Genomic DNA, 112,147 nt, shown 5'->3' on the forward strand with positions numbered 1-112,147 from the left:
TTTTGGCAAAATAATATCACAATACTCTACTTTTATCACCATCCATAAACCAAGATTATTTTATTATGAATTGAACAAAAAAAATCACCTTAGAATGGTTACATTGCTAAGGTGATTTTATATTCCAATGCCTTAAACTATACAATTCAAAAAAATCGAAAATTAGTACGTTTAATAAAATGAATACCAGTATTATTTTAAATTTTTTATTTTTATATTTTTGAAAAACACTTCATTCCCATGGTCTTGCAATAAAATATTCCCTTCGACTGCATTTCCAAAATTGGACCAAATCCCATATTTACTATAATTTACCAAAGCAGTCCACATTTGGGTTCCTCTTTCGTATTCCACAGTTTTTTTGTCATTCAAATAATGGGTTACTTTATTACCGTTTACTACAATTCTGGCCGTATTAAAATCCGATTTACGAAAAAATTTATCCGTCGGAGCAGAAATTAAGTCATAAAGAGAACCCAAAGTACGGTTTCCTTTAACTCCTAGTTTAGCATCTGGATGTAGTTTATCGTCCAAAATTTGAAATTCACAACCAATAGAAGAACCTTCTCCTTTATTTAATTCAGTATCTACAAAATACTTAATTCCACTATTGGCACCATCGGTAATTTTAAAATCAACGGTTAGTTCGAAGTTTTTATATTTATTGATGGTCACAATGTCTCCTCCGTTTGCGGATTCAGCACCATTAGCATTCAATACTTTCAATACTCCATTATCAATTGCCCATCCACCTGTGGGAAATGTTGTCGCTTTAGCCGCTCGCCAACCGTTAGTAGTTTTTCCGTCCCACAATAATTCCCAGCCTTCTTTTTGTTCAGCTTTCGAAATCGTATTGTCATTGCAATTAACCTGATAAACTGATTCATTATCCGGAGTACGAACAGCATCGAGCTCTGTGGTGCATATCTTTATGTTTCTCCACTGAACCGTTTTTCCATCTTCTTCCGGTTTGTATATTTCGTGCACTTGCAAAGCAATAAAACCTGTGGAAGCTTCTGGTAGATCATCTACTATACTGGCGCAAGGAATCCCGTTCAACCATGTTCTTACGATTGACCCAATCGCTTCAATACGAATGTGATTCCAAGCTGATGCTTTATAAGCCGACTTGGCAGCAGGATTTTTTTCCATTGTGTAAATCCATCCACGACGTGCTTCATCATAAATACCTCCGCTCCAAGCTCTGGAAGAGGGATCAATCTCAAATTGATACCCATGCACTCTTCCGTTTTTATATTCCTTTTTGGACTGACTGCGAAACTGAATTCCAGAATTTAATCCATCCTCTACTTTATATTCCAATTCCAAAATAAAATTGGCATACTTTTTATCAGTTACCAAAAAAGTATTTGGAGTTCCAGATTTAGATGTACCAATAATTACACCTTCTTTTACTAAATAGTCTGCCTTACCGGCAATCTTTGTCCAACCTTTTAAATCTTTTCCGTTGAAAATCATTTCCCATTTCTCTTGTGAATAAGCGGGAGACGCAATAAAAGATAACAACAACAGAACAATAATGATTCTTTTATAAATATTCATTTTCACATTTATTTTAAATTAATTTATTCTTTATAATTATCGAATTGTAAAAGAGACATTAATTGATTAATTCAAACTTGACACGTTGATGGTTAATTGTCAAATAAAAATCCCCATTTTCAAGACGTTTCATACCATTTGAGTCTGGAAAACTTAAATCACGCTCAGGATCAATTTCAAATTTAAACACTTTTTTCTCACCTGCTTTCAATTCTGATTTTTCAAAATATTTCAATTCTTTCATCGGTCTTGAAATAGAGGCCACAGGATCCGAAACATACCAAAATACGGTTTCCTTTCCTGTTCGATTTCCCGTATTGGTTACTTCAACCTGGGCTATCAATTTTGATTTTTTGCTTAATTTATCCGAAGATAATTTTACGTTTCCATAAGAAAAAGAAGTATAACTCAACCCATGGCCGAACCAATATTTTGGCTCATTTGAAATATCTTGGTACCCACCAATTTTTGGTCTCGCCGATTGACGCATATTGTAATAAATGGGTATTTGTCCTGTTACTAACGGAAAAGTAATTGCTAATTTCCCTGAAGGGTTCAAACGTCCTGATATTATCCCCGCCAATGGTGTTCCCCCTGCAATTCCAGGCTGCCAGATTTCGACAATCGCATCTGATAGCGATTCCATATCTCCAAGTTCAATTGGTCTTCCATTAGACAAAACAAGAATTATTTTTTTACCTGTTTTTTTCAGTTCAGCCAACAATCGGTGTTGAATGGCGGGCAACCCAATAGTGGATCGCGAGGCATTCTCACCGCTCCATTTTTTCATTTCTCCCAAACACACAATAACCACATCAGATTTTTGTGCCGTTTGTACTGCTTCTCCAAAACCGCTTTCATCAGTGCCTTCAAATCCACAACCTTTAGCATAATTCAAAGTTGTTTTACCCGAAAATTCTTTTTCAAAACCTTCCATTATAGTCTCAACAACACTTGCAATTCCTTGTCCTTCCCAAGACCCCATCATGTTAACACTATCTTTTACCATTGGCCCAATAAGGGCTATTTGCCTAATATCGTTGGACAAAGGCAATACTTGATTGTTGTTTTTAAGCAATACCATCGATTCTTCTGCCAACTGCTGTGCAACGGCCATACTCTCCGGTTGATAATAGCGTTCCTTTTCCGGTAACTCCTGAACATATGGATTATCAAACAAACCCAATTTAAATTTCAATCGCAATATCCTTCTAACTGCATCGTCAATTTTCTCAACTGGAATTTTTTTCTCCTTAACCAATTGTGGCAAAAAATCCACATAAACATTGTCCACCATATCCATTTCGACCCCCGCCAAAAATGATTTTAGTCCTGCTTCTTTTCTGTCTTTTGCTAAACCTTGGGCAATCAAATTTTCAACAGAACCCCAATCAGAAACTACGAAACCATCGTGTTTCCATCGTTCCTTTAAAACTTCGGTAAGTGTGTAATGATTTGCAGATGCCGGAACTCCGCTCATATCATTAAAACCGCTCATTAATGTTGCCGCTCCTGCTTTGACCCCTGCCTGAAAAGGAGGCATAAAAGTTTCCCAAAGTGTTTGTGGTGACACATCGCTGGAATGATAATCACGTCCTCCTTCGGACAAACTATATCCTACGTAATGTTTTAAACAAGCAGCAATCGAAAATGGATCCGATAATTTCTTCCCTTGATATCCCTTTACCGAAGCAACACAAAAAACAGCATTAGCATAGCTGTCTTCTCCATACCCCTCGGCAACTCTACCCCAACGCGGGTCACGCGCTACGTCTACCATAGGTGAGAAAGTCCAATCTACACCTGACAATCTGGACTCCTTTGCGGCAACGGCACAGGCTTTGGTAACCAAATCCGTGTTCCAGGAGCAGGCTTGTGCCAATGGAATTGGGTAAACGGTTCGATACCCATGAATTACGTCAAAACCCATCAAAATTGGAATTCCCAAACGAGATTCTTCCATTGCTTTTCGCATAATTTGGTTGCGATACACTGGATTAATACTGCGATAAATCAGTGAACCTATTTCAGCACGAACCCCTTTTTGAATAGACTCTATATTGTTTTCATTAGCATTCTTTCCATAAGTCCATTGATTGGTCTGAAGCATTTTTTCCTCCAATGTCATTCTTTTAAGCAAATCATCAATTCGCTTCTCAATGGGAACATTTTTATCCTTGTAAATTGGTATTGTTTTTTGTGCAAAAAGAATCATTGGTCCAAAAAAAACGAACAATCCTGTTATTAACTTATTCATATTTTAAAATTTATTTAGCCACAATATCATTAGGTTAAATACCCTGGTAACATCATCATTTTTTATTCTATTAATTTAAAATCCAAGTAATCATAATTCATATTTCCATTGAAAACGGTCTTTAGGGTCAGAATGTGTTTTCCTTTTTTTAATGTAAAAACTGCCAGTGAATCTAGACGGTTCCAATGATGCCATTGTCTCCATGCTATAGTTTCTTTCTCATTTCTGGTAGAGGGTATAACTAATTCGGTTACCAGCTCTTTCCCATCTAATAACAAGGAGATTCCTCCTTCTCCACTGGCAGTATACATCAAACCAAGAGTATAAGTTCCTGTTTTATTAACTTCTATGATATAATTAATCCATTCACCAGGAATCATCCATCCTGCATATAACTCGCCTAAAATGGGTTCTACCAAATTATAAGGATTGTTGTCAATATCCCTGGATTTGGTATATGAGATATCGACTCCTTCTTTCATCCTAAATTCATTCAAAAAGGTACCGTCTGCTGGATTCAGATTTCCACTTCCGCTATTAATGTTATCACTGTCATGATACGCAATTCCCTGCCCTCCCAAATCATACCATTCGCATTGCACTTTGCCCGGTATTTGCTGAACCTGATTATTCCACGGTTTTCCTGAATAGTTTTTGAAAAAATCTTTATCACTAGTTAAGGCCGTTGCTGAAAAAACCACTCTAAAACCAACACTATTACTGAAATGTACAGGTGTATTTCCATAATGCGCAGCAATCTGTGAAGGCTGTTCACCAGCAAACCAACTACCACCCATATGAACACAAAAATCATCAGCTGTTTTCAATGTATCATTTCTGCACCATTCCCAAACATTGCCACTCATATCATAGATACCTAATGCATTGGGTTTCTTTTTTCCCACTTGATGAGAATGATTACCGCTATTTCCTTTATACCACCCCACTTTTTCCAATTCATTGGCACCGGCATAGATAAAATCTTTGTTTTTAATTCCTCCTTTTGAGGCATAAATCCATTCCTTTTCAGAAGGCAATTCGCCTCCCACCCATTTGCAAAATTGGGCTGCCCCATAATAATTAACCATAACCATAGGGTAATTATCATAACCCATTTTAGGATGCCATTTCCCATTTATGAATTCCAATTGTAAATCTTTGGAAGCAACATTAATTAATGAGATATTCTTAAACACACCATCAGCTTTTACGGCTGCACCATTCAAAAAAAAGGCATATTGTACATTGGTAATTTCATATTTTGTGATTTCAAAACTGGCAATGGAAACCTGCTTTTTATTGTAAATCATTGTTCCTCCATTTACCCAAACTTTCTGTAGAGGCAAAGCATTTAGATTTGAATGCCAAAACAACAGCATAACAAGCAGAAAAAAAAGCGTTTTTTTATTAGCATATAAATTCATTTTTAATATTATAAAATAGTTTCTGACTCTCAACCATACATTATTTTTTTCACACCCCGTTTTTACACTTATAATCAATACTTTTTCTGGGAAAAGTGCTTCAGTCTTTGTGCTTATGCTAAAAGTGATTACTAAAAATAATCCTAGAACACTTAATTTTTTCATGATAATCAAAAGTAAATTTATGGAATGAAATTAATTTTAATAACATTTCGTGAAATACTCCGTCAAGTCAGTATTGGTGATGAAAGCAATTTTTTTGCTGTCAGGTGACCAGCTAGGAACATTGATTGTGCCTTGTCCTCCATATAAATGAGCCAATATCTTAACTTCACGAGTTTCAAGATTCATCAAGCGAAGCGAAACATGCTTGTAGAAAGGATGGTCTCCTGGCAAAACATCATCACCAAAAGCAATGTAAACCAACATTTTTCCATTTGGTGATACATGAGGAAACCAGTTGTTCCACTCATCCTTAGTGATTCTTTCCGGACTGCTTCCATCAGGTTTCATGCGCCAAACCTGCATTTTTCCTGAGCGAACGGAATTGAAATAGATAAATTTGCCATCTGGAGAATATTCTGATCCATCATCTAAGCCCGGGGAATCGGTCAAACGGGTTTCTACTTTAGTTTTTATGTTGATGGAATAGATTTCGAAATTATCTTTTTCTTCACGGCCACCAGTAAAAATCATATTTTTTCCGTCAGGCGAAAATCCATGAAGGTAAGACGGTGCTTTTTCGGTGATAAGTATTGGTGTTCCTCCTTTTGTAGGAACAATAAAAACTTGGGATTGTCTGTCTTTATTTTCGCTGGCGTTGCTAAGTCCCAACATTTTCCCATCAAAGGAAAGTACGTGGTCGTTGTTGTTTTTGATGGCGAATTTCGTGTCAAGAACAGTTGGCTGTCCTGTTTTTAAATCAAAATTATAGATTTTCCCTTCACTGTTATAGATTAACGTCTTTCCGTCCTTTGTCCAGTTTGGTGCTTGAATAGAATTGGGTGCTGTAAAAATTATTTTACGGTTTCCACTGGCAATATCCATAATTTCAAGATTGCTTCCAATGTAATCTTTATAAGGCTTAAAATCTGCTTTGGCAGGAATTGTGATACGAACATTTTTAATTACAGCTGTTTGTAAATCGGTATTATCATGCGAACAAATAAACATTCCAACTAATGCGTCGTCGTTTATAACTTTATCACTATCCACCCATTCGATAGTTTTAAATTCTTCGCCTTTAATTGCTGCCGAAAAGATATAACGATTTCCTCTACGTTCTAATTGAATGATAGTATTATTTTCTAAATTTTTCATTTTTAATTCCATCGTATTCGCACCTTTTGCTAATCGATATTGAATAGAAGTCAATCCATCATTATGAACAGTTCCGTTTACATGTGGAGCATTGAATGTTGTATCATTTCGTACCATCCAGCCCACTTTGCGATGTGCTATCTTAACTGGAGAAGTGAATTTAAATTCAAACTGTAAGATAAAATCACCTTTCATTTTTTTGTACAAAAACTGAAAAGCATCTTTTCCAAACCACATATTGTCTCCAGAACCTGACATAGTATATTCTTGCTTATCAGAATCATAAATCGACGAGCCTTTTATAAGACACGTTCCAATGTCTTCGCTTTTGTCAAAAATTCCAAGAGTGTTTTTTTGAGAAAAAACAGTGTTGGAAACTGCAAAAACAACAAGAAAAGAGACAAATTGAAAGATGAAATTTTTAGACAGAATTTGTTTCATTTTGGTAGTTTTAGTTTTAAATAAATTTTGAAATACTGTCAAGACAGTTGTATACTTTTTTTTAAACCAGATTATTTATCAAAATAGTCGATCAAATTATATACCTTAAAATTAAGATCCATCATCTGTTCCGCCAATGGAGTATATGGCTCATAATCAATTTTCATAATTCCCTTGTTTCCATCAATATTTGAGGGTTCACCTGGCATAGAAGGATCATTATCCATGTATTTAAACCAATGCCATCCCACACAATATTTTGACTCTAGCAAGGCTAAAGTATAATTTTGATATTCATATCCTCTTTCCAATTGTGTTCTAACAATCCAACCCGCTCCAGAGGTATTTGCTAAACCAGAGTCTTCTCCTTTGGTATAAAACTCGGTAACCATAAAGGGCTTATTCAAATTAGTTCCCCAAGTAGTCATAAAAGCACTGTTAGGTGTCCACTCTCTGTAATAATTTATGGCCAGAATATCGACATAAGGACCTATTGCTTTCATAAAATAATCATTGGCACGAGCATCTTCTTTATCTACTCTAGGTCCTAAATTCATATGGTTAGGGTCATATTTCTTTAAAGCTTTATGTACAATAGAGAAATATGTTTTTCCAACATGTCCCAGAAACTTTCTTTGTACATCAATGTTCGCTGCATCTGTTTCTGTAAAATTATTATCTGCTAACCATTGCTTTGCTGCCAAATAATTTTCGTTTTTAGGGTCAAGCTGCCCTAAACCTAAATAACCAGTCAAATTAACGTCTTTAAAAGGCAATTCATTATCTGTAAAATAGCCGAAAAGATTTTTATCGTTTTTGTTTGCTGCCAAGGCTTTCGCTTTAGTTTCACAATATTCGGCAAACCCTTTTTCAAAGACGAAAATACAATTATTAGGATACCCCATATGACCCGGTAATTGAACCGTACGGCCTCTTCCATAACCGCTCATCCAATTTAGCATAATAGTATATGCCATAGGACTGTTTTTTTGTCTAGGATTTGAAATAATGGCATCATTTACCGACCATGAACCAGCTCCGTAAAAACCAATACTGTTTAAATATTCCATAGTTTTAGTCATCCAAGTAGTATCGTTGTTCTCAAACTTTGAAGCTAAAGCATCCTTTGAAACAGTTCCATTTCCCTTTTGAATATTATTTACTGCTCTACAAATATTTAGGTATCCTTCGGGATCTACAACCCACCATCGTCCATCGATAAACTCTGTTCTAAAAAAACCTGTTGCCTTTGTTTTTTTATCTAATCTGCTGCCATAAATATTGGTCGCGATTACTTTATCCACTTTAAAATTGGGTAATTGGCTTACTGTTCTAGTTTCATAGGCGATATAAGGTGAAGTAGGTTTCTTTTTTGCTTCAACTTTAAAATAATTGTTTTGTGCTTCAGCTAAGTAAGGCAGCAAAATGATTGAAAGTGTGATATAAAAATATCTAAATCGTGTATTCATAATGGTTATTTTTGTTAAAATTATTTCTAAAAAGCATTTCAAAATATCTTAAAATGCCTGTCTAATTTGTAAGTTTATTTATTCTATCAAGACTCTTCTTTTGTTATTTTCTTAAACATCTCTTATTACAATTAATTAACAAATAAGAAATTCAACTAAAACATTGCGGTTAAAGCGATAGAAATCCTGCCTTGACAATTAGTTTCTGTCCTTCCTTTGACAAAAGGAAATCACAAAATTTCTTAGTATCTCCTTGTGGATTATTATTTGTAATGGCATTCAATGTTCGATGAATAAAATAAGTTCCATTCGCAATTGTTTCTTTTGTAGCTTCTATTCCATCAAAAGAAACGCTTTTGACTGCTATATTTTTAGCTTTATAATTATTCAAAATCTGAAGTGGAAAATATGTAATTGCACCGGGAGTTTTAAGTAAAACAGCCAAAGCCATATCATCTGTTTCGGGAGCGGTAACCACGTTTTCATACCAGGCTTCTTTGTTTTTGTCACGATAGATGAGTCCTCCTTCAACTGGTTTGGATTCGAGTTTCATAAAATCACAAAAAAGCATAATTGAATCATACGATTTGCTTCTTCCAATTAATACAATAGGTAAATCAGGTCCTCCTAGCTCTTTCCAATTGACAATTGCTCCTGTCCAAATGGCTTGGATTTGTCCAAAAGTAAGATTTGTAACTGGCAAAGAAGGCGAAACAGCTATTGCTAATCCGTCTAAACCTATGGGGGTTCCTACGAGATTGGGACATTTCAATTTTTCGTAATCTTTTATATTTCGTGTGGTAATGGCCACGGCAGCTTTATTGGACATTACCAATTCAACCATATCACCTGTCGCACCTGTTGTTTGAGCAATTTCAAAACCTTTTCTTGAACTTTCGAAAGCAGGTTCAGCGAGTTTCATTAACCCCTTTACGGTACTTGCAGCAGCCACTTTCAAGGTGTCATTCTCTCTGTCATTTTGCTTGTTAAGGAAAATACTTGCATCAATATTTTCTTTTACATTATAAACAATAACATAAGATTTACTTTCATCTGTTTTTATCGTTTTAGCAACTGCTTCGAGCGAACAAAAATGAATTAAAAGCACTGTAGAAACTAACATTTTGTACAATGCAACAGGGTGATTATTATGGTTGATTTTCTTCATACTTTTTTTTATTTTTCAAATTCTATTTTTGACTGACCACTTCAAATACATCCGACAAATAATTTGTTGAACTTTTACCAATCTGCACCTCAAATTCTCCTGGTTCGACTATTCGTTTCATATCGAGACCGTAGTGCTGTAATTTATCAGGTGTTATCACAAATGAAATAGTCTTGGTTTCTCCTTTTTTGATTGAAATACGGGCAAAATCTTTCAGCTCATGTACAGGTCGGGTCACAGAACTTACTTTGTCACGGATGTAAAGCTGAACAATCTCATCACCATCCCTTTCGCCTGTATTGGTAACTTCCACGCTTGCAGTTACAGATTGTCCTGCTGTTATTTTTTTTGCATCTAATTTCAAGTTAGCATATTCATATTGAGTATAGCTTAACCCAAATCCAAAAGGATACAATGGAGAATATTCTCCTGTTATATATGGGCTCTCATGCACATAAGGTTTGCTGTTGTAATAAACTGGCAATTGCCCCACATGTCGTGGAATAGTTACTGATAATTTTCCACTGGGATTCACTTTTCCGAAGATTACATTGGCTACCGCCGTGCCTTGTTCCTGACCTAAATACCAGCCTTCAATAAGTGCTGATGCTTTTTCGGCTAAATAATTAACAGATAATGGTCTTCCATTAATTAATAAAACTGCGGTTTGCTTGTTGAGTTCGAAAATAGCTTTTGCCAAATCATTCTGTCTACCCATCAGGTCTAAATCAAAATAATCTCCTGAATGATTTTTCCAATCCTCGCGACAGGTCAATTCATTTCCGCCCATTACCATTAAAACCGCATCACAAGTACTGGCCAATTTTACAGCATCTTGAATTCGTTTATTTTCAGCCTCAGTTGTTTTTTCGTAGGCTGTAATGGTACTGTCGTTTTCATAAATTTTATAACCTTCAGAAAATACCACTTCAAACTTTCCTTTAGCATATGCTTCCAATCCTTTTAGAATACTTACTCCAGGTGTTGCATTATTGGCATACGTCCCATAATGCACCTCATCTGCGTTGGGACCAATAACGGCCAGCCTTTTAATTTTCTTTTCGTCAAAAGGCAAAGTCTTATTATCATTTTTTAAAAGTATCATTCCTTGTTCTGCAGCCTGCAAAGCAATTTTTCGATGCTTAATTTGGTCTTCTCCTTTTGCTTTTTCGGAAACAGTTTTGATATAAGGCTGCTCAAATAACCCCATCATAAACTTATTACGCAAGACCCGAACAACTGCCGAATCAAGGTCAGCTTGCTTAACTTCCCCCGATTTAATCAAAGCGGGCAAGAAACGAAAGCAATAGTTTTTCCAATTACTTGGACATTCAAAATCCATACCTGCAGTAATTGCTTTTTTGCCTGCTTCAGCTTGGGTTGCACTTGCATGCTGGCGAGTTACCATCCTGTTCACAGCATCATAATCCGAAATAACGTAACCTGTAAATCCCCATTCACCTCGAAGAACATCTTGAAGCAGCCATTTGTTCGCATGATTTGGCACACCATCAATTTCGTTATACGAAGCCATAACGGTGCGTACATTTGCCTTTTTAACAGCCATTTCAAAAGGATAAAAATGATTTTCCCGAAGAATTCTTTCGGAGAAATTTGCTGGAGCTAAGTTTGTTCCTGCTTCTGGTTGTCCATGTCCAGAAAAATGTTTGGCACAAGCAATAACATGGTTTTCGTCTATGAATGGTGAACGTCCTTGTAATCCAAATATGGCTCCAACGCCCATTTGAGCAACATGGTAAGGATCTTCTCCCAACATTTCATCACATCTTCCAAAACGAGGATCTCTAAGCAAATCAATTACAGGGGTAGCCGCATGCGTAATCCCATAGGTTCGCATCTCTTTGGCAACAGCACCAAAAACAGATTCAATCAATTCAGTATTCCAAGTACTTCCCAACGAGGTCGAAACTGGAAAAACCGTTGATTTATTTTCATTTCCAACAAAGCCATGACAACCTTCCCCATTGGAAATAGCAGGAATTCCAAGTCTTGTTTGCTCTACAAAATATTTTTGAATAGCATTAAAACGTCCTCGATAATCGACATTATTCATTTCTACTTTAAATTGCAAAAAACCAATCCCGTTTTTTACTGTATCGCCTAAAGCTGCAACGGTGTTTTTAAGATCTGTTGGTTTACTCAAATCGACTTTGGGATGCCAAACATCAATTTGTCTGCATTTATCTTCCAATGTCATTCGTACCAATAAATCTTTGATGCGCGCTTCTATAGGAGCTTTCGCGTCTTTATAAAGTGGTTTTGTGGCAACTTGAGCATTCCCAAGTACACTTAAAAATAAAAATGAGAAAAAGAAAAAATACTGTTTCATGAATTTTATATTACTTTTTTAATTCAAAAATTTTACGATTTCCATCGGAATCACTTTTCCGTTTGGAACACTCAATTGTCCTTCGCAAATATTGTTCTCTTCAATAAGATCTTTACTTTTGGATACCTCAACTTTGACAGTAACCTTAAATTTTCCAACGGCTGCTGTCCAGTCCGTTGCATTGGAAGCTTGGGCACAAACTTGCTCCATACCACCAACAGTTATACCAATCGATTTAGAATAATAGTGAGCAACTTCTTTTCCGTCAACATAAAATCGAACGATATGATCCTCCCCTTTTTTGGTTTCTCCAGTTCCGTTATTTATTAGTGATGCCATAAATACAACTGGTTCTCCCACTTTAGGAAAAACTGGCATTGTCCGAATATTGGTGACTTGCAAATCGGGTTCAGGACTTGCAGTAACTAACTTGAATGAAGCTTTTAGTGGTAATTTATCCGATGCTCCCCCAACTTGAACAAAATACTCTCCTGCTGGAACTTGGTAAGCACTAATTTGTTCGTTGTAAATATAAAATTCCTCCGGGGTCAGCTTGAATGTAATTCGTTTTGACTCTCCTGATTTCAATAGCGTTTTTTGAAAACCACGCAACTGTTTTGCTGGCATAGCTAATGCTGGACTAATATTTCCTGTTGAAAGATAGAGCTGCGCCACTTCTTCTCCATCTGTTTTTCCTGTATTCTTTAAATCAAAAGAGACTTCAATCATCTCACCAACTTTGGCTTTTGATTTATTGATTTTAATATTGGAATACTCAAAAGTGGTGTAACTGATTCCCGCTCCAAATACAAATTCAGGAGTCAATTTTTGACTGTCAAACCAGCGATATCCTACACCTTTGGATACCAAATTTTTAAAATCGGTACTGATAGGAATAATTTGACTATCGTCTTTTGGAATCGTAGCTGGCAATTTTCCTGAAGGATTGTAATTTCCAAATAAAACATCGGCAATAGCCCGGCCTCCCTCTTGCCCTGGATAAAAGGCATACAACAATCCTTTTACATTTTTAAGTACGGGAGTAACACTGCAAGTCCCTCCGGAAACCACCACCAAAATGATATTTGGATTCACTTTTGCAATTTCATTAATTAATTCATTTTGCATTCCAGGTAACAATACAGTTTGAGATGGTCTGTCGGGACGGCTCAAAACACCTCCACCGTTTTCATCAGCTTCTTTATTAATAAAATAACCTTCACCTTCAACGGTACTATCCAATCCAGCTACAAACACCACATATTCCGATTTTTTGGCAGCTTCTATGGCTTCGCCAAATTGTGCTTTATTATTATCATTGATATTACAGCCCTTGGCATACAAAACTTTGTCATCTCCAAGAATTGTCTTGATTCCTTTTTCCACTGAAATCTGATACGAAGGAATTACCTTGGAACTGCTATTTCCGTCCAATGGCAGCACTGACGCATTTGGACCAATAAGTGCAATTGATTTAACCTTTTGTTTGTTTAAAGGCAAAAAGGCATTTTCATTTTTTAGAAGTACCAATCCTTTAAGTCCGCTTTCATAAACCAATTCTCTATGTTCTTTACTGTCAATAACAGATTGGGGTACTACAGGAACACCGTCCATCATTCCTGAAATGATTTTTGTTCTCAATACGTTCCGTACGGCACGATCCACGAGACTAATATCATAAATTCCGTTTTTAACACCTTCAGGAAGTTCTTTGATATATAAATCGTTTCCTTCGCAAAAATCGAGTTCTGCATTGAGAGCTTTACCCGTTTCTTTAAATCCTCCCCAATCACTCATCGTATAATAATCGAATCCCCAGAGATCTCTTAAAAGCGTTTTGATCATGTATTTATTTTCAGCGCATTTGTCACCGTTAACCCAATTATAAGCACACATTATTGACATAGCTCCACCAAACTGTATGGATCTTTTCCAGTGCAAACCCCAAAACTCTACTAAGCTCCTTTGATCACTTAAATAATCATTGGTACGGCGATTGATTTCATAGGTATTTAAATTATAATGCTTTACAGATCCAAAAACAGAAGTCGTATTTTGACCTAATATAAAAGCTGCCGAAATTCTGCCTCCAAGGAAAGGATCCTCTCCTATAGTTTCGGGAGCACGGCCAATTCTTGGGTCTATCAACATATCCAGTGTAGGTCCCGCAATCCTGTCTTTACCGCGTGCAGCTTGTTCTTCACTAATGGCTCTTCCCACTTTGGTAATCAAATTGGGGTCCCAAGTGGCGGCCATAGCAATAGTAACCGGAAAAGAAGAATACCCTTTGGCATTATTCCCTATTCCGTGAGGCCCGTCACTTCCTGTAAACTGCGGTATTTTTAATCGCTTATTACCATCTGTCAAGTAATACAATTGTTCAATTTTCTCTTGGGTACTCATTTTCGCAATCAAGTCATCCAGTCTTTTTTCCAGCGGACTGATGCTTTCAACAGTTTGTGAAAATGAGTTATTAGTTATCAATATCCCTGCAAAAACAACTAATCTGAAAATCCGATATGAGTTAGATTTTTTTTCCATTCTTGACCAATTATTAAATAGTTACTTTTGGCATTTTTGGAACTAAAAGACTGAATACAGTCCAAGCTACCAAATAAGCCAGAGCACAAATTATAAACATGATGTAATATCCTGTTTCGATTTTTCCAAGCACTGAATAGTGATCCAATATCAATCCAGCAACTTTTGCAATGATAACACCTCCAATGGCTCCAATCATTCCGCCAATTCCAACTACTGAGGCAACTGCTTTTTTGGGAAACATATCGGATACGGTTGTAAAAATATTGGCCGACCATGCTTGGTGAGCCGATGCTGCCAGACCTATAATGATTACTGCATACCAATAATTGAATGTACCCAGCCATTGAGCCACAATCATAGGCAAAGCGCAAATTGCAAAAAGCAGCAATGCTCTTCTGCGCGCTTTATACAATGGCCAACCACATTGAATAAAATATCCTGAAAGCCAGCCACCGCCTATACTTCCAAACATCGCCATAGTATAAACTACGGCTATAGGAAATGCCAAATCCAATTTGGTCATTCCGTATTGTTTGTTTAAAAATGATGGCAGCCAAAACAAAAGAAACCACCAAACGGGATCACTAAAAAACTTCAATGAAGCAAATGCCCAAGTTTGTCTATATCCCAACAATTTAATCCAAGGAATTTTTTCAGATTTTTCCTCAGTTATAATCTCGTCAATATCATCTGAATGAATATAATCGTACTCTTCTTTTGATATTTTTTTATGCTTTTGAGGACTTTCATAAAATAGCCACCAAAAGATTAACCAAACCAACCCTATCAAACCTGTAATGATAAAAGCATACTGCCATCCCCAAATACCCGCAATTAAAGGCACTGTCAAAGGAGCCAAAATCGCTCCAATATTAGTACCTGAATTAAAAATTCCTGCAGCCAAGGCACGCTCTTTTTTAGGAAACCATTCAGCAACTGTTTTAATTGCTGCCGGAAAATTACCCGATTCACTGAATCCCAGTACTCCTCTTGCCATCATAAATCCAAAAGTAGAACCTGCAAACGCATGGCCTATTGAGGCAATACTCCAAACAGTTAACGAAAGTGCATATCCTAATTTTGTTCCTATCTTGTCAATAATAAAACCTGCTCCAACCATTCCCATTGCATAGGTCACTTGAAAGGCAATGACTATATTAGCATAGTCCGTTTCATCCCAACCAAATAATGGTGCCAGATAATCATCCTTCAGTAAACTGATCACTTGGCGATCCAGGTAATTTATTGTAGTTGCAAAAAATACTAAAGACAATATAGTCCATCTGTACTTTTTCCCTTTGAAAGCATCATTTTCATTTTTTAAATCCATTATATTGTATTTTTTTTATTGTGTTATGACATTCCTATCAACTAAAATCTCTGTAGTTCTTTGCTGTAGTATTCTCAATTAAATAGTAAAAACCTTAATTGGTATTTCTGTTCCATTTTGTTCCGCTGAGACATAAGCTGTGTAAATAGCAACAATAACATCGGATGCTAATTCACTATTACTTTCTATTGGATCTCCAAATACCAATGACCGATAAAATGCATCCATTTCGTGTTGATATCCATTAAACCATGCTTCATCGGGTGATATAAAGGACCAGCCTTGTTTTGTCCCGGTCTTCTCAACAACATATATATCATTGAAATTTTCATCAACTGGATTATAAGTCATCATAGCATTGTTAGGTCCAATATTGCAAAGCGTCCTATGATTGTTGGCATGCACTTCTACGAAGTTTTTCACACCACCATGGAGCAACTCGCTAGCTACAATATCAGCTATTGTTCCATCCTCAAAAACCAAATGAATCGAAGCATAATCCTCTACATCAGTATACGTATCTCTTAAATGACCTTCGTTTTTATAGCTTTCCATTCTGGTAATGGCATGAGTTCTTGCCGATATACTTTTAGGACGTATTGGTTTTCCATTTCTGGCTCGTCCTTCAACATGCTTTAAGTAAATAGATGCAGTTAATGGATGACTGCCTTTACCCATTAATGAGCCTCCGCCGGAAAGATGCCATTTCCCATAATCCTTAGAATGTGACCCTGAATGTGATTGTTGCGCTTGTATCCAAAGAATTTGCGCCCCAGTTTTTTGAATAATTTCACGTTCTTTTTGAATAGCGGGAGCATAAACCCAATTTTCAGCATAGAGAATCGAACCTTCACTTTCTTGCTCCGCTTTTAGCATTCGCTGAATACTTTCCATAGCTAACTTTAAACCCTTTTCCCTTGAAAAAGTACCACCATTAAATGCTGCTGAACCATCCCCAAAATAACCTGTAAATGGTTTTTCTACAATAACATATTTACCGCGTATTAATACTGCTATTACCAGATGTTCATGTGTAGATGGCGGTGTGCATACATGCAGCATATCCGAAGCATCAATTAACTCTTCTAGAGTGTCAAAACTTTTTATGTTTCTCGGAGATGTAAATTCGAGTGATGAATTTGTAGAAAACGCTCCAACAACTTCAACCTTAGTACTGTATATTCGTTTGATTGCTTCATAGTGAAAACTTGCGGCAAAACCAGAACCAATAATCCCTGCGCGTACAACTTTTTCTTTCATTTTTATGCTATTTTTTCAGTGGTATTAAAGCATTAAGTATTTCTGTTTTCCAATCGTCTTTATCCATATCATAAAGGATAAAATCGGAATCAAACTGCCAATAGCTCCAACTCCATTTTCTAGATTCTGCCTGTCTGGCAATATAATTTGTCCATCGAATGCGGGAAGCCATATCCGCTTTTTCATAAGCTCCAAATTCACCAAGCGTAAGCGGTCTATTATAAAGTTTTGACCAATCTTGCGCAATATCAAAATCAAGGTTAACGGCTTCTTCTTCGCTTTTGGACTGAGTCCACTCAATACCGCTTAAATCCTTATTCTTTTTGGACCATGGCGCACCTTGATGTGTAAATTGAATCGGGCTGTAATAATGAATAGCCACGATAATATTTCTATCCTTTTCTGGTAAGCTTAGGTCTTTTAAATGCTTTATCTGATTGCCATTAATTGTCCCTATAACTATTGTTCTCTTAGGATTGGATTCTCTTAAAATCTGATAGGCTTCCTTATGAATTTCATTCCATATTTCAGGTTTCATATTGGGTTCATTGCATATTTCAAACAACACATCATTAGAATATCCCTTACAATGATTCGCTATTTGTTTCCACATTGACAACAACTTAGCTTTATTCCCCAAAGGATTTTTCTCCATGGCACCATGCTCATGAAAATCGACAATTACCATCAGCTTATTCTTTAATGATTCCTTAATTGCGTAATCCAATGTGATAAAGAAACTAGGATTAATTTCATAAGTAGAATCATTCATAGAAAATTTGAAAGGACTCATAACGAGTCTGACATTATTAAAACCTGCCTCTTTGATTAGTTTAAAATGCTTATCCTTCATTCTTGCTTTCGAAGCATCTTTCCAGATAGGATCATATCCTATAATATTTACACCTCGTCCCAATCGTTTATTTTGTTCAAATGCAAACCCCTTACCCCATTTATCTTGGGCTGACAAAATAGAAGAAGCAGTTAGAAAAAATAATGTAACAAGGATTATACTATTTCTTTTAAAATTGTTTTTCATTACTTTAAAATTTTAAAAGACTATTTATAAACTTTATCTCTAGCATCATTCAATTCTTTCATCAAAGCAGGTACAAGAGCGAAAGCATCATACGGAATATCTTTTAAAAGAATAGTTTCTATTGGAAAATAACCTTTAACTCCTGTTTTCTTAAAAATTCTCATCAACCTTTCAGAATCAGTTCTAATTGGACTTCCTATACCAAATGAACTTTCTTTAATCTGCCAGTTTACAGCGTAGGGAGCCGTAATTTCGATATCTAAATATGGATCTGCAGTTTTAAAATTTCCAGTATCAACAATTAAACCAGCCCATTTACTATCAACAGCTTTAAGAACTTTTAAACATTGATCTGCAGTTTGCAGCATATCCCCATGATTTTGGATACCAATCTTAACACCATGTTTTTCTCCTTCAACAGCACATTGCTTGTATGCATCAATCATCCATCCAGCCACTTCATCCCATTTGTCTTCATATCCTTTAGGAATTTCACCAGCAAAGACTCTCAAAACTGGAGCACCTAATTTTTTGGCTACAATCACCCATTTTTTAGCCAGTTCAATATCGGCAGCTCTTACTGCTGGATCAGGAGAAGCAAAATTATTTCGAATTCCAGTTCCTGTTATAACAATGCCTAACTCTTTTGCTTTATTACGAAGCTTCAAAATATATTCATCTGAAGGGACCGCAGGATATCCAGGAAAATAATATCCCGTTAAATCTATTCCTTTTATATTCTGTGCTGCACACCAATCCATTAGATTAAATAATGAATACAAAGGCTGTTTGTCTTTAGCCTGTTTTGCCATCAACAAGTCATTGAAGGAATACGCATTTAATGTCACTATAACATCTTGTTGCTTTTTTGATTTCTTTTCATTTTGTGCAAAAGCGGAATTATTTGCTAGAGAAGATATTAACACAACGATAATTGCAAGAAACCGTAAAAGGTTATTTTTTTTCATGATTTTAAGTTTATGGGTTTGATAGTTTGTATTTAGATAGTCAAATGACTTTAGCAAATATTATCATTACATCGCTAAAAGCAGTGTCTGATAATTTTTATTAAGGGGTGCGTTTGTATTGTTCACAAAATTATTTACGAGAAAAAACAACAATTCGCTATTTACTTATTTTTGAGCAAATCAATTTATAATTAGGAACATTTAAACCCCTTAAAAAAAACGTATACTGCCATCTTGCTTTTAAAAATGAATAAATTTGTTAGGTAGAAAAAAGTTTCATTAGTCTATTTTTATAAATACTATATTGCTTTAAAATAAATAAAACAGTCAAATCCATAAAAACAGCTCCAATCAAAAAATTGTATAAAATATCATCTCGCTTTTTCGTTTATCATCTATACCTATTGTTTTGTCTTCCCATCTATGGTCAGGTAAAAAAAGATACTATTGGGCTTTCAGAACTGATTGTTAAAAGCTTACCCATTCAGAATACAATTCAAAATTCGGCAGCACCAGTTTCTATCATTACAGAGAAAGAAATCAAACAATCAGATGGAGTAATTCTTACCCCAATTCTCAACAAAATTCCGGGTGTATATATGCAGCAAGGCTCCTTGAATACAAATAAAATAACCATTAGAGGCATTGGATCCAGATCACAATACAGCACTACTAGAATCAAAGCCTATTTTGAAGAAATTCCGCTTACTAGTGCCGAAGGTGAAACATCGTTAGAAGACATCGATTTGGAAGCTATCGGAGGTATTGAAATAATAAAAGGCCCTAATTCAACTGGCTTTGGAGCTGGACTTGGCGGTGTAATCAATCTGTTTTCAAATAAGACTCCAAATGAAAATTCTTTTGCAAAATCTGGAACCACCGTAGGAAGTTTTGAATTACTCAAACAGACATTGACCGCTGGATACAGTGATAAGAAATCAAACTTTTTTACCAATTACAGCGCACTACAAAACAACGGTTACAGATCAAATAGTAGTTATGACCGGAAATCATTCAACTTGTTTAGAAAACAACATCTCTCTAAGAATGACATCCTTTCCCTTTTTGTAATCAATACCCAACTAAAAGCTTACATTCCTAGTTCTTTAAGTGAAATTGATTACAACAATTCTCCAGAAAAAGCTGCCACAACTTGGGAAGCAGCGCAAGGATTTGAATCATATGACAAATTATTAATTGGATTGGGATATCAACATCATTTTTCAAAAAACTGGTCGTTAAACACGAGTATTTCCACATCATTCAAAAACGGATATGAAGCTCGTCCTTTTGATATTTTAGAAGATAAAAGTGGTGCTTTTAGCTTTCGATCCAAAATTAACCATATGACTAATCTGTTTTCAATACCTACCACTTTTAGCCTAGGAATAGAAACCATAACAGAAAATTATCATTTTTCTCTTTACAAAAATCTATATAAATCACAACCGGGCCAAGGAAGTATTCAGGGTGATCGTTTTAGTGAAGTTGAACAAAAAAGGAACAATTCAAATGTCTTTGTGCTAATGAATATGCAGCTTCTAGAAAAACTGTATTTAGAATCCGGCTTAGCTTACAACACCACAAATTATGAGCAAAGTGATGTTTTTGTTAAAAATAAAACCGATAAAAAGAGTTATACCTTCGGATCAATTTGGTCACCTCGAATAGGGCTTTCCTATAAAATATCAAAAGGCAAAAACCTGTACACTTCAATTAGCAAAGGTTTTTCAACCCCTACTGTTGCAGAAACATTGACACCCGAAGGACAAATCAATACGGATTTAAAACCTGAGACAGGAATTAATTATGAGGTAGGCTTCAAAGGAAATTTTATAGACTCTAAACTTTACATAGAACTGGCATTTTATGACATGCTTATTCAAAATTTACTGGTTGCTCGCCGTATTGCCGAAGACCAGTATATGGGAATTAATGCTGGTGAAAGTTCGCATCGAGGCATAGAGTTTTTAGTGAATTATAAATGGATTCCAAATTTAAATTTCCAACTGCAGCCTTATTGTTCTGGTACAATAAATAATTTTAGGTTTACCGACTTTGTAGATAAAGATATTGACTTTTCAGGAAATAAACTTCCTGCAGTATCCAATATTCAATGGAATTTAGGCTTTGATTTCAGCACTAATTTTGGGTTGAACTTCAACACAAATTTTGGCTTTTTTGGTAAAATGCCAATGGATGACGCCAATTCTAAATACACCAAAAGCTACCAATTATTGGATGCAAAAATTGCATACACTTTTATCATCCTAAAAAAATTAAAAACAGAAATAAATTTGGGAATGCAAAACATCTTAAACGAAAAATATTCATCAAGTATACTACCTAATGCAGTTGGTTTTGGCACTGCTCTTCCTCGCTATTATTATCCTGGAAATCCAAGTAATTTTTATGGTGGCATAACATTTACCTACCTTTTTAAATAAATAAAAACCGCAGTTATTAAACTTTATTTTAAAAAGCTTAATAACTGCGGTTTTAGTTTTTTTTCAAAAAAAATATTTAATTTTTCTTAAAAAAATAATGCTGCTAATTATTATTTAACAACAGCTTTCACTTCTTCAACAGTTACTATTTTCTTTTGCTTGTTAGACCATGAATTCATAATGTAATTCATTACGTCTGCCACCTCCTGATTTTCTAGACCCAATGCAGGCATTATATTATTAAATTTTTTGCCCTTAACAATAACTACACCCGTCTGTCCATATTTCACGGCATGTATACTTTCTTTTCGCTTCTTTGTTAGCCAATCTGAACCGTCAAGAGGTGGGAAATTAACCAAATCCCCTTTACCGGTTGCTAAATGACATTGCATACAGAAATCAGTATAAATGTCTTTTCCTCTGTTTATACTTGCTTGCAGATTTGATTTTTCCTGAAACTTTACTGGAATTAAATCAACATACTCTGCTTCTTTTAAAACAGAACCTGACAAACCCATAAATGTTAAACCTATCAAAGCAGGACTAACTAGAGTATAAATTTTATTGAATATCATAAACTTAATTTGGTATAATTTTAAAAATTCCTTTTTGTTCTACAGCAAAATAAATATAACCATCATGGCCTTGAATCACGTTTCTTACACGCCCAATATCTGTTGCAATTTTTTGTCTTTTAATCACTTTATTGTCTTTCAATTTCAACAGTTCCAAATATTTAAATTTCATTGCTCCCACAAGCAATTGTCCTTTCCAATCCGGGTAACGATCTCCTGTGACAAAAACCATTCCACCAGGAGCGATAGACGGAACCCAATAATATAAAGGCTGTTCCATTCCTTCCTTTTCGGTTATATCACTTATGATTTTACCATCATAATTAATTCCGTAAGTAATTACAGGCCACCCATAATTAGCCCCCTTTTTAATAATATTAATTTCATCACCTCCTTGTGGTCCGTGTTCATGAGTCCAAATATCTCCAGTTATTGGATTTTTGGTCATCCCTTGAGGATTGCGGTGTCCATAAGAAAAAATAGCTTCTTTTGCTCCCGATTTCCCAACAAATGGATTGTCAGCTGGTATCTTACCATCATCATGTAATCGATAGACTTTCCCTCCATCACGATTTATATCTTGAGGGTTTTCGAATTTTTTATCTCTTTCTCCAATACTAAAATATACATATCCCTTATTATCAAAAGCTATTCGGGAACCAAAATGATTGGGACCGGTAGTATTTGGTGTTGCTTTGTATAATTCTTGAATTTCGGTCAACCCTTCATCTGCTAATTTTGCTCTAATTAGTTTGGTATTTGCTCCTTCACCTTCAGCTCCTTCAGACGAAAAAGTCATATATATCCACCTGTTTTTTTCATAATTGGGGTGCAAAGCAATGTCCAATAATCCACCTTGACCTCGTGTATACACTTTAGGCATATTTTTAACCTCAGTATTCACTCCATTTTTAACATGAAAAAGTTTGCCGCTTTTTTCGGTCACCAATAAAGTGCCGTCTGGTAACATAACCATACCCCATGGAATGATTATACCAGTTGCAACAGGTTCGAAAGTATACTTGACAACCTCATTTTCGATAGGAATGTCATTTTCCTTGACTTGTGCTTTACCATTTGAAATAAAAAGTAAAAAGACTAAAAAAGAACTGATTTTATACATAAATTTTAATATTATTTGATTTAAACAATGTGTTAGCTCACTATTTTACACAACTGAATTTAGAACAGAGTCTGCTTAATTTTACTAACTATTTTAGAATATTATTCTCTATAATGACTCAAGAAATAACAACTTTATATCTTTAGATTAACCAAAGAATTTTCCAATGAAATATATGACAATATTTTAATTAATCCATTTGTAATAAAATAGTAAAATTTTAATTGCAAATATTACTATAAATTCTTTTTAAATAGTGTTTGATAATTTTTATTTAGGGGTATATATGTATTATTAGAAAAGTCAATTATTGAAAAATAATAAGCTAAACCATTATGCATAAACAAGTAAATGTCTTTTTGTCGAATAGAAACATTTCTACCCCTAAAAAAAAATTTACACCCCCGCTCTTCTTCTTAAAACACAATAAATTTGGTAAGAGAAAGATTTTTCATTCTGATTTTATTTCAACTTATGTTAGAAGAATGATAATCAAAAAAACTCAGCAGCAAAAAATAACAATTCGATGCTCATTTAGTCCGAAACCTATGTCTGATTTAAAAAATTAATTAACAATAAAAACAAAAATGGAAAACAACGAAATGCTGAAAACTGTAAACAAAGTTTTCAGTTCAATTGAAAAACTAATTCCTTCCTATATAGAAATTCCCGAAGATAGGAACATCTCAAACGGAAATTTAGCAGTTTGCATAATTGATGAAAATCACAATGTTTATGGAAAAATGTTTGGAACTAATAATGCCAGATTAAGACAATCCTATAAAATAGCATGGACAAAAGCGAGCCAAGTATGGCTTACGGGAGTAAAAACAGGAGAATATGAAAGAATGGTTTTTACAAAAGAAGTAGATGAAAACGCAAATGGTATTGAAGCTCCAGACTTAATAGGCTGGGAAGGCGGACAACCGCTCGTTCTGAAAAACGGTAAAAAAATATCGGTTGGATTTAGTGGTTTTAGAGGAACAACTGATCTCGAAATAATGGTAAAAGCACTAGCTTTGGCTGAATAATTCAATAATCTACTTACACAATTTAATACTTTAAAATAATATTCGAATGCAATACATAGCAAATCCAGAACGATATCAAAAAATGGAATACCGCAGATGTGGTAACAGCGGATTAAAACTACCCGCACTATCCTTAGGTTTATGGCACAACTTCGGGCATATTGATTCCCTAGAAAATGCACGCAATATTTTACGAGCTGCTTTTGATAACGGCATTACTCATTTTGATCTTGCTAACAATTATGGCCCTCCTCCAGGATCCGCAGAAGAAAACTTTGGAAAATTATTCAAGGAAGATTTCATTCCTCACCGAGATGAATTGATTATATCAACCAAAGCTGGCTGGGGAATGTGGGATGGTCCTTATGGCGATTGGGGATCCAAAAAATATTTGGTTGCTAGTCTTGATCAGAGCCTAAAAAGAATGGGCTTAGAATATGTAGATATTTTTTATCACCATCGCCCAGATCCTGAAACTCCATTAGAAGAGACAATGACCACACTTGATTTGATGGTAAGACAAGGAAAAGCTCTTTATGTTGGCATTTCCAGTTATGAGCCTGAGGAAGCCGCAAAAGCTTTTGAAATATTAAAACAATTGGGTACTCCTTGCCTAATTCATCAGCCAAGATATTCTATGTTTGACCGTTGGGTCGAAAATGGATTATTGGATGTATTACAACAGCACCAAATAGGATGTATCGCGTTTTCTCCGCTTGCGCAAGGGCTGTTAACCAATAAATATTTAAAAGGAATCCCAGAAGGATCAAGAGCTTCAAGCCATCGTGGTAATGGTGCAATTGACGAGGAACAGGTTTCGGATGAAAAAATAAAAAAAGTGCTTCAATTAAATACAATTGCTGAAGAACGCGGACAGAACCTAGCCCAAATGGCATTAGCATGGATTCTAAAAGATCAGCGAATTACTTCAGTTCTTTTAGGAGTAAGTAGACCAGAACAGCTTTTAGATTCTATCGATTGTCTCAAAAATTATTCTTTTACAAACGAAGAATTAAACAGAATAAACCAAATTCTAAAATAATCTCTTCCATAAAATCATAAAAATAGGCCTTTTTGAAGGGCCTATTTTTTTATTCTTTATCAGTTTGTGAACTCTTATAAACTGTTGGTGATGAATTATAGAGTTTTTTAAATTCTTTACTAAAATGTTTTCGATCATTAAAGCCAACCATATACGTTATTTCAGATACTGGAAAACTCGAATGCAATAATAAACTCGCTGCTTTTTTCAATCTCATATTTTTAATAAAACCAGCAACCGATTGATTGGTGAGCGTTTGAACTTTTTTATACAAAACAGTTCTGCTCATTCCAATCTCTCTGACCAAATCATTCACATCAAAATTTGAGTTATCAATATTGTCATTAATTATTTGAGTTAATTTTTTCAGAAAAATACCTTCTGGCGTTTCCATATTTTCAATTTCTGAACTATTACGGATAAACTTTTCACTGTATTTTTGCCTCATTATTTCTTTAGCGGACAATAAGTTTATTATGTTTAGCTTTAATATTTCAATACTAAACGGTTTTGAAATATAAGAATCGGCTCCTGTAGAAAGCCCTTCAATTCTATTTAGCGTAGATGATTTAGCGGTTAATAATATAACAGGAATATGATTTGTATTTTGGCTTGTTTTTAATATTTTACAAAATTCAAAGCCATCCATTTCAGGCATCATAACATCGCTGATGATAAGATCCGGAATTTCTTTTTCCATAAATTCCAATGCATCAGTAGCATTTGTAAACTTTAAAATTCGATAATCTTCGCATAGAACATCAAAAACAAATGATAAAACCTCCTCATTATCATCTATAATAAGAAGTGTCTTTTTATCTTCTTCAATTGTATCTAAAACTTCTTCTGTAACCGGCACAATAATTTCAGTTTTTACATCAGAAATTGGATTTACAGAATCAGGGATAGCAATTTGGTTTTCAATTATCTGAGATTTTTTGAAATGATCCTTCCCTTTTTTCAAAGTAATTGTAAAAATTGTGGTAAAAGAAGCATCAGCTTCTGTTTGTACATTAAGTTCTCCATGGTGCAGCTCTACAATGCTTTTACTCAATGCTAAGCCTATTCCACTGCCCAAATTGGCACTGCCGCGATCATCTAACTGGAAAAAATTCTTAAATATTTTCTTTTTCCTGTTTTCGGGTATTCCAATACCATTATCTTTCACTTTGATTTGTATTGTGTCTGCATCCATGCCCTTTTGTTCTACTGCCAATGTTATTCTTCCATTTTTACTGGTGAATTTAAAAGCATTGGAAAGCAGGTTATAAATCACTTTTTCCATCTGGTTTTTATCAAAATAAACCTGTATGGAATTAATATTCAGAACAAATTTGTAATCAATTTTTTTCTCGACTGCGATACCTCGAAACGATTCATAAATATCGAAACAAAAAGGCACAATATCCTGCTGTTCACAATAGATTTTCATACTGCCTTTTTCAGCTTTTCTAAAATCCATCAGCTCATTAACCAATTTTAATAATCGATCCGAGTTACTTTTTATAATCTTCAATTTACTTTCCAGGTTGCTGTTCTTTTCTGCATGATTGAGCAATTCTTCAACTGGTCCGCTGATCAGAGTGAGTGGTGTTCGTATTTCGTGCGATACATTCGTAAAAAAATCCAATTTCATTTTATACAGCTCCTGTTGTCTTTCTTTTTCTACTTGCTCGAAAAACAAGGCTCTTTTTAAATTTTCTCTATTTCGCATGAAACGAAAAAACAATACCGAAGAGCATATTAGCAAAGAGGCGTAGAAGAAATACGCCCACCAAGTTCTCCACCAGGGAGGAAGCACCGTAATTTTCAAAGTTTTAATTGAGGGATTCCATAAACCATCTTCATTAGATGTTTTTATACTCAAAACATAACTTCCCGATTGAAGATCCATTAAGCTAATATTATGCTGGTTTCCAATGTCATGCCAGTCATCTTTACTAAACATACTTTCCAACTTATAAGAGTACCTGTTGTTTTCTGTATTTACAAAGTTTAAAGCACTAAATTCAATTCCCACATAAGTCTGCCAATAATTTAAAGTAATTTCGGAAGTTTCCGAGATACAATTCTCCAACGGGACGTTTTTATTACCTGGAATGATTACTTCATTATTAACAATAAGCTTTGTCAATACTATCTCACTTTCATTTTGTGTTTTTACAACATTCAAAGGGTTAAAAATTGTCAGCCCTTTTGATGAACCAAATACGAGCTGATTCTCATTTAATTTTAGATCGCAATTATTTGAAAATTGCTTTACTTTCAAACCATCTTTAGAAGAAAAAGTAGTTATTTCTAAATCAGAACTTTTAAAAGGAGGATTAAATGTTTTTATTTTTATTCTAAAAAGCAGATCATTGGCAGTTACCCAAAGATTACCAGCAGCATCTTCGGTTATACTTTTTATGGTTTCATCCGTAAACCCCAAAGCTTTATTAATTACATAAAATTTACTGGTTTTTTCATCAAAATAATTGAGCCCGTCATAATCTGCACCTATCCAAAGTCTCTTCTTTGAATCGGTATACAAGACTGTCAAACTATTATTTGCAATAGAATTTGGTCCATTTGTTCTGTATACTTTTAAAACTTTTTTTGATTTCTTGTCAAATAAATCTAATCCATCTTGCGTAGCGACCCACAAAAAACTATTTCTGTCTTCAATATCCATAATAAAATTATCGCTGATTGAACTTACAGAACCATTATCCAAATAATTTTCAACAATACCATTCTGTTCTATTCGTTTAAGCCCGCTTCCATTAGTTGCCACCCAAACGGCTCCATTATCTACTAACAAAGAGTTTATTGGTCTTTCTCCCGTTTTGGAATCCTTTGCCGACAATGGTATGTTACGAAATAATTTACTCTTCTTATTGAACTCATATAAGCCATTAAAGGTACCGCAAAGCAAAACATCCTGATTTTTATTAGCTAAAGAAGTAATCATATTGGTTGTTTTTTCCGAATCAATTGGATCAATTAAATACGAAGCACTTTTATTCGTTTTGAAATCCAGAAAATTCAAACCTCCACCATAAGTTCCAACCCATAACGAACCATCCGTGTCTTTGGCAATTGCATTCACCAATGAGTTATTTAAACCAAAATTAGGTTTAGTAGTTTCATTAATACTTATAAAATTATTATTTGTTTTATGGAAAAAATTGACACCGCCCCCAACTGTTCCCAGCCAAATACTTCCAAAACGATCCTTTAACAGACATTTTACGTCATTATCGGATAGACTATAAGTGGTCTGTGGATTGTGTGTGTATTTAAAGAATTTATTTTTATCTTTCTTAAATACACATAATCCATTTTTAGTGGCAAACCAAATTGTTTTGTCATCAATAGATAATATGTCACTAACCCAATTAGATGATATACTGTTTTTATTATTTACATTATGCAAATAATTAATAAGTACATTTTTGGCTTTAGAGAATAAAAACACTCCATTAGTTTCTGTCGAGAACCATAAATCTCCATTTTCCTCCTTGATAATTTTTACAATCTTAGCTTTTGAAAAAGATGCATTATCAGTCCAAATCTTTGGCAGTTTTTTCTGAATCCCATTTTTAGGATTGAAAGCCTGCAGTCCTTTTGATGATCCAACCAGAACTCCATATTTGCTGTCATAAAATAAGGAAAGAACCCTGCTTGTTTTAAATGTAGAATTCGGATCATTTGAAATTTCTTTTAACAATCTTGTTTTCCTGTCAAGAAGTTTAACCCCTCCAAAAGTTCCTACCCATACATTATTGTTGGTGTCTTGAATAATGGTAGATATATAATTTCTTCCTCCTTTTATTGGTGGAATGTCAATATTTACAAAATTATTCCTATCCTTATCAAAAAGATTCAAACCGTTATTAGTTCCAACCCACAAGTTCTTTTCATTGTCCTCTAAAATAGCATTGATATGATTGTTACTAATAGTACCTGAATCATTTTTATTACGGACATACTGCAAAAAATTATATCCATCATACCTAATCAATCCATTGGCGGTGCCTATCCAAATAAACCCTTTCTTAGTCTGATGAATACTTGAAATTGTGCTTTGTGAAAAATTCACATCATAATTGATATGTTCAAAATACAGATTTGTCTCCTGTGCAACTGAAGAATAAATACATGAAAAAAACAAAATAAAAAACAAAAAATAGGCCCTGATTTTATTCATAAAATGGATTTAAATTTACGGATCGCTTCAAACATTATACAAACGCAATGTAAATGTAAAACAAAATTAACGAAGGGTGTTTATGTACTATTTAGGGGGTGTATATGTGCTTTTATATTAGGATTGATTTTAAAGTAATTATTAATGATATAGAAACAGAACAATTTAAGATTGTATAAGGAAATGACTATCACCGGTAAAGATGATAATGGTAAAATCTCACCACTTAAAAAATGTATTGACCAAGATAGGCAGTTTGATTTATTTTTAGAAAAGAAAAAAATTCAGTCTTAATATAAGAAATCAACAAAACATTTTTGTGACATTTTTATTAAATCGTAGGTAACACAATTAGATATAAGTCGAAAAAATTAAATGTTCTGAAGTTATCAATATCTTACAGTCGCATTATAATAAAATAAGAAATATCTTCCTTCAAAATAGCCTCGGACTCTTCGAAATACTTAGTAAACGTTGCAAATCTTCCTAAAAAAAGTTCCACAATTGCTCGGAGGAACTACTTGACCGAACAAATGAAAAAAAGCCTCATTGAGCTACCCAAAATTGTATTTAAATTTTTGGAGGTAGTTTAGCTTTATTGTTTTTTTCTTTCTTATAAAATTGCTTTTTTTTCAAAGAATCGATTTATTATCTCTTAATTCATAATGCAAAGGCAGAAATAATTGCATAGCATTTTAAAATGCTATGCACGGACTTTGAATGCCTAACAACGCCCAAAAACACCATCATTAAGCAGTAAAAAAGATTACGCTCTAACTTAGTTCATTACTTAATAATAAAGAATAGGAGGCGGAAGATGAACGACAATATAATAAAAGATGATCTAAGACAATTTGGCCTACTGCTAGTGGAGCAATTTAAACAAGTTATAGAGAATAACCAAAATAAAGAAATCCACGACTTAAATCCAGAATGGCTTAAAAGCAGTGTTGTCAGAAAACTAATGGATATATCTGCTGCATCGCTTCAGAATCTCAGGATAACGGAAAAAGTGCGCTTCAAAAAAATTTATTATTATAACAAATCAGATTTAATGAATCTGTTCAATGATACAAAATAATATGAGACTGAAAAAACTTTTAAAGTACCTTTCAATTTTGGAAGAGGATCGCAGGCTTAATGTTTGGCACTTGCACTTTTGAATGCAATTCTTTGTCTCGCCTATAAACAAAGACACACAAGGATCATTAAAGTGAGCCGTAGTAAAATAATGTCACTTTCACATGTCCGTACACTACCAACCTACCATAAATACTTTAAAGAGTTGCAACAAATGGGCTATATCAATTACCGAGCATCCTACCATCCTGGGTATCGAAGCGAAGTGGAAATAACAATAAAACCTCACAAGCAGTAAGTTTTTTTTCTGAATTGATATGCAATTAAAATTTCTATATCATAAATCATAGCATATTGCAAAACTTCGCCGTCTGAGAACTTATATCCAGAATTTGTTCGGCAGTAGACAGAACACTTTGAACACTATATACAGAAGCAGCAAATATGATTTGAGTACACTAATCACTTGCCAATAAGTTTATAGTTCCAAAAAATGTTTACTTTTTTAGTAATCATTGAATTATGTCGTTCATTTATAGTCAATCCGCTTAATGCAGGAAAATATAAAATTATAAAGATTCGAGACCCTTAGAATTTCTGCCAAAATAATGTCACTTTCACATATCAGTACACTACCAACCTACCATAAATACTTTAAGGAGTTGCAACAAATGGGCTATATCAATTACCGACCATCCTACCATCCCGGGTATCGAAGCGAAGTGGAAATAACAATAAAACCTCACAAGCAGTAAGTTTTTTTTCTAAATTGATATGCAATCAAAATTTCTATATCATAAATCATAACATATTGCAAATCTTTGCCGCCTGAGAGCCTATAACCAGAATTTCTTCGGCATTAATCAAACTTAAAATAATAATACTTATCTAATATTCTTCATAATTTAAATTTACTAATTATAGCACTATCGATTTTACTAATTAAAGCACATTGGCATTTACTAATTTTATCACGTTTATGTTTACTAATTTTAATACATTTGCATATACTAATTTTATCACGTATCCACACATGCAAATTCTAAGAAAATTATAGTATGGTTACCAATAATATAATTAAAAATGGCAACACCAAAAGAAAGATTTATAGAAGCACTTACTTTTCTTAAAGACCTACAAGAGAAGAACATTGTGGGGATACATACCGATGATATCCCTAATGCAAAATATCGACAGCTATTGGTAAAAAACGGCTTTATTCGAGAGGTCTCCAAAGGCTGGTACATTGCAACAGACCCAAGTGAAAAAGAAGGGGAAACAACAGCCTGGTTTAGTTCATACTGGGACTTTATTTCTCAATTTCTTAATAAAAAATACGGGGAGAACTGGTGTATATCTGCTGATCAATCATTGCTTATGCATTCTGGAAACTGGTCAGTGCCAAAGCAATTAATTGTACGCTCCCCCGAAGGCAACAACAAACCAACCCCATTGCCATACAATACATCACTTTTCAATCTAAAGACTACTATAGCATTACCTGATCAAATTGAGATACAAAGAGGCATAAAGATGTACAATCTGCAGAGTGCTCTTATTTATAGCAGCCCTTCTTTGTATACTCACAATGCAATTGATGCCCGTACGACACTTTCAATGATCAGGGATGCCTCTGAGTTATTGCCAATATTACTGGAGAATGGACATACCACACTCGCTGGACGTTTAGCCGGCGCATTTCGCAATATACATCGTGACAGAATAGCAGATCAAATCATTGAAACATTCAAGGCAGCAGATTACGATATTCGCGAAGAAGACCCATTTAACAATCAGCTTGATATCAAATTATCTCCGCGCGAACGATCGCCATATGCAAACCGAATTCACTTAATGTGGATGCAGATGCGCGAAGATATTATAAATATCTTTCCTGCCCAGCCCGGACTACCCAAAGACACTAATTCATATCTTAAGGAAATTGATGATATTTTTATTACTGATGCTTACCATTCATTATCTATTGAACGCTATCGTGTAACACCGGAATTAATTGCCAAAGTGAGCAGCGGCAGATGGGATGCAAAAGAAAATGAGGAGGATCGAAAACAAAGGGATGCGATGGCCGCAAGAGGTTATTATCAAGCATTTACACAAGTTAAAGAGACAATTAAAGAAATCTTAAAGGGAGCAAACCCTGGCATCGAAGTAGACAAAGATCATTCCAAATGGTACAGAGAACTATTTGATCCAAGTGTAGCTGCTGGCATATTAAAAGCAACAGATCTAGCAGGATATCGAAATCATCAAGTCTATATTGGCAACTCTAAACACACACCGCTTAACGTCGAGGCTATGCGTGATACTATGCCAATTCTTTTTCAATTGCTTGAACAAGAAAGTGAAGCCTCGGTACGTGCTGTTTTAGGACATTTCATATTTGTATTTATTCATCCCTATATGGATGGAAATGGACGAATGGGACGTTTTCTTTTAAATGCTATGCTGGCATCCGGTGGATATCCATGGACAGTAATACCTGTTGAAAAAAGGGATGAATACATGCAGGCACTGGAAAAAGCCAGCGTAGATCAGAATATTACTCCATTTGCAGCATTCCTTGGATATCTGGTAAATGAAACACTAAAAGGAAAAGCAGTAGCTGAATTACCCCCTTCCCTATAAAAAATCCAATAAAACCGACCAATTCAATTGTCGTGCTTTTATTAGTAAAACAAAATTGACATGTAATCAAAATTTCTATATCATAAATCATAGTACATTACAAAACTTTACCGTCTGAGAACTTATATACAGAATTTGCTCGGCAGTAAACAGAACACTTTAAACACTACAGGCAGAAGTAGCAAATATGATTTGAGCGCACTAATCACTTGCCAATAAGTTTATAGTTCCAAAAAATGTTTACTTTTGTAGTAATCATTATGAATTATGTCGTTCTTTTAAAGTCAATCAGTTTCATGCAGGAAAGTTTAAAATTCTAAGATTTCAAGGACTTTTTAAACTTATGGCAAAATCGTGGCACACCAGATCTTTTTCAAAGTAAAACACCAGTAATAAAGCGGGTTTTGAGCTTATGTTCGATTCCCGGCGATTCCACAAATTCATTTTCAAATGAAATCAAAAGCCTGTAAATCTTAGGATTTACAGGCTTTTTTGTTTTTACTACTCTCAAAAATCATCATTAAATCATAATCCAAATAGTACATCTATGACCATTAATTGAATTATTGTTGAGTATTTTTACTTAGAAAGTAGCACACTATTTTTTAATATTTTTTTTCTCAATTTTCATATAATCACTAATTACCTTGTCAGAAATCTTCGGGTTTGCTCCTTCTTCTCCAGCTACTAAAGCCCCAATTGCACAAGCATAATTCAATGACTTTTGAGGCGACTTCCCTCTTAGTAACCTTACTATTAATGATGCTAAAAATGAATCTCCTGCACCAACAGTATCGACTACTTTAATAAAATAACCACTATTATAATAAAATTTTTCATTATAATACAAAACAGCTCCAAATGCGCCTTTAGTAACGCATACTTGTTTTGTATTAGTTTTGTCAGCAATAAATTTAATATTTTGCTCAAAAGAATTATAAGGGGAATCCAGTTTTCTGCTTATTTCATATAATTCCTCATCGTTAAGCTTGATGAAGTCAGCTTTCATCATAAGCTCTACTAATACATCAGTTGTATAATAAGGTGCTCTTAAATTGGCATCAAAAACTTTAAATTTTGCTTCTTCTAATAAAGCATTTAAAGTTGACCTAGATTCTTCATCCCTGCAGATTAAACTTCCGAAAATAAAAACATCCGCTTCAGAAACTTTTGTCTTAATATCATCATTAAGTGCTATTTTATCCCATGCAGAAGGATATAAAATATCATAAGATGCATTTCCTTTTTCATTAATCATTACATTAACTACTCCGGTTTTATACTCTTCACTAACTTGAAGTATACCCGTATCAATACCCTTTTCAGATAAAAAAGAAATAATTTCTTTGCCATCAGCATCGGAACCAACTTTACTAATTATAGTTGATTCTGCGCCAAAGGATTTCATTCTAAGTGCAACATTTAATGGTGCTCCTCCTATTTTCTTGTGAGTTGGAAAAACATCCCATAATACTTCTCCATATGTTACCGCTTTCACTTTAAATAATTTAATCATTTTTTCTAATTTTAATAAATTAAAGGGTAAGCGCATCGACTTACCCCATAACTGCTTAACTTAATCTAACCTTACTTTATACACAAATAATTAATGGAATTACGATAAATCCCTTTCTTATTCTGGTTTTGTTAACTGAAGATCTGAAACTATAAAATTTTGTCCTTCCGCTATGATTCCCCATTTATTTTTATCCCTTCCATAAATGCGATTGCTCAATGCTGCTTTTCCGTTAATGTAAAGAATACAAACACTTCCCTCGGCAACAATTTCAACATCATATTTCACGCCCGATTGCAATTTAAACGGAATTCTGGTAACTTCTTGTGAAGCCGAATTATATCCTACAATTTTACCCTGACTAGGCTCAAAAGCAATTTTATAATAGCTTCCGCCATCATTGGTCTGAAATACAAAACCAGCTGAACCAGTTGCATTCCCGAGAGTAAATTGCCCTTTTATCTTAACTTTTTTCTCAATATTTTTAAAAAGTATCATCGCCTTCCCCGATGCCCCTTCTAAATTATAAGTGCCATTACTTTCTGTGACATTACCTAAAGTATTATCAGTTTCGACCTTGATGCTTTTAGCAAATAGATCTTTTACCGATTGTGGTGCTTGAGTTCCAAGAGTTCCGTCTGTATTTTGTGTCAGCTCATGAATGACCATATTTCCTGCCCACTCTTTGTTTCCATTATCATTCTCAGGCGATTTTCTAGCGTTCCAACCAAAAACATAACGTTTGTTTCCATCGGAAGCTGTTTTTCCTGCATAGAAATATTCACCATCAATCATATCATTTTCAGGAGTGATCCAAGGTCCATTGATTGAAGATGCCATTCTATAATGTGTTCCTTTTGAACTGCCCCAGTTTTCAGAGAAAAATAAGTACCAATAATTGCCCATTTTAAAAATATCCGCACATTCCATCATCAGATAATTCTCTTGCGGCGTTGTGGTATAAATAGGTGCTTGAACATCCCACTTTCCTGAAGCTGGATCAGTACTTGTAAAATGCAATAAAACGGCTTTTCTTCCTGGTTCTGTTTGAGTACTGACAATCATTGAATATTTCTTTAATTCCTCATTATAAAACACATGAGGATCCCTGAAATCATAGTTGTAATAACCTGCAGGAGCGGTGATTTTAAACGAAGGAACTTTTGTCCAGTTTTTTAAATCAGAGCTTGTGGCACATAACACGCTTTCTCTAGCATTAGATTGTATAAAAGCCGGCGTTTCGTTATGACCTGTATAATAAAAATAATATACATTGCCCACTTTAACAACCGAACCTGTTCCTATGGCAAAATCCGGATCTGTGTTATTTCCGTATGGAATCATTTGACCCTCATAAGAAAAATTGACTAAATCAGTGCTTTGAAATTCATGGATATCATGAAAACCTTTTCCGGCTGGTTTATTCTGTGCATCATGCAGAAAAAAGATATGGAATTTTCCATTATCAAAATAAGGCATTATATCACCAGTATAACCCGCACTGTAGTAAGGATCCGTACCACCCATCCATTGGGATGGTGGCACGGGATAAATACTGGTCATTTCTACTGGACCTCCAGAAATGGATCCTCCAATATAAGTATCATCATTTTGACTGCAGGAAACCAGCGAAAAAAAGATTGATGATAACAGTACTATTTTTTTATATTTCATTTTTATTTTATTTAGTATGATTAATTCTTAACCAAATAATTAATACTGTTTTGTGTCAAAAGCTTAATGTTATTTATAAACTCATTAGGCTGGCTTGGTACGCCGCTGCTATTGGTTTCGTTGTACCAATCGTAAGCTCCCATTGAGATTACAATTACGTTTTTATCTGTGGCATTATTTGGCCACTCAGCAATAGTTACACGACCATCAAGAGAATTATCCCATGCCTCGCTGGCTAGATTTGTACCTCCTGTTTGGTTTCTCCAACCTTCTCCATTAACATAACCTCCCCATTCCGGAACAAACCACCAAGCTGTATGATTCAACCTAAAAGTACCACTCTGTAATAAATTTGCTTTTCCGGCTTCGTAAGTAGTTAGCCCTTCGAAAATAGGATGGGTTTCACGTCCAACAAAAGACATTCCCCATGAATTTCCATCTACAAAACCATTAGGAGGAAAATCTCCAAAAACGTTATTCGGTCCTTTTCCAGAAGGAACTATCCCCAAAGCATCAACATATTGCGATGCAAACGTTGTCAATAATAAGTTCCCTCCATTGGCGCGGTAATTTTTTAAAGCATTCGTAACAGCAGGATTGTAAGCGACTGCAGGCAAATTCGTTGCAGAATCAAAATGCCACCATATTACATCCACATCACTTAAATCAGCTCCATTTAGAATATTGTCAAATGATATGTATTTTGCTCCTGGAAAATTTTGGAACAACCAGTCAGCAGCGGTAATTTCATCCAGATTTGTTATTCCGGCTCTAGTTTCCGCCGTTCCTAAAAACGCAACAACTAAACCAGCTACGGGTACACCAACATTTGCGGTATAATTAACGCTTTTCCCATTAGACGTTACTACGAAAATAACCGGATTGGTAAAGTCAATAGTAGTTCCTGATGCCGGAGCAATTGAAACTCCTTCCGTTAATTCAATTATAGGTTGCAAAGCCGTCAAATTGGTGTTTTCAGGTAAAGTCATTGTAATCGTTTTATTCACATCGTTGATTATTGCTTCAACAGAATTGATTTTAAAACTCTTGATCGGACTCAAGACAACAACCGTAACCGTATAATCTTTATACAAATTACCATTTACAACTCTAAACTTAACCGGGTTCGTGAAATTTATTGGTTTAGTTAGATCCAAATTTGTTGTAGCCCCTTCCTGCAATGAGATTTCTGGTGTGACAGCAGTAATTTCAGATCCATAAGGCATCGTAACATTTATTTTCCCTGTCTTTTGATCAATGGCTCCATTTACTCCATTTATTTTAAAAGCAGTAACATTTGAAGGAGAATCCACTTCAAAACCACCATTTTCAAAACTGTCTTCGCAAGATGAAATCACGAAAATCAATGCCAAAGCAATAAAGGCTTTGGTCATATTTTTATATATTAATTTTCTCATGTTTATCGTTTTATAAATGATTAGTAACCTGGATTTTGTTTGTATAATCCTTGGCTGAAATTAATTTGCTTTAATGGAATTGGACAATACTCTTCTTTATTTTTATCAAAAAAGGCTTCTTGATAATAAGTGCGTTTTGTTTTTTCTCCTGCATAAAAGTCATTCATTACCTGATCAGTAACACCCCAACGAACTAAATCAAAAAATCGATTTCCTTCCATTGCCAGTTCTAAACGTCTTTCCCAACGTAATGCTTTACGAGCAAAATCTTGCGTCCAAGAACAATTTGTTCCATTAATATAAGGGCTTATTTTAAAATTAGTAACGTAAGGAAGTCTTCCTGTACTTGCTGACGCTCTATTTCTAATGTCATTAATCAATGGTAAAGCTTCGTCTTGTCTTCCTAATTCAATTAAAGCTTCGGCACGCATTAACAGTACATCTGCATAACGGATTTGTATTCTGTTTTTTGAATTTCCGTAAAATGGATCAATGTTTACTACACAACTGCAACTTGGAGCCACATTTTCTTTTAAAGAAGCATAATAACCGTATGTTCCCGGAGATCTTACCCAAGCCTCTACATATAGAAATTCAGGATCGTATTTATACGGTAAACCTGGCATTGCAACAGTGTGATATAATCTTGGATCGACAGTGAAATCGTCTATCTTTTTATAATCAAAGTCTGTGTCATTATAAGTGTCAAATTGTGGCAAACCGTTTGAACCTGTTTTAAATGCATTAACCAAATTCTGACTCGGCTTATGGAAATCACAACATCCTAATCCTTGTGGAGTTGAAAGAACATCTGAAAAATTTAATCTGCCATATAAAGTCCCATCACTATCGGAAAATTGAATAGAAAAAATTGACTCTGGACCATTTTCAAAACTGCCCGGCAAAAAATTATTTGCAAAATCAGGCTCTAAAGAAGCTGAACCTACAACTTTATCCGTAGCAGCAATAACTTCTTGCAGATGTTGTTGACTTATACCTGTTACCGCAAAATTATCATCTTGGGTATACGCTTGATATAAACGTGTTTTAGCTAAATAAGCATAGGCGGCCTTCTTTGTGGCTCTTCCAACTTGTGTTTGAGTATCCGGCAAAACATCTGCCGCTGCCTGAAAATCTTCAGCAATTTTATTCCACAACTCCTCATTTGATAAATCATGATTCGAGATTGTATTGTAGTTTTCAACAGGAACATCTTCCGTTATGTAAGGAACGTTTCGGAACATAATTTTAAGCATAAAATAAAAATGACCTCTCAAGAAACGCATTTCGGCAATTCTTGTTTTTTTCAATGGATAATCAGCTTCACTAAGTTGTTCCAAAGCATGCAAAGCTTTATTCGCTCTGGAAACTCCTACATAACTGATGTACCAAAATGAGTCTAATTCTCCAAAATCAGGTCTGATGTTATTTGATACCTCGAAAAAATGAAAATCCTGAATATCGTTGGTTCCACTTCCTCCCTTATAGGCATCATCGGAACGAACATTTCCAAAAGGCCATAAACTATATGGCGAATCATAATGATCATTACCCAATTGGGCATAGGCAGCATTCATATAACCATCGATGGTTTCTGGCGTAATAATATCTTTTTCAGACAACACCCCACGTGGTTCATTTTCTAGAAAATCAGAGCAGGAAGAAATCATTCCCAACACTAAAAATCCTGTTATATAAAGTATTTTTTTCATGTTTATATCTTTAATGGTTAATTATAGTGACAAATTGAGTCCAACTGTAAATGTCATAGGAAGCGGATATCCAAATGCAGGACTTTCAGGATCAACACCTGTGAAATCTTTAGCATTTATTATAAATAAATTTTGTCCGCTTACGTAAAGACGAAAAGTATCTAAGCCCACCTTATCCAAGAAATCTTTCGGCATGGTATACCCTAATTGCAGTACACGAAGTTTTAAATAATCTCCATTTTCAACATAGTAAGTCGAAAATCTTGATTCTGCATTTTTATCAACCGTTGTCAAAGCAGGGATTGTAGAATTTGGATTATCCAATGACCATGCATTAAGTAAACGAGTTCCTTTATTAGACCCCACATCATCAACACTCCAGAAATCGGTTTGGTATTTTGTAGTATTGACAACATCAACGTCATTTATTCCTTCCCAAAACATAGTGAAGTCAAAACCTTTATATCGTAGGCCTAAATTAAATCCGTACTGATATCCTGCATTCGGATTTCCTATCCAAGTACGATCTTTATCAGTAATCGTTCCATCGCCATTCAAATCCTGATAACGAATACGCCCAAGGCCTTTCCCTTCCTGATTGGCCGAATTATCAACTTCTTCTTGGCTTTTAAATAATCCATCGGCAACATAGCCGTACATAGAATTTATTGGACGACCCAAAATATTATCATTTACACCATCTCCTCCATAATTGTTTTTAACTTCAGCTGGCAGTTCCGTAATTTTATTTTTATTAGAAGATAAATTAACCGATACATCATATTTAAGTCCAAACGAAGTTTCGTCTTGATAGCCTAAAGTAAATTCCCATCCTTTATTTTCCATCGAAGCTCCATTTACCCAGCGATTCCCGCCTTCGCCAATTACTCCCAAATAAGGAGGCAATACTAAAATATCATCTGTCTCTTTTAGATATAAATCTACCGAACCGTTTAATTTTTGGTTAAAAAACCCAAAATCCAAACCTATGTTCGTTTGGGTTGTAGTTTCCCACTTTAAATCATCATTCCCTGATTGAGTTGCGATAAATCCTGAAGGCAGTAATCCGTTTCCATTTCCAGCAATATCATAAGCTGTTCCAAAAGAAGTTGCCCAAGTAGGACTCCCACCTGCATAATTTGCAACATACAATGAATACACAGCCGTATTACTGATTTCTTGATTTCCGGTTTGTCCCCAGCCTGCGCGCAATTTCAAATCTGAAATTACAGAAACATTGTCTTTTATGAAGTTTTCATTACTAATTCTCCATCCCGCAGATACTGCTGGAAAAGTACCGAATTGGTTGTTTTTTCCAAAACGGGAAGAACCATCACGACGAATTGTACCTGAAACTAAATAACGATTATCATACTCATAATCAGCTTTTCCGAAATAAGAAAGCAAAGAATAAGCAGTCGAAGTCCCGCTGGTAAACGACTCTCCTGTTCCTGCATCAGGATACATATAATCTGGTGTTTCTATTAAAAAATCTTCTTTACGCAAAGTATTTGTGTCAAAAACGTCTTTGTACATTTCTGTTCCAGCCATCAAATTCAAATTACTTTTTCCTGATTTCAAACTGTAAGTTGCAGTGTTTGTCCAAGTCCACTTATCGCTAACCGATTGATCAATGGTAACCGAATTTTGGTCGTTTTGTAAATAACCTGATTTATAACTTCTTTGCAAAGAACGTTTGTTATAATAGCTATAATCAATACCAAAACTTGTTCTAACATGAAGATTTTTAATGATCTCCAAATCGGCATACGCATTACCAAAAAGTCTCAAATAATCGTAATTGTTATCTTTATTGTATTCTAATAACCTTACAGGATTTTGTCTGTCGTTCATACCTCCTACTGGTCCTCCCCAACCTTTTCCGTCCACGGTACGAACTGGGATTAAAGGCAAAGCGCGAAGTGCCGGATCAAGAACTCCAGGATCTGTTACTTCATTTGTTCTGTTAAAACTGAAGTTTTCACCTATGAGTAGTTTACCGTCAAAATATTTATAAGAACCATTCATCCTAGCTGAGATTCTTTCGAATTCTGTCGTTTTTACAACTCCTTCATTGTTATAATAACCAAGAGAAAATAAATAGTTACCTCTTTCAGAACCATTTGAAACTTCCAAATCATAGGATTTAGCAATTCCGGTTTGTGAAATTTCTTTATACCAGTCCGTATTAGAAGATTTTAATGTTTGTTGCGGATCCAAATACTCTGGAACCAAAACATTGTTCAATTGTGGTTTGTTATTTACTACTGACCAGTCAAACTGATAACTCAAATTATTGTTATTCGGGTTTAATCCATCATTGATATTAGCCTGCCAAAGTGCTTGTCCAAATTGTTCAGCATTTAAAACTTCCAGTTTTTTGGAATAATTTGAAAAAGAAGTGTACTGATTAAAATTAATTCTAGTTTTACCATCTTTTCCTTTTTTCGTAGTAATAATAATTACACCATTCGAAGCGCGTGAACCATAAATACTGGCAGAAGACGCATCTTTTAAAACCTGCATCGACTCAATATCATTAGGATTTAATTCATGCATACCTGATTTAGTAGGCACACCATCAATTACATAAAGTGGATCTGTATTATTTAAGGTTCCAACTCCTCGAATAACAACTCTTGTGTTTCCACCGCTCGGAGAACCATCAGATGAAACTTTTACCCCAGCTATTCTACCTTGTAAAGCTTTGATTGGGTTGGGTTCCGGTTGCTTCATTAATTCTTTCATATTAACAACAGCTACTGCCCCGGTAATATCTCTTTTCTTTTGTTTAGTATAACCTACTACAACAACTTCATTCAATTGTTTATTTTCTGGTTGCAATGAAATTTTTAATACCTTTTGTCCATTGATCGCAATCGTTTGAGTGGTATAACCCATGAAAGAAATTGTGAAAGTAGCATTAGGGGAAACATTCTTGGCAGAAAATTTCCCATCAAAGTCGGTCATAACATTTACATTCGTTCCTGAAATAAGTATGTTAGCACCTGGAATTGGCAGCCCATCATTAGAAGAAATTACGGTACCGTTTACATCTATTTCCTGTGCTGTGGCTGCAAGTAGCGGAAAGAATAAAAACAGTAAATAAAAAATTTTACTTTTCATAATTTTTTGGTTTTAGTTAGTTTTTAATTGGTTAATTATTAAATTGTTTATTTCAATACCTTCATTTGAAGAGGCTGAAAATGAAGTAAACGGCTGGGTTGGGAAAAATAATTCCGTCATTACTTTTTCACCATTGTTATAAAATATTTCAATTGAGGTTTTATCAAGTACAATTTTAAGGTCAGCAGTTTTTTGATTTTTATTCAAAAGTGCTTTTGAAATAGTTGATGCAAATTTTTCAGAGAAATCTATTTTTCCAGATTTTGAACGATCAAGGAACAAGAAGTTCTCCGAATTGTTAATTCCAAAAGTTACCGATTCGCCTTTTGCATTTGATAATGTGAAATTGTAAACAGCATTTTTCAAGTTTTCCAATCTAAAAGAGATTACAGCTTTAGTCAGATCTACTTTACCCGATGACACAATTTCAAGTTTTTCTTTTCCAATCAGCTTTTTCTCTTTTTGGGTTTTAGAATAATACTTCTCCAATTCTAAAACAGGATTACTGATTAAACTATAATCACTATCCTTTTTGATCAGTTGAATTTCACGCGGTACTGTCATACTGCTTCTCCATCCGGTTGTTGGAACCTGTTGTGCATAATCCCAATTCGACATCCATCCGATAAATAATTTTCTTCCATCAGAACTTGGGATATTATTCCAGGTAACTCCTGCATAGTTATCTTTGCCATAATCCAGCCAGACCGCTTTTTCAGTGGTAACTCTTTGTGCAAAATTGGTGTCCAAAGTAAAAGTAGTTCCATCAAAATCTCCAATAAAGTATTGCGTTCCCGAACCTCCATTGGCTCCTCCAGGATTCAGACTCTGAATTAAAACCCATTTGGTTTCATTAGTTCCTTCGACTTTCATCTGAAAGAAGTCTGGACATTCCCAAACACCGCCATGCGCACCGATGTCCTTCCCAAAATCGGATGCATATTCCCAGTTTTTAAGATTTATAGATTTATAAAACTGAGCACGGTCTTGTGCTGCCAATACCATTATCCATTGCTTATGGGTTTCATCCCAAGTCACTTTTGGATCACGAAAATCACGAATTCCAGGGTTCTTCACGACAGGATTTCCTTCCTCAAATTTCTGCCATGTAAAACCATTGTCATTCGAATAAGCGATATCCTGCTGCTCGACATCGATTTTATTTTCTTTTTCCTTTGTCATATCATGCAAAGTATAAATCGCAACAATTGGAGCTGTTTTACCAGTACCCAAACCTGATGTGTTATTAACATCAACCACGGCGCTTCCAGAAAAAATATATTTGTCTTTATCTGGATAAATTGCTATTGGCTGCTCATCCCACTTAATTAGATCTTTACTGATTGCATGCCCCCAATGCATCGGTCCCCACTTATTTCCATCAGGATAATATTGGTAAAACAAATGATAGTTTCCATTGGCAAAGAACATTCCGTTAGGATCATTCATCCATCCCTTTTTCGGGCTATAATGAAAATTAGGACGGTAGAGCTGCTCCTCAACAGAAGTTGTCTTAACATCTGTAATTTGTGCAGCGGCCGAATAGGGTTTGCATCCTCCTATAGACAGCAATATGGCACTATAGAATACCAGCGGGAGATGTTTCGTTGATTTCATTTTTATTGATATTTTTTTTAGTTAGTTTTTCGCTTAATACTTCTAGAGAAATCCCTTTGGTTTCAGGCATTAAAAAGATTACAAATAATAATTGTAGCACCATCATGAGCGTAAAAATTAAGAATACTACTTCCGGACCAATTTCAGAAAACAGCATCGGAATTAATGACGGGATTATTGCTGCCAGAACCCAATGCACGGAACTTCCAAAAGCTTGTCCTGAAGCCCGAATGTGATTTGGAAAAATTTCTGAAATGAAAACCCAAATAACAGCTCCTTGACCAATGGCATGTGAAGCAATAAATAAGAAAAGAAAAATAGGCACCGTTAAACCTCCCCAGTTGTAATAAAAAGAAGCCGACACTAAACCTAACGAAATGATATATCCAACAGAACCAACGTACATCAACAACTTTCTTCCTAGTTTGTCGATTAATGCAACCCCGATTAAAGTAAATATAAGATTTGTGATTCCGATTCCTATACTGCTTAGCAAAGCGGTATTTTGTCCTAAACCAGCTTCTTCAAAAATTCTTGGAGCATAATATAAAAAGGCATTAATTCCTGAAAATTGATTAAAAAACGCAATCAAAAAAGCTAAGACTAATGGAAAACGATATTTCTTCATGAAAATATTTTCATGTTTTTTAGCACGATTTTCATTGCTATCATCTACCAAACTTTTAATATCTGCAGAAGGATCAATTTTGAAAAGTATCAAACGTGCTTCATCTATACGGTTCTTAGACAGTAACCATCTTGGACTCTCAGGAATAACCAATATAAAAAGTAAATAAATTAATGAAGGGAAAGCTTGAACACCTATCATCCATCGCCAGGAATTATCACCAATATCTTTTAAGAAATAATTAGAAATAAAGGCTACCAAAATTCCCAATACAATATTAAACTGATACAAGGCAACCAAACGTCCGCGCTTATCAGCAGGAGCGATCTCAGAAACGTAAGCTGGTGCAGCAATCGTCGAAGCTCCAACTCCAATTCCTCCCAAAAATCTAAAGGCAGCAAAAACATAAGGATCGTTGGCAAATGCAGCACCTACGGCAGAGACTAAAAATAAGACTCCGATCCAGAACAATGTCTTTTTTCTACCAATTTTATTTGTTGGAAATCCACCAAATATTGCACCAATAACTGTACCCCAAAGTGCCATTGCCATAACAACAGATCCATGAAAAGCATCAGATGAATGCCAAAGAAGCTGCAATTGTTTATCAGCTCCAGAAATAACTACGGTATCAAAACCGAAAAGAAAACCTGCCAGTGCAGCAGTAACGGACCAAAGTAATATCTTATTCATTGTACATGTATTAAAAACTTGTTGCTAAGATATTCGCAAAAAAAACAACTTATTTTTAATGATGTTACAATTTAATTCCTCAATAATTATTGGTTTCGCATTTTAAAAACAAAGCCTTTATTATCAAGGGTTTACGGGAATTAAAACTTATTTACGAAAACCTTGTAGTTTCGATTCTGTTACATAAGGTTCAAAATTGATACCTAAAATAGTATCAATTTTGAATCTAACTAAAGTGAAGATTTGTATTCTTTAGGTGATATTCCAAATTTATTCTTAAAAGCAGTTGAAAAGTAGTTTGGAGTAGAGAATCCAAGAGAGTATGCAATTTCAGAAATATTCATTGTATTAGACTTTAAAAGCTCTGCTGCTTTCTCCAATTTTACATTATTAATATGATCACTGATGTTAATCCCTATTATAGCTTTTACTTTACGATACAATTGCACTCTAGACACATTAAGCTTTTCTGCAAGGTCTTCAACTGAAAATTTTGGATTTTCGACATTTAAATTAATGATATCATTCATCTTAGTGATAAAGGATTGTTCTTGATTACCAAATTTCGATTCATGTTCAATGCGATAAATATTATTGGTATAATAATATCGTAGTTTTTCTCTATTAAAAAGTAAACTAGAAATAGATTCTCTTAAAACAGAAAGGCTGAATGGTTTGGTAAGATACTGATCAACTCCACTCTGTAACCCTTTCAAAACGGACTCTTTGTTACTTTGGGCCGTTAAAACAATAATCGGTATATGAGATGTCCTTAAATCTTTCTTTAACTCTTTACTGATTTCATAACCATTTTTATCTACTAAATTGATGTCACAAATAATAACATCAGGTATAATTTCCATGGCCTTCTCTATCGCATCACTTCCGTCGGAAAAGTAAACTAAATACTCATTTGAAAGCTTTACTTTTAAAAATGAAACTAATTCGACATTATCTTCAATGATCAATAATGTATGTTTTTCAGATTCCGAATGCACTTTGGCAATTTCTAAATCAATATCTGAATTTATATTGTCAATTAAAAAATCAGAAACTGCATTCAGATTTTCACTTTTATCTACAATTTCTGAAGACTTCAAATGTTTATTCCCTTTAAGTAAAGTAACTGTAAATTCACAGCCTTGCTTTGATTTCAACTCAATCTTACCGTGATGCAACTCCACAAACTCTTCTGATAAATACAATCCGATTCCTGAACTGTTTTTATTGTTATTTGATGCTCTAAAAAAAGGATTAAATACCATATCCAATTCATTTTCAGGAATTCCTATTCCGGAATCCTTAAAGCAAATCTTTACCGTATCATCTGAATTTTCAACGATTGAAATAGCTATTTTACCATTATCAGGAGTAAATTTAAAAGCATTAGAAAGTAGATTAAAATATACCTTATCCATCAAACCTCGATCAATGAACAATTCCATGTTTTTGTTTTTGCAGGTCAGCTGAAAATCAATGTTTCTTCGAGCCGCTTCTCCCTTAAAATTTGCCATTACATCAGTGGAAAAATCGTAAATTTTGGTATTTGAAGCTCTTAATGAAAATTTTTGCTCCTCAATTTTCCTAAAATCCAGCAATTGATTAATCAATCTCAATAATCGATTGGAGTTTTTATGGATTAGCTTTACTTCTTCTATAAGCGCAGTCCCTTTAATCTTATCGTTTTCAATTAACGACTCCACATAACTCATTATCAAAGTAATAGGTGTTTTAAACTCATGCGATAATCCTGTGAAGAAATTTAATCTTGCTTCATTGCTTTTTTTAGCAATTTCAGACATCTTCTGAATTTCATCATTCTGATCAATTACAGTTTGGTTAATTTTTTCAAGTTGCTTTTTCTTTCTTGAAATAGAAATCGTCGAATAAATACTATAGATGGTTAAACTCAAAATAATAACTAAGAAAAAACTCAATAACCGAACAAGGTTATTCTGCGAAGCATATTCTCTTTCCTGAACTTTTATAGCCCCTTGCTGCGACTCGATAACTTTTTGCTGTTGATCAACTTTATCCATTTGATTTTCAATAATCTCAGCGTTATTCTGATCTATAACTATTGTATTTAGGATATTGTTTTTTGAAATTGGTTCTTTATTATACATTTTCAGAGCCAATTTCAGTGCTTCATTTCCTCCTGTTGGATATAAAATAGTCCCGTCTAAAACACCTCCTTTTACCAATTCTATACCACCATTCACCGTATTCAATCCGTCAACACCTATAAATTTAATTTTCTTTTCTAATCCTAATATTTTAGCTGTTTCCCAAGCACTTAAAGCCATACGGTCGTTATGAGCAAAAATATATTCAATGTCCGGATTTTGTAAAAGAATAGTTTTTAATGGTGCTTTAACCGATTCTCCCTCCCAATCGCCATGAATAGTGTTCACTACTTTATACCGCTTGTTTTCATTGATTATTTGTTCAAATCCCAGGCTTCGCTCATAAGCTGGAGATGAACCATTTGATCCGGTAATTTCAATGATTGTTCCAGAACCTTTACTGTGAGAAATAATATATCGGGCAGCAATGCGACCAATTTCAATATTATCGGCGCCAAGATAAGCTGTATAGTTTTCACTGTCGATTTTTCTATCAACAATTAGGACAGGAATACCTGCTTTTATTGATTTTTCTACAACTGCAGTTAATGGCTTTGATTCAATTGGAGATACAATAATCACATCAACCCTGTTTGAAATAAACCTTTCAATGTCTTCAATTTGTTTCTCTACATTATTATTAGCATCCTGAATAGTAAGATTAACTTCAGGTCGCAAAGAGGCTTCAACCTTTATGGAACTATTCATCTGTTTACGCCAATCATCGGTGGTCATGGCTTGCGAAAAACCGACTTTTATCTTATTACCGCTTTTTTGTTTACAGGACACTAAACTGAATGAAACGACAAGAAGTACAAATGTATATTTGACAATATGATTCATAAAAGAATAAAATTTAGGTAAAATGAATATGTCTTTAAAATAATAAAGTATTTTAAATTACTATTATCAAAATAATTAGGAAGGATTATTTTGATAATGATAAAGGAAGGAAGTCGTAATAATAAAAAAGTAAATTTAAACTTTTATTTTATGCCTGCAAAACTGTAGACACACATAATTAAATTAATTGCAAAAATATATCTTAACTTAGCATGCAATTTTTATTTGCAACTCTACTTCTCAATTATATTTTGAGCTGAAAAATAAGAAAACAATTCACTAATCAAGAAACTTGTTGAACAGTAATTTTTTATAGCTTTAAAAAAACTCAAATCCTAAACAACAAAACATTAATTACCTAATAACCCGCTCCCCGAAGAGTTCAATGGAAACGTGTATGCTACGCAAATGTCTCTGACTTTGCGTTTCTTAAAAGTTCTTGAAAGATCATAAACATGATAAAAGTCTCCCGACTTTTTCCGTGAATGTTTTTAGAATTGCAGAGGTTTCAAAAATTATAAAAAACTGCAAAGTAGCAAAGCTGTTATTTTGTAGTTTTTCTTTTCAATATACTAAGGAACATTTCGATTTATAAGCGATCATACTAGCAAAGGCGTTGAATTTGAAAGATAATTACGGAAAAAGTCGGGAGACTTTTATTAGATTTACAGCTTTAAAGAGCATTTAAAAAAGGTACAAAGTCAGGAGAATGCGGAGCGGGTTAAAGCAGAATGAAATTATAAAACTTCTTACTACAAACCGAAAAGTTAGATTATAATAGATATTTTAATTTTTCTTATAAGCTAATTGACGAGTAACGCCAGTAATGTTTATACGATACTGAACCATTTCAATACTACACTTATAGTGTTCTGCAATTTCTTCAAATGTCATCCTCTTTTTTAATGAATAAAGTAAGGCGGGTCTAGGAAGTTGAAGACATGAACCTAACCATTCAGCTTCATCTTCTTGTTCAATATCTAAGCTTCTTAAAAAACCAGATAATCCTGTGGTTTTTGTTTTTTCAGAAACCTTGTGTTCACAAATAATGTGAGCTAGCTCATGCATTAAGTTACTTTGTTGTCTGGCCGGAGAATGTGTTGGATTATGAACAATAATATATTTTCCTTCTTTTAAAGGAATTGTGGCTGCAGACCAGTGGATTGAACCATTACCTAATAACTCATTTAATTGTTCTTCTGAAAGTCCTTGTACACTTGATGGTTCTAAAATAGGTATTTTTAAAAATTCACATAACTTAAATGCACAAAGAGGAGAAGATGGATATAATCCTAATTGATTTCTTAATTCAATGACTTTTTCATCTGACCATTTCTTAAAACCTCTTTTATATTTAGTTTTCTTTTGTTGCAGAGGCATAAGCTAAATTTATCATTTGTATTAGAGCTTCAGAAGTTGATGGTGGTAATGTTTTATCAGCTCTTAAATGTGCTATAACTTCATTCTGTACATCTTCGATATTTGAATTTGAATTTGTAAAATAATCTGTTGAAACTTCAAGCCAATCACACAATCTTAAATATGTATCTATATCAGGTAAGTTTCCTTGTTCTATTCTTGAAAGTGTTGATGCACTAACACCTATTTCAGAAGCTAGTACTCTCAAACCTTTACTTCCTCTTTTCGATTTAATCATTTCTGAAAACCTTTGGGTATCTAATGAAGTGCTCATTGTGAATAACTTTTAAATAATTGTGAATAACGTTTCTGCAAACGTACAAATGTTTCTTTGAAGAAACAAATTTAATTCGTTTCTTTGCAGAGATATTTGTTTCATAAAAGAAACAGTACTTTATATTTAACAAAAATACTGATTTCGTCAAATCTTTCTTGTCGAGAAGTTGAAAGAATAGTAGAAACAAAAAAAATACATGGTTTGAATAAATTTCATTTAAAGACCAAATATTAATTAAAATAATAAAACTATGGATCCATAAAATAACCTAAGTATAATTTTTAATTACAAAAGCTCTAATATTAATACAAAGGAGAAACATTAAAGTGTGTGTCAAAATTGCATTTAAATCATTAGTTATTTGATAAATAGATTATTATATAAAAAAAACAATACGGGTGAAATGCCCAAATTCATCTTATTAATTCAAAATAAAGCATTAATTTTTAATTCAAATTACTCATGAAACAAGTACACACATTCAAAGATCATTATAGAATAAACAAAAGAGATTTTGTTGAATTCGTAAATATCCCGCTCGATGGGGATTTATTAGCATTTATTTGCCCTTTTCTAATTGCGAATAATAGAGAGTATGAAGTTGTAGATGAAATTTATCTACAATTAGTAGATTTTTTCACAAACCTAAATAGAAAATATATCGTTCCTAAGGATAAGACAAATGGACTAAAATTTCTATCAGATTTGCATGAACCAAACGAATATCATCTAGGATATTCAGATTCAAACAAAGGAAAAGCCATTGCCCATGAAAAAGCAGAGTTAATTTATGACTCATTAAGTAAAAATATATTTGCTCAACAAGGTATATCAATTACTAATGAAGCTCATAATATTTTGTTACTTGTAGAAGGTATTGGCCAAGATATAATGTCAGATACGATTTCTAATGTTTGCAGAAATATATTTGCAGAGTTTACAGAGAAACAATGTGCAAAACATAAAATTCAAACTTTCAAAACTAAAGTTAGGTTCTATAATTCTACACTTGGAAAATGGGATACTAAAGAATATAATCTTCCTCAATATAAAGGGGAAAAAATAATTTTAGTTCCTAAAATTATTGTCTCCGGCGGAAGAGCTTATTCCACTAGATATAATTATTTTATAGCTAGCAATTATATTTCTAAAGATATAATGGATCTGAAAGTTGTTGCCAAAAATGATAAAATGATTTCAACATTAAAAGATGGAACAAAAAAACTTATAATAAAAGAAATCTATAAGGCTTATGGAAAGCCTAAAAATGATTTAGTAGATTTTGTTTTAGAATATCAAGGCTCTCTGCAAGACTTTCTTGATTATAGTAAAGCACATTATCCAGCATTAGATTTAGATAATATTATCGAAAATTAAAATAAAAATGCCCTAATCATTTCTTTTAAAGAAACAGCAACAACTGTAAAGCCTTCAAAAAACTTTTTTGGAGGCTTTTTTTAATCCCTCTGTTAACGCAAGCATCCCGCTCGTGCACCCAAAGTACAAGAATACAATCGGCTAAAATTTTTATTAAAAACTAAATTTCTCGTTTAGCCCCGATGGAAGCGATATCCTTTTCCTGAATCCTTTAGCCAGGAAAAGATTTAGCGGACAGCGGGACTGAATATGTTATGAAAATGGATTTTCTGCTCCTAAAAAAATCATCAAACATTCTTTAGTTAATTCACTTATAAATGAAATAATTAACAAAAAAAACTCAGTATCTTTATGAGTCTTAAAATCAAGCATTTATAATCAAAATTTTAAAAATATGGAAACCACAAATGTAAAAGCTTACGGCACTGTAGCTGCTGATGCCCCCCTAAAACAAATGGATATCCAACGCAGAAACGCAACTGCGAAAGATATTGAAATCGATATTTTGTATTGTGGCGTTTGTCACTCTGATCTGCACACCGCTAGAAATGACTGGGGATTCACGACATATCCGACTGTTGTTGGCCACGAAATTGTTGGAAAAGTGACCAAAGTAGGAAGTCAAGTCACCAAGCTAAAAGTGGGCGATTTTGCGGCAGTGGGCTGTTTGGTTGGTTCTTGCCACACTTGCGATAACTGCAAACACGATCTGGAACAATATTGCTCGAACGGATGGATTGGTACTTATAACAGTCCCGACAAATATTTGGGTGGAATGACTTATGGAGGCTATTCTGAAAAAATTGTGGTTGAAGAACACTTTGTTCTAAAAGTACCTGCGAATCTTGATCTTGCCGCTACTGCGCCTTTGTTGTGCGCCGGTATTACGACTTGGTCACCGCTTCGCCACTGGAAAGTGGGTAAAGGAAGTAAAGTTGCCGTTGTAGGTTTGGGCGGATTGGGACATATGGCAATAAAACTAGCCAAAGGTTTGGGCGCGGAAGTTACACTATTTTCAAGAACTCCAGGTAAAGAAAAAGACGCTTTGGACTTGGGTGCCGACTCTGTTATCATTTCAACCGAAGATAGCCAAATGGGATCCGTAAGTGGAAAATTCGATTTGATTATTGACACCGTTCCTTATGTTCACGACGTAAATCCTTATGTTGGAACTTTGAATACCAGTGGAACTTTGGTTATTGTGGGATACTTAGGCGGTTTGGAACCTTTCTTGAACACTGTTCCTATGATAATGGGCAGAAAATCGGTAGCAGGTTCTTTAATTGGCGGGATCGCCGAAACTCAGGAAATGCTTGACTTTTGTGGAAAACACAACATCGTGTCCGAAATTGAATTAATCAAAATGCAAGACATCAACGAAGCTTACGAAAGAATGTTGAAAAGTGATGTACACTATCGCTTTGTGATTGATATGGCTTCGCTCAAGGGATGAGAAAAAGTTGCTGAGATTCTAAGAATCTAAGTGGCTAAGATTTTATGTTGAGAATTACAAAAGCAATATGACTATTCGTATCTCAATCTAGAATCTAATTATTAGTATGCTTTGCGCCTCTGCGTCTTTGCGAGCGCAATCCACGCAAAGGCGCAGAGGCGCAAAGAACAGAAAGTTTTAAAGCTTGTAAAAAACAATAAATTTAGTTAGAGTAAAAAACATGAAACAAACAAATAACAGCACACAAAATCCAATTTTCCCTCAAGGCGATAAAGCAAATCCTGATTATTTCACTGGAAATGCCTGGGTTAAATTATTAGTAAGTGAAAATGAATTTAATAGTATCATCGGAAACGTAACTTTTGAAGCGGGAGCCCGAAACAATTGGCACACGCATCCGGGTGGTCAAATCCTTATTGTAACCTACGGAATTGGATATTATCAGGAGAAAGGCAAACCTATTCAATTAATTCAAAGAGGTGATGTGATTAAAATTCCAGCTGATATAAAGCATTGGCATGGTGCTTCAAGAGATAATACGCTAACCCATATAGCGATTACAGCTGCTACTCCAAAAGGGGCCGTTGATTGGTTGGAAAGAGTAACCGATGAGGAATTCAATAGTTATAACCAGTAAAAGCGATCAATTATTTCAATATTTTACTACGCAAAAAACGTTATTACTCAAGATTTAAGTAATAACGTTTTTTGTATTTAAAGAACTCAAAATACTCATTCAATTACTTCATAGGTGTTTACTGGTACTGATTTATTTTTCAGAACATATTCACCATTTAGTTCACACTTAAAAGACTCTTTAGCAATATGATAAACAGCCTCTGAGATAAGAATCTGACCCGGTTTGGCGACACTTTGCAATCTTTGTGCTGTATTTACTGCATCGCCAATAACAGTATAATCAAATCGCTTTAATGATGCCGAACCAATATTTCCCGAAACCATTTCTCCAGAGTTAATACCTATCGAAATTTCTGGTTTGTATTTTTTGTCTCCAACTGTTATTTCTTCGATATTATTGATTTGATTTTTTAATGCGAGCCCTGCATCTATAGCTCTATCCAAATGATAATCTCCCCTAAAAACAGCCATAACGGCATCACCCATAAATTTATCTACATGTCCTTCCTGAGCAATAATTTCTTTTACGATTGTATCGAATAATCCGTTAAGCAAATTCACAATTGTATTTGCCGGAAATTGCTCCGTAATCGAAGTAAAACCACATACATCTATAAAAAGTACTGTAGCTTCCAGCATTTCATTTTTAAGAAGACTAGTTTCAAACTCCTTATTGGTCATAAAATTAATTACATTTTCATCAACATACATCTTGAGAATATTATTCTCCTTGATTGCTTTGATAGTTTCCTGCAATTGTCTGACATGCAAGATAGTTTTCTCCATAGTTAAGTCCAGATCATCAAAATCAACGGGTTTGCAAACAAAATCAAAAGCGCCTCTATTCATGGCTGTCCGTATATTTTGCATATCTCCATAGGCAGATACCATAACCGCTTTCAACATTGGATTGGCTTCGGGCAACCTGCTCAATAAAGTTAGTCCATCCATTATTGGCATATTAATATCACTCAATATGATATCCAGATCTGGATGTTCAGCAACTTTCAGCAAAGCCTCTTCCCCATTCTGAGCAAAAATGAATTCGTAAACATTTTCCCGAATCTTTTTTCTGAACTTTTGCTTTACTAGAATCTCTAAATCTGCTTCGTCATCAACTACAAGTATCTTAGCCATTGTCCATGATTTTTTTTAGTTTCTCTTTCAATACATTAAAATCTAATGGTTTTGTCAAAAAATCATTCGCACCGTTTTCCATAGATTGTTTGTAATTTTCTTCGTCCCCATAAGCGGTAATCATCATCACTACAGGCTGTGGGCCATGAAAATCATGTCGTATTCTCGACAAAAGTTCTATCCCGCTCATCCCTGGCATATTTATATCCGAAAGAATCAGCACTACTTCCGAAGCTTTGCCTTTAAGATAATCTAATGCTTCTTCACCCGAAAGGGCAAAATCGAATTCAAAATCGTGATGCCGTAATTCTTTCCGAAAATGTTGCAAGAAAAGCGGTTGTATATCGGCTTCATCATCTACTACCAGTATTTTCATTTAAACTTATTTTAAGTTATTATTATTTTAAAAAACCAACATAATACCTAACATTCAATTACTTACCTGTTTTTAAATTTACGAATTTTATTATTTGAAAGTATACTTTTATTCTATTGGAAGTAAAACTGTAAAAACGGTATAGTCATTTTCTCGGCTATCGATAGCAATTGTTCCGCCATGACCTTTTACCACTATATCATAACTTAAAGACAATCCTAAACCTGTGCCCTCACCACTGGGTTTGGTGGTAAAGAACGGCTGCATTATTTTGTCTTTAATAGTTCCCGGAATTCCAATACCATTGTCTTTTACTGTTATTTCAATTCCTTTTTCTTTTAATTCAGTCTTCACACTGACTATTGGTTTATATCCTTCTCCTAATTTTTTCTGCATTTGATGTGTGGCATAAAAAGCATTCGTGAACAAATTCAGCAATACACGACCAATTTCTTGGGTCAATACATTTATTTTAGGTAGGTTTTCATCAAAATCGGTAACTAGATCGGCATTAAAACTTTTGTCTTTGGCACGAAGTCCATGATAGGCTAGTCTCAGATATTCATCGGCCAATTTGTTGATGTTAGTGGGTTCTTTTACGGTATTTCCTATTCGACTGTGTTGCAGCATTCCTTTTACAATACTGTCAGCGCGTTTGCCATGAAAGTTTATTTTTTCAAGGTTTTTTTTGATGTCGTTTGCAATGTTTTTAACTTCATCAAAATCCCCTTTAACTATTTCCTCATTCATTTCGTCCAAAAGTTCACTACTCACTTCACTAAAATTATTCACAAAGTTTAATGGGTTCTGAATTTCATGAGCAATCCCAGCAGTAAGTTCCCCAAGTGAAGCCATTTTTTCAGATTGAATTAATTGCGCCTGAGTTGTTTTTAGTTCATCGAGTGTCTTTTGCAATTCTTCCTTTTGTCCTAAAATTTCAGCAGTACGTTCTGCTACCTGTATCTCTAATTTTTCTTTTAAAATTTCGGACTGTAAAAACTCTTTTTCAAGCTCTATGGCTTTTAATCGTTCTTTTTCCATGTCCTTGCGCTGTTTTCTATTAACAAAGAACATCGCAAAAAACCAGATGATTGAAAAAAGAATTGCTGTATCAAAATAATTATTCCATTCTTGATGAAAAGAGGAGTTGATGAGCTCTGTAAAATCTTTTAAAAAATTCACAGCTACAAAAGGCAATATGGAATAAATAAATGACTTAACAGAAATAAACTCCTTTTGGGTAAGGCAAAAATAAATTACAGTAAACAACATTGCATGCGCTATCCAAGCAGTTATGTCTTTGCTGGAACCTAATAGGATTCCCGTGATTAGAAGCACAACTGAGAACCAAAATCCTATGCTCAAATATTTATCAATTTGGGGCAATAAAATTTTGCTTTGCAATGCTCTTCGCAAATGACTAAAAACGATAATTAATAGAATATAATCAAAGTTCATATTTGATAAATTAAATAGTAATAAATCATATCGGCAGTGTTATAATAAAAGTGGCGCCATTGCCCTCTTCTGTTTCTACATTAATAGTGCCTCCATGTCCTTTCACCACAATATCATAACTCAATGACAAACCTAAACCGGTTCCTTCTCCCGTAGGTTTTGTGGTAAAAAAAGGCTGCATTATTTTGTCTTTAATTGCATTTGGAATTCCTGTACCATTATCTTTAACAATAATTTCTATAAAATTTCCTTTTTGAGCTGTTTCCACTATTAAAACTGGCTTGTATTCTTGCGTCGTCGTTTTTTGTTTTTGATGTGTGGAATAAAAAGCATTGGTAAATAAGTTGAGTAAAACCCGGCCTATATCTTGCGGAATTACATCAACCTTTGGGAGTTTTGCATCAAAATGAGTTTCCAGTTCCGCATTGAAACTTTTGTCCTTGGCTCGCAAACCATGATAAGCCAGTCTCAAATATTCATCGGCAAGGGCATTAATATCTGTTCGTTCTTTTTGTCCAGAACTAATACGGGAATGCTGTAGCATCCCTTTTACAATCCCATCAGCGCGTTTACCATGAAAGATTATTTTTTCTAAATTTTGTTTGATGTCTACTGAAATTGCCTTGGCTTCTTCCGTTTCGCCTTTATTCATTTCATCATGCATTTCATCAATCAGCTCTAGACTAACATCAGAGAAATTATTGACAAAGTTCAACGGATTCTGAATCTCATGGGCAATTCCCGCCGTAAGTTCCCCAAGAGATGCCATTTTTTCGGATTGAATAAGTTGAAGTTGAGTAGTTTTGAGTGTATTAAAGGCTTTCTCAATTTCACGAGCATGGACAAGTTCTTTTTCTTTGGCCAAAGCATGCTCTTTTTCAAGAAGTCTTTTTCGCTGGAATCGATCTATCAAAAAGACGAAACCTAAGAAGAGGATTCCATATAACGTATACGCCCACCAAGTGCGCCACCAAGGAGGAGTAATACTAAATGTAACAGAAGCCCCTTCTTTATTCCAAACACCATTGCTATTGGCCGCTTTTACTCTAAAAATATAGTCCCCTGGAGGCAGATCATAATAATACGCGGTGCGAATATTTCCTACTTCACGCCAGTTGCTATCATAATTCTCCAGTTTGTAGGTAAATTTATTTCTGATGGGATTAGCATAGTGTATCCCTGTATAATTGATAGAAATACTGTTTTGATTGTGCTTTAGAATAAAATCTTTTGGTATTGCCTTTTTATATTTTTGAGCAGAATCGATGTCATTATATATTGAAATATCACCAATTTTAAAATCGGTAATAAATACTTTTGGAGGGGTAGAATTTTTAGAAATATTATTTGCATTAAATACCGTGATACCGTTACTACCGCCAAAAAACATAAGCCCTCCAGATGTTTTAAGGTTTGACCCATCGGCAAATAGACGCCCTTGGAGACCATCTTCCATCGAAAAATTATTGAATTGTTCCTCTTCAATACTAAACCTACTGATTCCGTCAAAAGTGCTAAGCCAAAGTGCTTTATTTTTTTCGTCAGGCAAAATCCCTTGAATCCCCATAGAGGGTAAACCGTCTTTAGTTGTATACGTTATAATTTTCCCTGTTTTGATATTGTATTTACTAAGACCACCACCCCAAGTTCCAACCCAAACAGTCCCCTCTTTATCAACATAAAGCGAATTGATGTCTTGCGATTTTAAGACATCTCCTTTTTTCTTGTCAAATCCATACCTTACCGTTTTATCGGTCTCATAATTATATAGAAATAATCCGTTATTGGTAAGCAGCCATATTCCGTGTTCGGGACTCTCATAAATATTGGCTACATCATTGCTGCTACTATTTGATCCGCCAATCTTTGCTAAATCAAAGCTGCGAAAAGTTTTACTATTTTTAGCTTTTAGAAAAACACCATTTACCGTACAAAACCATTGATTTCCCCTACTGTCATTAACTAGACTGGTAATAAAAAGTTTATCCAGTCTAGGTTCTAGATTGATTCTCTTACAAGTCTTAGTATTAGTGTTAAAAAGAAAAGAGCCAAGATTCGTTTGGAAGAGAATTTCTTCAGGTGAATACAAACCTTTTCCAAAGAACCAAATTACCCCTGATAGTACTTTCGAAATCGGATAAGGTGTTACAGAATTGGTAACAGGATCAAAAACATTGAGACCCGCTTCGGTAGTTATCCAAATTTTACCATCACCACTTTCAACTATTTTATTGGCCCAGCCTTGAGTAATGGAATTTTTATCTTCTCTTTTATAAACATAGGATTTCAATACTACTCGATTAGTATATCTAAGTAATCCCTGAGCTTCTGTTCCTATCCAAAGATTATCGAAAGAATCCAAATTAAGACAAGTAAGCACATTTCTTGTCAATCTTAGATTTGGATTTTCATTCAATAGTTCAAATTGTTCTTTTTTCAAGTCAAAATATAGTAAACCATATGTGGTTCCAAGCCAAATATTCCCTTTTGAATCGAACTCCATTACAGTAATAATAAACTCATTATTAATTTTACTGATAGATTGGTTTAAAGGATAGGACTTCACTTTGCCAGTATTTGGATTCCACACACTGAGAGTTGAATGAATAACATTACTTGAACTCATCCAGACATTGCCATTAACATCGCATTTAATTCTGCTATAGTATTGATCACTCAGATATTCGGCTATTGGCCATTTCGCTTTATGAATATTTTTATTTTTATCAATTCTAAAAAAACCGTTAGCGGCAAATACCCAGACATTGCCCAAATGGTCTGTAGTAGCTTGATAAACATTTTTTATTTCTACTTTATTGGGAGAATCAAAACGCTGGAGTTTATTACTATCTGCATCTTTATAAAAAAGAGCGTGAGAAGCTGTCAAACCAATAAAAGAAGTCGTCCCAAAATAAATTCGCCCTCTCGAATCCTCATTTATGGTAATAATTGTGGGTCGCGAACCCAAAGGAAAATCCGTCAGTTTTGAAATATCATAATTCTTGAATGTTTTTGTTTCGGGATTGTATTCACTGAGTAGCTCTGTGCAACCAATCCAAATATGACCATCCTGAGCTACAAAAAGTTTTTGGGTTAAAATACTTCCCATTTTTTTGGGATCTTTGGGATCTACATCAAAATGTTTGTATTCATAACCATCATATTGCACAAGTCCATTACTGGTTGCTATCCAGACAACGCCTCTCTTGTCGGTAATAATATCGGTGATAAAAGTGCCTCCTAATTCAGAATAAGCAGTAAAATTAGTAGAATTAAGTTGTGCGAAAACAGAGGAATAAAATACCTGAAAACTGACTAATAAGATAACAAAAAAGTACTTTTTCATAATCCAGCTATTTTATTAATTTGTTTAAAAACAACCTCACTTACACCATCTTCTTAGGCATCTTTGTTCGATTATCAACATCTTCTTTTATAGTGGCGTAAGTCTAAGACATTCGAAAATCGATAACTTGTAGGATAGATTGGGTAGCAAAAAATAAAAAAACTTAACTAAATCTATATCAATAGATTACACGTATTAAAATTACATAAAAATTAACAAACTTATTAGCTCATTTTCAATTTAAATACAAACACTATTTATAAGCAAGGCAAACACATGAATTTAAATAATGGCCGCAGATTCGCAGATTAATTTATTGAAAAGCTGATTTATTTATTTTAAAGAAATTAATTTGCGCTAATTCCACTGAACACGGTTAATTCGGTATAGAAATTTAAATTAAAATCTGCTAATCAGCGGTAAAAAAACTCATTCGTTCACCTCGTATTTATCAGGCGTAATTTTAATACAATTCAAAAAATTAAAATAATAGAAGTGAATGATTTCCTTTTAACACGCAAAAAAAACCGTCACCTCTTAAAGCATAAGTGGCGGCGGTTTCCCTTAAAAAAAAATTTATTTCTTTACTAATTCAAAACTATTTTTTTTCTAATTCTCGTATATAGTTGACCAATTTCCATCTTTGGTCGTCTGTTAAAAGTTCAAAGTAGCTAGCCATTGGAGCTTTTCCATTGGTTATCTTCCAAAAAATAGCACCATCAGTTTGGCTTTTTACATTCAGAGCCAGAAAATTGGCAGGATGCGGTTGCAAGGTTAGACCTGCTTCTCCATTTCCCTGTCCTTTTTCGCCGTGACATAGTACACACATCTGATTGAATATTTCCTTTCCAACATCGGTAGCCTTCTGATTTCCTACAAATGGATTTTTCAATGAATTAGAATATTCTGGTGCAACCCAGCTTATTTCTTGCGCAATACTTTTTGTTCCTGTTACAATTAGTAAAGCTAATACTACGAAAATTTTGAGTTCTACTTTCATGGCCTGTGCTATTAAATTATACATCAAATTTAAGAAAACGTTGTAGCAAGAAACCTGATATTTATCATGAAATCACAAATTATTCAAACAAAAATCAAAATAATTAGCAAAAATTAATAAATAACAAATTAAAATCAATTATAATGATTATTGTGTAAATTTATTAACAATACCTCAACAGTAAACGCATCTTTATTTACCAAAATCAATTTTATTATTTTATTTAATTTTAAAGAAATTACTGTTTTCAAGTTACCTTTCTAAAATAACTCGATTTTAATAAACGGAAACTTTTTAATCCTTCTCATTTTAAAAAAATATAATGGAAAGACAAAACCACTTACTTTTTTAATTCCAATAATCTTGATCAAATCTATTCTTTAGCTTTTTCAAAAATCCAAATCCGTATGAATGTTGGTAAATAACAATTATTGAAAAAAACAACGCTAGAATCTATAATAAAAGCTTTTGGTTATAAACATATAAGTCATGTGTTAGCTTACCAAATTTGTGATCAAAAGATAATATAACTTAAGAACGTTCTTTATAAGGCTATGTCACTTTATTAAATGAACTATTGCTTTATCTTATTTTCTTCAAATTAAAAACTTATATGGCTTACATATTTTAACAATGCATTCGACAAAATGCTGGTGTTTTTAGAATTACCCGAAAAACCCAGCGTAATAATTATTCCTCTGGATAGAATTAAAAAAATGGTTATCACATTATAAACAGTTTGGGGTCTGTTTATTTCGATTGCTTTTATTACAGCAATGGATTTATTTATAAATGATAAAACGCCTTTACAAGAAATCGAATCAATAAGTACAAAATAGTTCCTATCAAAGCTAGTGCTATAATGAAAGTGATAACATTTATAACAATATTTGGGATAAAAGCCAGTTGAGGATGTACATAATAAGGCTCACGATGCAAATGTTCATGTACCTTTCTAGCTGCTATTTTTATTCTTTTTTTGATGCTTACAATTTTAATAAATATATAAATGCATTTTAAAAATAGGAATTCATAAAAAATCCATTAGCATTAAAAATAGCTAAGGGATTACCCTCACAAATATAAGCAATTAAAAAACAACACTTTAAAATCATTTCCAAAACAGTCAATAATACAAACTTAAAATTCCAAACTTTAAAAAATCAAAAAACCGTCTCATTCCAAGAAATGAGACGGTTTGATTAATTGATTAAAAACCTTTATAAAATATAATCGGTATTGATGAAATTAGATTCTTTGCTGTTTAACAATTCCTGTAATATTTCATTGTTATAGGCATTATCTTTTGAAGCCACAAAAGTCCTGATAGAAAATGAACGCAAAGCATCATGAATACTTAATGTCCCGAAAGCAGAATCTTTTCTCCCAGTAAAGGGGAAAACATCCGGTCCTCTCTGACAAGAACTGTTCAAGTTTACTCTACAAACTAGATTCACCAAAGTATCGATAAGCGGCGCAATGGTTTTGATGTTTTTACCAAACAAACTCACTTGTTGACCATAATTAGATTCGGCCATATCGTTTAATGGTTCTTGAATATCTTTGAAAGTCAAAACGGGTACTACCGGACCAAATTGCTCTTCGTGATACACTCTCATATCTTTATTTATAGGAAACAAAATGGCTGGAAATATAAAGTTATCTGTGTGTTTCCCACCTTTCGCATTGATTACTTTTGCTCCTTTACTGGTAGCATCATCAATTAATTCCTGAATATAAGCTGGTTTTTCGGTCTCTGGAAGCGGTGTCAAAGAAACTCCTTTTTCCCATGGATTTCCAAAGGCAAGAGCGTCCACTTTTTCCGCAAAACGTTTGTTGAATTCAGCAGCTATATTTTCATGTACATATATAATTTTCAATGCAGTACATCTTTGACCATTGAAAGATAAAGTTCCTGCAATACATTCTTGAATTGTCAAATCCAAATCGGCATCCGGCAGAATAATAGCTGGATTCTTCGCTTCCAACCCTAATACCAAACGCAATCTGTTTTTGTTTGGATGTTGATCCTGTAAAGCGATAGCTGATTTACTGTTTCCAATCAAAGCCAAAATATCTACCTTTCCGGATTTCATTATTGGCGAAGCAATTTCACGACCTCTACCATAAACAATGCTGATTACTCCTTTTGGAAAACTGCTTCTAAAAGCTTCCAACAATGGTGATATTAATAGAACACCATGTTTTGCTGGTTTGAAAATTACAGGATTTCCCATAATCAAAGCTGGAATAAGCAATGTAAAGGTTTCGTTCAATGGATAATTGTATGGTCCAAGGCACAATACCACACCGATAGGTCCTCTACGTACCATGGCATTAATTCCTTGCACTTTAGAAAAATGAGCTGAACGACTGTTCAATTCTTTATAACTTTCGATAGTGTCTATAATATACTCTACGGTTCTGTCAAATTCTTTTTCGGAGTCACCAAGTGTTTTTCCAATCTCCCACATCAAAAGTTTAACCACTTCGGCACGGGTTTCTTTCATTTGGGCAACAAACTTTTCCATACACTTAATACGGTCAACCACTTTCATTGTAGGCCATAAACCTTGTCCGTTATTGAAAGCCGCTTTTGCAGACTCTGCCACTTCTAGCGCTTCTGCTTCACCCATAAAAGGAATAGAACCTAATAATGTTGGTTCATATTTTTCGGTTGAAGAAATTGTAGAATATACTGGTGTTGTTTTTCCAGTCCATTTTTTCAATTTACCATTTACCAAATAAGTATCTTGAATAAGCGGTTCTGTAATTTGAAATTCTTGAGGTATTGTATTCATTCTGTGGTTATTTTGGTTGTTTTCTTAGATTTAAAAAGAGGCATAAGCCTCTTTTTTTATTACTTTATGATATTATACTATATCACCATTCCATTCTATAATCCCACCAAGTAAGTTATAGGCATTTTCTATCCCTACCTCGTTCATTATTTCACATGCTTTTGCGCTTCTCATTCCTGATCGACAATACACATAATAATTTTTGCTTTTATCCAATGCTGCAACAGCATCAATAAATTCCTGTCCTTTATGAATATCAATATTAATAGAACCTTCAATTATACCTTGATCGCATTCGTCTTCAGTTCTTACATCTAGTATTATTGCATTTTCATCAGCTTCAAATTGGGAAACCCATTCATCTTGTGTCAAATTCATATAAGTAAAATTTATTTATTAAGGTGATTCATGTTATGCACCGCTAGTTTGCTACCGATTGAGTCGCCTTTTTATTCATTAGGCGTTTATCTCACAATATTTTATGTTCATCGGAGTTCGATGATTTTTCAATTGCTTACGCAAACTTTTATCAATAGCGATTTCATAATATTTATTATTTCGTAAAAATACGAGTTTTTCCTCAAACAATACACCTCTTTTTTGTGAATTAATCAACAAAATAAAGAAAACGTTTTCGTAAAAATCAATATTCAACAAATCCTAATTTCTGTTATTTATTGTCCAAAATAAAGACTAAAATATCCAGTTCTATTTGGTATTCCATAATTTACTATTTCAACTTCACATGTCATTTAGCAAAAACTTCTGCTTTTTTACTACTTTTACAGTATTGGTATCCATCCAAATTTAAAATCAAATGCCAGAGCAATTAAAAAAAATATTCTCCTCTTTTTCAAACGAATTGATTCAAGATATAAAATCAAACGAAGTCATCAAAAACTTTAGTTCGGGTGAAGTCATCATGCGCACTGGACAATATATAAAAAATACAATTTTAGTTACCAAAGGAACTATCAAAGTCTATCGAGAAGATGATGATGGAGGTGAATTTTTCATGTACTACCTGCAACCTGGACAAGCCTGTGCGCTATCAATGGTCTGCGCAACCAAGAATGAAAAAAGTCAAATTATGGCTAAGGTTGTCGAAGATGCCGAAGTGATTATGATTCCTCTATCACTCATGGACAAATGGATGATGCAACATCGAAGCTGGTATGAATTTGTTATTGGCACTTATCGAAATCGATTTGAAGAAGTACTCGAAGTTATCGATAGTATTGCCTTTAGAGCTATGGATGAACGTCTAGAGTTTTACCTAAAACGTCAAGTTGAGGCATGCGGTTGCAAAGAACTGAAACTTTCCCATCAGGAAATTGGGTCGGATTTGAATACTTCCAGAGAAGTTATTTCGAGACTGCTCAAAAAAATGGAACAAAGAGGCTTGGTGGTTTTACACCGCAACCAAATTGAGATTTTGATGTAAAGTTTAAATTCTAAAACAGATTACAAAAAACTCACAACTCACAAATTCTTCTAAAGTGACAAAAGTTACCGAGCATCTACAGTAATCTTCGCATCTTTGCCCTAAACAAAAAAAACAGTATGGAATATTTCGGTTATTTGGCATCTGTCATAATAGGTCTCTCATTAGGTTTAATAGGCGGTGGCGGTTCTATTTTGACGATTCCCATATTGGTATATTTATTCAAAATAGATCCAAAACTGGCTACCAGTTATTCTTTATTTATCGTTGGCATAACTGCTTTCTCAGGATGTTTCACTCATTACCGAATGGGGAATCTCAAAATCAAATCGGCCATGTATTTTGCCGTCCCTTCTGTATTTTCCATATTGGTTATCCGAGAAGTAATCATTTTAAAAATTCCTAATGTGCTTTTTACGGTAAATGATTTTCAGGTCACCAAAAATTTTCTGATCATGATTATTTTTGCAGTCTTGATGATGGCTGCTTCCTTTTCGATGATTCGCAAAACCAATTCTCAAATACAATCTACTCACACAAATTACCTGCATCTGGCACTAATTGGTTCTGTGGTTGGAATTGTTACAGGATTTCTGGGCGCAGGGGGTGGATTTTTGATTATTCCAGCTCTTTTATTTTTTGCCAATTTACCGATGAAACAAGCCGTTGGGACTTCCTTATTAATCATATTTGTCAACTCTTCCATTGGTTTTGTTGGTGATTTATTCATTGGCACCCCAATCAATTATCCTTTCTTATTAACTATTTCAGGAATGGCTTTTATAGGAATGATTATTGGCACTCAATTGTCTAAAAAAATAGACGGTAATAAACTAAAACCCCTTTTTGGCTGGTTCATCTTAGTCATGGGGATTTACATTCTTGTCAAGGAATTTTGTGCAATTTAAAACAGACTAAATTGTTAATTTTCAAAGACAAAAAATTAAAAACTTAGAATCTTAGCTTCTAAGACACTTATCTACTTCAATTAAACTTACGTTAAAGTAATTTTTGTCACAGATAGTATCACAAAACAGAATTAACTTTGTATCACATTAAAACAAAAATCATGCAAATAGAACAAATATATACAGGCTGTCTGGCACAAGGTGCTTATTATATCACTTCCAATGGTGAAGCAGCTATAATTGATCCCCTGAGAGAAACACAACCTTATTTGGATCGAATCGAACGTGACGGAGTCAAACTGAAGTATATTTTTGAAACCCATTTCCATGCCGATTTTGTTTCGGGACATTTGGATTTAAGCAAAGAGACGGGCGCTGCAATCGTTTATGGACCAACTGCACAACCCGAATTTGAAGCCACCGTTGCAACAGACAACCAACTATTTGAAATAGGAAATATCAAAATAAAAGTATTACACACTCCTGGTCACACCATGGAAAGTTCTACCTATTTACTAATCGACGAAGAAGGAAAAGATCATGCAATTTTCTCTGGAGACACCTTGTTTATAGGTGATGTAGGAAGACCAGATTTGGCGCAAAAAGCAGCATCGATGACCCAAGAACAATTGGCTGGATTATTATACCATTCGTTAAGAGACAAAGTCATGACTTTAGCAGATGATGTCATTGTTTATCCCGCTCATGGTGCGGGTAGTGCCTGCGGTAAAAACATGAGTAAAGAAACCGTTTCGACTATTGGAAACCAAAAAGCAACCAATTATGCTTTGAGAGCCAATATGACCGAAGCCGAATTCATCACCGAAGTGACCGATGGACTGCTGCCTCCCCCAGCCTATTTTGGAATGAATGTGGCTATGAACAAAAAAGGGTACAATAGTTTTGAAAACGTAATGGATTTAGGCATGAAAGCATTAACCGTAAACGAATTTGAAGCTACCGCAGAAGAAACGGGCGCCTTAATTTTAGATACTAGAAACAACGGTGATTTCAGCAAAGGTTTTATTCCGCAATCCATAAACATTGGAATCAATGGTGATTTTGCTCCTTGGGTAGGCGCTTTAATTGCCGATGTAAAACAACCCATTATATTAGTGACCGAATTAGGACGTGAAAAAGAAACCGTAACCCGTTTGAGTCGAGTAGGTTTTGACAATTTAGTGGGACATTTAGAAGGAAGTTTTGAGGCTTGGAAAAATGCGGGTAAAGAAATTGACACTGTAAACCGAATCACTGCAGACCAATTGAAAGCGCAAGTAAAAATTGGTGAAAGCAAAATCATCGACATCCGTAAACAAAGCGAATACAGTGCAGAACATATTGAAGAAGCGTTTAGTAAACCGCTAGCGAACATCAACGATTGGATAAAAGACATTGACCCAAAAGAGCATTTCTTTATGCATTGTGCCGGCGGATATCGCAGTATGATCGCAGCTTCGATTTTGCAAGCCCGTGGTTTTAGAAATTTCAGTGAAATAGAAGGAGGATTTAGTGCCATTGCCAAAACCGACATTCCAAGAACCGATTTTGTGTGTCAAAGTAAAATTCAATAGCAAAGTACAATTTCAATGACAAATTCAAAAATAAAAAAATAATTAGGGCGTGACCTCACGTTATATTGACACTATTTAGTTTAAAATTGAAATTTAGTTACTAAAGATTCTTTAGTAATTAAAAACAATCAATAAATACTTTTTATCATGAAAAAAAATATGGGTGCTACAGACAAATTGATTCGTTCCATAATTGGAATTATCATTGCAATATTATACTATGCCGGTATTATAACTGGTACTCTGGCAATCGTTTTATTGGCTTTTGCCATCATCTTTTTACTGACAAGTTTTATTAGTTTTTGTCCATTATATACACTCTTAGGAATAAACACTAACAAAAAAATATAAATTATGGACGAATTACAATGTTGCGTGACATCTTGTGAAAAACCGTTGGATAAAGTTTATTGGGACAACCAATACCAATCCAATACAATAGGTTGGGATTTAGGTGAAGTATCTCCGCCCATAAAAACCTATATTGACACACTAAAAGACAAAACCATTCGGATTTTGATTCCGGGTTGCGGAAATACCTATGAAGCCGATTATCTTTTGGAACAAGGTTTTACAAACGTTACTGTAATTGACATAGCCCCGACTTTGGTAGAAAATCTAAAAACCAAATTCAAAGACAATCACAATATCAACATCGTATTGGGGGACTTTTTTGAACATCAAGATGAGTATGACGTAATCCTAGAACAGACATTCTTTTGTGCATTGCCACCAACGATGCGTCAAAAATACGTTTGGAAAATGCATCATCTTTTAGCCAATAAAGGAAAAATTGCAGGATTACTATTCAACCGAACATTTGAAAGTGGCCCCCCTTTTGGCGGAAGCCAAGACGAATATAATTTGCTTTTTCAACAGGCCTTTAATTTTCTAAAAATGGAAGTTTGCCAAAATTCTGCCACACCAAGAGCTGGTTCCGAATTGTTTATCGAATTACAAAAAAACAATGAGGTATTGGTCAATTTATACCCATTTGAAGGAATCACCTGTAGCAGTTGTAAAAATACCGTTTCAGAAAAGTTCTCAGCACTTGAAAATGTTTTAAGCGTAAGTATGAACAGTAATTTTTCTGAAGTCTTGATTGTAAGCAAAAATGAAGTTTCTTTAGAAACTCTGCAAAAAGAAATCGCTTACGATACCAAATATAAAATTGGAAATAAATTGTAAAAGCAAACACGAATTTCACACCCGAGCGACAGCGAACTGACGAAGTAAATTTACACGAATTGAATTAATTGTTTTTTGGTACGTATCATCTAAACAGTATTTCAAACTTTTAAACCATTTAAACCCAAAAAATGAAAGATCTACTATTTACCAATTGGCACGTTATGCGAATTTTTCGATTGGCTTTTGCTGTATTTTTATTTACTCAAGCATACTATACCCATGAATGGTTTTTCATTGCCTTTGGATTATTTTTCTTTATTCAAGCCATTTTTAATACAGGTTGTGGATCCAATGGATGTGCAATTCCCAAAAAATAAATACATAAAAAAATGAGTACTTTCAACGATATCATTCAATCCGAAAAACCAGTTTTGGTTGACTTTTTTGCAACTTGGTGTGGGCCATGCCAAACATTGGCACCTATTTTGAAACAAGTCAAAGAAAATTTGGGCGACCGAATTTCCATCATCAAAATTGATGTGGATAAAAACCAGCAAATCGCAGCACAATACCAAGTTCGTGGTGTTCCAACTATGATTCTCTTTCAAAACGGAAAACAATTATGGAGGCAATCTGGAGTTTTAAGCTCCTCTGATTTAATCAAAGTGATTGTAGAAAAAAGCAACTCATGACCCGAAAAGCAATTATTATCACCGGCATCGGAATTATCCTTGGAGCCATTTCCGGCTATCTATATTATCACTTTGTGGGCTGCGCTTCGGGAAGTTGTGCCATCACTTCAAAACCCGTTAACTCTACTCTTTATGGAGGTTTAATGGGTGGATTGTTGTTTAATATGTTTGTGAAAGAAGAGAAAAAACAGAAATAATAGGTTAATTGCTAAATTAGAACGCAGGATCATAAAAATAAATCATAAGTATTTCAACCCGAAATACTTTTTTTAATTAACTTTGTTAACCAAATGGTTAAACCGTATAGTTAGCACTCATGACAACCGAAGAAAAAATATTCAATGCCGCCAGAGTTGTATTCCAAAAAAAGGGATTCGCAGGAGCGCGCATGCAAGAAATCGCCGACGAAGCGGGCATCAACAAAGCAATGTTACATTACTGCTTCAAAAACAAACAATTACTTTTTGAAGCAGTCTTTATGAATGCCTTCAGTCAATTAGCTCCACAAATCAATGAGATCTTCAATTCGGATGCAACAGTTTTCGAGAAAATTAGAAAATTCACAAACAGTTATATTTCATTTGTCATTGTCAACCCGTACTTACCTCCTTTTATCATTCAGGAAATGAACAACAATCCTGAATTTGTACTATCCTTTCTGAATCATAAAAACCGCCCGAATCCTACTCCATTATTAGCGCAAATTGAAAAAGAAATAGCCGATGGAATAATCAAACCCATTCCTCCAAAGCAGCTTTTATTAGATATTTTTTCGATGACGGTGTTTCCTTTTGCCGCCAAAATGATGCTAAAAGGAATCATTCAACTTTCGGAAGCAGAATTTAACGAAATGATGGAAGAACGAAAAACAAGCATAGCCGAAACTATTATTAATTCGATTAAAAAATGAGACCTTCAAAATATACTTTTAGCATCCTTTTTTTATTCCCGCTTTTTGCTTTAGCGCAGCAAAAAATGACGCTGGAGAATTGCTATTCTTTAGTTCGCCTAAATTATCCAACTGCCAAACAGATTACTTTATTACAGCAAAAATCGGATCATGAAGTGAATGCTTTACAAACCGGAAAATTGCCGAAAATTGATTTGAATGCCCAAGGAACCTACCAAAATCAAGTAACCGAAATTCCAAATCCTTTTATATCCCCACTAAATAAAGACCAATACAAAGCTACATTAGACGTTAATCAGTTGCTTTACAATGGTGGTTTGATTGATGCCAATACCAAACTCAAAGAGGCTCAAACCAAAACACAACAACAACAGGTCGAGGTCAACTTATACCAACTCAAGTCCAAAATCAATCAGTTGTTTTTTTCTATTTTACTTTTGCAGGAGCGAAAACACCTTTTGCTTACCAAGCAAAAACAATTGGAATCGAAAATAAAAGAAGTCAAATCGGGTATTGAGTTTGGCGCCATTTTACCCGCTTCCGAAAAAGTATTGGAAGCCGAAAATCTGAAAATTAAACAACAGCTTTCGGAAATCCAATACGACAAGAAAAAACTATTCGATAATCTTTCTTCCATAACATACTCCAACATTCCGGAAACAACAGAATTGGACAAACCAATTATTACAACACCAACAAATACGACTATAAACCGACCTGAAATACACTATTTCGAATTACAGGAACAGCAAATCGATGTTTCAAAAAGTATATTGACTAAAAACAATTTGCCCAAAATAAATGCCTTTGGAATCGCAGGTTACGGTAATCCGGGACTGAACATGATTGAAAACTCATTTGAACCCATTTTTATGGTCGGATTGAAAGCCAATTGGAATGTTTTTGATTGGAACAAATCAAAATCAGAGAAGGAAGCGCTTGCTGTTTCTGCCGATATTGTTGCAACCGAAAAAGAAACTTTCTTACTCAATAACAAAATTCAGCTGCAAGAAATCAATGCAGAAATACAAAAAGCAGAAACCAATATTGCCACCGATACCGATATAATCGCTTTGCGTGAATATGTTGAAAAATCGGCTAGTTCGCAATTAAAAAACGGAGTCATTACCGCCTCGGAATATTTGACCGAATTCACCAATTTGTACGAAGCCAAAAACAGCCAAAAAATTCACGAAATACAATTGGAACTCGCCAAGGCCAATTATCAAGTCGCTATTGGAATCAATTAGTAATCCTTAAAACCTTTGTCAAAGTTTAAAACTTTGACAAAGGTGTACTAACAAATAAATCTTTAAACAAATGAAACACATATTTATACTAACACTTATACTAAGCCTGTTTTCGTGCAGCAACAGCGATAAGAAAGCCGATGGATATGGCAATTTTGAAGCGACCGAAATCACTATTTCTGCTGAAGCCAATGGAAAACTGGAGTTTTTAAATCTAGAAGAAGGTGATGTTATTGAACCAAATACCTTGGTAGGATTGGTCGACACCATTCAATTGCATCTGAACAAACAACAGCTCATAGCTTCAAAAGTGACGGTGTATTCCAAATCTGAAAATGTGTTGTCGCAAATCAGTGTATTACAAGCACAACTCAAAACCACACTTATTGAACAAAAAAGGATTCAGAATATGTTTGCTGAAAACGCCGCCACCAAGCGCCAAGTCGATGAGATAGAAGGAAAAGTGGATGTGATCAAAGAACAAATAAAAGGAGTTCAAACTCAGAATGCACCTATTATAAATGAAATCACCTCGATTGATGTTCAGATTAAAAAGATCAATGACCAAATCAAAAATAGCAAAATCATTAATCCGATAAAAGCAACCGTTTTGGCCAAATATGCAGAACCCAATGAAATCACTTCCTTTGGAAAACCGCTTTATAAAATAGCCAATCTCAGCCAAATGACATTGCGAGTTTACATCAGCGAAACGCAACTTCCCAACATAAAACTGAATCAAAAAGTAACGGTAAAAATTGATAACGGAACTGGAATGAAATCCTATCCTGGAACTATTTCCTGGATTTCATCGGTAGCGGAGTTTACACCAAAAATCGTTCAAACGAAAGAAGAAAGAGTAAACTTAGTCTATGCCGTAAAAGTGGAAGTAAAAAATGACGGGGGTTTAAAAATAGGAATGCCGGCTGAAATGTGGTTAGTCCCTTAGCCCGAATCAAAGAATTATCTCATCAATTAAAATATTCGTTATTAACTATAAAATAAGTTCAAATGAAAACATTATTAATGAAAACCGTAGTACTGCTCTTGATTTTTTCAAGTTGCAAAAAACAAGATGAAACCAAACTCGAAACAGATTTAGCAAGTGCTACAGAAATCAATAAAGCCCCAGAAGGTTTAAAACTAATGAAACAGAATTGCTATGCATGTCACAGTGTAACGACAAAATCTCACGATGAAATTATTGCTCCGCCAATGATTGCCGTAAAAAAAAGATACTTAATGCAATATAATAGCAAAGAAGATTTTGTGAATGCAATTGTTGCCTATTCTAGTGATCCTAAAGCCGAAAATGCATTAATGATTGGAGCCGTAAATAAATTCAATCCGATGCCTAAACAAAATTTTAAAGAAAATGATTTAAAAAAAATAGCATCCTACATTTATGACAATCAAATTGAGGCTCCAAAATGGTTTCAAAACCATTTCCAACAAAATCACGGAAACGGTCAGGGAATGGGAAATGGCAACAAAAAAGCAAACTAACCTATAAATATTCACTAATAAAAGAAAAGAAAACCACTGCAGTTCACAATCAGTCCTAAACGTTTAAAGCATTTAAATAAATTTAAACTTCTTCATAAAATGAGTATAAAAGTCCAAAATATCTCCAAATCCTACAACAAGATAAAAGCCGTTGAAGCCATTTCTTTTGAAGTAAATGAAGGTGAAATATTTGGTCTCATTGGGCCTGATGGTGCTGGAAAAACGACGCTTTTCAGAATATTGACCACATTACTGTTTGCCGACGAAGGAACTGCATCGGTTGCAGGCTTTGATGTTGTAAAAGAATACAAGTCCATACGCAACTGTGTAGGTTATATGCCAGGAAAATTCTCTTTATATCCCGATTTGTCTGTTGAAGAGAACCTGACTTTCTTCGCTACCCTTTTTGGCACTACCATTCAAGAAAATTATGATTTAATCAAAGATATTTATATTCAAATAGAACCGTTTAAAACTCGAAGAGCAGGAGCGCTTTCGGGCGGAATGAAACAAAAACTAGCTTTGTGCTGTGCTTTAATTCACAAACCTAAAGTTTTATTTCTGGACGAACCCACAACAGGAGTGGATCCCGTTTCCCGTAAAGAATTTTGGCAAATGCTAAAGCGTTTACAGCAAAAAGGAATTACGATTTTGGTCTCAACACCTTATATGGACGAAGCGGCTTTGTGTGACCGAATCGCATTAATCCAAAAAGGAACGATCCTTAAAATTGATTCCCCTAAAAACATTATTGAGAAATACGACAAAACTATTTATGATGTCCGAGCAAAAAATACGTATCAGCTCCTACTCGATCTAAAAAACTATCCGAGTCAATACAGCGTTTATGCCTTTGGTGAATCCATACATTACACGGACAAGGAAACAAAATTTAATTCTAATGCATTAAAGAAATATTTAGAAGATAAAAAACATACCGAAATAGAAATCCAAATGACAAAACCAACCATAGAAGATGTTTTTATGGATTTGTAATCTATGCTCAAAATAATTTGCCTCAAAAATGAATCAAGAAAAAATCATCACCGTAAACAAGCTCACCAAAGAATTTGGCAGTTTCACAGCGGTCAATAGCATTTCTTTTGATGTCTACAAAGGAGAGATTTTCGGTTTTCTTGGTGCCAATGGAGCCGGAAAAACGACCGCTATGAAGATGCTCATTGGGATTTCGAAACCTACTTCGGGCGAAGCTATTGTAGCGGGCTTCAATGTAAAAACCCAAGCCGAAATGGTCAAAAAAAGCATTGGGTATATGAGTCAGAAATTCTCCATGTATGACGATTTGACCATCAAAGAAAACATCACTTTCTTTGGCGGAATCTATGGATTGTCTCGCGCACAAATCAAAGAAAAAACAGCGCAATTAATTCAGGATTTGAATTTACAAGACGTTGCTGATAAATTGGTAAGATCCTTGCCTCAAGGTTGGAAACAAAAACTATCCTTTTCGGTAGCGCTTTTGCACGAGCCAAAAATTGTATTTCTCGACGAACCCACAGGTGGCGTCGACCCCATAACACGAAGACAATTCTGGGAAATGATTTATGCTGAGGCTCACAAAGGGACTACGCTCTTTGTAACCACACACTATATGGACGAAGCCGAATATTGCGATCGAGTATCGATTATGGTCGAAGGAAAAATAGAAGCACTTGACAGTCCGAAAAATTTAAAACAAAAATACAATGTCGATTCCATGAATGACGTTTTCCTGAAACTCGCCCGTAATGTAGAATAGTTAGCAGATTGCAGTTTTAAGATTACAGTATCACACATAAATAAATCTATTATCAATATTCTATTCTCTATATTCTTAAAAAGTCTAAAATGAAAAGATTCATCGGTTTTGTAACAAAAGAATTCTACCACATTTTTCGTGACAAACGCACTATGTTCATACTTTTCGGGATGCCGGTAGCTCAAATTATGCTGTTTGGATTTGCCATTACCAATGAGATCAACAATGTTAATATTGCTATTTTAGACCAATCCAAAGACACCGAAACCCAACAAATCATCAATAAAATAAGCGCTTCCAAGTATTTTAATATCGTAAATAAAATCACGCACGAAGCTCAAATAGAAAGCGTTTTCCGAACCGGAAAAGTAAAAGCCGTTTTGGTTTTTGAGAAAGACTTTATTCAAAACCTGCAAAATAAAAAAGCAGCCAAAGTCCAAGTCATCACCGATGCCACCGACCCAAATATGGCCAATACCATCACCAATTACATCAATGCTATTTTGCAGAACTACACACAGGAACTCAACAAAAACATCAAACCTGTTTACCAAATTCAAACCCAAACACAACTGTATTACAACCCCGAACTCAAAAGTGTTTTCACTTTTGTACCTGGAGTGATGACCGTAATTTTGATGTTGGTTTCGGCCATGATGACTTCCATTTCCATCACCCGTGAAAAAGAAATGGGCACTATGGAAGTGCTATTGGTTTCGCCCATAAAACCTTTTCAAGTGGTTATTGGTAAAGTATTTCCGTATGTTTTTCTATCGATAATCAATGCAACAATCATTGTACTCTTAGGTGTTTTAGTGTTTAAAATGCCTATCGAAGGTAGTCTTTTCCTTTTGGCGTTGGAAAGTATTCTGTTCATTATTACCGCACTGTCACTGGGGATTTTAATTTCAACCATAGCCCAATCGCAGCAAACCGCCATGATGTTTTCCTTAGCGGGATTAATGCTCCCAGTAATCATCCTGTCGGGATTCATCTTCCCCATTTCGAGTATGCCGCTGCCGCTACAAATCATCAGCAACATCATCCCCGCCAAGTGGTTCATTATCATCATCAAAGCCATCATGCTCAAAGGAGCCACCATTCATACCATTTGGAAAGAGACCTTAATATTGATAGGAATGACGGTGTTTTTCATAGCTTTAAGCATCAAAAAATATAAGATCAGACTGGAATAAAAAACAATTTCAATGGCAATTTCAATAGCAATGGTAATTTCGATAACAATGAAATCTAAAAAAACAGAAATCGTTGATTAACAATCTAAAATTTAAAATGAAAACTATCCTATTCATCATCCAGAAAGAATTCAAACAAATCTTTAGAAACAAAGGAATGCTGCCTATCATATTTGTTTTACCGTTAATTCAATTGATAATCTTGTCCAATGCTGCCAGTTTTGAAATCCAAAATATCAAGTTCTCTTATATCGACCACGACCATTCGGCTGCTTCCAGGGAACTCATCAGCAAATTTGAAGCTTCGAAATCTTTCAAAATAGTAAACCAATTCAATACCAAAGAAGAAGCCAACCTCGAAATGCAAAAAGGAAATATCGATATTATCCTCGAAATTCCCAACCACTTCGAACGCAGCCTGATTACCGAAAAAAACACTACTTTGTCAGTCAGCATCAACGCCATCGATGGAGCCTCGGCAGGGGTTGAGAATGTTTACGTTTCACAAATCATTGGAACCTACAACCAAAAAATCCTAAGCCACCTTTTGCAATACAACGACGGTTCCCTCATACAACCGCAAAACATAGTCACAATTCCTTCCTTTTGGTACAACAATACACTGAACTACAAAACATATATGGTTCCGGGAATTTTGGTGTTATTAGTCACCATGATTGCACTTTTTCTTTCGGCTATGAATATCGTTCGGGAGAAAGAAATTGGCACTTTGGAACAAATCAATGTGACTCCCATCAAAAAACACCAATTTATTATTGGTAAATTATTTCCTTTTTGGATACTTGGTCTGGTGATTTTAACCGTTGGATTATTAATTGCAAAACTTGTTTTCCAAGTTCCTATGGTAGGCAGTTTGGTTTTGATTTATGCCTTTACTTCCGTCTATTTATTACTCATTTTGGGAATCGGATTATTCATTTCCAATCATACCGATACCCAGCAACAAGCCATGTTTATTTCTTGGTTTTTTATGGTTGTGTTTATTTTGATGAGTGGGTTGTTCACACCAATCGAGAGTATGCCACAGTGGGCACAAAACATTACATTGCTAAATCCAATTCGGTACTTTGTAGAAATCATTAGGATGGTGATGCTCAAAGGTGCTACTTTTAAAGATATTACAACTCAGTTTTCAATAATAACCGTCTATGCCATTGCTTTAAATATATTAGCAGTAATGAGTTATAAAAAAGTTAATTAATAACTGCAATTCAAAAAAAATAATAATTTTGGCTCATCATTAAAATCAAAAAATAAAAACCATGAAAAACCTAATTACAATTTTGGCGGTTGCACTTTTCACTGCAGGAATAAATGTGAACGCTCAAGAAACAAAACCAAAAGCTACTACTACCAAAACACAAAGTACAGCAAAAGTTAAAAAAGCGTGTACAAAAGATCACAAAAACTGTACTACAGAAGAAAAGAAAACTTGTGACAAAACAACAAGATCTTGTTGCGCTGCTAAAACTGAAAAGAAAGCATAATGTAATTGATTTATAATAATCCTAAAAAGAGTGTTTGTAACCTTCAAACACTCTTTTTTTTTTAAACCAATTTCAGCTAATTTATTTTTACCCCTTTGAGCCTATTTTATAAAGTTTACTATTTCAAAATAGCTTAATAAAAATTACATCAAGTGAAATAACAATATGCCCTTACTTTTGTGTAGATCCAAACTGAAAACTAGTCAAAAGCACAGCAAACAACTCTTCAATTGAAACAATTAGATTCAACAAATCCAAATTATCAGGAGTTGTTTCAAAATTTCGTCAGACGACCTACAACAATTGTTTTTGTGGTAGCCATTTTCGAAGTATCAAATCCAGATCGTCTTCGGTTATTGGTTTGGAAACATAATCATTCATCCCAAACTCAAGGCATTTATCTTTTTCACCTACCATTATTCCCGCTGTTAAAGCAATAATGGGTATTTTGTCTCCTTTTTTATGGCTTCGAATTTCGATTGTAGCATCATATCCATTTTTTATTGGCATTTGGATATCCATCAAAATTAAATCTGGATTATTGATTTCAAATTGCTCCACCCCTTCCTGTCCATCGATAGCTTCCAAAATAATGGCATTCGGGATGATTCTTTTCACTAATGTTTTGGCCAAGAACATATTAATTTTATTGTCTTCCACAATCAAAATACGCAATGAATCCATATTATTTGTACTGGAAATCTTTCGGATTGCTTTATGAGGCATCAATTCGGCAAAAGCATCTTTTAAGGGTTCCGCTTTTTTGAATTTAACAAAAAAGAAGAAATCACTTCCATCACCATACTTACTTTTCAGTTGCAAATTGCTGTTCATTAATTCAAGAAGCAAATTGGAAATAGCCAACCCTAAACCTGTCCCTCCAAATTTTCTTGAAGTAGCGCTGTCCTCCTGTACAAAGGAATTAAAAATTTTCTTTTGGTTGTATTGCTTGATTCCAATACCGGTATCTTTAATAGAAAATTTTATGGTCGCATTTTTCTTGCCTCCTTTTACTTGATCAACATCCAAATGAATATGCCCAAAAGAGGTGAATTTTAAGGCATTGCTAATTAAATTCACTAATATTTGTTTCAACCGAATCGAATCGGCACATATGTATTGTGGCACACATTTTTCGATAGTTAGTGATAAAGCAATATTCTTCATATTGGCCTGATGTTTAAACAAATCTATAACTTGGTGCAATAGTCTATAAAGATCAATATTCTCTATATGCAACTCTAATTTACCAGATTCAATTTTTGAAAAATCAAGTATATCGTTAATGATTTCCATTAGGGAATTGGCAGAAACATTCACAGTAGACATGTATTCCAACTGATTTTTTTCGAGATCGGTTTTCATCAATAAATCAGTAAAACCCACAATACCGTTTAATGGAGTTCGAATCTCGTGACTCATATTTGACAAAAAATCGGATTTAGCTTTATTGGCTTCCTCTGCTTGAATTTTGGCTTTTTTAAGTTCTCTATTGGTTTGCTTTAACTGCTCATTAATCTCTTCAAATTCAACATATTTTACATACAAATCCTTTTCATTTTCTTCGGCTTTTTCTTTGGCACGTATCAATTCCAATTCCATGAGTTTGTGATCTGTTATATCCCTAATAGTCCCCACAACGACGGAAGGATTGTTATCTTCATCCCATTTTAAAGTTCCCATTCCATGCAGCCAGCGTTCGGCATTATCATTTACACGTATGATTTTGTATTCCTTATTAAATGGCTGCCTTTTGGTTACGACTTCCTCCTGAAAATAAGTTTCTAAATTATCCCTCCAAGCAGGATGTACCAAAGCTCTCCAAGATTCTTGATTCAAATCATAATCAGCATCAATTCCCAAAATAGTATTCAACAAATCAGTGCTTGTCCATTTTCCTGTATACATATTGATGCTATAAGTCCCCAATTGCGCAATGATTTGGGTTTCTTTCAAGAATTCTTCTTTTTCTTTTAAGGCATTTGTTGTTTTGATCCTCTCGGTAATGTCCTTCACGAACAACAAAAATTGCTTTTCCGATAGTTTTACGGCGTCAATAGACCAACATCGTAAAGTTCCATTTTTGTGAACAAACTGCAATACATCATTTGTTGTCCTTTCTTGTGAAAGCCTTTTAAATATTGTTTCGATTTTAATAACCAAATCTGGTGGAGTCAAATCCTTAAGCGTTTTTTTTAACAGCTTATCTTTAGAATAGCCAGTTATTTTTGTTACTGCTGGATTTACTTCCAAAAAAAATCCTTCTTTATTGACTACAATTACACCATCAGGAGCATTCTCTACATAATTTCTAAATTTGGCATTACTTAGTCGCTCTCTTTCTTTCTCTTTGATAGCGGCAACTTCTTTCTCTTTGGCTAAAATTTCACTTTCAATTCGTTTTTTTTCAGTTATATCTTGAGCGACTCCTCTCAGAGCAATAATTTCTTCTTTATCGTTTAGAATCGGAATTCCTGTTCCATAAATCCATTTATAACGATTGTCAGGAAATCTCAATTTATGGGTAATTTCATAAGGTAATTTTGTTCTGACAGATTCACTTATCTTGTTGTTGATAATCTCCTTTTCTTCCTCTGTAAAATGAGCTAAATATCGTTCATACAAATTTTCATTAGTTCCATTGGGCATTTCAAAAATATGATATAATTCTTTGGACCAAATCAACTCATGCGTGTTCAAATTAAATTCCCAACTTCCTATTTTGGCAATTTTTTGAGCATCGTTCAATAAGTTTTCACTAGCTATAAGTTGCTCTTGAATATTTCTAATTTCTGTGATATCTCTTCCAATGGAATACACAAGATTTTTGGAAGGGTTTATAATAGATGTCCATTGAACGGATAAAACTTCTCCCTTTTTGGAAAGGATTCTATTTTCAAAAATTATAGAAGTTTTGCCACTTAAAAGATCTTGATGCGCTTGTTTTGTTTTGGGAATATCTTCTGGGTAGATGTATTTGATAAAACTGTTCAGTAATAATTCTCTTTTGGTATAGCCTAATTTTTTTATAAATACAAGGTTGAATTCTTTAAAGTAATTATTTAAATCCGAAACACAGATAAAGTCAGAAGTCTCTCTTGTGAAAAACTCAAAATTGGTAATGGAGTCTATTTTCTTTTGTAATAACGAAATTTTATGTTCTTGTTTTTTTATTTTTTGCAACAATTCTTCAACGGATGGTATAGTTTCTTTCATAATCACAAAGCAAAATTGAATTAATAGACAAAACCAAACAATAAATAACAGGAAACTAAAGATATGAAATTTATATCACATAATACATTAAGGCATAAATAATTAGAATACACCTCATCACTATATTAGATAAAAAAAACTTCCAATACTATTTTCATAATGGAAGTTTTATTATACTGTAAAAAATATTTTTATATAGAACGAAATGACAAATACTTAGTATTAATTCTTAAGCCATTTTAATAATACTTTTTCCAATTGGTTTTGAATAATGGGTTTTGTTATATAATCAGACATACCGTACTCTAAACACTTTTCTTTTTCGCCATTCAAAACTCCGGCCGTTAATGCTATTACCGGAATATGCTTGGTCTTCTCTTTTTTTCTAATTTCCATTGTAGCATCATAACCATTTTGAATAGGCATTTGAATGTCCATCAAAATTAAATCCGGTAAATTTTCTTCTGCCAAAACCACTGCATCATAGCCATTGGTCGCTTCTATCAAATCGCATTTTTTTATTATTTTACGAATCAATGTTTTGGCTAAAAGCATGTTTATTTTATTGTCTTCAGCAATTAAAACTTTAAAATTAGTCAGAGAATTTGATAAATGGGAGGATGAATTTAAAACCAAATCCTCCATAACTGAATTATTGGTCTTATGTTGAGTTTTCTCGTAAGCAATCGTAAAAAAGAATTCACTTCCCACTCCATAAGCACTGGTTAATTGCAATTCACTATTTTTCAATGCTAAAAGTTGGCTTGAAATTGCTAATCCTAGCCCAGTTCCTCCATACTTTCGGGTCGTAGTATTGTCGGCTTGAATAAAGGATTGAAAAATCTTTTTCTGATTATGATCTTTAATTCCGATTCCGGTATCAATTACCGAAAACTTAATTTTCGAAATCATTTCTTCTTCTTCAACTTGTATGACTTGTAATTTGATGTGACCCGAAAAAGTGAATTTCATCGCATTGCCCAGTAAATTCACCAATATCTGCTTTAATCGAAAAGAATCTCCCATAATGTATTTTGGCACATTGGAATCAATATCAAGCAGTAACTCTATTTTTTTATGATTGGCTTCGTACTTGAATAAATTTATAATTTGATTAGTCAACTGAATGATGTCAATCTCTTCAGAATTCAACTCCATTTTACCGGATTCAATTTTTGAAAAATCCAAAATATTATTTATAATTTCCATCAAAGTATTGGCCGATTCATTGACTGTTTTGAGATATTCCAATTGATCATTATCAAATTTGGTTTTCAGTAACAAGTCCGTAAAACCAACAATCCCATTGAGTGGTGTCCGGATTTCATGACTCATATTGGCCAAGAAATCTGATTTTGCTTTATTGGCAGCTTCGGCTTTTTCTTTGGCTTTGATGGTGTCATCAATTTGTTTTTTTTGAGTAATATCCTGAACGACTCCTTTTAATGCCACTACATCATTATTCTTATCCATTATGGGAACTCCGGTACAAAAAACCCATTTTGTTTTTTGATTTGTTAATACTATTCGATGTTCCATTTCATAGGGAACCTTATTCGTAATAGTGTTATAAACATTTTTATTTAATGCTTCTACATCATCGAGTAAAAAACGAGATAAATACTTCGCATATAATTGGGGATCATTAGGTATATTCTCAATTTCGAATATTTCATATAACTCATTAGACCAATTCAATTCTTGGGTTATTAAATTAAAATCCCAACTTCCTATTTTAGCAATTTTTTGCGCTTCATTAAGTGATTTTTCACTGGACAAGAGTTTTTCCTGTGTTTTTCTAATCTCTGTAACATCACGGGCTATTGCATATATTAAATTATTAGCAGTATGCAAATTGGCTTTCCATTGTAAAAAGACCTGTTCTCCATTTTTTTTAATATATCTATTTTCAAAATCGACTGTAGGATTGTTTTGAGTCAAATTTTTAACTTCTTCTAAGGTTTTTTCTAAATCTTCAGGATGGATAAACTCAAGAAACGGTCTTGATAATAACTCTTCCCTTGAATAGCCCAATGTTTTGGCAAATCCATCATTGACTATTTTATAATAGGCATTAGTATCAGCGATGCAAACTAAATCAGGGGACTCTTTTACAAAATATTCAAAATTGGTTATAGCTAGTTTTTCATCATTCAACTCTTTAATCAGCAATTCTTGTGCCTCAACTTTTTGGAGTAATTCATCGTAGGTAAACTCCTTTTTCGCCTTTTCCATTATTAGAAATTAAATAATTAAATGTTTGCTGTTCCAAAATTTTTATAAATATAGCACAGTCTTACAGAAAAAAAAACAACTGTTGATAAAACAAAAAAAACATTTTTATCAATTCATTTAAAAGTATTGTTTTTATTCACTCCATCCATCACTTTTATTTTTTACTTTCTTTTGACTACTGTGACAATTGTTACTGACTATCGTTTTTCATCATTCTAAATTTGCCTCATAATTAAGAAAACCAATTATGAGAAAAATCAATTTTATACTACTGGGAATTATTTCAATTACCCATTTTGGATATAGTCAAGATACCATAACTATTTCTAAAAATGACATTTGGGCAAAAGCGGCAGACAAGAACCTACAAATCAAAATGGCGAACCAAGAATTCAAATCGGCTCAGGCTGATTATCGTCAATCGAATTCGCTGTTCTTGCCAAATATCTCGGCATCGCATACTTCTATGGCTACGACCAATCCTTTGATGGCTTTTGGATCCAAACTAAATCAGGGGATTTTAACACCCTCGGACTTTGATCCTGCAAAACTGAACAATCCGTCTCAAACCAAAAATTTCGCGACACGAATTGATGTTTTGCAACCGCTTATCAACGTTGATGGATTGTATGGACGACAAGCAGCCAAATCAAAAATGGACGCCTACCAATTGCAAACCGAAAGAACCAAAGAATATTTGGAGCTGGAAATCAACAAGGCTTTTATGCAATTGCAAATGAGTTACAAAGCCGTAAAAGTGATTGAAAAAGCAAATACCACGGCAGAAGCCAATTTGAAATTGATTCAGAATTATTTCAATCAGGGAATTTTACAAAAAACCGATTTATTATCGATGCAAGTGCGTGTCAATGAAGTTCTAAATCAATTGCAATACGCAAAAAGCAATGTGCAAAATGCTTCGGATTATTTGGCTTTTCTTTTGGATGAAGGTACAGCGAACAAAGTATATAAACCCATCGAAGAATTGGATAATGTTATCATAATTGATGCTTTCAACACTTCCTTATCGGATAATCGAAAAGACATTCAGGCGATGAATAAAACAACCGAATCGTATGGTAAAATGCTACAATCAAGCAAAATGAATTTCTTGCCAAGGCTGAACGCTTTTGGAAGCTATGAAATGTATGCCCAAGAAATTTTTGGATCTAATTCGAATGGATATGTCGTGGGTGCTCAATTATCCTGGAATGCTTTTGACGGGTATAAATCCATTGGAAAAATGGAAAAAGCCAAGGCTGATTTTCAAAAATCGGAAATCGAAACCCAACAATACAAGGCACAAAGCCAAATGGAATTGAGCAAAGCCAACAGACAACTTAGAGATGCCGAAAATAAAGTGAATTTAGAAAAACTGGCTTTGGAACAATCCAAAGAAGCGTATAGAATAAGAAGCAATCGTTTTACGCAAGGATTAGAAAAAACCACGGATTTATTATTGACAGAGACACAGATGTATCAAAAAGAATTGGAGTATTTACAAGCTGTATTTGAATATAATTATACACAGGAATACTTGCAGTTTTTGACAAAATAAAAATTTAAATGGCAATGACAAAAATCAATTTCAATTTTAATATCAATTATAAAAAACATACAATGAAGAACATCTTATTTAAATCAGCTATAATCACTCCCCTATTCGTTTTACTGCTTTCCTCTTGTAATGGCGAGAAGAAAGAATCTCTAACTAAAGAGCCTGCTATCGCGGTAAAAGTAAGTGGTGCATCTGAAAACAACAACGGGCAATTTGTAACGGCAAGCGGTAAAATTGAAGCCGAAAACTCCGCCAATTTAAGCACTAGAATGATGGGTTATGTAACCAAACTTCACGTTCAAGTGGGACAAAAAGTTGATGCGGGACAATTAATGGTCAGTATCAACAACACCGATTTACAAGCCAAAAAAGCGCAAGTGGATGCCAGTATTCTGCAAGCAACAGCTGGTTACAACAATGCAAAAAAAGATTACGACCGTTTTGTGAATTTATTCAAACAACAAAGCGCTTCCCAAAAAGAATTGGATGATATGACTGCCCGTTATGAAATGGCAAAAGCTGGTTTGGAAGGCGCCAAACAAATGCGTAACGAAGTAATGGCGCAATTCTCCTACTCTAATATCACAGCTCCGTTTGCGGGTGTGGTGACCAATACTTTTGTAAAAGAAGGTGACATGGCCAATCCGGGAATGCCATTGGTAAGTGTGGAAGGTGCTTCAAGATTGCAAGTAACGGCTATGGTTTCAGAAAATGACATTGCTGCTATCAAAAAAGGAATGGCTGTAAAAGTATTGGTAAAATCGTCTAACGAAAGCTTGAACGGAAAAGTAAACGAAGTCAGTGTTTCGGCAAAAAATACGGGTGGACAATATTTGGTAAAAATCAATTTAGACAAAACCGATTCTTCTGTTTTATCTGGAATGTTCGTAAACGTTCAGTTTCCTGTTCCCAATACCATGCACCCGAGCGATAGCGAACAGGCGAAGCAAACAAAAACAAACGAAAAAGTTTTGGTTCCCGAAAGTGCTTTGGTACAACAAGGACAGTTAACCGGAATTTATACTATTGGAACTGGAAATATAGCCATATTAAGATGGTTGCGTATTGGTAAAAACTTTGGTAATCAAGTAGAAGTTTTGTCTGGATTATCGGCAAATGAGCAATATATCGTTTCGGCTGATGGGAAATTGTATAACGGAGCTTTGGTTATCCCATCCCCAACCCTTCCCTAAGGAAAGGGAGCCGAGAGTTCACAAAATTTGTAAATAAAATTAGTATTAACTTATAAAACCACCCCGTTCAATTCCCCCTTTGGGGGTTAGGGGGATAAATATTATGCAAGAAGGAATTTCAGGTAAAATAGCCCATTTTTTCATCAATTCGAAGTTAACGATACTGTTAATGGTGGCGTTGATGATTATAGGAGTGTACAGCTCGTTTCTAATCCCAAGGGAGGAAGAACCACAAATAAATGTTCCGATGGCCGACGTAATGGTGGGCTATCCCGGCGCAAATCCCGCCGAAGTAGAGAGTCGTGTGATTAAACCTTTGGAGAAAGTAATCTCGAATATCAAAGGCGTTGAACACGTGCACAGTATGGCCATGAACGGTCAGGCGATGTTGATTGTACAGTTTTTTGTGGGTCAGGATGTGGAGCGTTCGTATGTAAAATTATATGACGAATTGGCGAAACACGAAGATATGTTCCCGCAAGGCGTGTACAAACCGATGGTAAAAACCCGCTCGATTGATGATGTGCCGATGCTGGGATTAACGCTTTGGAGCGAAAAACAAGATGCTTTTCAGTTGCGTCAACTTGCCGAAGAAGTAACTTCGGAAATCGAGAAAGTAAAAGATGTGGCCATTACCAAGGAAATTGGCGGAAACAATCGCGAATTAAAAGTGATTTTGGACAAAGATAAAATGGCCGAAAATGGCGTGGATGCTTTGGGCGTTATGCAAATGATTCAGGCCAATAACGGCAGTTCTCAATCGGGTAGTTTTGTCAATAACGATAAAGAATATTTGGTTACTACGGGACAATTTTTATCGAATGCCGAAGATGTAGAAAACTTGGTGGTGGGTGTCAATAAAAACTTGCCAGTGTATTTGAAACAAGTCGCCAAAGTGCAAGATGGCCCCTCAACAGCCAGAAGTTATGTGTCGTTTGGGTATGGCAAAGCTAATGAAAAATTCAAAACCGCAAAATCCGAATATCCTGCCGTGACTATCTCTGTAGGAAAAGTGAAAGGTGCGGATGCGATGAAAATATCGGCAAAAATCATTGACAAAGTAGAGCAACTAAAAAAGAGTTTAATTCCAGATGATGTTCACGTTGAAGTAACCCGTAACTATGGGGAAACAGCTTCGGATAAAGTGGGCGAATTGCTGTTGCACTTAGGAATTGCGATTATTGCTGTGACGCTTTTGGTAATGTTGGCTATGGGCTGGCGCGGTGGATTGGTGGTTTTCTTCTCCGTTCCCTTGACGTTTGCACTTACCTTGTTTGCCTATTATTTGTTGGGTTACACCCTGAATAGGATCACGCTTTTTGCCTTGGTTTTCGTGGTAGGAATTGTAGTCGATGACAGTATTATTATTGCCGAGAATATGCACCGCCATTTCAAGATGAAGCGACTGCCATTCAAACAAGCGGCGATTTATGCGATTAACGAAGTAGGAAATCCAACGATTTTGGCAACGTTTACTGTAATTGCGGCGATACTTCCTATGGCGTTTGTGTCCGGAATGATGGGACCTTATATGAGTCCGATGCCAATTGGAGCTTCGATTGCGATGTTGCTGTCCTTGTTTGTGGCGCTGACGGTTACGCCTTATTTGGGATATCATTTGCTTCAAGAAAAAGAAGAACAACAACACAAAGAATCCGAAGGAATGGAAACGAGTTGGATCTATAAAATCTACAGCAAACTGGAGCGTCCTTTCTTGGAAAGCAGTGCTAAAAGACGCATTCTAGTTGCGGTAACGGTAGTATTGTTATTTGGATCAGTTTTGATGTTTTTTACCAAATCTGTTGTGGTTAAAATGCTTCCATTCGATAATAAAAACGAGTTTCAAGTGGTGATTGATATGCCCGAAGGTACCACTTTGGAACGCACAGCAGCAGTTACCAAAGAAATTGCACAGTATCTTTCGACAAAACCGGAAGTGGTGGATTACCAAAATTATATTGGTACATCGGCACCTATTACGTTCAACGGTTTGGTGCGTCACTATGATTTGCGTGGTGGTAACAATATGGCCGACATACAGGTAAATTTAATGCACAAAGAAGAACGCGATTTACAAAGTCACGCTATTGCAAAAGAAATGCGTCCCGAGATTCAAAAGATTGCAAAAAAATATGGAGCCAATGTGAAGATTATTGAAGTTCCACCGGGACCACCTGTTTTATCGACTTTGGTAGCCGAAATTTATGGTCCTAATTATAAGGAACAAATAAAAGTAGCCAAACAAGTAAAAACGATTCTGGAAAACACTACGGACATTGTGGATATTGACTGGATGGTAGAGGACAACCAAACCGAATACAAACTGAAAATCGACAAAGAAAAAGCGATGCTGAACGGTATTGCACCTCAGCAAGTAGTAGGTAATCTGACGTATTTATTGAAAGAATATCCAGTTTCGAATTTGTATGATGAAAACTCCAATGATAATGTGGGCATCGTTCTTTCGCTTGACGACAAAGACAAAACGAGTTTACAAGACATTCAGAATCTAAAAATCAAAGGAAGTCAAGGGAATATGATTCCGGTGAGTGATTTGGTAAAAGTAGAAATGGACACCCTACAAAAAACCATTTACCGAAAAGACCAAAAAAGAGTGGTTTATGTAACAGCTGATATGGCTGGAGCATTAGAGAGTCCCGTATATGCGATTTTGGGAATGAATGAAAAACTAGCCAAAATGCAATTGCCAAGCGGCTATAAAGTCAACGAACTCTACATGGAACAACCGACAGACGAAAGTGATTTTACCGTAAAATGGGATGGCGAATGGCAAATTACTTTAGAAGTATTCCGTGATTTGGGAGTGGCATTTATGGTGGTTATTGTTATCATTTATATGCTAATTGTGGGTTGGTTCCAAAACTTCAAAACGCCTATGGTAATGATGTTGGCTATTCCGCTTTCGCTAATAGGAATTGTGTTTGGTCACTGGTTGCTGAATGCTTACTTCACGGCAACATCATTCATCGGGATGATTGCATTGGCCGGAGTGATGGTGAGGAACTCGGTATTGCTTATCGATTTTATCGAAATCCGATTGAACGAAGGTGTACCATTGAAACAAGCTATCATTGAGGCCGGAGCGGTTCGTACCACCCCTATTTTGTTAACCACAGGTGCCGTAGTTATTGGAGCTTCCATTATTTTGTTTGACCCAATCTTTCAAGGTTTAGCGATTTCATTGGTATTTGGAGCGGTAGTTTCTACAATACTTACTCTTTTGGTAGTGCCTTTGATTTATTATATCACCGAAAGAAAAAAATGGGAATCCTCCCCCAACCCCTCCGAAGGAGGGGAGATTGAAATCCTAAAAGAAAATAATTTATAACATTAACAAAACTAACCTCACTAGTTTCCCTTCCCTTTGCTTCGCCAGTTTGCTGTCGCTCGTGTGGGGAGGGTTAGGGTGGGGATAAATTATGAAACTACTACTCATAACCGCAGTCAAAGAATTTGAGAATGAAATCAAGCAATTGCTCAAAAAAGCAGCCGTTCAATCCTTCTCGTATCAAAATGTAAAAGGATTTAAAAATAGTTCAGGTGAAGCAATGGAGTCTAATTGGTTTGGAAGCGAAATGAACGAAACCGATTCTATCCTTTTTTATGCTTTTACACCGAAAGAAAAAGTAGATGCACTATTTGAACTTGTGGAGTACTTCAATATAGAGCAGGAATCCTTGTCACACATTCATATTGCCGTTCTCAACATCGAAAAATCTAATTAATCTAATATCTAAAGAAAATGAAAAATAGAATCGTAAGAGGTATTGCAGGTGCTTTCATCTTAGCCAGTTTGTTATTAGCCATCTATGTCAATCAAAATTGGTTATGGTTTACGGCCTTTGTCGGTGCCAATTTGTTACAATCTTCAATTACCAAATGGTGCCTGATGGATCAAATCTTGGATAAATTGGGAGTTAAGAACTAAAAAGAAGATATAAAATTTTATAAAAGCCAAAACTGTATTGTTTTGGCTTTTTTTATTATCAAAACTTGATTGTCTTTTATTACTTCAACCCCTCATATTTATTAGGATTAAGACTTTAATCAAAAGACTACCTTAACTGATTTAACAAAAAAATAACACAATACTTGTATATACAAATATAAATATAACTACATTTGTACCAACAAATAAGACAAGTACAAATATGAAGATTGAAGATGAATTAAAAAGTACTGTTGACTACAGTAAATCGAAAAGAGTCATTTTGAATATCATGTACTCTCAAAATGTCATTACCGACAGTTTTAACGAAATTATAAAAGGACATGATATTTCGGGAGAGCAGTACAATGTATTACGAATACTAAGAGGTCAAAAAGGACATCCTGCCAATATGTGCATCATACAAGAAAGGATGTTGGCCAAAACGAGTAATACTACACGATTAGTCGATAAATTATTATTAAAGGAATTGGTTACCCGCAATGTTTGTCCAGACAACAGAAGAAAAATTGAAGTTTTAATTACTCAAAAAGGGCTGGATTTATTAGCAAAACTGGATCCTCAAGTAAATGAACATGAAGAGTTTTTTGCCAAGAATCTAAATGACGACGAATTAGAACAATTGAACACCTTATTAGAAAAATACAGAACTAGATAAACACTACTATTATGAGCAATTTTTTGAACAATCAAAATTGGAGATACGCAACAAAGAAATTTGATGCCACAAAAAAAATTTCAGCAGAAGATCTAAACACATTAAAAGAAGCTATTCGTTTGAGTTCATCTTCTTACGGTTTACAACCTTATAAAGTTATAATTGTTGAAAATCCAGAATTAAGAGCACAATTACAGCCAGCAGCATGGGGACAATCCCAAATAGTAGATGCTTCGCATTTATTCATTTTTGCAAATGACACCAACCTTGGAGATGATACTATCGATGAATATTTAAATACAATAAGCGTTACAAGAGAAACTCCAATGGAATCACTGGCCGGTTATGGTGACTTTATGAAATCGAAAATTACGACTTTGGAACCAGCACTAAAAAATATTTGGACTTCAAAACAAACTTATTTGGCTTTAGGAAATTTATTGAATGCAGCAGCCGAACTTAAAATTGACGTAACGCCTATGGAAGGTTTTGTTCCTGCACAAGTAAACGAAATATTAGGTTTAGAAAAATTAAATCTTAATGCTTCACTTATTGCAACTGTTGGATACCGTCACGAAGAAGACGCCACTCAATTTTACAAAAAAGTCAGAAAATCGCAGGAAGACTTATTTATCACTTTATAATAACAACAACTATAATAATTACTAATTCAAATTAAATCAAATTAAACAAATTACACATGAAAAATTTAAAAACTATTGCCTTAGCATTCGTAGTAGCATTGTCTACTGTAGCAGTAACTGCACAAACTAAAAAAATTGATGTAGCAAAAAGCAACATCAACTGGGTTGGAAAAAAAGTAACAGGTCAGCACTCTGGAACTGTAGGTTTTAAAAGCGGTGCTTTAGTATTCAAAAAAAATGTACTAAAAGGAGGGACTTTCACTGTTGATATGAATTCTTTGACAGCTACTGACATTACAGGTGAATACCAAGGAAAATTAAACGGGCACTTAAAAGCTGATGACTTTTTTGGAACTGCTAAATTCCCAACTTCAACTTTAGTTTTCAAAACTATTGCTGCTAAAGGTAATGACGTATATACCGTTACTGCTGATTTGACTATCAAAGGAATTACTAAACCAGTTACTTTTGACATCACTGTAAAAGGAAATACTGCTACTACAGCTTTCAACGTAGACCGTACTAAATACGATATTAAATACAATTCTAAATCATTCTTCGAAAGCATTGGAGACAAAGCAATCTATGATGAATTTGAATTAACAGTAAATTTGAACTTTTAATTTTAGACTATAATGGAAAGTACCCTCAGCATTTTTGTTGGGGGTATTTTTTTTTTATAAAATTGCTCTTTGCAAACAACATTCTTAACTTAATAGTCATAAATAAATAATATTAAGAAAATACGCTTAAAACATTGTGATGGTATTTTTGAGAAAAAAATAAAGAACCAAAAAAATTCTTCAAAAAACCTGCAATTATTAGCGTTATGAAAACAAAACTATTCATTACCACTATCATTCTTCTTTCAATTATACCTTTAAATGCTCAACAAATAAAAGGAATCACCGGTGACACAAACTGGCTTAACAATTGGACTAATTTCAAGCCATCGACCACCGTTTACAAAGAAGCCAATCAAGTTTTAACTGGTACTATAGACCAAGACTTAAAACTAACAAAAAACAATACTTATAAATTAATCGGAACTGTTTATGTAACTAATAAAGCTGTTTTGACAATAGAACCCGGAACAGTTATTAGAGGAGATAAAGAATCCTGCGGAACACTTGTAATTACCAAAGGCTGTAAACTTATTGCGGAAGGTACCATTACCGATCCTATCGTTTTTACTTCAAACAACTCTAACTTGATGAGAAAACCAGGCGACTGGGGAGGTATTATTATATTAGGCGAAGCACCTATCAATAAAATTGGAGGTATTAGTTTTTTAGATTTCAATCTGGATTCTGCTGTTAGTTATTATGGAGGGCAAGACCCAAACAGCAATTCAGGTATTTTAAAATATGTGCGTATTGAGTATTCAGGTCACAAAATCAATGCGCTTAAAGAACTGAACGGATTATCATTAGGCGGTGTTGGCAGAGGCACTAAGTTTGAATTCATCCAAATTAGTTTTTCCAATGATGATTCCTTCGAATGTTATGGAGGTGATGTTAATTTCAGCAACTTGATTTCATACAGAGCGACAGATGATGATTTTGATTTTACGCAAGGGGTACAATGCACAATTTCCAATAGTATTGCTATTCGCAATCCTTATTCTTCGGATATATCAGGTTCACGAAGCTTTGAAATTGATTCATACGATAAAATTGAAAATGCAGATCTAACCAAAAAATTAACCAAAATTACTGCCAACAATATGACATTGATAAATACCGAAGACAACAATCAAGGTTTGGTTAGAGAAGCGGTTTATATCAAAGAAAAAAGTTATTTCAATATCAACAACAGTATCGTTGATGGTTTTAGCAGTTGTGTTTTGCTCGAAAATAAAATTGGCGCATTCCCTGCTAATCTGGCAAAAATTAACATCCAAGGCATACAGGTAAACCGATGTGGCGGTGTAGTTTTAAGCGAAAGCCCAAACTATAATTCAGAATTAAGCAACTGGTACAATACTGACACCTTTTCACTAGAGCTTACCAAATTTAACAGCGCTGAATTATTCATTCAGCCAGATGTAAAAAACGCCCCCGATTTAAGAGTAAAAAGTACGAATACTTTGGCCAGTCTAAAATAGTTATTATTCAACAAACATAAAATTCAAAGCCCGATATAACCAATCGGGCTTTTTCATTGAAAATACCCGCTGGCAGTTTTATCGGATTTCAAAAAAAAAACATAAATACCATATCCTCAAAATAAAATATTGAAAACAATCAAAATATAAAATTTTGAATTAACTTTATGAATCATTTACAATCTAATGTTTATCATTTTTAAGTTTCTATTTCAATTCGCCTTAGTCCTCTTTAATCAAAACAAAAATCAACCTACGTTTATTAACTGTTTTATTAACCTAATTACTAAAAATATGAGAAGCATAAAATCATTTAGCATTGTTCTGCTGGTTCTATTTTCCTACATCCAAGGAATTTCGCAAACTAAAAAAATTGATATTTCCAAAAGTATCATCAAATGGGAAGGAAAAAAAATAACAGGTCAACATGGAGGAACGATTAACTTCAAAGAAGGTTATCTTATTTTCAAAGACAAAAAAGTAACTGGAGGTAGTTTTACTGCAGATATGAAGACATTATCAAATACAGACCAAACTGGAAGTTCCAAATCAAAATTGGAAGGTCATTTAAGATCGGAAGATTTCTTTAGCGTCGATAATTTTACAACATCAACCTTAGTGTTTAAGAGTATTGCCAATAAAGGAAACAACACTTACCTCATCAACGCCGATTTAACCATTAAAGGAATTACAAATAGCATTCAGTTTGATTTAGTTGTAAGTGCAAATAAAGCTACAGCCGAATTAGAAGTCAACCGCACCAAATATGATATCAAATATGGTTCAGGAAGTTATTTTGATGATTTGGGAGATAAGACCATTTATGATGATTTTGAGCTAGACGTAGTTTTGGTTTACTAAATTTAACAAAAAATTAAAAAATTTATCTTTTTTTTTATTTCAATCTTTTTGTCAGACCAAATATCATTTATATATTTGCGAATAAGAAAACAAAACATGAAAACTATAACAAACAATACTTGGTGGTGGAATAATTTACGTCAGTCGTCGTGAACTAAGCTCCTATAGTATTATTTGAACTATAAATATAAAAGGCTTGTCATCACGACAGGCCTTTTTTTTATTTCAAAAATTAAGGAAAAACAATTAAAGAAAAAATCATTGTATCAAAAGCAACATAAAGCATGAAAACATATAAACTGCAAACCAACTACAAACAAATTCTGGCCGATACAATAACGCCTGTAAGTATTTATTTCAAAATAAGAGATAAATTTCCCAATAGTTTATTATTGGAAAGTAGTGATTATCACGGGAATGATAATAGTTTTTCCTATATCTGCTGCAATCCGATTGCTTCGATAAAAATTGAAAACGAAACTATTTCCAAAAACTATCCAGATGGAACTTCGGAAACAATTACCGTTGATGCAAACACCAATATTCCTTATATTATTCAAAATTTTTCAGGACAATTCCAATCGGACAAAACGGATTTCAAATTCATTAACAATGGTTTATTTGGGTACATTTCGTATGATGCCGTTCGTTATTTCGAAAAAGTGAGCATTGCCAAAAAAGAAAACAGTAATTCGATTCCCGATGTCTATTATGCGGTGTACCAAAACATAATAGCTATCAACCATTTCAAAAACGAAGCGTACATTTTTTGTCATAGCCTTGATGGAAAAAATAACATTTCCGAAATTGAACAATTGTTACAATCCAGAAACATTGCTTCGTATAAATTTTCAAAAGAAGGTGAAGGTTTTTCAAATCTAACCGATGAAGAATTCAAACAAAATGTGGCTTTGGCCAAAAAGCATTGTTTCCGTGGTGATGTGTTCCAATTGGTTTTATCAAGAAGATTTACCCAAGGATTCAAAGGCGACGAGTTCAATGTTTATAGAGCCTTAAGAAGCATTAACCCATCCCCTTACCTTTTCTTTTTTGATTATGGCGATTTCAAAATTTTTGGTTCTTCACCCGAAGCCCAAATTATTGTCAAAAACCGTAAAGCCGAAATCCATCCTATTGCGGGAACTTTCAAAAGAACTGGTGATGACGAAAAAGACGCTGTACTTGCCAAAAATTTATCGGAAGACAAAAAAGAAAACAGCGAACATGTGATGTTAGTTGATTTGGCTCGAAATGATTTAAGCCGACATGGACATAACGTGAATGTTGAAAAATATAGAGAAGTACAGTTTTTCTCCCACGTAATCCATTTGGTTTCCAAAGTGACTGGACATTTACACGAAAAAGCAACAACAATGCAAGTCGTAGCTGATACTTTCCCAGCAGGAACTTTAAGCGGAGCCCCAAAACACAGAGCAATGCAATTGATAGAAGATTACGAAAAAACAAACCGTAATTTTTATGGAGGAGCCATCGGTTTTATGGATTTTGAAGGTAACTTTAACCATGCAATTATGATTCGAACTTTCTTGAGCAAAAATCACCAATTGCATTCACAAGCAGGCGCCGGAATTGTGGCCAGCTCTGACGAAGAAAGCGAAATGCAGGAAGTGTACAATAAATTACTGGCTTTGAATAAAGCATTGGATTTAGCAGAAACTATATAAGCCCCCTAACCCCCTAAGGGGGAACTTCGCTATGCGGAGTAGGATCTAAAACAAAAAATTAATTAAAAACCTATTCACCCCAATAGGTACTACCCTCCTTCGGAGGGGCTGGGGGAGGAAAAATGAAAAAAATACTAGTCATAGACAATTACGATAGTTTCACTTACAATTTAGTGCATTATCTGGAAGATTTAGATTGCGAAGTAACCGTTTACAGAAACGATGAATTTGATATTGATGAAATTGCTATTTTTGATAAAATTCTGCTTTCACCTGGGCCAGGGATCCCTGATGAAGCTGGATTATTGAAAGCCGTTATACAAAAATATGCGCCTACCAAAAGTATTTTTGGAGTGTGTCTTGGACAACAAGCCATCGGAGAAGTTTTTGGAGGAACACTTTCTAATTTGGATAAAGTGTATCACGGGGTTTCCTCAATGGTAAAAACATCAGTTGATGATGAACTTCTATTCGAAGGTTTAGGAAATGAATTTGAAGTGGGACGTTACCATTCATGGGTAGTTGATACCAACTTACCAGATGTATTAGAAGCCACTTCCTTTGACGAAAACGGTCAGGTAATGTCGTTAAGACACAAAACATACGATGTAAGAGGCGTGCAATTTCACCCGGAAAGTGTTTTAACACCCAACGGAAAAAAGATTTTGGAAAACTGGGTGAAAAATTAGTGATCAGTGATCAGTTGTTAGTAATCAGTTTAAAAAATGAAAACAGTCAAAATCCATATTATCCTCTATTGTCTTTTTATTTTCAGCCTCCTTTCTTGTAACCAAAAAAAGGAGCAAAAAATAGAACAGACGGTTAATGTACAGCCTGAAATTGTTTTGGATTTGGTGGATTTGCAATCAAAAAACAAACTGGGAAAAGATACTGTTGTCACAGTTAGTAATGACCCGGTTTATCACAAAACAAAGAAGTATCATGCCGTAAATGCATTGCTTCTTTTAAAAAATGAAATTGATTTATCAAAAGTTGACATAAAAAATACATTAATAGTTTTTGAATGTATTGATGGTTATAAACCTGAAATGCCTCTTGAATTATTTTTAAAAACAAATTCTTTTCTGGCTTTCAAAGATGTTGATGCTCCAAAAGATTCCAATTGGGAAAAGATTATCAAAAACGGAAACGAGATGAATGCTGACCCATTTTATCTAGTTTATACAACCGCTCCAACGGAGGGTCAAGAATACAAATGGCCTTATAATGTTATAAAATTTCGTTTTGAATCGAAAAGTAAAAACATTGAAGCCTTGCAACCAAAAGATGATCAAAAAGCAATGAAAGGTTTTGCACTATATCAGAAACATTGCATTACCTGTCATGCCATAAACGGAATCGGAGGCGAAATGGGACCAGAATTAAATTATCCCAAAAGTGTAACTGAGTATTGGAAAGAAAACGAATTGGTCGATTATATTATAGATCCAGCTTCTTTCAGACACAAAGTAAAAATGCCGAAACTGGGAATCACAAAACAGGAATCACAGGAAATAGTTGGCTATTTGAAGTACATGTCAGAAAAGAAAACAGATATTAGAAATTAGACGTTAGAAAAAATATAAAAACTTAGAAACTTAGTTTCTTAGAATCTTAGCATCTTTATAAAAAAATGAAAAACATATTAAACAGATTAATCAACCACGAAATTCTCTCCAAAGAAGAAGCCAAAAATGTATTGGTAAATATTTCCAGTGGAAATTATAATCCAAGTCAGATTTCAGCCTTTTTGACGGTATATATGATGCGAAGCATCAGTATTGAAGAATTGGCGGGATTCAGGGAAGCACTTTTGGAATTGTGCATTCGAATAGATTTATCCGACTACAATACCATCGATTTGTGCGGTACAGGAGGTGATGGAAAAGACACTTTCAACATTTCGACTTTAGCTTCTTTTATTTCTGCCGGTGCTGGAATAAAAGTGGCCAAACACGGAAATTACGGAGTTTCCTCTATTTCGGGTTCCAGTAACGTGATGGATAAATTGGGAGTAAAATTCAGTAACGACGGCGAATTTATTGAAAAATGCATCGACAAAGCAGGGATTGCCATTTTACATGCACCTCTCTTTCACCCTGCCATGAAAAATGTTGGCCCAATCCGAAAAGAATTGGGAGTTAAAACCTTTTTCAATATGCTCGGTCCAATGGTAAATCCCTCTTTCCCAAAAAACCAATTGGTTGGAGTTTTCAATCTTGAATTGGCCCGAATGTATGGCTATTTATATCAAAATACCGATGTGAATTTTACGATTTTACATTCCTTGGATGGTTATGACGAAGTTTCTCTGACAGGACCTACAAAAATTATAACCAGCACCAAAGAAGGAATTCTAAATCCTATCGATTTTGGTGTTCGCCTTTTGGAACAAAGCGAAATTGAAGGCGGAAAGACTATCGATGAATCGGCAGAAATGTTCCTAAATATTATCTCCGGAAAAGGAAATGAAGCCCAAAATAATGTGGTTTGTGCCAATGCAGGAATAGCAATTGCAACGGTTACAGGATGCACCCCATTGCAAGGATTTGAACAAGCAAAAGAAAGTTTACTTTCAGGAAAAGGACTTTTAGCTCTAAACAAATTGAAAGATTTAAGTAAATAAAAAACAAACACGAATTTCACACACGAGCAAAGCGAACTGACGAAGTAAATTAGCACGAATTGTTTTTTTGTGACAAAATAAAAAAAATGAATATTTTAGATAAAATCATAATTGACAAAAAAAGAGAAGTTATTCTCAAGAAATCTATCATTCCGGTTTCACAATTGGAAGCTTCAGTTTTCTTCGGAAAAGAGACTATTTCTTTAAGTCAAAATTTAAGAAACAGCAACTCTGGAATCATTGCTGAACACAAACGCCGTTCTCCTTCAAAAGCAATAATCAATCAAAATTTTACGGTTGAAGAAGTAGTCAAAGGATACGAAAGTGCCGGTGCCTGCGGGATTTCGGTTTTGACGGATGGAAAATATTTTGGCGGTTCATTGGACGATTTGCTTTTGGCTAGAGCTTCTGTAAATATTCCGCTTTTGCGAAAAGAATTCATAGTGGATGAATACCAAATCCTCGAAGCCAAAGCTCACGGAGCTGATTTAATTTTGCTTATCGCAGCGGTTTTGACAAGAGAAGAAATCAAATCATTATCTGAATTTACCAAAAGTTTAGGATTGGAAGTATTATTGGAAGTTCATAATTTAGAAGAATTGGAAAAATCAATTATGCCTACTTTGGATATGATTGGTGTAAACAACAGAAACCTGAAAACATTTGAAGTGAGCCTTGATTTCAGCAAAGAATTGGCTTCTAAAATTCCAGATGAATTTGTAAAAGTTTCTGAAAGCGGTATTTCATCAATCGAAGCCATCAACGAACTAAAACCTTATGGTTACAAAGGTTTTTTGATTGGAGAAAATTTTATGAAAACTGATAATGCTGGAAAAGCGGCAACGGAATTTATTAAACATTTAATTTAAACATAAAAGACACAAAGCTTTGCGAACTTTGCGCCACCTTTGAGTCTTTGCGGTAAAAAAAACAATATGAAACTCAAAATCTGCGGAATGAAATATCCCGACAATATACTCGAAGTAGGCTCGCTCCTGCCCGATTATATGGGTTTTATATTTTGGTCAAAATCGGCTCGGTATTTTGATGGTGATATGCCCGAATTGCCAAAATCAATTCGAAAAACTGGAGTTTTTGTCAATGAGAGTATTCCTGTGATTGAAGAAAAAGTAACGAAATACAATTTGCAGGCTGTTCAATTACACGGTCAGGAAACGGTTGAATTTTGTTCGGAATTAAAAACTAAATTTGGGCTTGAAATTGAAATCATCAAAGTATTTTCGGCAGACGAAAATTTTGATTTAAGCGTTTTAAAACCTTACGAATCCATTTGTGATTTTTTCCTTTTTGATACCAAAGGAAAACTGCCCGGCGGCAACGGAACCACTTTCGATTGGAAAATATTAAGCAACTATCCATCGACAAAACCGTTCTTCCTCAGTGGCGGAATTGGAGTTACCGAATTGGATTCAATAAAAGAAATTTTGAAAACCAATTTACCGCTTTATGCCATCGACATAAACAGTAAATTTGAAATTGAACCCGGATTAAAAAACACATCATTATGTAAAGATGCATTGCAATGCATCTCAACAATTAAAAAATAAAAAATGTCATACAACGTCAACGAAAAAGGCTATTACGGAGAATTTGGAGGAGCCTACATTCCTGAAATGTTATATCCAAATGTAGAAGAATTACGTCAGCAATATTTAAAGATTACAGCAGAACCTGAATTTAAAAAAGAATTTGACCAACTGCTCAAAGATTATGTAGGCCGTCCAAGCCCTTTGTATTTTGCCAAAAGGTTATCTGAAAAATACGGAACCAAAATCTATCTCAAAAGAGAAGACCTCAACCATACAGGTGCACACAAAATCAACAACACCATTGGTCAGATTTTAGTAGCTCAAAAACTAGGTAAAAAACGAATCATTGCCGAAACTGGTGCGGGTCAACACGGAGTTGCGACCGCCACTGTTTGCGCATTGATGGGATTGGAATGCATCGTGTATATGGGTGAAATCGACATCGAGCGTCAAGCACCAAATGTGGCTCGTATGAAAATGCTTGGAGCCTCTGTTCGACCAGCTCTTTCGGGTTCACGAACCTTGAAAGATGCAACCAATGAAGCCATTCGCGATTGGATTAATAATCCTGTCGATACTCATTATATCATCGGATCAGCCATCGGCCCACACCCATATCCCGATATGGTAACTCGTTTTCAAAGCATCATTTCCGAAGAAATTAAATGGCAGTTACAAGAAAAAGAAGGTCGTGAAAACCCTGACTTTGTAGTCGCTTGTATCGGTGGAGGAAGCAATGCGGCAGGAACATTTTATCATTTCCTTGACCAAGATAAAGTAGGTATTATAGCCGTCGAAGCAGCCGGAAAAGGGGTAAACAGCGGACATAGCGCAGCGACAAGCAAACTAGGAAAAGTGGGAATCATTCACGGTTGCAAAACGCTGTTGATGCAAACTCCCGACGGTCAAATTACAGAACCATACTCGATTTCTGCGGGACTCGATTATCCGGGTGTTGGTCCAATGCACGCGCATTTGGCACAAACGGGTCGTGCCGAATTCTATTCCGTAACCGATGATGATGCAATGGAATCTGGATTGGAATTATGCAAGCTGGAAGGAATCATTCCGGCAATCGAATCCTCCCATGCATTGGCAGTTTTGAAAGAAAGAAAATTCAAACCAACCGATGTTGTGGTCATCAGCCTTTCGGGTCGTGGTGACAAGGATTTGAATACGTATATTGATTATTTTAAATTGTAATATTCTGAATACGATTCTTAAATTTTTAACTTTTTTGAGGATAATTGCAAAGAATCAATATGCCAGCTTTTAGCCCCGATAGCAGTGTAAATCCTCTCTCGTTTTTCAACGAGAGAGATTGAAACGGATAGCGGGACTTTGCTGCTAAAAAAACCAGCCGAGCGATAGCGAACAGGCGAAGCAAATGTTTCTGCTCCAAAAAAATAGTCAAACTCAGTTAATAATAAATGGTATAACATTTCCAAAAAAATAGAAGCTATGCAAAAATTATTCGCTTACGGAACTTTACGAGATAAGGATGTTCAAGAAAATCTCTTTGGGCGTATTCTTCAGGGAACTCCAGAAACATTGATTGGGTATGAATTAAATGAAATTCAAATCGAAGAAGAATTTGGTATAGAACATTATCCTATTATTATGGAAACCAATAATTCCAACGACACCATAAGTGGAATTTCATATGACGTCACAATGAGAGAACTCCATCAGGCAGATTTGTATGAAGGACTCCATTATAAACGTGTTGAAGTAACCTTGCAATCGAACCAAAAAGCTTGGGCATATAGTGCCGCCATCTAATAACGAATAAAGGAATTTAAAAACTAAATAAGAAAAATGATTTTAGCTGCCGCACAAACCAAACCGAAACGAGGAGATATTGATGCCAATCTTTTGGATCATTATCGTCTAGTAGAATTGGCTGCCGAAAATGGAGCGCAACTAATCGTTTTTCCAGAACTTTCTATTACGGGTTATGAAAGAGAAGATGCCGCGCGATTGGCTTTTTCCGAAAATGACACCCGATTAAATCATTTAAAAAAACTAGCCACCGAAAATAAAATCACAATCATCGCAGGAGCTCCAATACGCATAGAATCCAACTTGTTTTTGGGCGAATTTTGCATCGCTCCAGACAATACAGTTTCCATATACACCAAACAATTTTTGCATACTGGCGAAGATATTTATTACCAACCCTCTTTCGATTATAATCCAATGCTCGAAATAGAAAACGAACATATTTCTTGTGCCATTTGTGCCGACATCGATAATCCAAAGCATCCAGAAAACGCCAGCAAAAAAAATAGCTCAACCTATATAGCCAGTATTTTCTTTTCGCCAAATGGGATTCCGCAAGCGCACCAATCGTTACAAAGCTATGCTTCACAATACCAAATGAATGTCCTGATGGCTAATTTTGGCGGAGACTCTTATGGAAGCCCATCTGGCGGTCGCTCTGCTTTTTGGAACAACAAAGGAGAATTGATTGCCCAAATGAAAGATTCGGGTTCTGGATTACTACTTGTAGAAAAGCATCATTCCAGTTGGACGAGCATAATACTGAATGATTAATAAAATATAAAAACACAACTATAGGATTTAAAATCCCAAGATAAAATACTTTAAAAATGAACCGAATAAATCAACAATTACAAGAAGACAAAAAGATACTTTCCATCTACTTTTCGGCTGGATATCCAAACTTAAATGACACCGCACAAATCATTCAGGATTTAGAAAAAAATGGTGTCGATATGATCGAAATTGGATTACCATTTAGCGACCCTTTGGCCGATGGTCCAACAATTCAAGCCAGCTCAACACAGGCTTTACATAACGGAATGACCACACAAATCTTGTTTGACCAACTGAAGAATATTCGCAAAAGCGTGAAAATTCCATTAGTGATTATGGGTTATTTCAATCCAATGTTACAATACGGAGTGGAGAATTTCTGTAAAAAATGTGCCGAAATAGGAATCGATGGTCTAATCATTCCCGATCTTCCGGTTGATGTATATGCAGAACAGTACAAAGCTACTTTCGAGAAATACGGACTAATCAATGTATTTTTGATTACGCCACAAACTTCAGAAGAACGTATTCGTTTTATTGATAGCGTTTCAAGCGGATTTATTTATATGGTGAGTTCAGCGAGTGTAACGGGTTCTCAATCTGGTTTTGGAAACACACAGGAAGCTTATTTCAAACGCATTGCCGACATGAATTTGAAAAACCCACAAGTAGTTGGTTTTGGAATCAACAATGCCGAAACTTTCAATCAAGCCACGCAATACGCAAAAGGAGCAATTATTGGTAGTGCTTTTATCACCTATTTAAAAGAAAATGGAACTGGAAAAATTGGAGAGTTTGTGAAAGCGATTCGATAAGCATTCCCGTTTTATAAATTATTAAACCGCAAATTACAACAAGCATTTGAAGCTTAATAATTTGCAAATTTGCGGTTATATTTTTTATGCTTTTTTTTACATTTGAATTATTATTAGGGAAAAAATCTATTCTTACTAAACTACAAATTAGCATGAACACAACTAGAACAACCTCCGAAAACATCGATTTCCAAAAACTGGTCGTACTACTTGACGAAGTTTTGAGAATAAAAGATGGCGAAGATCATGATTTCTATGCTCAATACAACACAATTGATAAAATCAATCACGTTGTGGTTTGTTATCAAGAAGCGATCGCAATTGGTTGTGGTGCTTTCAAGCAATTTGATACAGATACTGTCGAAATAAAAAGAATGTTTGTTCATACTGATTTTCGGGGAAAAGGAATTGCCAGTACAGTTTTAAAAGAACTCGAAATTTGGGCAAGCGAATTCAATTACACCAAGTGCATTTTGGAAACTGGCAAAAACAATCCCGAAGCCATTGCATTGTATCAAAAAAACGGTTACGAGATAATCTCTAATTACGGTCAATATGAAAATATTGAAACTAGTGTTTGCTTAAAAAAATCCATTGATAAATAGTTTCCAATGACTCCCAGAATTGAAATTTTACCTGAAAAAAAATTAATTGGCAAACGATTGCAAACATCACTTGCGAATAACAAGACGCATGAATTGTGGCGAAGTTTTATGCCAAAACGCGGTGAAATTAAAAATCCAATCAGTTCAGATCTTTTTGCCATACAAGTGTATGAGCCAGATTATTTTGAGGCTTTCAATCCCAATGCAGTTTTCGAAAAATGGGCCACACTTGAGGTTACTGACTTTAACAACATACCCACCGAGATGGAATCTTTTACTTTATCGGGCGGACTTTATGCTGTTTTTGAGCATAAAGGACATGACATTGCAATTTTTGACTACATCTTCAGAACTTGGATTCCCAATTCCAAATACGATTTGGACCAAAGACCCCATTTTGAAATATTGGGAGCAAAATATAAAAAAGAAGATCCTAACTCAGAAGAGGAAATTTGGATCCCTATCAAAGAGAAATTGTAACACTAAAAGTGATGCAATTTAACTTAGAAAAACCTGCCTAATCTGCGAAAATCTGTGTGTAAATATGTCACGCAGATTTTCGCAGATTAGGCAGATTTTTATCAAAGCCCCTAGCCTCCTTCCTTTAATTTCACAACTTGATTCCCCAAAAAAAACTTTCCTCATAAAACTCAAATTCCTAGCAATTTAAAGCCAAAACACTCATTTTAGTTAAGATTTTCAGCTTTTTAAAATCGTTAAAAAAAGGTTAAAACAAAATTAAACAATCGTTTAATTTAAACAGTTGTTTAATTTTGTGCCGAATTTAAAAACAAAGTTTTGAAAACGGATTTTAACGAAAAACAAATTCAGATTTTACGAGTCGCCGAAACGCTATTTGCAGAAAAAGGATTTGACGGGACTTCAATACGGGACATTGCCAAGGAAGCCAAAATAAACATTGCCATGGTTTCCTATTATTTTGGATCCAAAGAACAATTATTGGAAGCCATTATTTTGAACCGTGCCACAGCGATCAAACTTCAACTGGATATTTTGACTTTGGAAGATTTAGATCCACTCCAAAAAATACACAAGCTTATTGAACTTTATATCGACAAGATCAATAGCAACAGATGCATTTACAAAATTATGCACTTTGAGTTTTCTACAAGTCAAAGAGTAATTAACCTACAAGCTTTTACTGATTTAAAGAAAGGAAACCTAAAATCATTGGAAACCATTATCCAAGATGGCCAAGAGAAAGGAATTTTCAGGAAAGACATTGTGGTGCCACTTCTTACGACAACCATTCTTGGTACCTATTTCCATTTTCATTTGAATAGACCTTTTTACCAAACTCTATTAAACTTGAACACCGAAGAAGAATACAATACCTACATAAAAACAACTTTAACAATGCACATTCAACAAACCATTAAAGCCCTTTTGACATATGAAATCGCCACTGACAAATAGTTTGCGTATGCAAACACCGATAAATAAAAAGGCGATAACATATATGACCTCTGACAAATAAATTTTACTTATATGAAAATTAGTTATTTAATACTCTTTGGAGGGTTTTTCATTGGTATTTCCTCCATCAATGCCCAAGACAAAACCAGTTTAAAGCTAGAAGAAGCTATACAATTGGCTTGGACAAAAAGTAATGAGGTTTCACTGGCGAATACCAAAGTAGAAACCAAAAAACAGGAACTGCAATCGGTAAAGAATACGCAGTATCCTGATTTAAAACTTACCGGACAATTTCTTCAGTTAACTGAACCAACGGTTAGCTTAGAAGTTAATGCAGGATCGGCAGCATTTCCCGTACCAGACAGAATGCTTATTGGTCAAGCTAGCTTGAAAATTCCTGTATTTGCAGGAATGAAAATCCAAAATGGCATCAAGCTTCAGGATAATTTATTCCAAGCCGAAAATGCAATGGCATCCAAAACCAAAGAGGATGTGGCCATGAGAGTAATTGACTATTATGCCAATTTGTATAAAACGCAAAGAACAATTGAATTATTGAAGGAAAATCAAAAAAGCGCCCAACAGCGTGTTACTGATTTCATTGCTTTGGAAAAAAACGGAATCATTCCTCGAAATGATTTATTAAAATCCCAGCTTCAAGTTTCGAAAATTCAATTGTCTCTTGATGAAGCTTTGAATAATGAAAAAATAATAAATTACTATTTGGTTACTTTACTAAAACTGCCTTCAGAAACAAAATTAGCGGTAACAGAAAGTGATCTGATTAGCTTTTCTGCTAATTCAGTTCCTACAGATGAACAACCGGCATTTCAAAATCGTAAAGATCTTGAAGCACTGCAATTTCAAGAAAAAGCAACTCAAGACAATATTAAAATAGCCAAAGGAGATTATTATCCTAATATAGCTTTGACTGGCGGATATGCAGCCTTGAACCTAAACAATGTTATAACATTAGAAAATGCAATGTTTATTGGTGTTGGGGTATCTTATGATGTCAGCGGAATTCTAAAAAATGGAACTCAGGTAAAAATTGCCGAAAGTAAAGCACTTGAAGTAAAAAACACCGAAGAACTTTTAAAAGACAATATTAAAGTTCAGGTACAGCAGGCGATTACCAATTATGATTTGGCCATAAAACAAAATACCGTTTACAAAGAAGCTGTTGAGCAGGCTGTTGAAAACTACCGAATCGTAAAAGACAAATACGACAACGGACTTTCGGATACCAATGATTTACTGGAAGCCGACGTAGAGCAACTGAAATCCAAAATAAGCGAAACCATTGCCAGAGTGGATGTAATTCAAAAATACTACGAATTACTTTCGGCTACCGGACAACTATCACAAACCTTCAACCTTTCAAAAATATAACCACTACCAATATCATGGAAAAGAAAAAAACAAACGCCAAATTCATAATAATCCTATTGGTTTTAGTCCTTTCAGGAGGAACTTACGGAATCACAAAATACATTCATTCACAAGGACACGAAGAAACGGACGATGCTCAAATAGAGAAAAACATGAACCCGATAATTCCAAGAGTTTCAGGATATATTAGTAAAGTGTATGTAAAAGATAATGATTATGTAAAAAAAGGAGATACTTTATTTACCATTGACAAAAGAGATTACCAATTAAAAATTGAAGAAGCAAATGCTGCTTTTATAGCTGCAGAAGGTGGATTTGAAGTAGCCAAAGAAGATATTGGAAGTGCTATGGCAAGTATTGCTGTTTCAGATGCCAATGTACAATCGGCTGGAGGAAACATTGAAACAGCAAAAATTAGATTGGGAAGAGCTACAAGCGATTATGTTCGTTACGAAAATTTATACAAAAATCACTCGATCACAAAACAGCAATTTGAACAAGCATTGGCTGCCAAACAAGAAGCCGAAAGTCAGGTGCGTATTTTACAGCAGCAGCAAAAAGCAAGCGCTTACCAAAAATCAGTAATTGAAGCTAAATCACGAGTAAGCAATAAACAAACTGAAGTTGCTGCGGCCAACATCAAAAAAGCAAAAGCATTGCTGGAAGTAGCTCAATTGAACTTGACCTACACAGTTGTAACAGCTGCTATTGATGGACAGGTTTCTAAAATTGACATTCAGCCAGGACAGTTGGTACAGCAGGGACAATCTTTATTTTATATCATCAATAACAATGAGGCTTGGGTTGTGGCTAATTTTAAAGAAACCCAATTGAACAGAATGATCATTGGCCAAAAAGTAACGGTAAAAGTAGATGCGTATCCTGACTATGATTTTAAAGGAACATTAACTTCTTTCTCTCCAGCAACCGGATCCCGTTTTTCATTGCTTCCGCCAGATAATGCAACAGGAAACTTTGTAAAAACCATTCAAAGATTACCGGTAAAAATCAGTTTAGATCCAACAAATGATCCTGAGAAAGTAAAATTACTGCGCCCAGGAATGAATGTTGATGTGGATGTTCATTTGAAGTAAATTATTAAACATATAAGTCATATAAGTTTTTAGTTGGTAAAAAATCAAGTAAAACTAATAGTTCATTTAAGTAAGACATTTCAAAGAACGTTGTTAACTTATATTCTCTTTTTTTAATCACTTGTTTGGACAAATTTTTAAAAACTTATATGACTTATATGTTAAAAATTAAGTACTTATTATTTTAGAACATAGCGAATAAATAAAATTCAAAATGGTACAAAACCAAGAAGACGATTTAGTAGAATACGGCATCAACAGGGTCATTATCACGATTACTTGTATAATGTGTGCTTTGCTAGAAATTGTAGATACTACGATTGTAAACGTAGCTCTAAATAATATGCGAGGCAGTCTCGGTGCTACTCTAAACGATGTGGCTTGGGTGATTACCGCGTATGCTATTGCAAACGTGATTATAATCCCAATGACGAGCTGGCTGTCACAGCAATTTGGCCGACGCAATTACTTTGCAACCTCCATTGTTATTTTTACGGTAGCTTCCTTTTTATGTGGAAATGCTACAAATATTTGGGAACTCGTTGCCTTTCGATTCATACAGGGATTGGGCGGAGGCGCCTTATTGGTTACTGCGCAAACCATCATTACCGAAAGTTATCCTGTAGCCAAAAGAGGAATGGCGCAAGCGATTTACGGAATGGGAGTTATTGTTGGGCCAACACTAGGACCGCCTTTGGGAGGTTATATTGTGGATCATTTTTCATGGCCATTCATTTTTTACATCAACATTCCAATCGGTATTATAGCTACTTTACTAACCATTGGTTATGTAAAAAGCCCAAAATACGGAGACAAGCTAAAATCAAACCAAGTCGATTGGTGGGGAATTGCACTCTTGGCCGCTTTCATTGGTTCCTTGCAATTTGTCTTGGAACACGGCCAGCAGGACGATTGGTTCAATGACAGCATGATTGTTACATTAAGCGTAGTTTCTGTCTTTGGATTAGTACTGTTTATATGGCGGGAACTCACTTATAAGCATCCAATTGTAAACCTAAAAGTATTAAAAGACAGCAACCTTAGAATCGGAACCATTATGTCTTTCATCATGGGATTTGGATTGTATGGATCGACATTTATCATTCCAGTATACACCCAATCTCTGTTAGGATGGACAGCTACCGATGCAGGATTATTGTTAATCCCAAGTTCCATTACAACGGGTATTATGATGCCTTTTATAGGCAAAATGATTCAGCGTGGAGTACCACAGGCCTATATGGTTGCAGTAGGATTCCTGGTGTTTTTTCTTTTCACCTTTTTGATGCGTGGTGTAATGACCCCAGACACTGGAGTGGAACACATGTTTTGGCCATTGATTCTTAGAGGTGTTGGTTTGGGACTATTGTTTGTACCAATTACCACTTTATCATTATCTACTCTTAAAGGAAAACATATCGGTGAAGGAGCTGCTTTTACAGGAATGATGCGACAATTGGGAGGTTCTTTCGGTATTGCAATTATTACCACTTACCTCACCAGGCTCAATCAGGAACATCGCGTGAATTTGATTTCCTATCTTGACCAAAGCTCTCTCAAAGTGCAGCAAACTGTGCATCAACTGCAAATGGGTTTTATGTCCAAAGGATATTCTGCCAATGAGGCTTTGTCCAAAGCCTATAAAGTAATCGAAATGAAAGTGATGGCACAAAGTTCTGTATTATCGTTTATGGACATTTTTATGTATCTCGGAATCTTATTCCTGCTTTGCATTCCTTTTATTCTTTTGATCAAAAAAGGAAAAAACAAAATTGATCCGTCTGAGGCGATGCACTAGATTTAAGATTGCAGATTTAAGATTTAAGAAGGCAGAACTCAGATTAAAAATTAGGAGCAGAAAGATAAGGCATTTTCAGCCAACATTGGTCCCGCACACGAGGCTGAAAGCTGAACTGGCGAAGCAATCGGGGCTAAATGAAAATATTTTTCTTTTTGGCCAATATTAAAAAATAAACTCCGAATTTCACTAATCAATAAGTGAGATTCGGAGCTTTTATTTAAAATCTACAAAAATGATTAATTGGCAATTATTAATTTTGTAGTTGAAACTTCATTAGATTTAATGACTTTTACAATGTATTGACCATTTATTAATCCAGCAGTATTGTATCTAAATCGGTTTTCTCCAGAAGTTGCTTCAATGACAAAAGATTTTTCTTCTCTTCCTTGAATGTTGTAAATTTTGACAGTCACTTTTTCATTTACTTCACTACGAAATGAGATATTAAAATCCTCTCTAGCTGGATTCGGGTAAATTCCAATTCGTGCTGGCAGTGATTTACTTTCTTCATCTGAATCAACAAGAATTTTACTCGATTGTGGAGCTATTTTGGCTGTCGCTGAGATATTCAAGGTATAATCTTCGGTTTCTCCATAATTATAAGTACCACAAGACGAAGTTATTGAATTATAACTTACAATAACCCTCATTCTTACTGAGCCAATAACTGCAGTTGATGGCACAGTAATACTAGGATTCAAAGTTGCACTACTGAATATAGAATACACTTCTTCGCCGGAATCCGTAAAAGCACCATTGTTATTGTAATCGATATACACTTTCCAATACAATTTTCTGGTAGCGCTAAAGCCTGGAGTCAAAGTTAATGTTTTGGCAACACCTTTAGTGATTGCCGTAGATTGAGTTGTAAAATTGGCATAACCTCCATTATCATTACTTAAATTATTAATAGTTCCGAAAACCACTTTTTTAATCCATTCACTAGAGGAGCTATTCCCTTTTGAAGCACAATAACTTACTGTAGTTCCTCCAGTTGTAGTAAAAGTAGTTGTCCCTGCAGCAGAAGCTCCTGAAGTACAATTTCCAATAATTTCAACATTATATGCAGTACCTAGTGTAAGTCCCGAAAGTGATACTGATGTAGCAGTAGTATTAGCTAAAGTTGTCCAAGTAGAAGCTGCCACCGTTTTATAACGCACGGTATAGTTTGTGGCAGTTGTTGCAGTCCAAGAAACCGTAGCACTAGTATTCGTAATTGAAGTGGTGGCTATTCCGGAAGGAGTTGCACAGGAACTACCACTTGGAGGTGTTCCGCCAAGAGTTTCAGTCAAAGTACCACTTACCACTTTTATATTTCCCCATGAAATTCCCGTCCCTGATGTCGTTATCCAATTATTCAAATCGAAAGTATTTGATCCAGCTGTATTTCCTGGTATTTTCACAATCTTAACCCCTTTTCCACTATTATTCCAAGTCAAGGGAGTACCAGAGGTAACGGTTTCAGGTGTAGAATTTGATTCAATTTGGTAAAAATATGCGAAACTGGCTGTTGTAGGAGCATAAACCCTAGCGATTCCATTTTGATCTATACAAACTGCTGTTTTTTCATACACTCCAATCCCTTTTGCATTTAATCCAGCTCCTAAGTCTTTCCACATCCTTGCCAAAAAAGCAGTTTGACGACCTCTTCTATCTGGGTTATCGTAATGAGTATCCGTTATGGTATTGGCCAAAATAGGAGAATTCAAAAAGTCGTTTACACCAATAGTCACCCCAGTATTGTAAGGATTCGCCAAAGCTTGGGAAGAGGTAACACTCGAATTGGCCGCACTATAATAAAACTTACCCAAAATGGCACAACCTGCGCTTGTACCTCCTACTGGAACTTTTTTTGTATTTATCAAATAATTGATTGCATCTTCCACTGGAGTGTCTTTCCAATACGACACATAAGTAGCTTGATCTCCACCTGAAATAAACAAAGCTTCAGCATTTCTAATCTTAGTGGCTATTCCAGCAATGCTTGCTTTTGCTCTAGTATCAATAATAATAGTTTCAACCGAATTTACCGTAACCCCTAACTCAGAATACATATAAGTATTGTATCCATCAGTGCCTGCCGAACGCAATACCACTACATCTCCTCCTCCCGACTTTTGCAACATCCATTTGATAGCCTCATCATTATCGGTTCCACCACCCATTAAGCACATCCCTCCACTTGTTGTTGTAGAGACATCAGTTGCACTTCCAACTATCCAACTTGTATAAGTTTGCGCATGGGTTACAATTCCGAAACATAAAAAACACAGGAAACAAAACCAACCTTCTTTAATAAAATAATTTTTCTTCATGATACTTTTGATTTAGTTAAATAATTAACACAATATTATGAAA

The 112,147-nt window shown here is 34.7% G+C and carries 88 protein-coding genes; 53 read left to right on the forward strand and 35 right to left on the reverse strand.

Annotated features, from left to right (window positions below):
• Nucleotides 1-192: 192 nt before the first annotated feature.
• The 12 genes from B0E44_RS08390 to B0E44_RS08445 form a co-directional block, all read right to left on the reverse strand.
• Nucleotides 193-1,563, reverse strand: coding sequence for a DUF1080 domain-containing protein (locus tag B0E44_RS08390; RefSeq protein ID WP_077372930.1), 1,371 nt, complete (start codon nucleotides 1,561-1,563; stop codon nucleotides 193-195).
• 58 nt (nucleotides 1,564-1,621) lie between these two features.
• Nucleotides 1,622-3,820 carry a glycoside hydrolase family 3 N-terminal domain-containing protein gene (locus tag B0E44_RS08395; RefSeq protein ID WP_077372934.1) on the reverse strand — a complete coding sequence of 733 codons (2,199 nt, stop codon included), beginning with the start codon at nucleotides 3,818-3,820 and terminating at the stop codon, nucleotides 1,622-1,624.
• 62 nt (nucleotides 3,821-3,882) lie between these two features.
• Nucleotides 3,883-5,409 carry an SUMF1/EgtB/PvdO family nonheme iron enzyme gene (locus B0E44_RS08400; RefSeq protein ID WP_077372937.1) on the reverse strand — a complete coding sequence of 509 codons (1,527 nt, stop codon included), beginning with the start codon at nucleotides 5,407-5,409 and terminating at the stop codon, nucleotides 3,883-3,885.
• 36 nt (nucleotides 5,410-5,445) lie between these two features.
• Nucleotides 5,446-7,005, reverse strand: a complete 1,560-nt coding sequence (locus B0E44_RS08405; RefSeq protein WP_077373183.1) for a TolB family protein — start codon at nucleotides 7,003-7,005, stop codon at nucleotides 5,446-5,448.
• A gap of 71 nt (nucleotides 7,006-7,076) precedes the next feature.
• Entirely contained in the window at nucleotides 7,077-8,474 is a 1,398-nt protein-coding gene (locus B0E44_RS08410; protein ID WP_077372940.1) for a hypothetical protein, read from the reverse strand.
• Between the two features lie 169 nt (nucleotides 8,475-8,643).
• On the reverse strand, nucleotides 8,644-9,642 hold the full coding sequence (locus tag B0E44_RS08415) for a substrate-binding domain-containing protein (RefSeq protein WP_077372943.1): 999 nt from the start codon (nucleotides 9,640-9,642) through the stop codon (nucleotides 8,644-8,646).
• A 22-nt stretch (nucleotides 9,643-9,664) separates the two neighbouring features.
• The gene (locus B0E44_RS08420; protein WP_077372946.1) at nucleotides 9,665-11,992 is read right to left on the reverse strand and encodes a glycoside hydrolase family 3 N-terminal domain-containing protein; all 2,328 of its coding nucleotides are present in this window, start codon (nucleotides 11,990-11,992) and stop codon (nucleotides 9,665-9,667) included.
• Between the two features lie 18 nt (nucleotides 11,993-12,010).
• Complete coding sequence (locus B0E44_RS08425; protein WP_077372949.1) at nucleotides 12,011-14,533, reverse strand: glycoside hydrolase family 3 C-terminal domain-containing protein; 2,523 nt, start codon at nucleotides 14,531-14,533, stop codon at nucleotides 12,011-12,013.
• Nucleotides 14,534-14,546: 13 nt separating this feature from the next.
• Nucleotides 14,547-15,866 (reverse strand): MFS transporter, encoded by a 1,320-nt coding sequence (locus B0E44_RS08430; RefSeq protein WP_077372952.1) that lies wholly within the window; start codon nucleotides 15,864-15,866, stop codon nucleotides 14,547-14,549.
• A gap of 78 nt (nucleotides 15,867-15,944) precedes the next feature.
• Complete coding sequence (locus tag B0E44_RS08435) at nucleotides 15,945-17,126, reverse strand: Gfo/Idh/MocA family protein (RefSeq protein ID WP_077372955.1); 1,182 nt, start codon at nucleotides 17,124-17,126, stop codon at nucleotides 15,945-15,947.
• Nucleotides 17,127-17,133: 7 nt separating this feature from the next.
• Entirely contained in the window at nucleotides 17,134-18,165 is a 1,032-nt protein-coding gene (locus tag B0E44_RS08440) for a glycoside hydrolase family 5 protein (RefSeq protein ID WP_077372958.1), read from the reverse strand.
• Between the two features lie 20 nt (nucleotides 18,166-18,185).
• On the reverse strand, nucleotides 18,186-19,133 hold the full coding sequence (locus tag B0E44_RS08445; protein ID WP_077372961.1) for a sugar phosphate isomerase/epimerase: 948 nt from the start codon (nucleotides 19,131-19,133) through the stop codon (nucleotides 18,186-18,188).
• A 359-nt stretch (nucleotides 19,134-19,492) separates the two neighbouring features.
• On the opposite strand from B0E44_RS08445, the gene B0E44_RS08450 reads away from it, so the two are divergent.
• Nucleotides 19,493-21,580, forward strand: coding sequence for a TonB-dependent receptor (locus B0E44_RS08450; RefSeq protein ID WP_254423269.1), 2,088 nt, complete (start codon nucleotides 19,493-19,495; stop codon nucleotides 21,578-21,580).
• Between the two features lie 110 nt (nucleotides 21,581-21,690).
• Here B0E44_RS08450 and B0E44_RS08455 read toward each other — a convergent pair whose 3' ends face one another.
• Complete coding sequence (locus B0E44_RS08455) at nucleotides 21,691-22,155, reverse strand: cytochrome c (RefSeq protein ID WP_077372967.1); 465 nt, start codon at nucleotides 22,153-22,155, stop codon at nucleotides 21,691-21,693.
• A 4-nt stretch (nucleotides 22,156-22,159) separates the two neighbouring features.
• On the reverse strand, nucleotides 22,160-23,278 hold the full coding sequence (locus B0E44_RS08460) for a PQQ-dependent sugar dehydrogenase (RefSeq protein ID WP_077372970.1): 1,119 nt from the start codon (nucleotides 23,276-23,278) through the stop codon (nucleotides 22,160-22,162).
• A 587-nt stretch (nucleotides 23,279-23,865) separates the two neighbouring features.
• Here B0E44_RS08460 and B0E44_RS08465 point away from each other — a divergent pair.
• The gene (locus tag B0E44_RS08465; RefSeq protein WP_077372973.1) at nucleotides 23,866-24,309 is read left to right on the forward strand and encodes a heme-binding protein; all 444 of its coding nucleotides are present in this window, start codon (nucleotides 23,866-23,868) and stop codon (nucleotides 24,307-24,309) included.
• A 46-nt stretch (nucleotides 24,310-24,355) separates the two neighbouring features.
• On the forward strand, nucleotides 24,356-25,351 hold the full coding sequence (gene mgrA, locus B0E44_RS08470; RefSeq protein ID WP_077372976.1) for an L-glyceraldehyde 3-phosphate reductase: 996 nt from the start codon (nucleotides 24,356-24,358) through the stop codon (nucleotides 25,349-25,351).
• Between the two features lie 49 nt (nucleotides 25,352-25,400).
• On the opposite strand, the gene B0E44_RS08475 is transcribed toward mgrA, so the two are convergent.
• Nucleotides 25,401-29,543: a two-component regulator propeller domain-containing protein gene (locus tag B0E44_RS08475; RefSeq protein ID WP_077372979.1), complete on the reverse strand. Its 4,143-nt coding sequence runs from the start codon at nucleotides 29,541-29,543 to the stop codon at nucleotides 25,401-25,403.
• 817 nt (nucleotides 29,544-30,360) lie between these two features.
• On the opposite strand from B0E44_RS08475, the gene B0E44_RS08480 reads away from it, so the two are divergent.
• From B0E44_RS08480 to B0E44_RS08490, 4 genes are all read left to right on the forward strand, one after another.
• Nucleotides 30,361-30,624, forward strand: a complete 264-nt coding sequence (locus tag B0E44_RS08480) for a DNA-binding protein (RefSeq protein ID WP_077372982.1) — start codon at nucleotides 30,361-30,363, stop codon at nucleotides 30,622-30,624.
• A 150-nt stretch (nucleotides 30,625-30,774) separates the two neighbouring features.
• Nucleotides 30,775-30,921, forward strand: a complete 147-nt coding sequence (locus tag B0E44_RS19030; RefSeq protein WP_254423270.1) for a hypothetical protein — start codon at nucleotides 30,775-30,777, stop codon at nucleotides 30,919-30,921.
• Nucleotides 30,922-31,231: 310 nt separating this feature from the next.
• A complete protein-coding gene (locus B0E44_RS18785; protein WP_165688781.1) occupies nucleotides 31,232-31,378 on the forward strand; it encodes a hypothetical protein in 147 nt (48 codons plus the stop codon).
• A gap of 328 nt (nucleotides 31,379-31,706) precedes the next feature.
• The gene (locus B0E44_RS08490; RefSeq protein WP_077372985.1) at nucleotides 31,707-33,269 is read left to right on the forward strand and encodes a Fic family protein; all 1,563 of its coding nucleotides are present in this window, start codon (nucleotides 31,707-31,709) and stop codon (nucleotides 33,267-33,269) included.
• 598 nt (nucleotides 33,270-33,867) lie between these two features.
• Here the strand turns inward: B0E44_RS08490 and B0E44_RS08495 are convergent.
• From B0E44_RS08495 to B0E44_RS08540, 10 genes are all read right to left on the reverse strand, one after another.
• The gene (locus B0E44_RS08495; protein ID WP_077372988.1) at nucleotides 33,868-34,785 is read right to left on the reverse strand and encodes a carbohydrate kinase family protein; all 918 of its coding nucleotides are present in this window, start codon (nucleotides 34,783-34,785) and stop codon (nucleotides 33,868-33,870) included.
• 117 nt (nucleotides 34,786-34,902) lie between these two features.
• Complete coding sequence (locus B0E44_RS08500; RefSeq protein WP_077372991.1) at nucleotides 34,903-36,459, reverse strand: glycoside hydrolase family 32 protein; 1,557 nt, start codon at nucleotides 36,457-36,459, stop codon at nucleotides 34,903-34,905.
• 20 nt (nucleotides 36,460-36,479) lie between these two features.
• Nucleotides 36,480-37,877, reverse strand: coding sequence for a DUF4960 domain-containing protein (locus B0E44_RS08505; protein ID WP_077372994.1), 1,398 nt, complete (start codon nucleotides 37,875-37,877; stop codon nucleotides 36,480-36,482).
• Nucleotides 37,878-37,897: 20 nt separating this feature from the next.
• The gene (locus B0E44_RS08510; protein ID WP_077372997.1) at nucleotides 37,898-39,589 is read right to left on the reverse strand and encodes a RagB/SusD family nutrient uptake outer membrane protein; all 1,692 of its coding nucleotides are present in this window, start codon (nucleotides 39,587-39,589) and stop codon (nucleotides 37,898-37,900) included.
• Nucleotides 39,590-39,610: 21 nt separating this feature from the next.
• Entirely contained in the window at nucleotides 39,611-42,715 is a 3,105-nt protein-coding gene (locus tag B0E44_RS08515; RefSeq protein WP_077373000.1) for a TonB-dependent receptor, read from the reverse strand.
• 12 nt (nucleotides 42,716-42,727) lie between these two features.
• Complete coding sequence (locus B0E44_RS08520; RefSeq protein WP_077373003.1) at nucleotides 42,728-44,332, reverse strand: glycoside hydrolase family 32 protein; 1,605 nt, start codon at nucleotides 44,330-44,332, stop codon at nucleotides 42,728-42,730.
• Nucleotides 44,295-45,653: a sugar porter family MFS transporter gene (locus B0E44_RS08525; RefSeq protein ID WP_077373006.1), complete on the reverse strand. Its 1,359-nt coding sequence runs from the start codon at nucleotides 45,651-45,653 to the stop codon at nucleotides 44,295-44,297. The genes B0E44_RS08520 and B0E44_RS08525 overlap by 38 nt, the downstream gene beginning before the upstream one ends.
• Before the next feature lie 230 nt (nucleotides 45,654-45,883).
• Nucleotides 45,884-48,622, reverse strand: a complete 2,739-nt coding sequence (locus B0E44_RS08530) for a substrate-binding domain-containing protein (protein ID WP_077373008.1) — start codon at nucleotides 48,620-48,622, stop codon at nucleotides 45,884-45,886.
• 786 nt (nucleotides 48,623-49,408) lie between these two features.
• Nucleotides 49,409-50,002 carry an ImmA/IrrE family metallo-endopeptidase gene (locus tag B0E44_RS08535; RefSeq protein ID WP_077373011.1) on the reverse strand — a complete coding sequence of 198 codons (594 nt, stop codon included), beginning with the start codon at nucleotides 50,000-50,002 and terminating at the stop codon, nucleotides 49,409-49,411.
• Nucleotides 49,977-50,315 carry a helix-turn-helix domain-containing protein gene (locus B0E44_RS08540; RefSeq protein WP_077373014.1) on the reverse strand — a complete coding sequence of 113 codons (339 nt, stop codon included), beginning with the start codon at nucleotides 50,313-50,315 and terminating at the stop codon, nucleotides 49,977-49,979. The genes B0E44_RS08535 and B0E44_RS08540 overlap by 26 nt, the downstream gene beginning before the upstream one ends.
• 465 nt (nucleotides 50,316-50,780) lie before the next feature.
• Between B0E44_RS08540 and B0E44_RS08545 the strand changes: the two genes are divergently transcribed.
• From B0E44_RS08545 to B0E44_RS08555, 3 genes are all read left to right on the forward strand, one after another.
• On the forward strand, nucleotides 50,781-51,695 hold the full coding sequence (locus tag B0E44_RS08545; RefSeq protein ID WP_077373017.1) for a hypothetical protein: 915 nt from the start codon (nucleotides 50,781-50,783) through the stop codon (nucleotides 51,693-51,695).
• Between the two features lie 394 nt (nucleotides 51,696-52,089).
• The gene (locus tag B0E44_RS08550) at nucleotides 52,090-53,148 is read left to right on the forward strand and encodes an NAD(P)-dependent alcohol dehydrogenase (RefSeq protein ID WP_077373020.1); all 1,059 of its coding nucleotides are present in this window, start codon (nucleotides 52,090-52,092) and stop codon (nucleotides 53,146-53,148) included.
• A gap of 220 nt (nucleotides 53,149-53,368) precedes the next feature.
• Nucleotides 53,369-53,785, forward strand: a complete 417-nt coding sequence (locus B0E44_RS08555) for a cupin domain-containing protein (RefSeq protein WP_077373023.1) — start codon at nucleotides 53,369-53,371, stop codon at nucleotides 53,783-53,785.
• A 95-nt stretch (nucleotides 53,786-53,880) separates the two neighbouring features.
• Here B0E44_RS08555 and B0E44_RS08560 read toward each other — a convergent pair whose 3' ends face one another.
• From B0E44_RS08560 to B0E44_RS08590, 7 genes are all read right to left on the reverse strand, one after another.
• Nucleotides 53,881-54,924, reverse strand: coding sequence for an adenylate/guanylate cyclase domain-containing response regulator (locus B0E44_RS08560; protein ID WP_077373026.1), 1,044 nt, complete (start codon nucleotides 54,922-54,924; stop codon nucleotides 53,881-53,883).
• Complete coding sequence (locus B0E44_RS08565) at nucleotides 54,917-55,300, reverse strand: response regulator (protein ID WP_077373029.1); 384 nt, start codon at nucleotides 55,298-55,300, stop codon at nucleotides 54,917-54,919. Before B0E44_RS08565 ends, B0E44_RS08560 begins: the two co-directional genes overlap by 8 nt.
• Nucleotides 55,301-55,408: 108 nt before the next feature.
• The gene (locus B0E44_RS08570; protein ID WP_077373032.1) at nucleotides 55,409-56,758 is read right to left on the reverse strand and encodes a sensor histidine kinase; all 1,350 of its coding nucleotides are present in this window, start codon (nucleotides 56,756-56,758) and stop codon (nucleotides 55,409-55,411) included.
• 25 nt (nucleotides 56,759-56,783) lie between these two features.
• Nucleotides 56,784-60,104: a sensor histidine kinase gene (locus tag B0E44_RS08575; RefSeq protein ID WP_077373035.1), complete on the reverse strand. Its 3,321-nt coding sequence runs from the start codon at nucleotides 60,102-60,104 to the stop codon at nucleotides 56,784-56,786.
• Nucleotides 60,105-60,702: 598 nt separating this feature from the next.
• The gene (locus B0E44_RS08580) at nucleotides 60,703-61,104 is read right to left on the reverse strand and encodes a c-type cytochrome (RefSeq protein WP_165688782.1); all 402 of its coding nucleotides are present in this window, start codon (nucleotides 61,102-61,104) and stop codon (nucleotides 60,703-60,705) included.
• Nucleotides 61,105-62,324: 1,220 nt separating this feature from the next.
• Nucleotides 62,325-63,905, reverse strand: a complete 1,581-nt coding sequence (locus B0E44_RS08585; protein WP_077373041.1) for an NADP-dependent glyceraldehyde-3-phosphate dehydrogenase — start codon at nucleotides 63,903-63,905, stop codon at nucleotides 62,325-62,327.
• Nucleotides 63,906-63,977: 72 nt separating this feature from the next.
• Nucleotides 63,978-64,283 carry a rhodanese-like domain-containing protein gene (locus tag B0E44_RS08590; RefSeq protein WP_077373044.1) on the reverse strand — a complete coding sequence of 102 codons (306 nt, stop codon included), beginning with the start codon at nucleotides 64,281-64,283 and terminating at the stop codon, nucleotides 63,978-63,980.
• A 439-nt stretch (nucleotides 64,284-64,722) separates the two neighbouring features.
• Between B0E44_RS08590 and B0E44_RS08600 the strand changes: the two genes are divergently transcribed.
• The 17 genes from B0E44_RS08600 (at nucleotide 64,723) to B0E44_RS08680 (ending at nucleotide 77,783) form a co-directional block, all read left to right on the forward strand.
• Nucleotides 64,723-65,349: a Crp/Fnr family transcriptional regulator gene (locus B0E44_RS08600; RefSeq protein WP_077373050.1), complete on the forward strand. Its 627-nt coding sequence runs from the start codon at nucleotides 64,723-64,725 to the stop codon at nucleotides 65,347-65,349.
• A 119-nt stretch (nucleotides 65,350-65,468) separates the two neighbouring features.
• Nucleotides 65,469-66,257: a sulfite exporter TauE/SafE family protein gene (locus tag B0E44_RS08605; protein ID WP_077373053.1), complete on the forward strand. Its 789-nt coding sequence runs from the start codon at nucleotides 65,469-65,471 to the stop codon at nucleotides 66,255-66,257.
• Between the two features lie 161 nt (nucleotides 66,258-66,418).
• Complete coding sequence (locus B0E44_RS08610; protein WP_077373056.1) at nucleotides 66,419-67,831, forward strand: rhodanese-like domain-containing protein; 1,413 nt, start codon at nucleotides 66,419-66,421, stop codon at nucleotides 67,829-67,831.
• Nucleotides 67,832-67,978: 147 nt separating this feature from the next.
• On the forward strand, nucleotides 67,979-68,182 hold the full coding sequence (locus B0E44_RS08615; protein WP_077373058.1) for a DUF2892 domain-containing protein: 204 nt from the start codon (nucleotides 67,979-67,981) through the stop codon (nucleotides 68,180-68,182).
• Between the two features lie 3 nt (nucleotides 68,183-68,185).
• A complete protein-coding gene (locus B0E44_RS08620) occupies nucleotides 68,186-69,019 on the forward strand; it encodes a methyltransferase domain-containing protein (RefSeq protein ID WP_077373061.1) in 834 nt (277 codons plus the stop codon).
• Between the two features lie 131 nt (nucleotides 69,020-69,150).
• Nucleotides 69,151-69,339: a hypothetical protein gene (locus tag B0E44_RS08625; protein WP_077373064.1), complete on the forward strand. Its 189-nt coding sequence runs from the start codon at nucleotides 69,151-69,153 to the stop codon at nucleotides 69,337-69,339.
• Between the two features lie 12 nt (nucleotides 69,340-69,351).
• Nucleotides 69,352-69,654, forward strand: a complete 303-nt coding sequence (trxA, locus tag B0E44_RS08630; protein WP_077373067.1) for a thioredoxin — start codon at nucleotides 69,352-69,354, stop codon at nucleotides 69,652-69,654.
• Nucleotides 69,651-69,851, forward strand: coding sequence for a DUF6132 family protein (locus B0E44_RS08635; RefSeq protein ID WP_077373070.1), 201 nt, complete (start codon nucleotides 69,651-69,653; stop codon nucleotides 69,849-69,851). Before trxA ends, B0E44_RS08635 begins: the two co-directional genes overlap by 4 nt.
• A gap of 119 nt (nucleotides 69,852-69,970) precedes the next feature.
• A complete protein-coding gene (locus B0E44_RS08640) occupies nucleotides 69,971-70,564 on the forward strand; it encodes a TetR/AcrR family transcriptional regulator (protein WP_077373073.1) in 594 nt (197 codons plus the stop codon).
• Entirely contained in the window at nucleotides 70,561-71,814 is a 1,254-nt protein-coding gene (locus tag B0E44_RS08645; RefSeq protein ID WP_077373076.1) for a TolC family protein, read from the forward strand. The genes B0E44_RS08640 and B0E44_RS08645 overlap by 4 nt, the downstream gene beginning before the upstream one ends.
• 70 nt (nucleotides 71,815-71,884) lie before the next feature.
• Nucleotides 71,885-72,763 (forward strand): HlyD family secretion protein, encoded by an 879-nt coding sequence (locus B0E44_RS08650; RefSeq protein WP_077373079.1) that lies wholly within the window; start codon nucleotides 71,885-71,887, stop codon nucleotides 72,761-72,763.
• A gap of 62 nt (nucleotides 72,764-72,825) precedes the next feature.
• A complete protein-coding gene (locus B0E44_RS08655; RefSeq protein ID WP_077373082.1) occupies nucleotides 72,826-73,320 on the forward strand; it encodes a c-type cytochrome in 495 nt (164 codons plus the stop codon).
• A gap of 99 nt (nucleotides 73,321-73,419) precedes the next feature.
• On the forward strand, nucleotides 73,420-74,316 hold the full coding sequence (locus B0E44_RS08660; protein ID WP_077373085.1) for an ABC transporter ATP-binding protein: 897 nt from the start codon (nucleotides 73,420-73,422) through the stop codon (nucleotides 74,314-74,316).
• 28 nt (nucleotides 74,317-74,344) lie between these two features.
• Nucleotides 74,345-75,079: an ABC transporter ATP-binding protein gene (locus B0E44_RS08665; RefSeq protein ID WP_077373088.1), complete on the forward strand. Its 735-nt coding sequence runs from the start codon at nucleotides 74,345-74,347 to the stop codon at nucleotides 75,077-75,079.
• A gap of 89 nt (nucleotides 75,080-75,168) precedes the next feature.
• Entirely contained in the window at nucleotides 75,169-76,275 is a 1,107-nt protein-coding gene (locus B0E44_RS08670) for an ABC transporter permease (RefSeq protein WP_077373091.1), read from the forward strand.
• Nucleotides 76,276-76,372: 97 nt separating this feature from the next.
• Nucleotides 76,373-77,497 (forward strand): ABC transporter permease, encoded by a 1,125-nt coding sequence (locus B0E44_RS08675; RefSeq protein WP_077373094.1) that lies wholly within the window; start codon nucleotides 76,373-76,375, stop codon nucleotides 77,495-77,497.
• 61 nt (nucleotides 77,498-77,558) lie between these two features.
• Nucleotides 77,559-77,783 carry a hypothetical protein gene (locus tag B0E44_RS08680; RefSeq protein WP_077373097.1) on the forward strand — a complete coding sequence of 75 codons (225 nt, stop codon included), beginning with the start codon at nucleotides 77,559-77,561 and terminating at the stop codon, nucleotides 77,781-77,783.
• 294 nt (nucleotides 77,784-78,077) lie between these two features.
• Here the strand turns inward: B0E44_RS08680 and B0E44_RS08685 are convergent, their stop codons facing one another.
• Together B0E44_RS08685 and B0E44_RS08690 are read right to left on the reverse strand one after the other, a co-directional pair.
• Nucleotides 78,078-80,999, reverse strand: a complete 2,922-nt coding sequence (locus tag B0E44_RS08685) for a PAS domain S-box protein (protein ID WP_077373100.1) — start codon at nucleotides 80,997-80,999, stop codon at nucleotides 78,078-78,080.
• 222 nt (nucleotides 81,000-81,221) lie between these two features.
• The gene (locus B0E44_RS08690) at nucleotides 81,222-83,234 is read right to left on the reverse strand and encodes a PAS domain-containing protein (protein WP_077373103.1); all 2,013 of its coding nucleotides are present in this window, start codon (nucleotides 83,232-83,234) and stop codon (nucleotides 81,222-81,224) included.
• A gap of 247 nt (nucleotides 83,235-83,481) precedes the next feature.
• Between B0E44_RS08690 and B0E44_RS08695 the strand changes: the two genes are divergently transcribed.
• The 26 genes from B0E44_RS08695 to B0E44_RS08825 all read left to right on the forward strand — a co-directional run bounded on the left by B0E44_RS08695 (nucleotide 83,482) and on the right by B0E44_RS08825 (nucleotide 109,786).
• Complete coding sequence (locus B0E44_RS08695; protein WP_077373106.1) at nucleotides 83,482-84,792, forward strand: TolC family protein; 1,311 nt, start codon at nucleotides 83,482-83,484, stop codon at nucleotides 84,790-84,792.
• 62 nt (nucleotides 84,793-84,854) lie between these two features.
• Nucleotides 84,855-85,985 (forward strand): efflux RND transporter periplasmic adaptor subunit, encoded by a 1,131-nt coding sequence (locus B0E44_RS08700; protein WP_077373186.1) that lies wholly within the window; start codon nucleotides 84,855-84,857, stop codon nucleotides 85,983-85,985.
• A gap of 103 nt (nucleotides 85,986-86,088) precedes the next feature.
• A complete protein-coding gene (locus B0E44_RS08705) occupies nucleotides 86,089-89,334 on the forward strand; it encodes an efflux RND transporter permease subunit (RefSeq protein ID WP_077373109.1) in 3,246 nt (1,081 codons plus the stop codon).
• 91 nt (nucleotides 89,335-89,425) lie between these two features.
• The gene (locus B0E44_RS08710; RefSeq protein ID WP_077373112.1) at nucleotides 89,426-89,731 is read left to right on the forward strand and encodes a hypothetical protein; all 306 of its coding nucleotides are present in this window, start codon (nucleotides 89,426-89,428) and stop codon (nucleotides 89,729-89,731) included.
• Nucleotides 89,732-89,748: 17 nt separating this feature from the next.
• On the forward strand, nucleotides 89,749-89,934 hold the full coding sequence (locus B0E44_RS08715) for a DUF2892 domain-containing protein (RefSeq protein ID WP_077373115.1): 186 nt from the start codon (nucleotides 89,749-89,751) through the stop codon (nucleotides 89,932-89,934).
• Nucleotides 89,935-90,157: 223 nt separating this feature from the next.
• Nucleotides 90,158-90,613 (forward strand): MarR family winged helix-turn-helix transcriptional regulator, encoded by a 456-nt coding sequence (locus B0E44_RS08720; RefSeq protein WP_077373118.1) that lies wholly within the window; start codon nucleotides 90,158-90,160, stop codon nucleotides 90,611-90,613.
• 11 nt (nucleotides 90,614-90,624) lie between these two features.
• The gene (locus B0E44_RS08725; RefSeq protein ID WP_077373121.1) at nucleotides 90,625-91,257 is read left to right on the forward strand and encodes an NAD(P)H-dependent oxidoreductase; all 633 of its coding nucleotides are present in this window, start codon (nucleotides 90,625-90,627) and stop codon (nucleotides 91,255-91,257) included.
• Between the two features lie 56 nt (nucleotides 91,258-91,313).
• Complete coding sequence (locus tag B0E44_RS08730) at nucleotides 91,314-91,880, forward strand: YceI family protein (protein ID WP_077373124.1); 567 nt, start codon at nucleotides 91,314-91,316, stop codon at nucleotides 91,878-91,880.
• Between the two features lie 206 nt (nucleotides 91,881-92,086).
• Entirely contained in the window at nucleotides 92,087-93,364 is a 1,278-nt protein-coding gene (locus tag B0E44_RS08735) for a hypothetical protein (protein ID WP_077373127.1), read from the forward strand.
• Nucleotides 93,365-93,658: 294 nt separating this feature from the next.
• Nucleotides 93,659-94,225 carry a YceI family protein gene (locus B0E44_RS08740; RefSeq protein ID WP_077373130.1) on the forward strand — a complete coding sequence of 189 codons (567 nt, stop codon included), beginning with the start codon at nucleotides 93,659-93,661 and terminating at the stop codon, nucleotides 94,223-94,225.
• A 284-nt stretch (nucleotides 94,226-94,509) separates the two neighbouring features.
• On the forward strand, nucleotides 94,510-95,910 hold the full coding sequence (locus tag B0E44_RS08745) for an anthranilate synthase component I family protein (protein ID WP_077373133.1): 1,401 nt from the start codon (nucleotides 94,510-94,512) through the stop codon (nucleotides 95,908-95,910).
• Between the two features lie 122 nt (nucleotides 95,911-96,032).
• Nucleotides 96,033-96,599, forward strand: a complete 567-nt coding sequence (locus tag B0E44_RS08750) for an aminodeoxychorismate/anthranilate synthase component II (protein ID WP_077373136.1) — start codon at nucleotides 96,033-96,035, stop codon at nucleotides 96,597-96,599.
• 36 nt (nucleotides 96,600-96,635) lie between these two features.
• The gene (locus B0E44_RS08755; RefSeq protein ID WP_077373139.1) at nucleotides 96,636-97,478 is read left to right on the forward strand and encodes a cytochrome c family protein; all 843 of its coding nucleotides are present in this window, start codon (nucleotides 96,636-96,638) and stop codon (nucleotides 97,476-97,478) included.
• A 65-nt stretch (nucleotides 97,479-97,543) separates the two neighbouring features.
• A complete protein-coding gene (trpD, locus tag B0E44_RS08760; protein ID WP_077373142.1) occupies nucleotides 97,544-98,536 on the forward strand; it encodes an anthranilate phosphoribosyltransferase in 993 nt (330 codons plus the stop codon).
• Between the two features lie 86 nt (nucleotides 98,537-98,622).
• Complete coding sequence (trpC, locus tag B0E44_RS08765) at nucleotides 98,623-99,405, forward strand: indole-3-glycerol phosphate synthase TrpC (RefSeq protein ID WP_077373145.1); 783 nt, start codon at nucleotides 98,623-98,625, stop codon at nucleotides 99,403-99,405.
• A 66-nt stretch (nucleotides 99,406-99,471) separates the two neighbouring features.
• Nucleotides 99,472-100,104, forward strand: a complete 633-nt coding sequence (locus B0E44_RS08770) for a phosphoribosylanthranilate isomerase (RefSeq protein ID WP_077373147.1) — start codon at nucleotides 99,472-99,474, stop codon at nucleotides 100,102-100,104.
• 3 nt (nucleotides 100,105-100,107) lie between these two features.
• Nucleotides 100,108-101,289 (forward strand): tryptophan synthase subunit beta, encoded by a 1,182-nt coding sequence (gene trpB / locus B0E44_RS08775; protein WP_077373150.1) that lies wholly within the window; start codon nucleotides 100,108-100,110, stop codon nucleotides 101,287-101,289.
• A 258-nt stretch (nucleotides 101,290-101,547) separates the two neighbouring features.
• Nucleotides 101,548-101,868 carry a gamma-glutamylcyclotransferase family protein gene (locus tag B0E44_RS08785; RefSeq protein ID WP_077373156.1) on the forward strand — a complete coding sequence of 107 codons (321 nt, stop codon included), beginning with the start codon at nucleotides 101,548-101,550 and terminating at the stop codon, nucleotides 101,866-101,868.
• A gap of 36 nt (nucleotides 101,869-101,904) precedes the next feature.
• Nucleotides 101,905-102,642, forward strand: a complete 738-nt coding sequence (locus B0E44_RS08790) for a carbon-nitrogen hydrolase family protein (RefSeq protein ID WP_077373159.1) — start codon at nucleotides 101,905-101,907, stop codon at nucleotides 102,640-102,642.
• A gap of 56 nt (nucleotides 102,643-102,698) precedes the next feature.
• Nucleotides 102,699-103,460 (forward strand): tryptophan synthase subunit alpha, encoded by a 762-nt coding sequence (gene trpA / locus B0E44_RS08795; RefSeq protein WP_077373162.1) that lies wholly within the window; start codon nucleotides 102,699-102,701, stop codon nucleotides 103,458-103,460.
• Between the two features lie 152 nt (nucleotides 103,461-103,612).
• Nucleotides 103,613-104,065, forward strand: a complete 453-nt coding sequence (locus tag B0E44_RS08800) for a GNAT family N-acetyltransferase (protein ID WP_077373188.1) — start codon at nucleotides 103,613-103,615, stop codon at nucleotides 104,063-104,065.
• 6 nt (nucleotides 104,066-104,071) lie between these two features.
• Entirely contained in the window at nucleotides 104,072-104,545 is a 474-nt protein-coding gene (locus B0E44_RS08805) for a GyrI-like domain-containing protein (RefSeq protein ID WP_077373165.1), read from the forward strand.
• A 318-nt stretch (nucleotides 104,546-104,863) separates the two neighbouring features.
• Entirely contained in the window at nucleotides 104,864-105,502 is a 639-nt protein-coding gene (locus tag B0E44_RS08810; protein ID WP_077373168.1) for a TetR/AcrR family transcriptional regulator, read from the forward strand.
• Between the two features lie 72 nt (nucleotides 105,503-105,574).
• Nucleotides 105,575-106,894, forward strand: coding sequence for a TolC family protein (locus tag B0E44_RS08815; RefSeq protein ID WP_077373171.1), 1,320 nt, complete (start codon nucleotides 105,575-105,577; stop codon nucleotides 106,892-106,894).
• Between the two features lie 14 nt (nucleotides 106,895-106,908).
• Nucleotides 106,909-107,988 (forward strand): HlyD family secretion protein, encoded by a 1,080-nt coding sequence (locus B0E44_RS08820; protein ID WP_077373174.1) that lies wholly within the window; start codon nucleotides 106,909-106,911, stop codon nucleotides 107,986-107,988.
• A 214-nt stretch (nucleotides 107,989-108,202) separates the two neighbouring features.
• Entirely contained in the window at nucleotides 108,203-109,786 is a 1,584-nt protein-coding gene (locus B0E44_RS08825; protein WP_077373177.1) for a DHA2 family efflux MFS transporter permease subunit, read from the forward strand.
• 239 nt (nucleotides 109,787-110,025) lie between these two features.
• Here B0E44_RS08825 and B0E44_RS08830 read toward each other — a convergent pair whose 3' ends face one another.
• The gene (locus tag B0E44_RS08830) at nucleotides 110,026-112,104 is read right to left on the reverse strand and encodes a GEVED domain-containing protein (protein ID WP_077373180.1); all 2,079 of its coding nucleotides are present in this window, start codon (nucleotides 112,102-112,104) and stop codon (nucleotides 110,026-110,028) included.
• Between the last annotated feature and the right edge of the window lie 43 nt (nucleotides 112,105-112,147).

The sequence above is a fragment of the Flavobacterium sp. A45 genome (assembly GCF_002001005.1).
Lineage (GTDB): Bacteria > Bacteroidota > Bacteroidia > Flavobacteriales > Flavobacteriaceae > Flavobacterium.

What these genes read in the sequence shown, in the direction of transcription:
- B0E44_RS08390 (WP_077372930.1), bottom strand. Translation starts at nt 1,563, where the DNA reads ATGAATATTTATAAAAGAATCATTATTGTTCTGTTGTTGTTATCTTTT.
- B0E44_RS08395 (WP_077372934.1), bottom strand. Translation starts at nt 3,820, where the DNA reads ATGAATAAGTTAATAACAGGATTGTTCGTTTTTTTTGGACCAATGATT.
- B0E44_RS08400 (WP_077372937.1), bottom strand. Translation starts at nt 5,409, where the DNA reads ATGAAAAAATTAAGTGTTCTAGGATTATTTTTAGTAATCACTTTTAGC.
- B0E44_RS08405 (WP_077373183.1), bottom strand. Translation starts at nt 7,005, where the DNA reads ATGAAACAAATTCTGTCTAAAAATTTCATCTTTCAATTTGTCTCTTTT.
- B0E44_RS08410 (WP_077372940.1), bottom strand. Translation starts at nt 8,474, where the DNA reads ATGAATACACGATTTAGATATTTTTATATCACACTTTCAATCATTTTG.
- B0E44_RS08415 (WP_077372943.1), bottom strand. Translation starts at nt 9,642, where the DNA reads ATGAAGAAAATCAACCATAATAATCACCCTGTTGCATTGTACAAAATG.
- B0E44_RS08420 (WP_077372946.1), bottom strand. Translation starts at nt 11,992, where the DNA reads ATGAAACAGTATTTTTTCTTTTTCTCATTTTTATTTTTAAGTGTACTT.
- B0E44_RS08425 (WP_077372949.1), bottom strand. Translation starts at nt 14,533, where the DNA reads ATGGAAAAAAAATCTAACTCATATCGGATTTTCAGATTAGTTGTTTTT.
- B0E44_RS08430 (WP_077372952.1), bottom strand. Translation starts at nt 15,866, where the DNA reads ATGGATTTAAAAAATGAAAATGATGCTTTCAAAGGGAAAAAGTACAGA.
- B0E44_RS08435 (WP_077372955.1), bottom strand. Translation starts at nt 17,126, where the DNA reads ATGAAAGAAAAAGTTGTACGCGCAGGGATTATTGGTTCTGGTTTTGCC.
- B0E44_RS08440 (WP_077372958.1), bottom strand. Translation starts at nt 18,165, where the DNA reads ATGAAAAACAATTTTAAAAGAAATAGTATAATCCTTGTTACATTATTT.
- B0E44_RS08445 (WP_077372961.1), bottom strand. Translation starts at nt 19,133, where the DNA reads ATGAAAAAAAATAACCTTTTACGGTTTCTTGCAATTATCGTTGTGTTA.
- B0E44_RS08455 (WP_077372967.1), bottom strand. Translation starts at nt 22,155, where the DNA reads ATGATATTCAATAAAATTTATACTCTAGTTAGTCCTGCTTTGATAGGT.
- B0E44_RS08460 (WP_077372970.1), bottom strand. Translation starts at nt 23,278, where the DNA reads ATGTATAAAATCAGTTCTTTTTTAGTCTTTTTACTTTTTATTTCAAAT.
- B0E44_RS08465 (WP_077372973.1), top strand. Translation starts at nt 23,866, where the DNA reads ATGGAAAACAACGAAATGCTGAAAACTGTAAACAAAGTTTTCAGTTCA.
- mgrA (WP_077372976.1), top strand. Translation starts at nt 24,356, where the DNA reads ATGCAATACATAGCAAATCCAGAACGATATCAAAAAATGGAATACCGC.
- B0E44_RS08475 (WP_077372979.1), bottom strand. Translation starts at nt 29,543, where the DNA reads ATGAATAAAATCAGGGCCTATTTTTTGTTTTTTATTTTGTTTTTTTCA.
- B0E44_RS08480 (WP_077372982.1), top strand. Translation starts at nt 30,361, where the DNA reads ATGAACGACAATATAATAAAAGATGATCTAAGACAATTTGGCCTACTG.
- B0E44_RS19030 (WP_254423270.1), top strand. Translation starts at nt 30,775, where the DNA reads ATGTCACTTTCACATGTCCGTACACTACCAACCTACCATAAATACTTT.
- B0E44_RS18785 (WP_165688781.1), top strand. Translation starts at nt 31,232, where the DNA reads ATGTCACTTTCACATATCAGTACACTACCAACCTACCATAAATACTTT.
- B0E44_RS08490 (WP_077372985.1), top strand. Translation starts at nt 31,707, where the DNA reads ATGGCAACACCAAAAGAAAGATTTATAGAAGCACTTACTTTTCTTAAA.
- B0E44_RS08495 (WP_077372988.1), bottom strand. Translation starts at nt 34,785, where the DNA reads ATGATTAAATTATTTAAAGTGAAAGCGGTAACATATGGAGAAGTATTA.
- B0E44_RS08500 (WP_077372991.1), bottom strand. Translation starts at nt 36,459, where the DNA reads ATGAAATATAAAAAAATAGTACTGTTATCATCAATCTTTTTTTCGCTG.
- B0E44_RS08505 (WP_077372994.1), bottom strand. Translation starts at nt 37,877, where the DNA reads ATGAGAAAATTAATATATAAAAATATGACCAAAGCCTTTATTGCTTTG.
- B0E44_RS08510 (WP_077372997.1), bottom strand. Translation starts at nt 39,589, where the DNA reads ATGAAAAAAATACTTTATATAACAGGATTTTTAGTGTTGGGAATGATT.
- B0E44_RS08515 (WP_077373000.1), bottom strand. Translation starts at nt 42,715, where the DNA reads ATGAAAAGTAAAATTTTTTATTTACTGTTTTTATTCTTTCCGCTACTT.
- B0E44_RS08520 (WP_077373003.1), bottom strand. Translation starts at nt 44,332, where the DNA reads ATGAAATCAACGAAACATCTCCCGCTGGTATTCTATAGTGCCATATTG.
- B0E44_RS08525 (WP_077373006.1), bottom strand. Translation starts at nt 45,653, where the DNA reads ATGAATAAGATATTACTTTGGTCCGTTACTGCTGCACTGGCAGGTTTT.
- B0E44_RS08530 (WP_077373008.1), bottom strand. Translation starts at nt 48,622, where the DNA reads ATGAATCATATTGTCAAATATACATTTGTACTTCTTGTCGTTTCATTC.
- B0E44_RS08535 (WP_077373011.1), bottom strand. Translation starts at nt 50,002, where the DNA reads ATGCCTCTGCAACAAAAGAAAACTAAATATAAAAGAGGTTTTAAGAAA.
- B0E44_RS08540 (WP_077373014.1), bottom strand. Translation starts at nt 50,315, where the DNA reads ATGAGCACTTCATTAGATACCCAAAGGTTTTCAGAAATGATTAAATCG.
- B0E44_RS08545 (WP_077373017.1), top strand. Translation starts at nt 50,781, where the DNA reads ATGAAACAAGTACACACATTCAAAGATCATTATAGAATAAACAAAAGA.
- B0E44_RS08550 (WP_077373020.1), top strand. Translation starts at nt 52,090, where the DNA reads ATGGAAACCACAAATGTAAAAGCTTACGGCACTGTAGCTGCTGATGCC.
- B0E44_RS08555 (WP_077373023.1), top strand. Translation starts at nt 53,369, where the DNA reads ATGAAACAAACAAATAACAGCACACAAAATCCAATTTTCCCTCAAGGC.
- B0E44_RS08560 (WP_077373026.1), bottom strand. Translation starts at nt 54,924, where the DNA reads ATGGCTAAGATACTTGTAGTTGATGACGAAGCAGATTTAGAGATTCTA.
- B0E44_RS08565 (WP_077373029.1), bottom strand. Translation starts at nt 55,300, where the DNA reads ATGAAAATACTGGTAGTAGATGATGAAGCCGATATACAACCGCTTTTC.
- B0E44_RS08570 (WP_077373032.1), bottom strand. Translation starts at nt 56,758, where the DNA reads ATGAACTTTGATTATATTCTATTAATTATCGTTTTTAGTCATTTGCGA.
- B0E44_RS08575 (WP_077373035.1), bottom strand. Translation starts at nt 60,104, where the DNA reads ATGAAAAAGTACTTTTTTGTTATCTTATTAGTCAGTTTTCAGGTATTT.
- B0E44_RS08580 (WP_165688782.1), bottom strand. Translation starts at nt 61,104, where the DNA reads ATGAAAGTAGAACTCAAAATTTTCGTAGTATTAGCTTTACTAATTGTA.
- B0E44_RS08585 (WP_077373041.1), bottom strand. Translation starts at nt 63,905, where the DNA reads ATGAATACAATACCTCAAGAATTTCAAATTACAGAACCGCTTATTCAA.
- B0E44_RS08590 (WP_077373044.1), bottom strand. Translation starts at nt 64,283, where the DNA reads ATGAATTTGACACAAGATGAATGGGTTTCCCAATTTGAAGCTGATGAA.
- B0E44_RS08600 (WP_077373050.1), top strand. Translation starts at nt 64,723, where the DNA reads ATGCCAGAGCAATTAAAAAAAATATTCTCCTCTTTTTCAAACGAATTG.
- B0E44_RS08605 (WP_077373053.1), top strand. Translation starts at nt 65,469, where the DNA reads ATGGAATATTTCGGTTATTTGGCATCTGTCATAATAGGTCTCTCATTA.
- B0E44_RS08610 (WP_077373056.1), top strand. Translation starts at nt 66,419, where the DNA reads ATGCAAATAGAACAAATATATACAGGCTGTCTGGCACAAGGTGCTTAT.
- B0E44_RS08615 (WP_077373058.1), top strand. Translation starts at nt 67,979, where the DNA reads ATGAAAAAAAATATGGGTGCTACAGACAAATTGATTCGTTCCATAATT.
- B0E44_RS08620 (WP_077373061.1), top strand. Translation starts at nt 68,186, where the DNA reads ATGGACGAATTACAATGTTGCGTGACATCTTGTGAAAAACCGTTGGAT.
- B0E44_RS08625 (WP_077373064.1), top strand. Translation starts at nt 69,151, where the DNA reads ATGAAAGATCTACTATTTACCAATTGGCACGTTATGCGAATTTTTCGA.
- trxA (WP_077373067.1), top strand. Translation starts at nt 69,352, where the DNA reads ATGAGTACTTTCAACGATATCATTCAATCCGAAAAACCAGTTTTGGTT.
- B0E44_RS08635 (WP_077373070.1), top strand. Translation starts at nt 69,651, where the DNA reads ATGACCCGAAAAGCAATTATTATCACCGGCATCGGAATTATCCTTGGA.
- B0E44_RS08640 (WP_077373073.1), top strand. Translation starts at nt 69,971, where the DNA reads ATGACAACCGAAGAAAAAATATTCAATGCCGCCAGAGTTGTATTCCAA.
- B0E44_RS08645 (WP_077373076.1), top strand. Translation starts at nt 70,561, where the DNA reads ATGAGACCTTCAAAATATACTTTTAGCATCCTTTTTTTATTCCCGCTT.
- B0E44_RS08650 (WP_077373079.1), top strand. Translation starts at nt 71,885, where the DNA reads ATGAAACACATATTTATACTAACACTTATACTAAGCCTGTTTTCGTGC.
- B0E44_RS08655 (WP_077373082.1), top strand. Translation starts at nt 72,826, where the DNA reads ATGAAAACATTATTAATGAAAACCGTAGTACTGCTCTTGATTTTTTCA.
- B0E44_RS08660 (WP_077373085.1), top strand. Translation starts at nt 73,420, where the DNA reads ATGAGTATAAAAGTCCAAAATATCTCCAAATCCTACAACAAGATAAAA.
- B0E44_RS08665 (WP_077373088.1), top strand. Translation starts at nt 74,345, where the DNA reads ATGAATCAAGAAAAAATCATCACCGTAAACAAGCTCACCAAAGAATTT.
- B0E44_RS08670 (WP_077373091.1), top strand. Translation starts at nt 75,169, where the DNA reads ATGAAAAGATTCATCGGTTTTGTAACAAAAGAATTCTACCACATTTTT.
- B0E44_RS08675 (WP_077373094.1), top strand. Translation starts at nt 76,373, where the DNA reads ATGAAAACTATCCTATTCATCATCCAGAAAGAATTCAAACAAATCTTT.
- B0E44_RS08680 (WP_077373097.1), top strand. Translation starts at nt 77,559, where the DNA reads ATGAAAAACCTAATTACAATTTTGGCGGTTGCACTTTTCACTGCAGGA.
- B0E44_RS08685 (WP_077373100.1), bottom strand. Translation starts at nt 80,999, where the DNA reads ATGAAAGAAACTATACCATCCGTTGAAGAATTGTTGCAAAAAATAAAA.
- B0E44_RS08690 (WP_077373103.1), bottom strand. Translation starts at nt 83,234, where the DNA reads ATGGAAAAGGCGAAAAAGGAGTTTACCTACGATGAATTACTCCAAAAA.
- B0E44_RS08695 (WP_077373106.1), top strand. Translation starts at nt 83,482, where the DNA reads ATGAGAAAAATCAATTTTATACTACTGGGAATTATTTCAATTACCCAT.
- B0E44_RS08700 (WP_077373186.1), top strand. Translation starts at nt 84,855, where the DNA reads ATGAAGAACATCTTATTTAAATCAGCTATAATCACTCCCCTATTCGTT.
- B0E44_RS08705 (WP_077373109.1), top strand. Translation starts at nt 86,089, where the DNA reads ATGCAAGAAGGAATTTCAGGTAAAATAGCCCATTTTTTCATCAATTCG.
- B0E44_RS08710 (WP_077373112.1), top strand. Translation starts at nt 89,426, where the DNA reads ATGAAACTACTACTCATAACCGCAGTCAAAGAATTTGAGAATGAAATC.
- B0E44_RS08715 (WP_077373115.1), top strand. Translation starts at nt 89,749, where the DNA reads ATGAAAAATAGAATCGTAAGAGGTATTGCAGGTGCTTTCATCTTAGCC.
- B0E44_RS08720 (WP_077373118.1), top strand. Translation starts at nt 90,158, where the DNA reads ATGAAGATTGAAGATGAATTAAAAAGTACTGTTGACTACAGTAAATCG.
- B0E44_RS08725 (WP_077373121.1), top strand. Translation starts at nt 90,625, where the DNA reads ATGAGCAATTTTTTGAACAATCAAAATTGGAGATACGCAACAAAGAAA.
- B0E44_RS08730 (WP_077373124.1), top strand. Translation starts at nt 91,314, where the DNA reads ATGAAAAATTTAAAAACTATTGCCTTAGCATTCGTAGTAGCATTGTCT.
- B0E44_RS08735 (WP_077373127.1), top strand. Translation starts at nt 92,087, where the DNA reads ATGAAAACAAAACTATTCATTACCACTATCATTCTTCTTTCAATTATA.
- B0E44_RS08740 (WP_077373130.1), top strand. Translation starts at nt 93,659, where the DNA reads ATGAGAAGCATAAAATCATTTAGCATTGTTCTGCTGGTTCTATTTTCC.
- B0E44_RS08745 (WP_077373133.1), top strand. Translation starts at nt 94,510, where the DNA reads ATGAAAACATATAAACTGCAAACCAACTACAAACAAATTCTGGCCGAT.
- B0E44_RS08750 (WP_077373136.1), top strand. Translation starts at nt 96,033, where the DNA reads ATGAAAAAAATACTAGTCATAGACAATTACGATAGTTTCACTTACAAT.
- B0E44_RS08755 (WP_077373139.1), top strand. Translation starts at nt 96,636, where the DNA reads ATGAAAACAGTCAAAATCCATATTATCCTCTATTGTCTTTTTATTTTC.
- trpD (WP_077373142.1), top strand. Translation starts at nt 97,544, where the DNA reads ATGAAAAACATATTAAACAGATTAATCAACCACGAAATTCTCTCCAAA.
- trpC (WP_077373145.1), top strand. Translation starts at nt 98,623, where the DNA reads ATGAATATTTTAGATAAAATCATAATTGACAAAAAAAGAGAAGTTATT.
- B0E44_RS08770 (WP_077373147.1), top strand. Translation starts at nt 99,472, where the DNA reads ATGAAACTCAAAATCTGCGGAATGAAATATCCCGACAATATACTCGAA.
- trpB (WP_077373150.1), top strand. Translation starts at nt 100,108, where the DNA reads ATGTCATACAACGTCAACGAAAAAGGCTATTACGGAGAATTTGGAGGA.
- B0E44_RS08785 (WP_077373156.1), top strand. Translation starts at nt 101,548, where the DNA reads ATGCAAAAATTATTCGCTTACGGAACTTTACGAGATAAGGATGTTCAA.
- B0E44_RS08790 (WP_077373159.1), top strand. Translation starts at nt 101,905, where the DNA reads ATGATTTTAGCTGCCGCACAAACCAAACCGAAACGAGGAGATATTGAT.
- trpA (WP_077373162.1), top strand. Translation starts at nt 102,699, where the DNA reads ATGAACCGAATAAATCAACAATTACAAGAAGACAAAAAGATACTTTCC.
- B0E44_RS08800 (WP_077373188.1), top strand. Translation starts at nt 103,613, where the DNA reads ATGAACACAACTAGAACAACCTCCGAAAACATCGATTTCCAAAAACTG.
- B0E44_RS08805 (WP_077373165.1), top strand. Translation starts at nt 104,072, where the DNA reads ATGACTCCCAGAATTGAAATTTTACCTGAAAAAAAATTAATTGGCAAA.
- B0E44_RS08815 (WP_077373171.1), top strand. Translation starts at nt 105,575, where the DNA reads ATGAAAATTAGTTATTTAATACTCTTTGGAGGGTTTTTCATTGGTATT.
- B0E44_RS08820 (WP_077373174.1), top strand. Translation starts at nt 106,909, where the DNA reads ATGGAAAAGAAAAAAACAAACGCCAAATTCATAATAATCCTATTGGTT.
- B0E44_RS08825 (WP_077373177.1), top strand. Translation starts at nt 108,203, where the DNA reads ATGGTACAAAACCAAGAAGACGATTTAGTAGAATACGGCATCAACAGG.
- B0E44_RS08830 (WP_077373180.1), bottom strand. Translation starts at nt 112,104, where the DNA reads ATGAAGAAAAATTATTTTATTAAAGAAGGTTGGTTTTGTTTCCTGTGT.